The sequence below is a fragment of the Candidatus Dorea massiliensis AP6 genome (assembly GCF_964245105.1).
In the GTDB taxonomy this organism is placed as follows: domain Bacteria; phylum Bacillota; class Clostridia; order Lachnospirales; family Lachnospiraceae; genus Laedolimicola; species Laedolimicola intestinihominis.
Genome location: NZ_CAXTKW010000007.1, coordinates 1 through 113,051, shown reverse-complemented (window position 1 = coordinate 113,051; position 113,051 = coordinate 1). Strand labels below are relative to the sequence as shown.

Genomic DNA, 113,051 nt, shown 5'->3' with positions numbered 1-113,051 from the left:
TGGAAAAATTTTATATATAATTTTCGATTATTCGCATAAACACTATACTTTCAAGCAATTTGAAGTATAGAAAATTATTCAATTTACCACGAATTTACCACGATTGAGTGAGCCTTGATATGACAATAAAATAGCACTAAAAAGACACCCTTAACACCTAAGCGGTGTCTTTTATTAAAAAGCAGTCAATCCTAAGACTAACTGCTTTGTGTGTATGGATATGAAATTGTCAAAATGGGTTTTTTATATTACTTTTAATGCAATTTCTAGTATCAACGAAAAAATACAAATTGATAAAATAATGATAACAATTTCAACATTTCCTAGTGATATAAAACATTGAAAAATCAGCATAATTCCTACTAACAATGTAGCTGTTCCCTCAATTCTTGAATGTAGCTTTATATTTTTTACCCCATTATACCTTTTGATAAGGGGCAATTTACCTTTAATAATACTGAATACACCTAAAACCACCATTATAATACCAAGTATTAGCCCTATCATATTTACCACCTTTTCTAAATCTTTAATTTTCAGTTCTATAAATCGAAATTTTCTTGTTTAAATTTATCTTTGAAAAAGCCAATTAAAATTAAAGCAATACCAAGAATTGCAACTGGTATATAAATAATATTAGGTATATGATAAACAAATCTATCAATTCCAGACATAGCAATATAAATAATTATTCCCACACAACTTAAAATGTTTTTATCTTTCATAGCACTACTCCTTTACACCTTATTATTTGTCCGTTTCTTCATACCATATTATAACAGTTCCATATATCCGCCACAATAAAAATCAGCATACCCTTTGAATATTTTCTGCATTGAACAAACACACTTTTTCTTTCTTCCTCTTGATTACCTACCGCAGAAAAGAAAAAGCCCTGTCAAGAGCCTTGCCACCATTGGTGGTGCTTTGCACTCTTTACTGGGCTTTTTGTTTGCTGTATCTTCCATGCAAGAGGAAATTAAAGACCTCTGTTCCATTTCGCCTTTAGATAATCTTCATAATCTCCCTCGTTAAAGTCTACTTGTGGAGAAGTATTAGGAATATTATTTCTGTTGTCAATATCCGCAAGCTGACGGAATATCCAATCATCATAAGGGTCATGGTATTTATACTCTTTGGGCTGTTCTCTGTATCGGTCTAACCCTCGCATTTCCTTATGCACTTTCATCATGCGTTCTAATTTCTGACGCTGTATCAACTGCTTGATTTCCATAAGTTCTTCCAACTCCGTAACCTCATTGGTAATGTAGTTATGAATATACTGTATGAGTTTATATTCCATGTAAAATCTACATTCTCTTTCGTCATTGAAAAATTCATTTTCAGACAGATAATCTAAGGAAACATTGAAATCCTGTTCACGTTTGATAACGTCCATGATATATGGCTCGGTGTGGTCGATATACTTCCATTCTCCCGACAATAATTCATTCGGCGTTACACCCAGCACGTCCATTATCTTTTCCAGCGTATCAAAGGTAGGATAATTCACGCCACGTTCAATCTTGGAAAGGCTCTGCATATTGATACCGATTTTGTCCGCAAGCTCCTGTTGTTTCATTTTTCTGTGTTTTCTTATGGTTTGTATGTTCTCTCCTAAGAAACTGATTTTCTTTATATAACCCTCCATAACTTAGTATAACCGCTCCTTTCGTTGCTTTTTATGGTATTTATAAGCATATCATACTTAATATATATTAAAAAGTCAACAAAAACTTCTTGACAAGTAATTCTAATGGCGTTATTATCGTATCAGATAAAGTGATTAAGCACGATAGGGTCAATCACACGCTTGAGTAAGCATATAAAAGATATATTTTCACTTTGATAGCATGAATAGGCATGGACTATCAGACTGAAAATCGGGTTTCTGACTGGGGCTGTTCCGTTTAGCCACGAGCCTTACAAGGCTCGTGAGCGTTAAGAACGGATCAGACACAGGAAGAAAGGGAACGCCTTTCGGCGTTCGTAAGGGGCGTATATGTAACACCGCCCTGCGCATACATGTCATAGTACCTAGAAACTGTGATAAATAAAGGATAAAACACAATTTATACCCTGCAAAAAAACGGGAAGTACGAAAGGAGTAATGAAGTATCGCAACACATGAAAATTTATCCGTTAAGATTGATTACATCAGCATTGTATTTGATACTGCAACAGCAGAAGATGTAATCACACACATTTTAGATTTACCGACTAACATTTTCAATGTCTATCCTGCAACCGTTAAATTCAAGACCTATCAAACACGCTGGCAGATTGGAGATATTTATATATCGGGGAACGCAAGAAAGACAGAGGACAATCCACAAGGATTAGGCTGTTATCTTGTCATGACAGGCAGAGGGTGCGATGATATTTTCCGTATCCTCGATAACAGAAATTTAACCTTTGGAGATATGTTCTGGCACTGTGAGAGAAGATACGGACTGGATAATTTCCATTTCACAAGACTTGACGTTGCCATTGATGACAGGAACGAAAAACCATTCTTTACCATAGAACAGATAAAGAAGAAATGCGAAAAAGAGGAGTTTATCTCCAATAGTGAGGGCTACCACTTTGATGAAAGTAAGTTTGATGATTTCGACACCGCAAAGACTGTTTATATCGGTGCTGGAAAGTCGGGATTGTCCTACCGCTTTTATGACAAGGATAAGGAAATCTGTTCAAAATACAATAAGACACTTGATGAAGTCGGCAGTTGGAAACGGACAGAAATGCAACTGCGTGATGATAAGGCGCATGCCTTTGCCATGACATTTAAGGACAGACCATTGGAACTTGGAGAGCTGGCTTTCGGACTGCTGGCAAATAACTTACGCTTTGTCGTGCCAAACAAAAACGAAAGTAATAAGAGCAGATGGAAAACGTGTCAGTTTTGGGAACGCTTTTTAGGGGCTGTGGAAGTCTTGAAACTGAATACACCAAAACCGCATAACTCCCTTGAAGAAACACAGCAATGGCTCACAGAGGGTGGCGTGATTTCCGCTGTCAAAAGTTTTTATTTCTTGGAAGAACATGACGCATTAGGCGGACTTGAAAAAGTGGGAACTATGCTGGATAAGGCAAGATACAGCCCTAGTCTTTCAAGCAAGCTGACTGCTCATTTACAGCGGATAGACCGAACCGACCTTATCCCCTATATCCAGTATGACACGAAACATGGGAAAGGGGGGTGCGTCCTATGAATGATTGTGATGTACCTGTATGGAAGAAATACACCCTTACCATTGAGGAAGCGTCCAGATACTTCCGCATTGGAGAAAACAAGCTGAGAAGATTAGCCGAACAGAACAGACACGCAGAATGGCTCATTATGAATGGCAACCGCATACAGATTAAACGCCGACAGTTTGAACAGGTCATTGATAAATTGGACGCTATCTAGTGCAAATGAGCCTTGTATGTGTTAAGATGAAAACAAGTCATATCAAGGCTCTTTCCAACAAGGAAAGGAGCATGAAACCATGAAAGAAAAAAGACGGGATAGCAAAGGACGTATCCTGCATACCGGAGAGAGCCAACGAACAGACGGAAAATACTTATATAAATATGTGGACGCATTTGGAAACACAAAATATGTATATGCTTGGAGATTGACACCAACGGACGTAACACCAAAGGGCAAGCGTCATGATATATCGTTACGGGAAAAAGAGGAACAGATTAAAAAAGACCTGTTAGACGGTATCGACAGTACAGGCAAGAAAATGACACTCTGCCAACTGTACGCCAAACAGAACGCACAGAGGGCAAACGTGAAGAAAAGCACACAGAAACAGAGAGAACAGCTCATGCGGTTACTGAAAGAGGACAAGCTGGGTGCTAGGAGCATTGATACCATAAAACCCTCTGACGCTAAAGAATGGGCGTTACGCATGAAAGAGAAAGGCTTTTCCTACAACACCGTTAACAACCATAAACGCTCGTTAAAAGCGTCATTCTACATAGCCATACAAGATGATTATGTGAGGAAAAATCCCTTTGATTTCAAGCTGAATGAAGTCATAGAAGATGATACCAAAGGGAAAGTCGCATTGACAGAGAAACAGGAACAAGCCCTACTCTCATTCATCAAGACAGATAACGTGTACCACAAGTATTATGATGATGTGCTGATACTGTTAAAAACAGGGCTTCGTATCTCGGAACTATGCGGATTGACGGTCAAGGACATTGATTTCAAAAATGAGATAGTCCATATCGACCACCAGCTACTAAAGAGCAAGGAACAGGGCTATTATATCGAAACACCTAAGACCAAAAGCGGAATAAGGCAAGTGCCATTGAGCGAAGAAACAATCAAGGCATTTCAACGGGTTATCAAGAGCCGACCAAAGACAAAGCCGATAGAGGTAGACGGACACAGCGATTTTGTATTTGTCAATCACAAAGGCAAGCCGAAAGTAGCGATTGATTACAGCAGTTTATTTGTCCGTATGGTAAAGAAATACAACAAGCACCATAAGGAGAACCCACTGCCACATATCACACCGCATATATTAAGGCATACGTTCTGTACGAAAATGGCACACAGGAACATGAACCCGAAAGATTTACAATATATCATGGGTCATTCCAATATCAGTATCACAATGGATTGGTATGCACATTCCTCTATTGAGAGTGCCAAAACAGAGATAAAGCGTCTGATAGCATAGAAGTATTTACCACGAAATTTACCACGTTTGAGAGGGAAAACATAAGAAGATATACCCCGATATGCGAACGTGAACAGAAAGTAAAAATGCCCGTAGAGCCGATAAAATAAGGCTTTGCGGACATTTGATAAGATATAAAAAGATAAGAAAAAAGTGATATATAATTTCTGGTAAATATAAAGCAAAAGTGGAGAAAAAAGCAGAATAGAGAATCACATGGTGGATAAGTGGTGTCTGGCCGTCAGGTCAGGCACTATTTTTTTCTATCCTTTTATAGATATGCTTGTATATGGAGCTATATTATGATATTGTATAATCAAACGATTAATTAATAAAAAGACCGGAGGAAAAGTGATGAAGAAACGATTTTTGAGCATTCTGCTTACACTGTGCATGGTTTTATCCCTTGTTCCCATGACGGTATTTGCGGAGGCGAACGACGAGGTCAAGATCATTAGCGAGGAAAACAATGGGGACACGCCAGTGTGTATCTGTGAGACAGCCTGCGCAGCAGAGAGCATGAATGCAGACTGTCCGGTCTGCGGCGCGGAGGGTGCCGTGGCAGAGAGCTGCGGGAAATATGGCGTAGAAGAATCGCAGGAAGAGCAGAAGGTGGAGCAAAAAGAGGAACAGAAAGCAGAAAAGCCACAGGAAGAAAAGCCACAGGAAGAAAAAAAGGAAGAGCAAAAAGAAGAAGGCGCTGCCGGGGAGAAGAAATCAGGGAATGCAGTGACTTTGCAGGCAGCGGAGGGCGAGGAGGCGCTCAAGCCGGTGGTAAATGCGGAGCATATGCATTGTATCTGCGGTGGAGATACAGAGGCGGGCGATCACACAAGCCACAGCAATGTAACATTTACTCCTTGGAACGGTACAGATGCTATTACCTATACAAATGGGGAAGCGTATGTATATTTGACGAATGATGTCAAGATCAGTTCTAATCTGGATGTGAAGGACGGGAATACACTGTATCTGTGTCTCAATGGAAAAACGTATGCCAGCAACGGAGAAAAGAAGATTACAGTGAGAAATGGACGTCTCGTGCTTTGCGACTGCGACCCGGACAGCAGTGGAGTGATTCAGGGCGCAAATACAGATGTATGGGGCGGCGGATGTATCTATATTTATAATAGTACACTGGATATTTTTGGTGGAAAGCTCACTGGCGGAAACGTGAACAGAGAGAATGGCGGTGGCGGCGCCATTGCCCTGGATGATTCGGAGTGTGTTTTGAATCTGTATGGCGGTGAAATCTCTGGAAATAATGGATATAAACAGGGCGGAGCAATTCTGCTGAATAATAAGGATGGCAAGAGCGGTAAAGTAAATCTGTATGGCGGTACCATCCGTAATAACAGTGCGGAATCCGGTGGTGCTATCTGTGTAAGAGGTGCCGGTACGGTGAATTTCTGCGGAGGTACTGTCAGCGAAAATACAGCAACAAATTCCGGCGGGGTCCTGTACATGGAGGGCGAAGGTACGGTTACACTTTCTGGTGCCAATATCGAGAAGAACAGTGCTGACAGGGGCGGAGCTATCTATATGAACCAAAGCGGTAAAGTAGAATTGACAGGTGGTACGATAAATGAAAATAAAGCAAACATAGATGGCGGAGCTGTTTACATAAAAGATGGTACGGTTACGCTTTCAGGAGCCACTGTCAGTAAGAATGAAGCCAAGTGGGGCGCGGCTGTTTACGTAAATGATGGAGGCAGTGCTGTATTATCCGGTGGAGCTATCAGCGAGAACACGGCAAGCGAGCAGGGCGGAGCAGCCTTTCTGCGTAACGGCGGCAATATAACCCTGTCCGGAACCGAGGTTACAGGAAATAAAGCCTATAAAGGCGGAGCCATCTATGCAAACCAGGGCGGTATGATAGAGCTGTCCGGCAGTACTGTGAAGGACAATCAGGCAGATTGGGACGGAGGCGGTATCTATCTGACCGAAAACACCACAGTGAATTTCAACAGTGGAACCGTTACTGGAAATCGCGCCAGATGGGGCGGCGGCTTCTACCTGTTTGGTGGCGGAACCCTGAACCTGAGCGGTGGCAACCTTGCCGGAAATATTGCGGAAAATGAAACGGATGATGGAAGGATCAGTGCTGGCGGTGGTGTCTATAGCGACAATGGTAATATTACGCTCTCCGGCACAGCCGTTACCGGAAATAAAGCCGACTGGGGCGGCGGATTCCATATTACATCAGGTACGAAGCTTACGATAGCAGGCGGCAGCATTTCCGTAAACCAGGCCAGTCTGGGCAGCGGAGCATATCTGGATTCAGCCGGAACCATCATAGCAGCCGGAAGTACGGTGGAGGATACCATTTACAATGAAGGAAGGATAGAACCGAAGGCGGAAAGCACAGCCGAGACTGATTTCCGGGGCGAAGTAACAAACAGCGGCACCATTTCCGGCGGGGCTTTCAGCGGTGCGGTAATAAATAGCGGCACCATTTCCGGCGGCACCTTCAGCAATACCGTAACAAATAAAAGCACCATTGAAAATGGTACTTTTAACGGTAAGGTAATCTGCGCGGGAAGCGCCGCAGACGGTAATGCGAGCGGCCCGTTGAGCGGTGGCACGATCAAAGGCGGTACCTATGCGCAGCCCATAGAGATGAAAGCCGGTACCGTTTATACGGACGAGAAGCTGGCAGTAGTGGACGGCTCCCATCTGTTGACCTATATGCTGGATGGCGCAGTCTACCTGCGTCAGGTACTGGATGATACGGTATGGCCGACGCAGAAAACTGCTCCGAAAAAGACAGATGCCTATTTTGAAGGCTGGTATTACGCAGACGGCACACGCCTGGCCTATCGTAATGCTATTTCCGAGGATGGTACTGTAGCGGCGCGGTATAACAGCAGTTATGACGGGACAGAAGAGCATCCTGTCCCAATCAGTTCGGTAGAAGAACTGTATCTGTTTTGGGAAAATGTGAGTCAATATGGAGAAGCTAGTCTCTGCGGGAGGCTGATGAATGATATCGTACTCAATGAGGGAACCTTCGATGCGGACGGTAATTATTCCGATGGGACAGCGGTAGAGTGGACGCCAATCGGAACTTATGAAGCGCCCTACACAGGTACATTTGATGGTGCCGGTCATACAATTCGGGGATTGTATACCAATAGTAGTGATGACTATCAGGGTCTTTTCGCAAAGCTGGAGAATGCCACAGTGAAAGCTCTGACAGTAACAGGATATATAGAAGGGTATGATTATGTCGGCGCCATCGCGGGAGAAGCGATAGGTACCACCAGTATTTCAAGCTGCAGGAGTGAATGCACGATAAAAGGTGATGATAATATTGGCGGTATTGTGGGAGAGAGCTATGATAGCGTTGTCATCCGTGATTGCTATAATGCGGGTGAGATCCGTGGAGACGGAGATATCAGCGGCATCGTAGGAGATGCCAATGACAATACAATTATCGAGAATTGTCACAATACAGGCGCGATTACCAGTGACGACGATGATATCGGTGGTATTGCAGGTGTTATCTATGATAATGTTATCGTCCGAAATTGCAGCAATACCGGTACCGTGAGCGGCGATGACGATATCGGTGGTATCGTAGGAGATATCAATGACAGTGGAGTCGTTGAACGTTGTTATAATACCGGTGAGGTGAGCGGTGATGACGATATCGGTGGTATCGCAGGAGAAACCCCGGAAGCAGGAGGCATACAGGATTGTTATAATCTGGGTAAAGTAATAGGTAACAGTCATACAGGCGGTGTGGCAGGACATCATAGAGGGGAAATGGAATCCTGTTATAATATGGGTACTGTTAGCGCTACAGGCGGTGAAAGCAAATATGGAGCGATTGCGGGTTATGTCTATGGGGATGATTACGATGATGAGCACTATGGCGGCAAAATAAAGAACTGCTATTATCTGAACGGCACAGCAGAAAAGGGCATCGGAGCAAACGACAATACCAGCGAAAGCGAGGTTGTGACACCGACAGCCTATGATGCAGCCGACTTTGCCAAGGGCACCGTGCTGAATCTGCTGATTGCCAACCGCACCGGAGACGAGAACCCCTGGGACACCGAGGGCAGCAAGCCCCTGACCGATGCGGCAGAGGATACGACAGAACTTCCGGTACTGGCATGGCAGAAGCTGGCGGCACGGCATCACGGCGGGGAGGCCACCTGCAAGGACAAGGCGGTCTGCAGCGGCTGCGGAAAGGAATATGGCAGCCTGAATATGCAGAATCATATCCACCTTCAACATGTTCCGGCAAAGGCGGCGACCAAGACCGCCGAGGGCAATATTGAGTACTGGTACTGCGACGGCTGCGGCAAATATTACAGCGACGAGGCTGCCACAAAGGAAATTACAAAGGACGCGACGATCATAGCGAAGCTTACGGAAAAGCCGGCTGACACAAAGCCATCCGGTACTAAAACAAGCCATAGCAAATCATCGGTCTCCAGTCCGAAGACAAAGGGCAAGAGCCCGGAAACCGGCGATACAAACGAGTTGCAGCTCTGGCTTGCGCTTCTGTTCCTGAGCAGCGGTGCGGTATTAGGCGCAGTGATCGGAAGTAGAAAAAAATATAACAAGTAAATAGAACGCAGAACACAGGGAAAATGTGGGAACTACCAGAAGGGACTGCCGCTTCATCATCGATAACAGGTGATGGAGCGGCAGTCCCTTTTATCTGTATGTGTATATGAAATATTTTCAAAAGGATTTGTTCTGTCAAAATAAAATAATTGTAGGATAATATTGTAAATGAATAGACAAAATGCATAAAATTAATATGAATATATTGGCGAAAAACAACATTTACAAACAAATAAATAGACGATATAATAAAAGCACAGTAGAAATTGTCCTACAAACACGGAGAAAAACATTTAAAAGGAGGATAACTATGAAAAAGAAAGTTTTGGCAGCGCTTCTGGCAGCAACGATGGTAGTCGGAATGACCGCATGCGGCGGTTCCAAGGATGCGACCGCAGACGCACCGGCAGCAGACACCACCGAGGACACAGCGGCAGACGCCGCAGATACCGCCTCCACCGGAGACGCGAGCTACGTGATTAAGCTGGGTATGACCCAGGGCGATGTTCCGAGAGAGGAAAGCGCAGAGGTAACCTGGACCGAGCGGTTTAAAGAAGAGGTAGAGAAGAACAGTAACGGACAGGTCAGCGTAGAGATTTATCCCTCCGGACAGCTGGGAAGCGTAGAGGAGAACCTGGCGGGACTTCTGAACGGTTCTCTGGAGATGACGGTAGCAAATGTAAACTCCCTGAACAACATTTATGCTGATACCATGGTCTTAAGCTGCCCGGCTCTGTTCAAGGACGAGGCACAGTGCGACGCGGTTCTGTCTGGCGAGTGGGGACAGGAATTCTTCGGCAAGATCGGCGAGGAATCCGGTATCCATGTACTGGCAGCTTTCTGTAACGGCATGCGCTGTTTCACCACCACAAAGACTCCGCTGACTACCGTAGACAGTGCAAAGGGCATCACCTTCCGTGTAATGCAGAGCGAGGTTTGCGAGAAGATGGTATCCGCAATCGGCGCGAACCCGGTTCCCATGGCAGGCAGCGAGATGTATACAGCGCTTCAGAACGGTACTGTAGATGGACAGGAGAACCCGCCTGTAAATATTCTGAACGACAAGACTTATGAAGTACAGAAATACATGGTTCTGGACAAGCACATCGCTTCCATCGTAACCTTCGCTATCAGCGAGAAGTTCCTGGATTCTCTGCCGGAGGATCTGCAGAAGGTTGTAACCGACGCGGCAGAAACTGTTACTCCGGAGGCTTCAGAAGTTTGCAAAAAGCTGAACGACGAAGGCGTGGCAAAGCTGGAAGAGTACGGCATGGAAGTTTACACACCGACCGAGGCTGAGCTGGAAGACTGGCACTCCGCTATGAGACAGCCCTGTATTGACTACGTAACCGGTCAGGTAGGCGAGGATGTAGTAAACGGACTTTTGACAGCAATTGAGCAGGCAAACTAAAAAGAAATAAATTAGGAAACTGAAAAGCTGCCTGTTTGTATATGTAAAATATTCAGACAGGCAGCTTTATTAAAGAAGAAAGAGAGGTGCAGGAGGAGAATGAAAAAAGCTGTATGTGGAATTTATAACGGCATGAACAAGATATCCGGCGTGATACAGAAAATTCTGGAAGCTGTTGTGATTCTGCTGGTATTGAGCTGTGCCGCGGACCTGCTTTTGCAGGTTACATATCGATTCATTCTGGTCAATTTTGTAAGCTGGTCCTGTTCATGGACCACAGAGTACGCGCAGGACGCCCTGATTTGGATTACTTATCTGATGGTAGGCATCTGTTATAAAGAGGGAAGCATGGCTTCTGTCAATGTAATTTATGACAAACTTGGAAAAAAGGGAAAGGTAGTACTGTACTGTATTACCAGAGTCATTGTATTCATCTTCCTGGTTATGGGACTGAAATATGGTTGGGATGCAATTATTTCCATGCTGACCTGGAGTTCCACCAGTCTGCATCTGCCGGGATATCTCCTTTACAGCGCGCCGTTCCTGGGCTGTATTCTTATGGGATATGAGGCAGTGACTGAGACACTGGGCGTATTATGTGGAGAATTACTTCCTTTTGTGGGCCGTCCGCCGAAGGAAGAGGAGATAGAACTGACCGAACAGGAGAAAGAAGAACTTCGCTCCATCGAGGGTGAATAGAAGGGAGATGAGAAATCATGTTAGCAGCCGTTTTACTGATTATTTTTCTGCTGGTTGTAATTGTAGGCGTTCCGATTAGCTTCGCCATGGGCTTTATGACCATTTCGGCGTTCACCATCGGAAATGGAGCCATGGTTATCATCCCTCAGAAAATGTTTTCAGGTGTATACAATTTCACCTATATGTGTATCCCGCTGTTCATTTTGGCCAGCGAGATCATGAGCCGCTGCGGACTGACCATGAGCATCGTAAAATTCTGCGATACCCTGGTGGGACATATACGGGGCGGTCTGGCACACGTCAATATTCTGGCAAGTATGCTGTTTGCGGGAATCTCCGGATCCGCTACGGCGGATGCTTCGGGATTGGGTCGTATCGAGATGGAAATGATGACCAAAGCTGGATATACCAAGGAGTATTCCGCGGCGGTTACGGCGGCCAGCGCCATCATCGGACCGATTATCCCGCCCAGTAATATTATGATTATTTACGCAGTGTGCGCGTCCAACGTATCTGTATCGGCCATGTTCCTGGGAGGCATTATGCCCGGTATCGTGCTGGGCCTGGCTGAGATGCTGCTCTGCTACTATTTCGCACGGAAATACAATCATCCCTGCAGAGCAAGACGTTCTTCCGCAAGAGAGGTTTTGCATTCCTTCAAGCGTTCTCTTCCGGCCCTTGGCCTGCCGATTATCATTCTGGGCGGTATCGTGAGCGGCGTATTTACCGCCACAGAGTCCAGTGCGGTAGCAGTATTCTATGCGTTAATCGTAGCCATTTGCAAGCGTCAGATTACCTGGAAGAGTCTGGTGGAGTGCTGCAAGAATACGGCGAAAACCACAGCGAACGTTATGCTGATTATCTCCATCGCGTCAGCTATGAGCTACGCTATCACCGTACTGCGTATTCCCCAGGCCATGGTAGAAGTCTGCATGAAGTATGTAAACAGCCCGGCAGTATTCCTGCTTCTGGTGAATCTCATTCTGCTGATTCTGGGCTGCGTGCTGGATCAGAGCCCGGCGCTGCTGATGATGACCCCGATTCTGCTTCCCATCGCTATGAAATACGGCATCGACCCGGTTCACTTTGGCGTACTGTGCTGCTTCAACCTGACCGTAGGCCTGATTTCCCCGCCTATCGGAATGACACTGTTCGTAACGGCAAATGTGGCGAAGGTAAAACTGACCGATTTGTTCAAACAAATCATACCCTTTGTACTGGTTGGCCTGGCAGTACTTTTGCTGATTACCTGGGTACCGGCCCTGACAACCTTTATTCCGAATTTATTTTCATAATATAAAATGACAAAAATCTATTTTTTATAATATGAGGTGACAACTATGAATGATTTAAAAATTACAGGCATTGACGTAACGCTTTGTGAGACAAGAGTAAAAGGAAATTTTGCGGATTCCACCCGAAATGTGGAGACTATCGGCTTTGCAGTGGTAGACGTGAGTACAGACCAGGGTCTGCACGGCATTGGTGTTACCTACCATGAGGTAGGCGGCGAGGCCATCCGTGATTTCATTAAATATGCGATTGAACCCAAGATGATTGGAAGAAGCCCCTTCGAGACGGAAGTGTTGTATGAGGAGAACTTCCACTATATGCGCGGCGTTGGCCGTAAGGGACTGGCCTTCTGTGCCTACAGCGCTGTGGATATCGCGCTTTGGGATCTGAAGGGCAAGGCTCTGGGTATGCCTCTGTTCCGTCTGCTTGGCGGCACCAATCCGGAAGTACCGATTTACGCGTCCGGCGGATGGACCAGCTATTCCACAGAGGAACTGGTAGCGGAAGCGAAAATGATGGTTTCCAAGGGCTACAAGAAGATTAAGCTGAAGGTCGGCGTAGAGGGCGGCAACAACCCGGATGAGGACGTAAGACGTGTGGCTGCAGTCCGCGAGGCTATCGGCCCGGACATTGGCTTTATGCTGGATGCCAACAATGTATGGCGCGCGGCGACTGCCATCCAGTTTGCTAATAAGATTCGCGAGTACAACATTGAGTTCTTCGAGGAGCCGGTATTTGCAGACGATATTCCGGGACTGGCAGAATTTAAGCGTGGCACCGACATTCCGCTGGCTACCGGCGAGCATGAGTATACCCGTTACGGCGTGCGCGACCTGTTTCTGAATCATGCGGTAGATATCCTGCAGTGCGACGCCACCCGTGTGGGCGGCTACACCGAGATGCTCCGTATCATGGCTTTGAGCCAGGCCTTTAATAAGGCATTCGCGCCTCATGGCATGGAGCATATGCATATGCATCTGGTTGCGGCTGCACCCAACGGCGTATATCTGGAGAAGTTGTTTATGTTCGACGAGGTTGTAAAGAGCGTATACCTGAATGCGCCGGAGCCGGTAAACGGTATTATGACTATTCCCGAGAAGCCGGGTCTCGGCCTGGAGTTGAACATGGATTATATCAAGGAGTGTAAGGGGAGATAGAACATGTCGAATAAAATCGAAGGAATCGCGGTTCCGATTCTGACACCGATTAATGAGGTGGAGGAAATCAACCATGAGCAGCTGGCGGCCCTCACCGACTATGTGACGGAGGGCGGCGTAAACGCCATTTTTGTAAATGGAACAACGGGCGAATTTGCCAGATTTTCCCAGAAATCCCGCCAGGAGCTGGTGAGTACCGTGGCCAAAGCCGCAAAGGGCAGAGTGGCGGTTCTGGCCGGCGTCAGCGAGTGCGGTACCCGTCTGGTCATTGAGAATATCAAGCGGGCTGAGGAGGCGGGAGCAGACGCCATTGTGACCACCATGCCTTATTATTTCCCGACCACCAGTATCCGGGAACAGATCGAATTCACCGAGGATGTGACAGCCAGCACGAAGCTTCCGGTGCTTCTGTATAATATTCCGCCGGTGACAGGCTATTCTCTGAACGAGGAACTGTTGGATCACGTCTGCGACATTGATAACCTGTATGGTATCAAGGACAGCAGCGGAAAGGCAGAGAATTTTCTGAAGCTGAAGGAACGCTACGGCGAGAAGCTGAAGATCTTCGTGGGCGCCGAGGAATTGAATTATTTCGGCCTGAAAAATGGCGCAGACGGTCTGGTTCCGTCCCTGGCGAACCCATTTCCGAAGGTGCTGGCGGCGGCCTGGAAGGCGTCCCGGGAGGGCGACTGGGAGGCATGCAAGAAGCACTGTGACCTGGTGGATGAGATGAATAAGCTGAACCGGTTCTCTGACAGCTGGATGAGTCCGAATATCTGGCGGAAAGAGGCGCTGGCCCAGATGGGGATTATGAGCGCCGCGTTTACGAAGCCCTATATTCCGGTTTCAGAGGACGACAAAAAGAAGATTGCAGAATGGATTTCTTATTATAAGACAAATTACGGAGAGTGATAGTGTATGGAAGACAAACTGTTTAGCGTAAGAGATAAAATCTGTGTAATTACCGGTGGTATGGGTCAGCTGGGGGCCCAGTATGTGAAGGCGTTCCTGAGCCGCGGCGCGAAGGTAGCCGTATTTGGCAGACATGTGGGCGAGGACAAAGTACAGAAGGTGTTTGAGAAGGACGAGTATGAGAGCCCGAACCTGAAATTTTTCCAGGTAGACATCACCAGTAAGAGTGATCTGAATAAGGCTCTGGATCAGATGGAAGAAGCTTGGGGAACTCCGGATGTACTGGTAAATAATGCCGGAATTGATACGCAGCCCAGTGCTCCGCCCGAGGTATCCGGACCTTTCGAGAACTTCCCGGAGGAGGTGTTCCGGGAGGTAGTAGATGTGAATCTGGTGGGTACCTTCCTGACCTGTCAGGCCGTAGGTGCGCGCATGGTCAAGGCCGGAAAGCCGGGTTCTATCATCAATGTGGGTTCCATCTACGGCATGGTTTCCCCGGTGCAGGATATCTACGCCTACAAGGAGAAGATGACAGGAATTCCCTTCGTCAAACCGGTGGCGTATTCCGCGGCCAAATCCGGCATCTACAACCTGACCCGTTATCTGGCGACCTACTGGGGAAAGAAAAATATCCGTGTCAATACCTTTACGCCCTCCGGCGTATGGCGTGACACCCAGGACGAGTATTTCCAGGCCAACTACTGCAGTCGGATTCCGATTGGACGGATGGCCAAAGAAGACGAGTATAACGGGGCTATCATTTTTCTAGCCTCCGATGCTTCCCGTTATATGACAGGTTCCAACCTGATTATGGACGGCGGATGGACGGCCTGGTAAAAACTGTAAAATACAAAAAAACCGGAAAGCTTTTAAGCCTTCCGGTTTTTTGTATCGCTTCGTGTCTCGTTACTGGGGAGCTTCCGTCTCTTCCTTTTTTTTCTGCATCCGCTCGTATTCCGCATCGATCATAGCCAGCTGGTAATTCTGCATACCCAGCTTCACATGTTCCCGCATGGCTGTTTCGCCCAGTTCCGGGTCATGCAGGTCAAAGGCCCTGAGAATCTTGAAATGGGGCAGAATCGCTTCCTGGGGGCCGTTGGGCAGACGCAGACTCTGGTAGCGGAAATCCTGGGTCCGGCTTTGGAAAAACCGGAAAATATTGATTAAGAGCTGATTTTGGGACAGCTCGATGATGGAGTCGTGAAAATTACCCTCCTGAAGCAGGATGGATTGCATATCATGTTCCTGGGTGGCTTTCACAAAGGCATTGTGAATGGAATGTAGTCGGGCCAGATCCTTCTGGGAACAGCGCTCGATGGCCAGCTTGGCCGCCAGAGGCTCACAGACGGAACGAATCTCCAGATAGTCCCGGACCTCCACCTGATTTTGGTTGAACCAGAAGATAACGTCCTCCTCGTCCTGAATTTCCCCGGTGCGGCGGACGAAAGCGCCCCGCCCGGGTTCCAGGGTAATGTAGCCGGTGGAAGCGAGAATTCGCAAGGCCTCCCGGAGGCTGTTACGCCCCACGCCCAACTGCTGGCACAGCTCCTTCTCCGTCGGAAGATGCTCGCCCTTTTTTAAGTCTGAGGTGAAGAGAAACTGCTTGATCTGCTCCACTGCTTTCTGCACCACAGAACCATAATTTTCTGATTTCATATGTATCGATCCCCATCGTAAAAAATACCTTTTCTACACAAAAGTGTAACGAAAAAGAGGGAAAATGTCAATATTTTGCAAGGAGTTCTCTACATTACAGTGCGCTGATATAGGCTTCCAGTTCCTTCAGATTCCTGGGGATTTTCCATTCTTTCTTTAAAATTCCTTTTGCGCAGAGACTGTCGAACAGCTCCAGCACGGCAGGCTGGGTGAGGTTGGTCTCCCTGAGGGCAGAGGTGTCGGTAAAGACCTCCTCCGGCGTTCCGGATTTCAGAACCCTTCCATCCTTGAATAAAAAGATTTCATCGGCCCAGGCGAAGGCATAGTTGACGTCGTGGGTTGACATCAGTACGGTGATACCCTGGGCGGTCAGCTCGTCTACAATATGGTTCACCATGGCGGTATGCTTGGGATCCAGGGCCGCTGCAGGCTCGTCCAGAATGATGATATCCGGGTGCATAACCAGGATATCGGCGATGGATACCTGCTTCTTCTGGCCGCCGCTTAAGGCGTGGGTGGGCTTGTGGCGGAAGGGCGTGATTTCCAGGTAATCGATGACACGCTCTACCTCGTCCTTTGCCTGTTCTTCGGAAACGCCCAGGTTCAGAATACCAAAGGAAATTTCCTGATAAACGCTGGCGGAGAAGAGCTGGTTGTCCGGATCCTGGAAGACGATGCCTACCTTCTGGCGGAGCTTTAAAAGCCCCTGCCGGGAATAGTCATAGGGTTCGCCGTTCAGATAAAGCATTCCCTTAGAGGGACGGTGAATGCCGTTGCAGCAGAGAAAAAAGGTGGACTTTCCGGAACCGTTGGCTCCCATAAAGGCAATCTTCTTTCCGCGGCCGATTTCCAGGGAAAGACCGTTCAGGGAATGTGTTTTTTCATCATCATAGGAGAAGTACAGATTCTCCGCTTTTAAAATAATATCGTTCATGGTATCGAAATTCCTTTCCTAATATGGAAGGCTTAGAAGCAGAATTTTTCTGCCAGCAAGAAAGCGTAAAGGGCCAGTTCGAAAAGCACGATAGCTACAATTTCCTTTCCTGCGGGCGGATAGGTCTCATTGAGCACCCGGATAGTGCCGTCGTAGCAACGGGATTCCATGGCGTCGTAGAGAGCGTTGGATTTCTTGATTGCACGGATAAAGAGAGCTGAGGCCAGGGCGCCGAAGGATTTCAGGGAGGTCCGGTAATCCTTATTGCCCAGGCGGGAATTCTGGGCGGTGCGCAGGTTGGACGCAATCTCCAGCAACACAAAGATATAACGGTAAATCAGAAGCATCAGCTCAATGATAATGCGCGGACAGCGCATAACCCGCAGTACATTCAGGATATCCGGCATGGGCGTATTGAAAGAAAGAAAATACAGGCAGGATACGCTGGCCAGGGCGGTCAGGATAAGCTGTATGGCATAGCGAAGGGAAGCCTTGCTTCCGGTCAGCCAGACAGAGCCGATTTTCCAGGCAAAAAGATCAAGGGGCGTCCGGGAAAAATTCAGGACAATGGCCAGAGTGCTGAAAAACAGGAAAACCAACGGTACGGTCATGAAGTGGAGATAACGGGAAAAAGGGATTCCACCCTTTTTTACGGTGAGAATCCCTGTAACAGCCAGCGCAATGCAGGCCACGGCAATGGAGCGGCTGATGACGCACGCCAGAAGCGTGAGCACTGCAAAGATAAATTTTTCTCCGGCATTTACGTAGCGCAGCCGGGAATTATAGCAAAGCTTATCAATGACGATCATTTATTTTCCCATTTCTTACGTTCTACAAAACGGCCCATGCAGAAGGCCAGAATGCCTACGCCGATACCGGTCTGGACACAGAACAGCATGCTTTCTACTTCTCCGGGCAGCTCGCCGCCGATAAGACGCTCCAGAATGGGCTCAGCCCAGGGCTCATAGGAGGAATCCACTTCCTCAACAACCGTGCTTCCGGCGTCGTCGGAGCCGCCGAACTCGGCGTCCTTCAGCGCGAACAGCGGAATAAAGGCAATCAGGATGATTGCAAGGATCAGTGCGATTACGGTACTCTTTTTCATTTACTTGTCCTCCTTTAAAAATCCGATGGCGCGAAGCTCCGGCTTTGCATAGGATTCCAGGGCGGAAATGATGAGAACGGTCAGAATTCCCTCGATGACTGCCAGCGGAATCTGGGTAGGAGCGAAGACCGCAAGGAATTTCAGGCAGGCGGTACCAATGGTAGTATCTGCGTGATGGGCAATTGCCAGCTGGAAAGCGGTTACACAGTAGGTAAACAGGTCGCCTAGGGCTGCAGCCAGGAATACGCTTACATTCTTGTTCAGTTTTGTCTTCTGACAGAGCTTATAGATACCGAAGGACACGAAGGGGCCGGCAACAGCCATGGAAAAGGTGTTGGCGCCCAGAGTGGTCAGTCCGCCGTGAGCCAGCAGAATCGCCTGGAATAACAGTACGATAATGCCTAAGATACTGACAGCAGAGGGTCCGAAGAGCAGAGCGCCCAGACCGGTTCCGGTCATATGGGAGCAGCTTCCGGTTACGGACGGAATCTTCAGGGATGAGATGACAAATACAAAGGCGCCTGCCATGGCAAGCAGCGGAAGAGCCTTCCGGTCAGCCTTTAAGGTCTTCTGGATGGAACGGAAGCCTGCCAGAAGGAACGGCAGACAGACAACACCCCAGGCTACACAGAAGCCTGCGGGAAGGTAGCCCTCCATGATGTGCATGGCATTTGCGCTAGGCGCGATTCCGAAGGCCAGAATGAAGGCTGCGGAAGCGGCAATGTAGCGTTTGGTACTTTTCTTCATAACACAAAGTTCTCCTTTAGAATAAAATAGCGTTTTTGAAACGCTGTTGTTCCAGTATATCTTACTGATAATTTTTGTCAATAAGCCATAGGGGTAGGGGTATAGGGACAGAGGAAGCGCTTGTGTTTTCGCGGGTGTTTCGCTATAATAAATACGAAACGCAGACGGATAAGAAGGAGCATAGGATATGTATTCATTTAAAAGCCGGGTCCGCTACAGCGAGGTGGGCGAGGATAAAAAGCTGTCGCTGAACAGTATCATTAATTATTTCCAGGACTGCAGCACCTTTCAATCGGAGGAACTGAACAATGGAGTGGAGCGCCTGGAGAAGCTGCACCGGGTCTGGGTACTTTCTTCCTGGCAGATCGTCATTGAGCGTTATCCGGATCTCTGCGAGGAGATCGAGACAGGCACCTGGCCCTATCATTTCAAAAATTTCATGGGCTACCGCAATTTTGTCATGCAGGACAAGGAGGGAAAGCGGCTTGCCTACGGAAACAGTCTCTGGAGCTTCCTGGATACCGATACAGGACTGCCGGTCCGGGTGCCGGAGGATATCGAGAAGGCATACGTGCTGGAGGAGAAGCTGGATATGAAGTACGCTTCCCGGAAGGTCCCCATGCCGAAGGAGGGAGAGACCGGAGAGCCGTTTCCCGTGCAGAAGCACCATCTGGACACCAACCATCATGTGAACAACGGTCAGTATATCCAGATGGCCCGGGAATATATTCCCGAGGATTTCCCGATCCATCAGCTGCGGGCGGAATATAAGAAATCAGCGGTGCTGGGAGATATGATTTACCCGGTGACGGCTCTGGAGGACGGCCGCTATACGGTGGGGCTCTGCGACGAACTGGGCCGGCCCTACGCGGTGGTAGAATTATCATAAGTATTATTTAAGTAAACTTCAACAGGAGGACGGAAACACACATGATTGAATTAGGAAAGAAACAGGAATTAACCGTAATAAAAAGAGTAGAGTTTGGCATCTATCTCGGAGAGCAGGAGGGCGCGGAGGAGCGCGTGCTGTTGCCGAAGAAGCAGGTGCCGGAGGGGACGGAGATTGGTTCGAAGCTGACGGTCTTTGTGTACAAGGATTCCAAAGACCGCCTGATTTCCACTACAAATGAACCAAAGCTGGAGTTGGGCGGCCTGGCCGTCCTGAAGGTGGCTCAGGTGGGCAAAATCGGTGCTTTTCTGGACTGGGGGCTGGAGAAGGATCTGCTGCTGCCCTTCCGGGAACAGACCCGCCGGGTGCATGAGGGCCAGGAGGTCCTGGTGGCCCTCTATATTGACAAGAGCAGCCGCCTCTGCGCGACCATGAACGTGTACGAGTATCTGGAGCTTCAGTCTCCTTATAAAAAGGACGACCGCGTCAAAGGAACCGTCTACGAGATAAGCGAGGAGTTCGGCGCGTTTGTGGCTGTTGATAACCGCTACTCCGGACTGGTGCCCCGAAAGGATTTCCATGGCGGAGCGAAAATAGGTGACATTGTGGAGGCCCGGGTTACCGGCGTCCATGAGGACGGCAAGCTGAACTTAAGTCTCCGGGAAAAAGCCTACCTGCAGATGGACTCAGACGCGGAAGCTGTGCTGGCTGTCATCGACGAATTTGACGGCGTTCTGCCCTTTACAGACAAAGCGTCGCCGGAAGTGATTGAGCGGGAGCTGCATTTAAGCAAAAATGCGTTCAAAAGAGCGGTGGGAAGACTCTTAAAAGAGGGCAAAATAGAGATAACCGAGAAGAGTATCCGCCGAAAAGTATAAAAAATGTTAAATTTTATGAAAATTGAAAAATAGTGCTTTCCAAAGCCGGACTTTGCGGTTATAATAGGGAAAGAGAAGAAAGGGGTGAATTAGAATGAAAGTACAGAACATTACCGACATCGATAAATTCTTCAAGGTAGTAGACAGCTGCAAGGGTAAGGTTGAGCTGGTTACAGGTGAGGGCGACAGACTGAACCTGAAGTCAAAGCTTTCCCAGTATGTATCTATGGCGAACATCTTCTCCAACGGAGAGATTCCGGAGCTTGAGATCATCGCGTACGAGAAGGAAGACATCGACAGATTAGTTTCATTTATGATCAATGGTTAATTAAGAACGGGGTACGTGTTCCTGCGGGAACGGATACCTCGTTTTTTCTGCCCAAAAATCAGAAAAAACGAGAAAAAGGAGCGAATGCCAGATAGGTGATTACTCATCTATGCAGCATTCGCTCCTTTTTATCTGATATCTGTAGCAGACTGCTTTGGACAGGCGGGGAAAAGGATGTGCCGATTTCTACGCCGGACAGTTCTTATAATACAGAATCAGCAGCCCCTTCAGAAGCAGATCGTCATCCAGTATAATCTCATGCCTGCACAGCGGTGTAATCACCCCGGCCAGCCCGCCGGTGGCTACTACGGTGCACTCCTCACCTAGCTCCTCGTTGATTCGATCAATCAGCCCGTCCATGGCTCCGGCATTTCCATAGAGGATACCGCTTTTCATGGAATCAACGGTGTTACTTCCGATGAGCCGATTTGGCTTTTCCAGCGAGATATAAGGCAGCTGTGCCGCCTTGCCGGACAGGGCGTTCAGGGAGACAGCCACGCCGGGTAAAATCATTTTCCCGATATAAGCTTTGTCCTTATTGATGACAGAGACCGTGGTGGCAGTTCCCATGTCAATGATGATCTGGGGTACCGGATAGCTGTGTACGCCTGCTACAGCACCCACGATTAGGTCGCTGCCCTGCTGGGCAGGGTCGTCCACCGCCAGCTTAATGCCGGTTTTGATGCCGGGTCCAACCACCAGCATGCGGGCGCCGGTGAATTTCTCGGCCGCTTCCTTCAGCGTATTGGTGACAGAAGGAACGACGGAGGAAATGATGCCGCCTTTGATTTGGAAAGGCTTTATTTCATGCAGATCCAGCATTTCCCGGATAATGGTGGCATATTCCAGGGCCGTGGAATCCTGCTCCGTGGAAAAACGCTCCAGAAAGAGAAGCTGATCCTTAAGAAAACAGCCCATGACAATATTCGTATTTCCAATATCAATGGTCAGAATCATGTTTTCCTCCGTAAATAAATCATTTTCCGAAAATTAGTCGCGGTTAACCAGGCCAGCCTTCAAAAGTGCGAAGCCCACTGCTCCGGTAATAATTGTAGATGAAAGCATCTCGCAGACAGCATTGATGCCTACAAAGCCGCATACGAAAAGAATGATATTCTTGCCGCCGATGAGGCCCTGCATGTATTCGGTATTACCGAAGAGAACCACAAGTGCGGTCATGAAAAACAGCGTATTTAAAAATGCGGAAAAGAAGCCGGTAACGAAGCAGCTAAGACGCGCGTTCGAAGCCTTCTTTACACCGCGGAAGATATATCCCAGCAGCAGACCGTCCAGAAGACGGGGTACAAAGCGCTGGATAAAAGCCAGTACAGGGTTAATTCCGAAAAGGACGACTCCCATGGAGCTCACTCCGCCCACACCGATGCACTGTAAGAAGCTGGTCAGTCCGAATACGGCTCCCGCGGCAGCTCCGCCTGCAGGTCCCAGGGTAATGGCAGCCAGTGCGACAGGGATCACGTTGAACGAGATAGCCAGAGGCCCGATGTTCAGGTATCCCAGAGGCGTATAAGCCATCAGAAGTAAGATGCCGGTCAGCAGTCCGAGAACGGTTAGCTGCCGTGTTTTGGTAGATGTTTTCATATTCAGTTTTCCTCCTTGTTATTATTCCCCAAGCGGGGATACAATACAATTACGGGCTAATGATAGCATAGGAAATGAGCGGATTCAAGCAAATAAAAAGTTCAGGGGCCTTTGTATTGAAAAAAATGCGAAATTCCCCTATAATCAAGGGGAATAAACTGGGAGGAAATACGATGACATTTGATAATAAAACCTTAAAAGGAAAGACCGCGGTGCTGGCCGTGACCGGCAGTATCGCTGCGTATAAAATTGTAAATCTGGCGCGTATGCTGAAAAAACTGGGCGCCAACGTACAGGTTTTGATGACGAAGAACGCCACGGAATTTATCACGCCGCTGACCTTCGAGCAGCTCACCGGCAATAAGTGCCTGATCGACACCTTCGACCGGAATTTCCAGTATAATGTGGAGCATGTTGCGTTGGCTAAGCAGGCGGACGTGGTGCTGGTGGCTCCGGCTTCCGCCAATGTGATCGGCAAAATCGCGAACGGCATTGCCGACGACATGCTGACCACCACAGTCATGGCCTGCCCCTGTAAGAAAATCATTTCTCCGGCCATGAATCACAACATGTACCACAACCCCATCGTCCAGGATAATATCGAAAAGCTGGCCCGCTTCGGCTACGAAATCATCCCGCCGGAGACCGGTATGCTGGCCAACGGCGACAGCGGCGACGGTCGGATGCCCGACGAAAGACTGCTGCTGGAATATATTTTAAAGGAAATCGCCTGTGAGAAGGATCTGGCGGGAAAAAAGGTGCTGGTAACCGCGGGGGCGACCCGGGAAGCCATCGACCCGGTGCGTTTTATCACCAACCATTCCACCGGGAAAATGGGCTTTGCGCTGGCTCATGCGGCCATGCTGCGTGGTGCTGATGTGACCGTCGTAGCCGGACACACCGAGGCAGAAGTCCCCCTTCTGGTGAACGTAGTGCGTGTGACTTCGGCACAGGATATGTTTGAGGCCGTGAAAGAGCGCGCGGAAGAATCCGACGTGATTATCAAGGCCGCTGCCGTGGCGGATTATACGCCGGTGACGACCGCAGACCATAAAATCAAGAAGGCCGAGGGCGGACTTTCCATTGAGCTGACCAGAACCCGGGATATTCTGAAATATCTGGGCGAGCACAAGCGGGAAAGCCAGGTGCTCTGCGGCTTCGCCATGGAGACGGAAGATCTGCTTCAGAACGCGAAGAAGAAGCTGGAGAGTAAGAACTGTGATCTCATCTGCGCCAACAGTCTCAGAAAGGCAGGCGCGGGCTTCGGTGGGGATACGAACTGCGTGACCGTGCTGACGAAGGACGGGGAGCGGGAGCTGCCTCTGCTTTCGAAAGAAGAAACTGCCCATGAGATTTTAAACGAGATCTGTAAAAAACTGGGATAAGGAGACTCCATGTCATTTGTACATTTACACACCCATACAGAATACAGCCTTCTGGACGGCTCCAATAAAATAAAAGAATACGTGGCCCAGGTGAAGAAGCTGGGCATGACTGCCGCAGCTATTACCGACCACGGAGCCATGTTCGGCGTCATCGACTTCTATCGGGCGGCCCGGGCGGAGGGGATCAAGCCCATCCTGGGCTGCGAGGTCTACGTAGCTCCCAACTCCCGGTTCGACAAGGAGACCACCGGCGGCGACGACCGCTATTATCATCTGGTGTTGCTGGCCGAGAACAACCAGGGCTACGCCAACCTGATGAAAATCGTGTCCCGGGGTTACGTGGAAGGCTTCTATTATAAGCCCCGTGTGGACATGGAGGTACTGCAGGAGTTCCACGAGGGAATCATCGCCCTGTCTGCCTGCCTGGCAGGCGAAGTACCCCGGTACATCCAGAAGGGACTCTACGACGAGGCAAAAAAATCCGCATTAAAGTATGAAGCAGTTTTCGGAAAAGGAAATTATTTCCTGGAGTTGCAGGATCACGGCATTCCTGAGCAGAAGACGGTCAATCAGGCGCTGCTTCGCATGAGCCGGGAGCTGGATATTCCGTTGGTAGCCACCAACGACTGTCACTATACCTATGCCCGGGACGTGAAGCCCCACGACATTCTGCTCTGTATCCAGACCGGCAAAAAGCTGGCGGACGAGGATCGTATGCGCTACGAGGGCGGCCAGTATTATGTGAAGTCTCCCGAGGAGATGGAGGCTCTGTTTCCTTATGCGAAGGATGCATTGGAGAATACGGGTAAAATCGCCGAGCGCTGCAATGTGGAAATCGAGTTCGGCGTCACCAAGCTGCCGAAATACGATGTGCCGGAAGGCTACACTTCCTGGGAATACCTGAACAAGCTGTGCTTCGACGGCCTGGCCGAGCGCTATCCGGACGACGACGGCACCATGCGTGACCGTCTGACCTACGAGCTTGGCGTCATTCAGAAAATGGGCTACGTGGATTATTTCCTGATCGTCTGGGACTTCATTCATTATGCCAGAGAGCACGGCATCGCGGTGGGGCCGGGACGAGGATCCGCAGCCGGAAGCATCGTTTCCTATACCATGGGAATCACCAACATCGACCCCATGCGCTACCAGCTGCTGTTCGAGCGTTTTCTGAATCCGGAGCGTGTGTCCATGCCTGATATCGACGTAGATTTCTGCTTCGAGCGCCGGCAGGAGGTCATCGACTATGTGGTCCGCAAATACGGTAAGGACCGGGTGGTACAGATCGTGACCTTTGGTACCATGGCGGCCCGGGGTGTCATCCGGGACGTGGGCCGTGTTATGGATTTGCCGTACAATTTTGTGGATTCCATCGCGAAAATGGTGCCCCAGGAGCTGAATATCACCCTGGAAAAAGCCTTGAAAATGAACCCGGAGCTTCGAAAGAACTACGAAAATGACCCGCAGGTGCAGGAGCTCATCGACATGTCCATGCGCCTGGAGGGACTTCCGAGACACACATCCATGCACGCGGCGGGTGTCGTCATCAGCCAGAAATCCGTGGACGAATATGTACCCCTGTCCCGGGCCTCCGACGGTTCCATCACCACTCAGTTTGTCATGACTACCCTGGAAGAGCTGGGCCTTCTGAAAATGGATTTTCTGGGACTGCGTACCCTGACGGTCATTCAGGACGCGGCCCGTATGGCGTCCGAGCGAACCGGACAGACGATAGACATTGATAAAATAGATTATGACGACCCGGCGGTTTACGCTTCCCTTGGAACCGGTAAGACCGACGGTGTGTTCCAGCTGGAAAGCAGCGGCATGAAGGGATTCATGAAGGAGCTGAAGCCAAAGAGCATGGAGGACGTCATTGCCGGAATTTCCCTGTACCGTCCGGGACCCATGGACTTCATTCCCCAGTACATCAAGGGTAAGGATCACCCGGAGAGCATCACCTACGACTGCCCTCAGTTGGAGGAGATCTTAAAGCCCACGTACGGCTGCATTGTCTACCAAGAGCAGGTTATGCAGATCGTACAGAAGCTGGCAGGTTATACCCTGGGACGAAGCGACCTGGTACGTCGTGCCATGTCCAAGAAAAAGGCTTCCGTCATGGAGAAGGAACGGCAGAATTTCGTCTTCGGAAATCCGGAGGAGGGCGTGCCGGGCTGTATCGCAAACGGCATTCCAGAGCAGACAGCCCAGAAGATTTATGATGAAATGATTGATTTTGCCAAGTATGCCTTCAACAAGTCCCACGCGGCAGCTTATGCGGTGGTGGCCTATCAGACGGCCTGGCTGAAATATTATTATCCGGTGGAATTCATGGCGGCATTGATGACCTCTGTCATTGATAACTCGGGAAAGGTATCCGAATACATCCTGACCTGCCGCCAGATGGGCATTGATATTCTGCCCCCGGATATCAACGAGGGGGAGGCCCGTTTTTCCGTGTCCGACGGCGCGATCCGTTTTGCGCTATGCGCGATCAAGAGCATTGGCCGTCCGGTGGTGGAATCCATCATTGAGGAGCGGAAGCTTGGCGGACGTTTTAAGAGCCTGACAGATTTCATTGAGCGCATGGGCGGCAAGGATGTGAATAAGCGTGTAGTGGAGAACCTGATTAAGGCGGGCGCTTTAGACAGCCTCGGCGGCAACCGGCAGCAGTTTATGATAGCCTACGCAGGGATCATGGATGGCGTGGCCCAGAGCCAGAAGACCATGATGACCGGCCAGCTTTCCCTTTTTGACCTGGTGGGCGAGGAGGAAAAGGAGAGCTTCCAGGCCAAACTGCCCGATGTGGACGAGTACCCCAAGGAGCTCATGCTTTCCTTTGAAAAAGAGGTGCTGGGCGTCTATGTCAGCGGCCATCCGCTGGAGGAATATATGGATCGCTGGAAGAAGAACATTACAGCGGTGACCACGGATTTTGCCCTGGATGAGGAGAGCGGAGCTGCGAAGGTGCATGACGGGGAATCCGTCGTCATCGGCGGCATGATTACCGGCAAAACCATCAAATACACCAAGAACAATAAGGTCATGGCCTTCCTGCAGATCGAGGATCTGCTGGGTACGGTGGAAGTAGTCGTATTTCCGAATGTGTATGAGCGAAGCGGCGAGGTACTGCAGGAGGATGCGAAGATCTTCATCAGCGGCCATGCGGACGTGGGCGACGACCGGGCGGGTAAGCTTATCTGCGACCGGATCATTCCTTTTGACGCAGGCAGAAAAGAGCTGTGGATTCAGTTCCCGAATCAGGCGTCCTGTCTGGAACGGGAGCAGGAGTTGCTGACGATGCTTGCCGACAGCGACGGAAAAGATCCGGTGGTGCTTTACGCGGCGGCAGAGAAGAGCGTGAAGCGTCTTCCTGCAGGACGAAATGTAAACGCAGATCCGGAATTGATTGGAAAATTGGAAAAAAGTTTCGGTAAAGGAAATGTAAAAGTTGTAGAGAAACGTATTGAAAATATAAGGCGGATGAAGTAAAATCACATTCAAGGATGTTATAAAATGATTGGCAGTAACAGTCCAGGAGATGAGAACCCGGACGGACGCGAGGAGGAATCATTATGGCAAAAGAGATTAAAACCATCGGAGTACTGACAAGCGGCGGCGATGCGCCGGGTATGAACGCGGCAGTCCGCGCTGTAGTACGTAAAGCACTGGTAAACGGCAAACAGGTAAAAGGAATTCTCAAAGGCTATACCGGACTTCTGGACGAAGAGATTATAGATATGTCCGCAAATGATGTATCCAACACCATTGAGCGCGGCGGTACAATGCTGTTCACTTCCCGCTGTAAGGAATTCATGACCGAGGAAGGCCAGAAGCGCGGCGCGGAGATCTGCCGGAAGCACGGCATCGACGGCATCGTAGTCATCGGCGGAGACGGTTCCTTCCGTGGAGCCCAGAAGCTGGCGGCCTTAGGCATCAATACCATCGGCGTACCGGGCACCATCGACCTGGATATCTCCTGTACCGAGTACACCATCGGCTTCGATACAGCAGTGAATACAGCCATGGAAGCCATTGATAAGGTACGTGATACCTCTACATCCCATGAGCGCTGCAGCATCATCGAGGTTATGGGACGTAACGCAGGCTATATCGCCCTGTGGTGCGGCATCGCCAACGGCGCTGAGGATATTCTGCTTCCGGAGAATTACGACTACGACGAGCAGAAGATCATCAACAACATTATCGCCAACCGGAAGCGTGGCAAAAAGCATCACATCATTGTAAATGCCGAGGGCGTCGGACATTCCACCAGTATGGCCCGCCGCATTGAAGCGGCCACCGGCATCGAGACCAGAGCCACCATTCTGGGTCACATGCAGCGAGGCGGAAGCCCCACCTGCAAAGATCGTGTTTACGCATCCATGATGGGAGCCATGGCAGCAGACCTGCTCTGCGAGGGCAAGACCAACCGCGTAGTAGGGTACCAGCACGGACGTTTCCAGGATTTCGATATCGACGAGGCGCTTGCCATGGTAAAGGGCATCGATCCGTACCAGTATCAGGTGGCAAAAGACCTGTCCAAGCACTGTTAGGAGATATTAACTATATGATAACAAGTACGGCGAACCAGCAGGTAAAACTGCTGGTTCAGTTGAATAAAAAAAGAAAACTCCGGGACGAGCGGGGTGTATTCCTTGTAGAGGGCCCGAAAATGTTCCGGGAGGCTCCAAGGGAGCGGCTTGAGAAAGTCTATTTTTCAGAAAGCTTCTATGAAAAGCATAGAGAAGCGCTTACCAGACGGATTCAGGCGGAAAAGCTGGATTATGAGATTCTGGACGACCATGTATTCAAGACCGTCAGCGATACCCAGACGCCCCAGGGCGTGCTCTGTATCGTGCGGCAGCAGGAAAGCTCGCTTGATGCATTTTTGAAGGTGGAAAAGCCGTTGTTACTGCTCCTTGAGAACCTGCAGGATCCCGGCAATCTGGGAACAATTCTCAGGACGGCAGAGGGCGCGGGCGTGACCGGCGTGATCTTAAGCAAGGGCTGCGTGGATCTGTATAATCCGAAGACGATCCGGTCTACGATGGGTTCCGTATATCGGGTTCCGACCTTGTATACAGAAGATCTGTGCCAGACAGTGGAAGTATTGAAAAAGCACGGGATCTTCTCCTACGCAGCGCACCTGAAGGGTGCGAACTTCTACGACCAGGAGAACTACCAGAGCGGTACCGCCTTCCTCATCGGAAATGAAGGAAACGGCCTGACGGATGAGTTGACCGAACAGGCAGACGCCCTGATTCGAATCCCCATGGAGGGCCAACTGGAATCCCTGAACGCAGGCGTAGCGTCAGCCATCCTCATGTACGAAGCCTATCGTCAGAGACGATAAATAGAAAACCAGAAGGTTCGGGCAGCCGGGGCGGCAAAAACTTTCCTAAGCGAATCCCTAGTTTGGGATGAGTCTGGAAAATTTTTGCCGCCCCGGCTGCCCGAACCTTCGTCCGTCCTATTTCAAAAGCTTCGCCTTCACCGTCGTATATTCCTATACAAAACAATATAACATATGCTAATTCGGAAAAATGGGTGACACTTGAATGACTGCACGCAATTTCATTCTTTTGGATGAGGGGAATCATAGTCGGTTTTCGGTTAGAATTGGCTAAATTATTGACAAATGCGGTTTGCTCTGCTACAATACCTCTCGTAACAGAAATGTAACATTTGTAATAATAATTGTAATATGTGACATAAAAATGTTAAATATCAACAGCTCGCATCATTGCAATTAAGACTTACAGGAGGTTTTTATGAACGCAATCAGCAAAAAGATACCTCTGTTTTTGGCATTAGTTTTCGTCTGGGTTCTGGGCTGCGGCTTTGATAACCTGGAGGTTGAGACATCAGCAGGTATCGAGTCCGTTATGGCGGATCTGACAAGCGAAGATTTTGAAGCACTGCAGATAGAGGATGAGTGGGGAGAAAAGGTTCTCGCCAATGTAGAGGATTATGTGACGGTCCGTCAGGAGCCAAATGCGGATTCCAAGGCCATTGGCCGGATGTTTAAGGGTGACGGCGGCATGATCATCGAGCAGACAGAGGACGGTTGGACGAAAGTGAAGTCCGGTAACGTGGAAGGCTATGTGAGCAATGAATACCTGCATTTCGGCCAGGATGCCTACGAGGCATCCCAGGAGGCTGCCACACTGACAGCGACTTCCCTGACCGGCGGACTTCGGATTCGTTCCGAGGCAAGCACGGAAGCGAAGATTCTGAAAAACGTGGAAGAGGGCGTGAAGCTTACGGTTATCGAGCAGCAGGACGAATGGGTACAGGTGCAGTACGCGGAGGATAAGACAGGTTTCGTTTCCGCAGAGTTTGTGGATGTGAATTATGAGTTGGGCGAAGCCATGACCATGGAAGAGATCGAGAAGAAAGAGGCTGAGGAGAAGCGGGAGAAGCTGAAGCAGCAGCTCACTGCCATGCAGGTCAATGGCGACGAGGTTACCCTTCTGGCAGCCTTGATTCAGGCGGAGGCCGGCAATCAGCCCTATGAAGGCCAGGTAGCCGTAGGCGCGGTGGTCATGAACCGTGTGCGCAGCGGCCGCTACAGCAGTATTCTGGCAGCTATTTACGCGCCGGGTCAGTTTGGCGTGGTCAGCAACGGAAGCATAGGAAGATACTTAAGCAATCCGAAGGCCAGCTGTCGTCAGGCGGCGCAGGAAGCTATCAACGGTTACACCACGGTGGGAAGCTTTACGCATTTCAAGAACGCGGCTTCTCCGGTCAGCGGCGATCATATTGTGATCGGAAATCACGTATTTTACTAAAGGATAAGAAAAATCAGGCAGGGGCTGCCGCGGGAAACGCGGCGGCCCCTTTCAGAATTCTTAATAATAATTTTTCTTGTGCAAAAGGGGAAACTATAGTATGATAAGCAATAGGTAAACCCCGCAGGAAAGCAGTTTTCGGGGTTACAAATCGCAACAGAAAGGGGAGTGCGAAGCGATGGATGCCATGTATTGGCTGATATTACTGATTGTACTGGTTGTGATTGAGATTATTACGCTGGGCCTGACCACCATCTGGTTTGCCGGAGGGGCGCTGGCAGCGTTTGTTCTCGCAATGCTGGACGTCCCGCCTGTGATCCAGTGGGCAGTGTTCTGCGTGGTGTCTCTGGTGCTGCTGTTCGGAACCAGACCCTGGGCGCTCCGGTTTTTCAACAGCCAGAAACAGGAGAAGACCAATGTGGACAGCCTGATTGGAAAAACCGCCGTGGTAACAGCTGAAATTCACAATCTGGAAGGGCGTGGAGAGGTTCTTGTAAATGGCCTGACCTGGACGGCGCGGGCAGAAAATGATTCCGAAGTCATTTCCGGGGATGTCCCTGTGGAAATCATAGCCGTAGAGGGCGTGAAGCTGATTGTGAGAAAGAAGAAGGAGGGCTGATTATGCCAAATTTTGTAGGAACTATTTTAGTACTGGTACTTGTATTATTTATTCTGATGATTATTGCTTCCTGCATCAAGATTGTTCCCCAGGCGCAGGCGCTGGTTATCGAACGTCTGGGCGCGTACATGGGAACCTGGGGTGTGGGAATTCATTTCAAGGCGCCGTTCATTGACCGTGTGGCGAAGCGCGTGACCTTAAAGGAGCAGGTAGTAGACTTTGCTCCCCAGCCTGTTATCACCAAGGATAACGTAACCATGCGAATCGATACAGTTGTATTTTTCCAGATTACCGATCCGAAGCTGTTCGCCTACGGCGTGGAGAATCCGATTATGGCTATCGAAAATCTGACAGCGACTACCCTTCGTAATATCATCGGAGACCTGGAGCTGGATCAGACTCTGACGTCCCGCGAGGTTATCAATACCAAGATGCGCGCGTCTCTGGACATCGCCACAGACCCCTGGGGCATCAAGGTAAACAGAGTAGAGCTTAAGAACATCATCCCGCCGGCTGCTATCCAGGACGCTATGGAGAAGCAGATGAAGGCAGAGCGAGAGCGCCGTGAGGCAATCCTTCGCGCTGAAGGTGAGAAAAAGTCTACGATTCTGGTAGCGGAAGGACAGAAGGAATCCGCGATTCTGGATGCAGAGGCAGAGAAGCAGGCAGCCATCCTTCGGGCAGAGGCGAAGAAGGAAGCGACCATCCGTGAGGCGGAAGGTCAGGCGCAGGCTATCCTGAAAGTACAGCAGGCGAACGCGGACGGCCTGAAGATGCTCAAAGAGGCATCTGCAGACAGCGCGGTACTGCAGCTGAAGAGCCTGGAGGCATTTGCCAAGGCGGCAGACGGCCAGGCTACCAAGATTATCATCCCGTCCGATATTCAGGGACTGGCCGGTATGGTGAAGGCTGTGGCAGAGGTAGCAAAGGAAAACTGATTTTTACGAAGAATAAAAGGCTGCGGTCCGAATATTTTGGGCCAGCAGCCTGATTGTTACTGTTCACTTTGTTCACAGGAACTTCTCGGAATAGTGAATGTGAACAGTAAAATAAGTATGAATACAGACGTTGGTGGAGGACAAAAGAAATGGATTTAAAAGGACGCGATTTCCTGACATTGAAGGATTTTACTCCGGAGGAGATTGAGTATCTGGTGGATTTGGCGGCCAGCCTGAAGACCCGCAAGAAGGCCGGTATTGTAGAGCGCGATATGCGCGGCAAAAACGTGGCGCTGATTTTCGAGAAGACCAGCACCCGTACCCGCTGTGCCTTTGAAGTGGCGGCTCACGATATGGGCATGGGAACCACCTATCTGGATCCGTCAGGTTCTCAGATTGGCAAGAAAGAAAGTATCGCGGATACCGCGCGGGTCTTAAGCCGCATGTTTGACGGCATCGAGTACCGCGGTTTCGGACAGGAGATCGTAGAGGAGCTGGCGAAATACTCTGACGTACCGGTATGGAACGGCCTGACCAACGAATATCATCCCACACAGATGCTGGCAACCCTGTTGACAGTCAAGGAGCATCTGGGCCATCTGAAGGGCGTAAAGCTGGTATATATGGGAGATGCCCGCTACAATATGGGCAATTCCCTGATGATCGCCTGTGCAAAGATGGGTATGCACTTTACCGCCTGCGCGCCGAAGAATTATTTCCCGAATGCGGAGCTTGTAGCTTACTGTGAAGGCGTGGCAAAAGAGACCGGAGCGACCATTACCCTGACCGAGGACGTTATGAGCGGTACAAAGGGCGCCGACGTCATTTATACCGATGTATGGGTATCCATGGGAGAGCCTGACGAGGTATGGGAGAGCCGCATCCGCGAGCTGATGCCCTATCAGGTCAATAAAAAGGTCATGGACAATGCGGGAGCCCAGGCTATCTTCACTCATTGCCTGCCGGCGTTCCACGATTTGAAGACAAAGATTGGCAAGCAGATTCAGGAGAAATTCGGCATCACCGAGATGGAGTGTACCGACGAGGTATTCGAGTCCGCCCAGTCCGTAGTCTTTGACGAGGCGGAAAACCGTATGCACACCATCAAGGCGGTTATGGCAGCTACACTGGGGGCTTAAGCATGAAAAAAGCAAGCCATGTGAGCAGGGACCCTTATTATTACTGGAAAATGATTTCCATGGTTCTGGCCTGCGCGGTGCTGATTCTGGCTATCCTGATTTTATTTGGCAGTAAGGGGGGAATGCTGATTCCCCTCGCCTTTCTGTTGGGAGCAGTTATGTCGGCGGTGACGGGCATTATGGAACTGGCAAAAAATAAAAAGGTGACCGGCTACATCTGCTCGATTTTCGCGGGGCTGATGGCCGTGGCACTGATATTCAATATCATCTGGATGTGGTTTTTATGATAAAGGACGAGGTTTTGGCTGCACTTCGGGAGAGAGGCGGCTATGTATCCGGGCAGGAGTTGTGCGACCGGTTTTCCGTGTCCCGGACTGCCATCTGGAAGGCAGTCAGCAAATTAAAAGAAGAGGGCTATGAGATTGACAGTGTGCCGAATCGGGGGTACTGTCTTCTGACGTCGCCGGACGCCATGACCGAGGCGGAGATTCGCAGTTATCTCCATACGGAGAAGATGGGGAAGAGCCTGGTTTGCTTCGCAGATACGGATTCCACGAATATTCAGGCGAAGCTGCTGGCAGAGCAGAATGCGCCCGACGGGACATTGGTCTGCTCAGATCAGCAGACGAAGGGTCGGGGGCGCCGGGGACGTGCCTGGGATTCCCCGCCGGGAGAGGCCATCTATATGAGCCTTTTACTGCGACCGGATATCCATCCGGAGCATGCGTCCATGCTGACGCTGGTCATGGGTATGGCGGTGGCAGATGCCATCAATGAGCTGATGGGCGGCGAATCAGCCGGGATTAAATGGCCCAACGATGTGGTGCTGAAAGGCAAAAAGGTCTCCGGAACCCTGACGGAAATGAGTACGGAGATGGACTGCATCCATTATGTAGTCATCGGTACGGGCATCAATGTGAACACCCAGAAATTTCCAAAAGAACTGGATCAGGCGACGTCTCTGAGACTGGCAGCAGGCCATAATTTTCGGCGTGCGGAGCTGATCGCCCTTTGTATGAAATATTTTGAAAAATATTACGCGCTTTTTGAGCGGACGGAGGACCTGAGCCTTCTGATTGACGAATATAACCGGCTGCTGGTCAACCGGAACCGGGAAGTGCGGGTGCTGGAACCGGGCAATGAATATACGGGACTGGCTCTGGGCATAAACAACCAGGGCGAACTTCTGGTGCGCCGGGAGAACGGCCGGGTGGATGAGATTTATGCCGGTGAGGTATCAGTGCGCGGCGTGTATGGGTATGTATAAAATGGGAGAAAATATGGAACAGGAAAATACAGTCCTCTGCGGAGCCAATTCCTACGAGGAAAAATACTTTTTTAACGAGCAGTTTGCGGCGTTGCCTGCGACCATCAAGGACGAGCTGAAAATCATGTGTGTGCTTTTTGTAAACCAGGTGGGCGGCATCCTGCTTCTGGAATTCGCTCCGGACGGCACGCTGGTCTTCCGGGTATCCAGCCATGAGGACGATTTCTTCTTCGATGAGATCGGAAGCAGCCTGCAAATCAAGGAACTGCGGAGAGACAAGGAAGAGCTTCTGGCTTCTCTGGAAATGTTTTACCGCGTATTCTTTTTAAATGAGGAGACAGAACATGCATAACGAACTTTTGAAAATCGGACCGTTTACAGTGTACGGCTACGGCCTGATGATTGCCATTGGTATTTTCTCAGCCTACTGTCTGGCGGAATACCGGGCACGGAAAATAGGCCTTAACGACGAGAGGGTCTTCGGCATGACCATCTGGGCGGTCATCGGCGGAATCCTGGGTGGTAAGATTTTGTATTATATTACGATTTTACCTCAGATTGTCGAGGATCCGAGCCTTTTATATCGGGATTTGCTGGAGGGCTTTGTGATTTACGGCGCGCTCATCGGCGGCTTTATCGGCATCGTGCTTTACTGTCATATCTGGAAAATGAATCTGCTGTCGTATCTGGATCTGGCGCTGCCTTCCGTGGCACTGGCCCAGGGATTTGGCCGCGTCGGCTGCCTGCTGGCAGGCTGCTGCTACGGGCGGGAGACGGACAGCGCGTTCGCGATTACCTTCCACAATTCCGCTTACGCCCCCAACGGTGTGCCGTTGATCCCGACCCAGATTATTTCCAGCGGGCTGGATTTCCTTCATTTTTCCATTTTGCTTTACTTTGTAAAAAAATGGAAGAAACATGACGGACAGGTGACGGGACTCTTCTTTATGCTTTACAGCGCCGGTCGTTTTGTGCTGGAGTATTTCCGGGGCGATCTGGAGAGGGGAAGCGTGGGCGTACTGTCCACGTCCCAGTTTATTGCCATATTTATGTTTGTGTTTGGAGCGGTCTTTTTCTTTGTCTTAAGCAAAAAGAAAGTGGCTGTGCCCGCTGAGGTGAAAAAGCAGGATGAGTAAAAGTGAGAAGCGTGCCCAGACCTTCCTGTATATTGGTGTGCTGCTGGCACTGATTGCGGCGGACTGGCACTGGTATCTGGGTGAATTTGCAAGCGAGAGCTTTGTGACGGGACTGCCGTTTATGAAGGCAGTGTATGTGCTGTGGATAGGCGCTATTATTATCTGTCTGGCGGCCAGCGGCGTATTTTTCTGGAAGCTTCGGAAGCAGGAGGCGGCCTATACCCGCAAAAATAAGCGCGGGCATGAGAAAAAGCGCCGGGCGTAAGACAGAAGCCCGTCGGGCAGGATTTTATTTTATAAAAAGGAAATTTTTTCATGGGAAAGCTAAAGATAGGAAGCGTGGAGCTTCCGAATCCGGTGATACTGGCGCCGATGGCAGGGGTAAGTGACCTGCCTTTTCGTCTGTTATGCCGGGAACAGGGCGCGGGACTGGTGTGCATGGAAATGGTCAGCGCCAAGGCTATCGCCTATCACAATCGCAACACCGAGAGGCTGATGGAAATCAATGACCGGGAGCATCCGGTGTCCTTACAGCTTTTCGGCTCCGAGCCGGACCTGATGGCGGAGATTGCCGCGCAGATTGAGGACAAGCCCTTCGACATTCTGGACATCAATATGGGCTGTCCGGTGCCGAAAATCGTGGGTAACGGAGAGGGATCGGCTCTGATGAAAAACCCGAAGCTTATCGAGGAGATTATCACGAAGGTGTCCCGGGCGATCAAAAAGCCCCTGACCGTGAAATTCCGGAAGGGTTTCGACGACGATCATGTGAATGCGGTGGAGATTGCGAAGATCGCCGAGGCCAGCGGCGCGGCGGCAGTGGCGGTCCATGGCCGCACGCGGGAGCAATTCTACTCGGGAACGGCGGACTGGGAGATTATCCGGCAGGTGAAAGAGGCCGTATCCATTCCCGTTATCGGAAATGGGGATGTGGACAGCCCGGAGAAGGCAAAGGCACTGCTTGATAGCACCGGCTGCGACGGCGTCATGATTGGCCGGGCTGCCAGAGGCAATCCCTGGCTGTTTCATCGGGTGGCAGAGTATCTGGAGACCGGAAAGCTCCTGGACAAACCATCCGGGGAAGAGATCAAAGCCATGATGTTCCGCCACGCGCGGATGCAGGTAGCATGCAAGGGCGATTACACGGGCATCCGGGAGATGCGGAAACACATTTCCTGGTACACTACAGGACTGCCCGGTTCCGCAAAGCTCAGGGGAAAGATTAACAGCGTAGAGAGTCTTCAGGAAATGGAAGAGCTTTTACAGGAAATGTAAGGGAAAAGTTGTAAGGAAAAAGCCATAAGCAGCCACGGAAAGCGATTGACAATCAGCGCCTTTGAGTGTATAATATCGTGGATATTCTGAAGGTGGGTCAGTGCCGTTTGTCCCATTTTCCAGAGCATCGACAGGAATAAATGCGACAGAAAAAGATATAATGGAATAGATAAGAACCAGGAAGGATGTAAAAAATGAGCGAGAAGAAAAATTTACTGACTTATGAGGGACTGAAAAAGCTGGAGGACGAGCTCCAGGATCTGAAGGTAGTGCAGAGAAAAGAGATCGCACAGAAGATCAAAGAGGCAAGAGAGCAGGGCGACCTGTCCGAGAACGCCGAGTACGACGCAGCCAAGGACGAGCAGCGTGACATCGAGGCCAGAATCGAGCAGATCGAGAAGATCCTGAAGAACGCAGAAGTCGTCGTAGAGGACGAGGTGGATCTGGACAAGATCAGCGTAGGCTGCGTAGTGAAGGTTCTGGATGTGGAATACGACGAGGAAGAGGAGTTCAAGCTGGTAGGTTCCTCTGAGGCAAACAGCCTGAACGGTAAGATTTCCAATGAGTCTCCGGTAGGAAAGGCTCTGATTGGCGCGCGCGTAGGCGATACCATCAAGGTCGAGACTCAGGCAGGAGAGATTGAATACAAGGTACTTGAGATCCAGAGATCCAAGTAATCGGCATACGAGAGGAGTATAGGAATGGGAGAACAGAAGAATCAGAATGGACAGGAGCAGGATATCAATCAGCTCTTAAAGGTACGCCGTGAGAAGCTGGCAGATCTGCAGGAGCGCGGAAAGGATCCGTTCCAGATTACAAAATTTGACGTGACACATCACAGCCAGGAGATCAAGGATGACTTTGAAGCTCTGGAGGGCAAGACCGTAACCATCGCCGGACGTATGATGTCCAAGCGTGTCATGGGTAAGGCTTCCTTCTGCAACGTGCAGGATCTGAAGGGCAATATCCAGTGCTACGTGGCCAGAGACAACGTGGGCGAGGAAGAGTATAAGGATTTCAAGAAATATGATATCGGCGATATCATCGGCATCACCGGCGAAGTGTTCCGCACCAAGACCGGCGAGATCTCTATCCATGTGGCCAATGTGACACTGCTCAGCAAGAGCCTTCAGATTCTTCCGGAGAAGTTCCATGGACTGACCAACACCGACGTACGTTATCGTCAGCGTTACACCGACCTGATCATGAATAGCGAAGTGAAGGATACCTTTATCAAACGTTCCAGAATTATCAGCAGCATCCGTCGTTATCTGGACGGACAGGGCTTCATGGAGGTGGAGACTCCGCTTCTGGTGGCCAATGCAGGCGGCGCGGCAGCGCGTCCCTTCATTACACATTCCAATGCGCTGGATGAGGATTTCAAGCTTCGTATTTCTCTGGAGCTGTACCTGAAGCGTCTGATCGTGGGCGGCCTGGAGCGTGTATATGAGATCGGCCGTGTATTCCGTAACGAGGGCTGCGACACCCGTCACAATCCGGAGTTCACTTTGATGGAGCTCTATCAGGCGTACACCGATTACCACGGCATGATGGATCTGACCGAGAACCTGTACCGTACCGTGGCTCAGGACGTGCTGGGAACCACAAAGATTGTATACAATGGCATTGAGATGGATCTGAGTAAGCCCTTTGAACGTATCACCATGGTAGATGCTGTCAAGAAATATTCCGGCGTAGACTGGAACGAGATTCATACCCTGGAGGAGGCCCGCGCCGCAGCGAAGGAGCACAATATAGAGTTCGAGGAGCGCCATAAGAAGGGTGATATCCTGAATCTGTTCTTCGAGGAATTCGTAGAGGAGCATCTGCTTCAGCCGACCTTCGTTATGGATCATCCGATTGAGATCTCTCCGCTGACCAAGAAGAAGCCGGAGAATCCGGAATACGTAGAGCGATTCGAGTTCTTCATGAACGGCTGGGAGATGGCCAACGCTTACTCCGAGCTGAACGACCCGATTGACCAGCGCGAGCGTTTCAAGGCTCAGGAGGAGCTGCTGGCGCAGGGCGACGACGAGGCGAACACCACTGACGAGGACTTCATGAACGCTCTGGAGATCGGTATGCCGCCCACAGGCGGAATCGGCTTCGGAATCGACCGTATGTGCATGCTGCTGACAGACTCCGCAGCTATCCGCGACGTACTGCTGTTCCCGACAATGAAGAGCTTGGATAAATAAACCTAGTGTTTATGCGGGGTTGAGGCATTTGAGTACGTCAAAGGACGCATTAAAAGACGCATTTTGACATAGTCATTTACATCAGTATGAAAGAGTACACAATCTGAAAAGAAAAAGATTCAATCAAATATGAACTACTAAGAGGACATTTTCTAAAGAAATTTAGAAGATGTCCTCTTTTTTGCGTTATGGAGAAAATACGTCATTTGTTATGAAGTCAAAGTGAAAGGAGCACAGCAATGAATGAATCAAAGAAAACAGACAAGCGACAGGGGTATCACATCATTCTTTCCTTCAAAGAGGATGAGGTGGAACCGGACAGGGCTTTTGAGATAACACAGAAGTTTGTAGCAGAATATCTTGGCGATGCCTATGAAGCGGTATTTGTGGTTCATGATAATACAGACCATGTTCATTCACACATTGTATTTAACAGTGTAAGCTTTGTGGATGGGAAAAAGTATCGCTACGAGAAAGGTGACTGGGCAAAGTATATCCAGCCGATTACCAATAAGCTGTGTCAGGAGTATGGTCTTTCCATTATAGATGTGGAGGATGGCAGCAAAGAGAAACAGCACGAGAATTATAAGGATTGGAGCGAATATCGTGAAGGCAGCTTTGTGTGGGCAGATATGATAAAAAGAGATCTTGATGCCTGCATTTTACAGGCAAATGATTTCAGAGGATTTCTGGAACTGCTGTCGGAAAAAGGATATGAGGTCAAGCAGGGAAAGTATCTGGCAGTCAGACCACAGGGGATGACAAGATTCAGAAGATGTAAGACTCTTGGCGAGAATTATTCACAGGAAGCTATTGTGGAGCGTATTGCGAAGGAAGATTTATCTTTTTACCAGTCACAGAATGAGGAAAAGCAGGCAGCGATAGTAAAGTGCTATGTCAAAAGATACCGCAGGGCGAAGATGTCAGGCTTGCAGAAAAGGTATTATGCAAAGCTTTACCGGATTGGAAAGCTGAAAAAGAAGCCATATAGTCAGGTATGGAAGTATAAGGATGATATCCGAAAGATGCATAAGCTGCAGGAGCAGTATCTATTTCTGGTAAGGCATAAGATTGAGAGTGCGGAAGAACTTGTATCGGTACTTGATAATCTGACGGATAAGAAAAAAGAAGCATCAAAGGAAAAGAGTAAGACCTATAAGGCTAAGGAAAGATTCAAAGATATTTTTGACAAGGCTGAACAGATCCGGGGGCTTGATGATGCGGAATCGTGTTATCAGAGTGGGGATACCTTCTTTGAAGATGAGCACAATGCATGGGAAAGGCTTAACACTGAGCTTCTGGCACAGGGATACAGTGTGGAAGAGGCCGAGAGTCTTAGAAAAAAATATGAGAGCAAGTATGCACAGGACTGTAAGGCAGAACGGGCGGTATCAAAGGAACTTAATCTTGGAAGATCAATATGGAAGGAACTTACGGTATCAGCTTCGTCAGAAGAGAAGCAGTATGACAAAGAAACAATAAGAGACAGAAAAGAACAGCCGGTACGTTAGGCTGTTTTTTTAGTGGTTAGGAGGCATATATGGAAGAAAAAAGAGAGCCATTAAGTGAAATGGCGATTGAGAGAAAGATACAGATTCTTCGTAATAAGCATATGGACAGTGAGGTTATTGCTCTTGTCAAAAGCGATTATGAATATGGACTGACTGATGATGAAATCGGTCTGTATCTTAACAAAAGTTATGACATTGAGCAGATGAAGGTGTTATCAAAATGTCTGCATAAGGGTGTATCAGAAGAGTTGTTAACGCTGCTGAAAGATAGCAGGATGGCAGCACCTAAGATGCAGACAGCATTGGATTACTATGAAAAAGGTGTGCCGATTGATGCAATCAGAGAGGTAGTCCAAAAAGATGATACAGCAGTAAACATGCGCAGGATGTTTGATGTGGTATTAGAAAAGCTTAATAAAGCCAAAGAGCAGATGCCACAGGATTTAGAGTATGTGAAAAGTCTTGTAGCTCAGATGGATGAAGTGGTTGCAAAGATCAATCATCAGAATGAAAGGTATGATGCCCTGAATAAGAAGCTTTCTGAAATAGAAACTTCCAAAGATGACGAGGAAGTCAGGGAGCGTCTGGTCAAGGAGAACCAGGATAAGGACGCTCTTATCAACAGTCAGCAGAATGAACTGAATAAGGCAAACCTAATTCTGTTGCCTCCAACATCATATGGTCTGTTAGGATAGCTGCGTCAATGTCTCCGGTTTGCTTTTGGTCAAATGGGCGAACCCATGCTTTGTTATGATCTGCACATACAATAATTGCAAGAGGAGCATTATAAATATTTGCCCCTTTGCTGATTTTTTCCAGTCCCTCTTTGCTTTCTACTGCAATTAAGTGAACCGGCTGTAAATAGTCTATTTGGGGAAGAGTAGACTGCCGTTTGTCGAATTTATATATGTTTTTTTCAAGTAACACAGGAAGCAATACTTGCAGCCTTATTTTATATAAAAAGAAGCGCCGGACAGAGCCAATAAGCCTATGTCCGGCATTTCCTATATCACGGATTCAAATTTATATCCACTGCCCAGTACAGTGCGGATATAGCCACCCTTTGGTGTATCCGGCGTCAACTTGCGCCGGATCTGACTGATGATACTGGCAACGGCAGTGCCGCAGCGTTCACCGTCTCTATCCCATACGGCCTCATAAATCTGGCTGGCTGAGAATACCCAGCCAGGATGACGAGCCAGATATGTAAGGACAGCAAACTCATGGTGAGTCAGAGTAACAAGTTGACCGCTGCAGGACACTGTCTGCTCCTTCAGCCGGATTTCCAGATTTGTAAAAGAAAGAATGTTGCAAGGGAGAGGAGGCGCAATATGGTTAAGCTCCGGCTCGTTTGCGATAGTTTCCATAATTTTATTGAGTATATGTTCTTCGTGGTCAGTGACGGATAATATTAAAATTTTGCCCATATTGTTCGCCTCCTTTGCTTGGGGTAAATGCGGAAAACTGCTGCGCCAGTGGCCGCCAACAGTACCAGAATCAGCATCGCGAACAGGCCGAAGCTCTCATAGTAGAACAGTTCATCCCAAAACAGGAGAATATCACAGAGAGCAGTCAAGGCAACCGTCCAGCGGACATACCGGGCCAGCCATTGCCGGAACACCAGCACAAGGACAACTGGCGGGACGATCAGCAGCGTCAGATTTAAAATCAAGGTCGGGGTCAGTTCCATTGCGTTGCCTCCCCACTTTTGTTGATAAGGTCATTGTAAAACCCAAATGTCCGCGAAATGTTACAGCGGCCAAAAAATTTCATTGAAAATCGGGGTGAAATGTTACAACGCTCGGACATTTCAAAAATTTCCTTGAGGAACGGTAAAAAAGCGGGGTAGCACAGGCCACCCCGCCGATTCCATACAGTTATTATTCCGTTCTCAACCGTTCCACCAAAGTATCTTTTTCAATGGATCGGCTAACTCCATAGCTAATGCAAATCTGCAACCCGACGAGCAAAATGGAGAATAAAAGAACCGGGAATATATTAAACTCAAAAAGGATAAATTTCAGGGCTAATACCTTATTTGCCAAATAACATAGCAAGGCACCTACTGTAACGCCAAAAAAGGTTGCCAATATTGCAGACTTTACACTAATGCTCATGCTCCAGTCCGTCATCCCGATCAAGGGAATAGTAGGCTTTGTGGCGGTATGTACGCAGCCGGTAGGCAGCCTCTTTACGATCAAACTCTTTGAACATTTCTGCAACTTCTTCCGATACTTCCATGAAGCAATCCGATGTATAGAATGGGTAATAGTCCCGCAAATTGATAATAGCCATATTGACCTCCGTTTCGGTTGTTGGTTGACGAGTGACCGAAACGAAGGCGGCGGGGAGCGGCACCGGGGAATGACTTCGGGCCAAGTTGGCCCGAGGCAAAGCAAAAGAAATGCGCCCGCACAGCAAGACACTATGCAGACGCATGAAATTACATTATCATAATTGTACTGATATATTGTACCTTCATAGCCAGACTGTCCCGGAGGGGGAGCTACGCTTTTTTTAGCTGGTGAAGGTCATGGGAATTGTGAGAAAGTAAGATGGACACGGCGACACCCTCCTATGGGCCGCCGTGGGGTTACTGAATATCCAAAGAGAAACGGCGGCTCTGAAAATTGAGCCGCCGTTTCAAATAGACGTATTGATAGGCTGCTGTACGACGGCTTTTTTTCTTTTGCCGTCGTGCGGCAGATAGATGGTTTATTTAGTTATGGCTTGCATTACCTATGGGCTGATTTCCAGACATTCCGGCCTGTGTATGCTCGTCAAATTCCTCTTGACTGTATTTCTCGATGCCAGTTAATGTTCCGTGATGTTCGCTGTTCAAGTGGCCGTAATCACGAACGGTATAAATGTCTATTGTGCCAACACCACTTCCAAGCGTTCTCATTTCGCCTTGGAATTTTCCGCTGGTGAGGCTTTCACCATTAGAAGTGAGAACATCCCGGAAATAGCGGACTTCCTCACCATTGAAATACCACTGATCTTTTTCGGCATCATAGGTTACTCCAAATGCCTCATACTCTGCAACGAGCTTTGCAGTTTCGCTATCTTCAAGCGGCGTTCCTGCCATAGCAACGGATGTGCTGTTTTTCAACGCCTCAATATCCCGTGCGTCAAATTCCTGCTGGGTAAACTCTTTTAAGCCAATCAGTTTACCCGCCGGATCAACGGAGCCGTCAGCCGCTTTTGAAAAGCTCTCTAAATCCCGTACAGCATACACATCTACTGTGCCGTTCTCATTTAGAAAATCAATACCGGCGGTTTCGTTGTTACTGATGGGATAATAGTCCTCAAACCAGCGAACCAAATTCCCGTTATAGGTAAGTTCATCTTTGACCGCGTCATAGGTCATCCCGTATTGTTCATAAGGTGCAAACATTTTTTCTTTGTCTGCGGCGGAGAGTGCCGAGCTGTCCTCGCTGTTTCCCAGCGCCTCAGAACCGCCAAGAGGTTTGGTATTTATCAGATCAAGGATGATTCACTGGGCGAAAATTATGCATTTATGAATATGAGTTTTATTGAAAGTCATGGTATGCAGATAAAAAAAGAAGATTATAAGCTGGTCTATGTTGGAGAATTACTGGGAAATACGTCACTGGATGATATTTTTGAAAGGTTCAACATTGATAGACCGCAAGACTTCCGTGGCCATTCCCTGTCTGTCAGTGATATCGTAGTTCTGAATGATGGGGAAAAAGTAACAGCTCATTTTGTAGACAGTATCAGTTTTGAACAGCTGGATTCTTTCCTGAATCTGGAAGAACAGGTTCTTAGTGAACTGGCATATGAGGTAGGAGAACGTTACTTTGCTATTCAGAGGACAGAAGAAGGATATGATTATTCCTTTTACGATGAAGATTTCCGCCTGATGGATGGTGGCGTCTATGAAAATGATGAAATCTCTATTGAAGAAGCGGCAGAGGAACTTCTGGAAGACGAAGGCTGGACTGGAGAACGCATCCGTGGGGATTATGATCAGTTGATGGAAAAAGTGGAAGAAATGGATGTGGTTGTAATGGCAGAGATTCAGAAAAGCCAGGGCGAATATAAGCCACTGGCAAAAGTAGAGGAACTGGAAGAGGCGAATTATAACATGATTGATAACGTCCTCAACAATATGCCACCGAAGAAAGAACCGTATCTGGAATACTTTGCTGCAGAATGCGATGAGTTCCATGATATGGGAGCTTATGAAAAAAGTACCGATGTTAATCAGATAACGGCAGTCTATGAAAAATATAGGGAGAATCCAGAAACAGCTTATCTCGGATGCTCAATGGGAATTATCTATCGTGATCCGGAAGACAGTTACTATGATGAAGCCGAATTTGCAATCGTAAAAGGAAATACCGTATTTGGGAATCTGATGGATGATGTTCGGTTTTATGGGGAGCTTGCACTGGTACGGGAAGGAATTGAGAAAATTCATGAAGCATTGCCGGATTATAAGTATGTACCGATGCGGGATGTTCGGGAAGCAATGTATCCAGAGAAGATGACCACAGAACAGCTGGCAGAGGCACTGGATGAGATGAGAGAGTAACAAGTACCGAAGCGAATGCAGTGGTAAAGGATGCAGGAAAGACAGATAGAAAACCGGCACAGCAGAAGCAGGAGGTAGTTGGAAAAGATAAGAAATTATCTATTCATGAACGGCTTGAAATTAATAAGAAGATTATTCAAGAAAAGCAGGGAAAAGATAAGCCGGAGAGAGGAGTTGATTTGGGTGTAAGGACAGTGTAGAATAATCAGAACAAGTCGGATATTACGGGTAATAATGTGACTTATGGTTTGTTTGTACAAGCAGTTATTACAACAGAAAAGTGACAAATTTCAATACTGAATATATTGGATACAAATTGACTTTGTTTGCATCTGAGAATATAATTTAACAAAAGAAATATGATTGCTCGTGAACTTGCTATGCTATGGAGATGAAGGTATGGCATATCTTTCTATCGTTCAAACAGCTAAAAATGTGGACTGCAGAAACGATGAGTACAAATACTTTACTCTGAAAATTGAATTCTCGGAGAAATGCGTGTCGGCAATCTGGAAAATGATCTGGATGTCTGGATCATTCAAATAGCATTGGCAGAAAGTGTAGCTGCACGATTGCGGAAACATGGATTTAAATGCAAAACAGTAGAAATTACAGTTCGAGATAATGGATTGTATAGTTTTTCCAGACAGATACATTTACGACAGCCAACGAATATTACAAACGAGATTGTAACTGCAGCATTTCAGCTATTTAAAGATAATTATAAATGGGAACATCCCATTAGAAGCCTGGGAATCCGAGCTGCGGATCTTGTGTTAGATGATATTCCCGTGCAGTTGGATTTATTTGGAAATCAGGAGAAAAAGGAAAAGTTAGAGAAGCTGGATCGTACTGTAGATGAGATCAGACGACGGTTTGGTTATTTCAGTATACAGCGAGCGGCAATGTATCAGGATAAAGTCTTATCCCACTTAGACGCTGGTACGCACACGATCCATCCACACAGTTATTTTCATAGGTAATTGGAGGGATAGATTTGAAAAAAGCATTAACCAGAAAACAGAAAGAAAGTTATCAATGTATTTTGAATTATACGAAGGAGCATGGATACCCGCCGACAGTCCGGGAATTTGGAGAGTTGATCGGGGTGAAATCAACATCATCTGCTTTTTCCAGAATCAAGCAGTTGGAGCAAAATGGATATATCCGCAGAATCCCGGCATCGCCAAGAGCAATCGAGATTTTATAGTGAGGTGTCGGCATGAACAAAGTATATGTAGATGTAGTGGCAGAGTTTCGGAAAGACGGACAGCTGGTTCCCATATTTTTTACATGGGAGGATGGAAGAAAGTATAGCATTGACAGAATTTTGAAAATCGAGCGATGCGCCAGCAGAAAGGCAGGCGGTGTAGGAATGATGTACACCTGTATGATACAGGGGCAGGAAAGCCACCTGTTTTACGAAGTGGATAAATGGTTTATGGAGAGAAAAACAGCATAAGGAGAGATTGGTATAGACGATATTATTTGGATTATTAACCGGCAGGGATAGTCACTTTCCCTTTATATTCCTGTAGGTTTTACATAAGAAGATGGATTCCGGTCAGCAAAGGCAGCTCCCACAATGCCTTTTGGATATCCGCTTCTGCAAGTTGTAGTAAGTAATTGCTTCCCATCAAAATCATGGGGAAAGCGAACTGGTCTGAAAGACCGCCAGTTAGTGTGATGATGATAAGGAGATTTTGAAACTGATGACAGACAGAGATTATGCAATTAAATCAATGAAAGAAATTACCTTCCAGATGGCAAGTCATGCACAGGATTATCTGGAAGTTACAATCGAAAGACATTATACTGATATTAAAGAATTGATGACAAGCTATCAGAAATTGATTTTGGAAAATCAGATTGTGTTAGAAGAACTGGATATGGAATGCCAGGAGAAAATCAATGAAGATATGGCATATGCATTGAGTTATCTGAGCATTTATAACAACCAGCTGAATGTGCCAAAGATGCACCGGGAGATGAATAATCTGATGATTATTTATGGCTTGTCTGATATGATCTATCGGGGAATGACTTTGGTGAAGTTCTATGCACCGAATGGTGTGATGCTCAGTGAAATCCTTCATTCCTGTTTTTGCAGTCATTATAATAAGACAGATGTGGAAGTACAGCAGGAGTTAGGAATAGGCAGGACTTCTTTTTATAAAATGAAGAAGCAGGCACTTGGGTATTTAGGATTTTATTTTTATGAGATCGTGGTACCGCAGGCAAAGGATAAAAGATTTAAACCGTCACTGGGCGTTGAGGAAGAGTAGGTGAATAATATGAGATACGAAGATTCGATGAAAGGTGTAGCTGCTCAGATAATCAAAGAACAGCTGAGAGCCAGTAAAATTAAAAACAATCCAGAAGATTTCCATTGGCATGATGAATATGCAACGTTGAATTTCTTTCGGTTTATCTGCAAAAATATCGGTAACTTGGGAAATGGAGAAATTGAAAAAATGGTCACACGCTTGAAAAGCATAGATCAGAAAGCAGTGGAAAACCATGTGAATGGTGCTGTTTGGGCATTTGATTATGATAAGATGTTCTGTGTATTGATGGAGAATGAAATATGCCGAAAGGTGTGTGAAAAGAATAAATATAATAGTTGGATGAAGCTGATTGGAAATTATTGTTTTCAAGTGGTGTAGGATAAATAGTGGCTTGTGAAAAGCTGATTTTGATGTTAAGATGAAATTGGGATAGGAGACATTTAGGAACCTATCCTGACATAGCAAAGAATGGAGGCGAGAATGGACGTGGTGAAAGAAGAAATCGTGAAAACAGAAGAATTGGAAACACGTTACGAAAGATACAAGGGTATCTTAAAAGACCTTACCATCATGAGCGATGTGTTTATGCGGAATGTATTCAAGAAACGGGAATGTACAGAATATGTTCTGCAGGTAATTATGGATAAAAAGGATCTGAAAGTGATTGATCAGGTTCTTCAAAAGGACTATAAGAATTTACAGGGACGTTCAGCTATTCTGGACTGTGTTGCCAGAGACTCTGAAGGCAAGCAGATGGATGTAGAAATCCAACAGGATAATGAAGGGGCATCTCCAAAACGAGCAAGATATCATAGTGGTTTAATGGATATGAACACATTAAATCCGGGACAGGATTTTGATGACCTTCCGGAAAGCTACGTGATTTTTATTACCAGAGATGATGCACTTGGCTATGGACTTCCGATTTATCATGTAGACAGAAAAATCGAAGAAGTCAGTGAGAATTTTAAAGATGAAGCTCATATTATTTATGTAAATTCTAAGAAACAAGAGGATACAGAATTAGGCAGACTGATGCATGATCTTCACTGTAAGAATGCAGAAGATATGCACAGTAAGATACTTGCTGACAGAGTATACGAATTGAAGGAAACACAGAAAGGGGTGGAATTCATGTGCCGTGAGATGGAACAGATTTATAGTGAAGGTATTGAAAGTGGTGAGCTGAAAAAAGCAAAAGCCTCAGCATTATCCATGGCTGCGGATGGAATGAAAGTTGATAAAATAGCCCACTATCTTAATGTAAGTGCTCAAATGGTACAGAAATGGATTGACGAGAGCATGAGTGTTGCACATTAACAAATGATAAATTTTAATGGAGCTACCAGGGGATACTAATTCTTCTGGTGGCTTTTTTGTGTGTTGCATGTATAAAAAAGTGAAATCTAGTTCTATAGAACTATAACTTGATTTGCGGATTCTGTATCTTTCAATTATCCATCAGTATACTAATTTTAGACCGAATTATCGTTCTGAAGGAGGTGCTATGATGGATTTAAAAGCGGTTGGTCAGCGAATCAAAGCAGCAAGAGAAGCAAAAAATCTTACACAGGAAGAACTGGCGGCGCTGGTAAATTTAAGTACAACACATGTCAGTGTGATAGAAAGAGGACTGAAAGTAACAAAGTTGGATACCTTTGTAGCAATTGCCAATGCACTTGATGTATCGGCTGATGCGCTACTGATAGATGTTGTGACACATTCTGTCACAGGTGTTACTAATGAATTATCTGATATGATAGGGAAATTGCCAAAGGACGAGCAGAAAAGAATTTTAAATGCTGTCAGAGCTTTGGTAGACTAATGAAATAGGCATTGAAATCGAAGGGCATTAAGCTCTTCTTTTTTTTATTCTTTTTTATGGCTTCATTTGTGAAAGTATCTTTTTTCATAGTGAGAATCATGATATAGTAGTTCTAAAGAACTATAAATAATTCTTTGAAACCGGAGGGCGGGTAAATGAGAGAAAAAACTATTTATGAGAAGATTGCAGAAAAGTACAACACAACACCAGAAGAAGTACGCAGAGAAATGCAGATAGCCATAGATGCAGGATTTGATAGTCCTGATCCGGCTGTGCAGGAAGAATGGAAGAAAATGACACTTAAAACAAAGATTTTTAGTTCAGTCCGTAATGCTGCGAAAAAGCACTGACCGAAGCCAGCTGGCAGGCTGGTGATGCGATGATATGTATGAGATGCGATACACTTGCAGATCCTGAGAAGTCTGTAACTGGTAAACCTATGAACTGCTGGAGCCTGGAAACGAGAGTTTCCGGGTTGTGGTCCGGAGTATGCATCCGGGCAGGTTATTATTCCCTTCCTGCATATGCGGGAGTAACGATTCGGGGTATCGAGGATAAATAGAATCGAGCGAGCACTGTTTAATAATCAAATTGGCTATAGAGGTTATACGGCAGAGCTTTCCTTATGGAAAAGAAACTCTGCCGTATTCCTGTGGAGCCAATATAGCGCTATGGATGCTTTACAAATAAAAATAATAGATTGGAGAGAGGACAAATGACAATCCGCAGAGGAGATATTTTATGGGCAGATCTCGGTATGTTTCCTACAACATCTGTTCAGGGTGGAGTAAGACCGGTGATCGTAGTGAGTAATAATAAAGCCAATACATACAGTTCAGTCATAACGGTAGTTCCGCTGACATCAAGGATTTATAAGAAACGGTATTTGCCAACACATGTATTTATCAGCAAATACGATATGACGGGAATCCGAAAAGGAAGCCTGGCACTGGCTGAACAGGTTATGAGCATTTCTACGAAATGTATTATTGAGAAATGCGGAAGAGTGAACAAGTGGAGCCTGGATCGGGTACTGAAAGCAGTACGGATTCAGATGGGAATGGAGGGAGAAGGGCATGACTGCAGAAGAATATAGAAACTATCTGGAAACGGATTTTGATGATGTGGATCTGAAGGAATTGAAGGATATCCGAAAAATAAGGATTGACCGGAATCAGACGAAGGAAAAAAGAATAGCTCAATATCTCAGACAGGTGGGAAATCCCTATCTTGTCTGTATAGGAAATGTAAAAGTGAAAATAAGGTTTGCAAACAATGGAGTATCTTTTGAAGATGCATTTGAGGAACTTTTGCTTTCTGTATAAAAAGTGATGGTAAAATCTGAAGAGTTATGTTAATATGGAGACGAGGAACTCAGGACTCCTCATTCATATCAGGACAAAATCGACTCACCCTCTGGGTTTTACCAATGTTGATGGAATGATTCCTGGGCAGCACAGAGACAGAAAATGAATCAGAAAGAAGAATGGATCATTATCAAAAATACCCATGAGGCACTTGTGAGCAGAAAGGATTTTGATGAGGTACAGGAAAAGATTGGTCATATCGTAAAACGGGTTAATGAAGCTCGTAAATCAAATGGCAATAATGTAAGAGACTTCAACTTTTTCAAGCAGAAAATTGTATGTGCAGACTGTGGAAAAACCATGTATTTATATGGGAAAACAAAAGGCAGTCATCGTAGGTTTTACTGTGGAAATAATAAGCTCCACGGGAAGTGTACGCCACATTCTATCACTGATTTGGAAGTGAATGATTATGTACTGCGTGTGATACGTGCACATATCAATGTATATGTTGAAAATGTAGATTTGATTCGGCGGTTGAATCAAAGACAGGAAAGCATTAAAAAATATGATGTGTTTAACAGGGAAATCAAGAAATGCCGGAAAGAACTGGAAAAAGTGGCAGTACACCGGGAAAGATTGTTTGAGGATTATGTGTGCCGTATTATTGATGCAGAGCAGTATGAAACATTTTCAAAGCAGGATGCGGAAACAGAAAAAGAGATCCAGAATAACATGGAAATTTTATTAAAGCATCAGGTTGGATATGAAAAAAATTTTCACACAGAGGAAGAATGGGAAACATTGATCAATAAATACCGCAATACGAGAACGCTGACAAAGGAAATGGTCAATGCTTTTGTAGAAAAAATCGAAATACATGAAAGCGGTTCTATTACGGTACGTTTGGTGTATGATGATATGTTGGAAGAACTAAGAAAATATGCAAAAGAACGGGAGGCTGAGTTATGCCAGTAACAGAATGTATCGCTGTTTATATCAGACTTTCGTCGGAGGATAATGATGTAGATGGCAGTATAAAAGCTGAAAGTAACAGTGTCAGTGCACAGAGAATGCTGATAAACGAATTTATCAAAAAACAGGACGAATTTACTAACTGTCCAGTAGTTGAATATGTAGACGATGGGTACAGTGGTACAAACTTTAACCGTCCTGGCTTTCAGAGGATGATGGAGGATGCAAAAGCAGGACGTATAAAAAGTATTGTTATAAAGGACTTTTCAAGATTTGGAAGAGATTATCTGGAAGTGGGGAATTATCTGGAAAAAATCCTGCCGGTTCTTGGTATTCGAATTATCTCAATTAACGATGGTTTTGACAGTATCAATTCCTCTGGTTTTACTGGAGGAATGAGTGTAGCGTTAAAAAATATGTTGAACGCAATGTACAGCAGAGATTTGTCCAGAAAAGTTCGTTCTGCTATGAAAACACATGCTAAAAACGGTGAATATATGCCGGCTTTTCCAAAATATGGATATATTAAAGATCCAGAAGATAAGCATCATCTGGTTATAGACCCAGAAGCGGCTGAAACAGTGAAACTGATATTCACAATGGCGGCAGATGGGAAAACTAAAGGACAGATAGCAAAATATCTGAACGAAACCCATGTGCTTACATGCCGGGAGTATATGTGCAGAAAAGGTATAAAAATGCACAGAGAAAACGAAAAAGAAAAGAAACTCTGGTCAGTCACAACAATTTCAGATATGCTCAAAAATGAAGTGTATCTTGGAAAAATTATTTGGAATAAAAAGAGAGTGGCAAGAACAGGAAGCAATAAATTGGTTTCCAATGATAAAGAGGAGTGGATTGTTGTAGAAAATGCACATGAACCAATTATATCCGATGAATTATTCCGGAAAGCAAATGAGAAAGCGTTTACTAACCAGAAAAGAGTTCTTACAAAAAGAGGAGTAGCCTGCCCTATTTTCTTTTGCCCGACCTGCGGAAGAAGACTTGGTTTTACCAGCAGAGAGACTGGGTATCGCTGTATGCAGGCACATATCAGCGGTCTTAGTGGGTGTGCGGAAAGTAAAATGGACAGGAAAGAAGCAGAAGAAACAGTACTGGATGCAGCCAGAAATATGGCACAACTCATTTCGGAAAATCTTGAGAAAAAGAAAAGTGAATGGCATAAAACAATTTTGAAAGAAGAAAATATCGCAACACTGGTAAGTGAAAAAAAGCGACTCTCGTCAAGAAAAATGAAATTGTATTCTGATTATCGTTCGGAAGTGTTGGACAAGGAAGGGTATATGGAAGAACTGGAAAAAACGACTTCCCGTATTTCAGAAATCACTTTGCAGATAGCAGAATTGGAGAATGAGATTGCAGTAGCGAAGAAAAAATGTGATGAAGCAACAGAAAAAGAAATGGAAGTAAATGAGATTGCAGCATTGCAGGATTTTGACAAAATACAGCTGTCGAAGATTATTGAGAAAGTCTTTATTTATGAACCAGGACGTATGGAGATAAACTGGAAGATGGATGACATTTTCTACAAAGAAGAAAAAGCATAAACGGAATAAGATTGTTCGCAGGAGCATCACTGGATGAAAACAGTGGTGCTTTTTGCGAATTAAAAGCAAATTTTTTTAGACTTATATTGACAAAAGCAGAAATGCTGGCCCTGACAAAATCAGATATTGACTTTGCAAGGAATCAAATCAGTATTAGTAAAACCTATTACCGTGCGGAGGGACGGGATATTATTACGACGCCGAAAACGGAGCAGTCGGCAAGAGTCATTGATATTCCACAGTTTTTAACACAGGAGTTGAAAGATTATGTGGATAAACTCTATGGAATATCGGACGACGAGAGGATATTTCCTATCGTGCCGGAGGCGGTGCAGCATAAGCTGAAACGGGAGTGTGAGAAAAGCGGAGTAAAGAAAATCCGCGTACACGATCTCCGTCACAGCCACGTGGCTTATCTGATTCATCAGGGAGTAGAGCCATTGATTATCAAAGAACGCCTGGGCCACAGGGACATCAAAATGACCCTGAACACCTACGGCCACCTGTATCCGAATCAGCAGAGAAAAGTAGCGGATATGTTGAACAACCAAAAAGAAAAGAGCCCCAGCAGCGGCAACGGTAGAGGCACAAGATAACAGGAACACTCTGCTATTTCGATGTAAATACAACATCAGTATAGCAGAGTGTTTTATGTATGATAAATAGAAAATGAGGTTTGTTCACAGGGAAACGAGAGCGTGACACGCTCCCGTAAAGGATAGCCAGAGTGGAAGTCACAGTGCGAGGACGGGAGTTTGAAGCTGCTCCGGGAAAGGATTTAGAAGCCCTCGGCGTTTGAGAGCGAAATACACCCATCGCACAAACTTCGTTTATGCTCTGTGTATTTCGCCCTTGCAGGGGGCTTGGCTGCCGAAAGGCAGAGAGTTCGTAAACAGGCGCCGGAGCGCCTACTCACAAAGAAAGATGGTGTTGCTTATAGCGAGAAATTCATTTATTCAGTTATCGAAGCTGCCAAACGTAAAGGGCAGAATTAACTATATCGCCAGTCCTGTCAGGCAGGAAAATCTCTATGCCGTGTATGAGACTACGGAGCGGAAATTCTGGTCTGAACTGGCAAAATGTAATCAGGAAGAGTTCCGGAAGAGCGGGGCAGAGGGCCAGTGCATTGAGGCCAGGGAGTTGATTATCGCCTTGCCAGAGAGCTTTACGGAGTATTATCCCCGCCGCTATGTATTAGCGTTATTTACAGACCATTTTAAAGAACAGTACGGGGTGGAGTGTATTGCGGCGCTGCACCACAATAAGCGAAAGACCAACTACCACATCCACCTGATTTTCTCGGAGCGGAAGAAGCTGGAGAAGCCTATTATAAAGGTGGCTTCCAGAAACATGTTCTATGATGAACGAGGCGTCCATGTCAGGACGAAGAAAGAGATACTAGACGAGTATGGGGAGATAAAGCCGGGCTGCAGCGTCATAAAGAAGGGAGAGGTTTACGAAAAAAAGTTATTTGAAGCTAAGAACAGCTGGTTTAAAACGGCAGCTTTCCTGGATGAAGTGAAGCATTCTTACACAGAACTGATCAATCAGGAAGTGCCGGACGAGAAGCAGAAGCTGCAGGTATTCGAGCATGGCAGCCTGTATCTGCCTACTAAGAAAATCGGAAAGAACAATCCCAAGGCCGAGGAGATAGCAAAGGACAATGAAATGCGACAGGAGTGGAACGCTACGGTGGACCAGGCGCTGGTCAGCGGAGCGGCAGAGGAGCAGATCCGGGAGATAAAGCGGGTGTGTATTTCGGAAGAGATAAAGGCGAGTATTGATAAGAGAGGAAGAAGGCCAGAACTGTTTTTGCTTTATCTGTTCGAGGCAGTTTCCAAGCTGAAAGAGCTGATTGAGAGGGTAAGGGAAAGAGTAGCGGAGGCGAAAGAAGAAAGACTGGAGTTTCCGGTAAGAAGCCCGCTTGCAGCCAAATACCAACAGCTTGAATCAATCCAAAGAAAGCTGGATGATCAGAACGAAGCCATTTTCAACAGGGAGCTTGAACTGGGGCGGGTAAGGAATGAACTGGCCTGTGCGACAGGGATATTTAAGAGGAAAGAGCGGAAAGGCCTGCAGGAGCAAGTGGATTCATTGGAACATCAGGTAGCAAGCATGAAACGCTGGTTATCCGGCATTGTACGGGAGCATGGATATGAAACAGTCCAGGAGTTTATGCAAGAATATCAGGCGGCCAGAAAAGAGTATAAAGCATATAGGGCTGCGGTAGAGGAATGGAAGAGACGGACAGAAGCGAAAGGGTTTGTGGATATGCAGATCCGGGAAGCAAAGAAGAGAACGGAGGAAAGAGAAGAGTACAGAGGTTATTGTAGTAGTGGAAGAGGAGTTAGATAGAAAAAGATTGACAGAACTGATGTTCTGAGATATAATAAAGAAAAAAGTTAGCAATAGATTCTGGTTCGATTCCAGATATCGCCCAAGTATTAAGAATACTTTTGGAATCTATAGTCTCTGGTGTATTATATGACATTGTAAAGTGGATTGGTACGAAAGGAATTGATGTGATGAAAAAAGCAATCTTATTTATAGGCCTGGGATATCGCGGCGATATGGTGTAATGGTAGCATAGATGATAAGCAGCCCCAGGCCACCAAAAACAAGAGCTCAGTGAGAGCTCTTTTCTTTTTGTAAAATCTCTAATTATCGGTGTCAAATTCAATGGAAGAGGACAAGCTACTATCCCAGATGGATTCTTCAATAGCCTGTATACATTCATCGGTATGCTTAATAATATCCTGTCCCCAGAAATGGAAAACAGTATAACCTAAGAATAAAAGCTTTTTGTCATTTTCGTAATCACGGTGGCGGTTCCGCTCAATTTTCTTAATCCAGAAATCGGGATTCTTGCCTTTCTCGAGACGAAGCTTTAAAATTTCCCAGTCTTTACCATGAAAGAATTCACTGTCACAGAATATGGCGATTTTATATTTAGTAAGGACTATGTCAGGAGAACCGGGGAGAGCTTTGTAATTTTTACGGTAACGATACCCTTTGTGCCATAAAGCCTTACGCAGCTGAACTTCGATAGAAGTGTCATGGCTATGGATTTTACTCATATTTTTTGAAACTGTGGCAGCGTCTCTGGGCATATAAAACACACCTTTACTTTAAATTATTTAATTTATCTTAACAAAAAATATAGAGAGTGGCAATAGTGGATAAGATGTATAAAAGAGAGGATCTAACGATATAGTGAGAAAGTGCTTGTTGCTAATTTATAGATATGGTAGAATATAATCAGTATTATTTCAACTTGGAGGGACAAAAATGTCAATTTGTTATGATAAATTATGGAAATTATTAATTGATAAGAGGATGAACCGTACAGAGCTAAAAGAAGCGTCGGGTATCAGTTTTAATGTATTAGCGAGATTAGGGAAAAATGAACCAGTGTCATTTGAAACAATAGAAAAGATTTGTTTTACTTTGAATTGTAAAATTGAAGATGTAGTGGAAATACAAAATGACGCAAAGGTTGAAGTAAAAAAGAATGACTATACTACCATAGAATTATTTGCAGGAGCAGGTGGTTTGGCATTAGGAATAGAAAAAGCAGGATTTAAAACTTTAGGTTTAATTGAGTTTGATAAAGATGCAGCGGATTCACTAAAGACAAATCGCCCAGAGTGGAATGTGATCAATGATGACATAGCTAATATTTCTGGGTTAGATCTGGAAGAATATTTCGGCATAAAAAAAGGTAAACTGGATTTATTATCCGGTGGCGCACCCTGTCAGGCTTTTTCTTATGCAGGAAAAAGATTGGGGTTAGAGGATGCAAGGGGAACACTTTTTTATCATTATGCGACATTTTTGGAAAAATTGCAGCCAAAAATGTTTTTATTTGAGAATGTTAGAGGATTATTGACGCACGATAAAGGAAGAACATATGCAACTATAAAAAATATTTTTGAAGAAGCTGGTTACACAATTCAGAAAAAGGTAATGAATGCATGGGATTTTGGTGTTCCGCAAAAGAGAGAGAGATTGATTACAATCGGAATACGGAATGATCTTTTGGATAAGATTTCATATTCTTTTCCAAAAGAGCATGAATATAAGCCCGTTTTAAGGGATGTGTTATTGAATTGCCCGGAAGGTCCAGGAATTCCTTATGGGGAGAATAAGAGGAAAATATTCGAGTTAGTGCCAGCAGGAGGGTATTGGAGAGATATTGATCCGGAAATCGCGAAAGCATATATGAAAAGTTGTTGGGATATGGAAGGTGGAAGGACAGGAATACTTCGCAGAATGAGCTTGGATGAACCGTCCTTAACGGTATTGACATCACCGTCTCAAAAACAGACAGAAAGATGTCATCCGTTGGAGGCAAGGCCTTTTACTGTACGTGAGAATGCCAGATGCCAGACATTCCCTGATGATTGGCAATTTTGCGGAAGTGTGCAGTCACAGTATAAGCAGGTTGGAAATGCAGTTCCGGTAAATTTGGCATATGATATTGCAGTGGAAATACGCAAAGCGTTAAAGGGGGTAAAGTAATGGATTGGAATTTAAATTTTATATCTGAAGAAGATTTTAAAAAACATGTACGTGCAACCATTATGAAATATGGAGAGAAGCTGGAATCGTATGATTTGAGGAGGTTTAACAGTAATTTAATCGATCCGATTAAATTGATTTTTGATAAGTCTGTATATCGTACAAGTTGGGAAGAAATTGTAAATAACGAAATTTTCAGACAAAGAGATAAATCGAATAATAATGATATAGGATATTTTCATCAGAATATCTTTTCATATTTTAATGGATGTGAAGTACCGCAGGCCGGATGGGATGTAATATATAAAAATCCGAACGGAATACAAATGCCGGATGGAGATATTGTACATACTTTATATGTAGAGATGAAAAATAAGCATAATACAATGAATTCGGCATCTTCAGCAAAAACATATATAAAAATGCAGGGTCAGATCTTGGAAGATGATGATTGCGCATGCTTGCTTGTTGAGGCCATTGCGAAAAAATCTCAAAATATCAAGTGGACAACAAAGGTTGATGGTAAAAATGTGCAGCATAGATTGATTCGCCGTGTTAGTATGGATCAGTTCTATGCGATTCTTACGGGGGAAGAAAACGCATTTTATAAGATGTGTATGGTGTTGCCGCAGACAATCAAAGAGGTCGTAAATGAAGAGAGTAGTGTGAAGGTGCCTCATGATACCGTTATTGATGATTTAAGGAAGGTTGCGGCATTATATGGAGAAAGAGATGATGAATTGGCAATGGCGATGGCTGTGTACATGTTGGGGTTTAATACATATTTGGGATTTAATGATACGGTACAGCAGGAATTAGGAAGCGATAAAGAGGGAATGCTTAAACGTATTTATGAATACGTGGAAAGATTGCAAGATAAATAATATCATGAACAATTCATGATATAGAGAGGATTTGGTGCATAGATGTCAAAACTTTCAAATTCAAAAATAGAAGAAAGAGCACTTGTTGTTTTGGAGAATATTATCAGTAATCATCAAACGATGCAAGCTCAGTTTAATTCTATGGATAAAGAACCAAGCAGAGATGGATATATATGGATTTATAAAGAATCGGATGGTAATCAAAATAAAAAAAATATAGATGATAAAGTGCCCGTACAAATAAAAGGCCACATAGATGACAATGAAATATATTTGAATAAGAGCTATATAAATTATCCTGTATCAATAGAAGATTTAGAAGTATATGGCAACGATAGAGGGGTAATATATTTCCAAGTGTTTATGTCAGCAGATGGGGCAAGAAGAGAGATATTTTATACATTATTATTTCCGACAAAAGTAAAATATTATTTAGATAAAGCCAAGAAAAAAGGAAACAAGAAAAATATAAATGTTAGTTTTACTAAGCTAGCTCCCAAAGCAGATAAATTGTATGCAGCGGTGAAACAATTTAGTCTTGAAAGTAAAAAACAAGGATTTGGAAATGAACAAATAGTCCAAAGTGCAATTAAACAAGCTGATATAAAGAAAGTTAGAGAAATTACAGCATCTGTAGTGGGAGCTACAAATGAATATGAGGTTATGCAAAGATTAAAAACTGGAGACGTAGGTTTTTATGGGAAATTAGAGGGAAATCCATTTAGTATTCCACTTGAATGGACGGAAGGTACGATATATTTTCTTAAGAAGCAGATGAATGTGGATATATGCGTTGGTGAAAAAAAATTTTACGATTCATACGAAAGTTTATTAACTTCTAATGACGAATTAACAATTTATCCGAGCAAAAATATTCGGATAGAGTTACATAGTGGCAATTTTAATTTTACACCAAGGACGGATATTAAAACACTACGACATGATGCTGAGTTTTTGCTTGCTGGAATGCAAAATACGGAAATTAATATAGGAGGGTATCCCTTTAAATATAGTAAGCCGAAGATTCCAGAAGAATTAAGAATTAATTTGGAATTTTACATTGCATTAGATAAGGTGCTTACAAAAATTGGATTTGAATACTATAAGCCATACAATGAGATAAGTAGTACAACATTAAAAAATTTTGAACAACTTGTTTTACTGAAATCAGGTAAAAAGAATGAATTATTAGTAGAAGAAGCAGAGTCATATAATTTGGTTATTGACGGGAAGTGTATTCCGGTAGTTGTGTTTAAGGAAAAAGTAGCTGGGGAAAATGATATACTGAATGCCATTTATACTGAAGAATATCAGACATACGTAGCTGATGAAAACGGAAATCATTACAAGGTTCCGATGTTTGTGCATCTGAATAAATATATATTACAGAATTTATACAAATATGACGTAGAAACTTTTGAAAAACAGATTTTAAATTCAGAGATTAACGAGGTAACAGCGGAGACAATGAATTTAGCGGGACTAAATATGATTCATGTGTATGATGGAGAACGGAAAAATAATAGTCGATTTTTGAAAGTCGCACAAGAACTTTACCAAACGTTAATTAGTATGTTTGGCAAATCGAATATTTACATGATGAATTTATTGCAGATAAAAATGAGAAGCAATGGATTAGATAAAGAGGATATAAAGACCCTGAGAAATATACAATGTGTTAGTGAACAGGAAAAATATGCAAAATATGTTTTGATGAATCAAAAAGATGAAGCTAAGCAATGTTATAAACAGATGGAAGAAAGTGCAAAGCAGGAGTTAAAAAAATATCCAATATATACATTATATGAAGAAATGTTTAGATAACATCTTGTCTGACTGATGCCTAGACATCATACAAATAGGTGTGTAAAATCAACAAAATTATACAGATTTCAGACATAAGAAGCATGGGAAATATCCACCAAAATGTTGCCTTGATACCGTTAGTGTAGCTGTACAGCAAGAAATAAACGCACTACTCTATCATCAAGTAATCTGCGCGGATGTGATGAGATAAGTGGCATGGTGTATTTATGTTTTATAGAAAGTAAAAATGCGATATAGTAAACGTGTCTATATTGATACGATGGTTTATGATAAAACAATATGAAGAACAATAAAAAAAATGAGATTAAAATGTGTAGCAGAATAAAAGGTGAAGGGAAAGTGAAAGGGCTAGTATACAAATACAGACCATTGTCCCAGAAAACAGGTGAAAAAATATCAGATTTTGATAAGGTAATGGATATTTTAGAAAATAATAGATTGTATTTTCCAAATAGAAGTCAATTAAATGATCCGTTAGAAGGAATTATTCAACCGATATATTATTCAACATTAGGTAGTAGTTACTATATAAGCAATGGAATATTGCAACCAGAATTTAAACATATCTTGGACGAATATAAAATTCTTTCTTTAAGTCGGCATCCAGACAATATGCAAATGTGGGCACATTATGCAAATAATTATTGTGGTGTATGTATAGGATTTGATATGAGTAATGTCGAAGAAAAATTGAGAAAAGTTAAATATACGAAAAAGAAGTTAAAACCTATATTTATAGATAGAGAGGATGATCAGCAAAGCCGAGAAACAGAAATAGTGCATAATAATTTTTTGTATAAAAGTTATTTTTGGAAATATGAGAAAGAAATTAGAATAATTAAAAAGACTCCTAACATGTATTATAATTTACCTCAAAATGCTATTAAATGTATTATTTTTGGAAATGTTTTAGAAATTGATCCGACAGACATAGAAAGAATTGCAGGTGTTTGTGAAGAAAAAAATATAAAAATGTATCATGCGGTTATGGCAGTTAATAGATTTGATATTATTATAGAATCGTTTAATATAGATGATTATAGAAACGGAGAGTATAACCCATACATATCCAAGGACTTATTTATAGTAGACGGGAAGACTTATGTCATTAATTCGTACTATACAGATGATGGTTTGCATGTTTCAGAATTTCCAGAGGACATTTTTGAAAATAATATTTCCGGAGGTGAACATTAAAAGTGGTGGTTCTAATATGGTTCTAAAAATTTCAAAAACCACAGATATTACATGAAAACCTAAATAATACGAACCAATAAAGCAAGCAAAATCAATCTCAAACAAATAAATTTCTTCTCAAAAGCACCGTGAGGGTGGCCGTACAGTAGGATCTGGACGTGTTGCTACAATCGTCGAGTAATCTACGCGAAAGCAATGAGATAAGCGCCGAATAGGCGATGAAAAACAGCCCTTTGTGCTTGCACAAACAGGGCTGTTTTTTATTGAATATGCGGGCATTTAACGAATGCCCGCGACCGAGAAAATGCATGGCATTTTCGAGGTTTGGCGCTTATCTGAATCAAGGCTTCTGGGGATTTCCCCGGAAGCCTTTTTTATGTCCGTATGTGTGAAAATAGACTTATAGGACAAAACGTGTTGATAGAAAGTACTGTGAGCTCTTAAAAATAAAGGGTTTGCAGGCATTTAATCTTCCTTAAAATTAGAACCATGGAGGGAAGGTTAAATGAATCAAGTAAATTGTCCTATTTGTGGTAAAAAATGTGTTAAATCAGGAAAGACAAAAGCCGGTTCGCAACGTTGGTTTTGTAAGAGCTGCAAAACATCGTCGACACATAAAATAAATAATGAATCTAAGGAATTGTAGTTCTTTTTAAATTGGTTGTTTGGAAAAGAATCTCAAGCAATGATGCCTGGAGAAGGAAGAACCTTTCGAAGAAAGACAGTAAGGGTTGTGTTTTTTTATACATCAAAAAGGAATAACGAACAAATGAAAAAGCCACCTACCCCAATTTGATGGTAAATGGCTTAGTGGCTCTAAAATGGCTCTAATTTTTTTTGCTATCGCTCTTTTTTTCTTGAAATTGCTTCTCCAAATACTCGTTTCGCAGCTTCAATCTGGTGACGGTATCCAGCTCCTGATAGGTTTTCCTGGTTACCGGGAATGGAGAGTAGTCGGAGACTTTCTGCTTTTTCCAGATGTCAAACATTTCCTTGGGCGTGAAGTAGGATTCATAACTTTCACGGCTCTCGTTTAAGGAAGCAAGGAATTGGCACATATCAGCATTATATGGGTAGTCTTTCTCATTCCCGTAAAACTTGATACTTGCATACAGTGTAGAACCAGTCTTTTTCGTAACATTTTAGTCAGATATTACTGAATTTAAAATACACAAAATAAAAATAATAACAATTACTGTTATTGACAAAATAGAAAGTATCATGTATAATACAGACATACATAAAAAAGCAACAAAATACTGAAAAATTCAGTAGGAATCTATTAACAAAATGAATCAACATTGAAAAGGAGAAAATAACTATGAAAAAATATGAATGTGAACCATGTGGCTATATTTATGATCCGGCAGTAGGCGATCCAGACGGAGGTATCGCTCCAGGAACTGCATTTGAGGATATTCCAGATGATTGGGTATGCCCGATCTGTGGATTAGGAAAAGATGTTTTTGTTCCTGTAGAAGACTAAGCAGAAAATGCAGGTGTGAAACTGACAGACAAAAAAAATCCCAAGAGAACATATAAAAAGAAATGGAGACCAGATTATGACTTACGATTTAAATATTACCTTTGATGACAATTTAGTAACAGGAAATGAAATAATTGATACCCAGCATAAAGAATTGATCGACCGTATCCAGAACTTTGTAACTGCCTGTCAAAATGGCGACAGCAAAGTAAAAGCAATCAAAATGCTGGATTATCTGGATGAATATACTGACTTTCATTTCAAAGAAGAGGAAAAGCTTCAGGAAAAATCCGGTTATCCAGAGCGTGAAAACCATCATGAAAAACATGAAGAGTTTAAAAAGACAATTCAGGAACTGCATGAATACCTTCAGGATTATGAAGGACCAACTGATCGGTTCAGTGAACTTGTACAGAAGAATGTGATTGACTGGCTGTTTGGACATATTAAAACATATGACCGCTCTGTAGCAGAATTTATCTTTATGAGAGAAAATCCAAAACGATACTAAAATAAAACAGGGAAGGTGTTCCCTCAGAGAATTCAGATAAAAGGGTGAATATTCCTATGATGGATAACCTTAGAGAATACTGTGTCAATACTAAGAAGATTACAAATAAACAAGAACCCTATTTCACAGGCCCACTTGGGAATGATATTTTTCAATGTTCCCCTAGCTGCGAATAAAATATGTACATGTTTCTCATACAAATTCAGCTAAAAAATAATACCACACCTTTATTTGACTGGGGAAAGTATTGGGAAAAAGATGTAAGGATAATGGTGCCTATATCTGTACAGACTCATTACTCATTTATTGATGGAATTCATATTGGTGAGTTTGTAGATTCATTAGAAAAATATTTTGCAAGTTTTTAACAATCAAGTTCCTATTTGGAGAGGTATCAGTTGTTAATTGTATAAATATGGTGCCAGCACCATGTGACAAGAACTAACAAGAAAAATTATCGGCTGTGAGAGTGGCTCTATTTTGGCTCTAAAAATTTCAAAAACGCGTGAAAACAAGGCACCAAAATAAATAATACGAAGAAAAATATATAGAAAAATCAATGAAAAGCACGTTGATTTAAAAATGCAAGACTCGTGAGGGTGGCCGTACAGTAGGATCTGGACGTGTTGCTACAATCGTCGAGTAATCTACGCGAAAGCAATGAGATAAAGCTTACCTGCGATCAATCCAGTGTTTTCAATGGTTTACGGAGAACTTGATAGCAAAATATAACAGTTAAATTTCTTAAAACGGGTGAAATCTCAATCGGAATTTGTGGAACTGGAAACTTGGATTATATGAGGAGAGGTGAATAGAGGATGTTTGATCCGATGAGTATTATAGTTCCAATCGTGTTTATTATTGTGATTGGTATTATTATTTTTTCTTTGGGACAGGGATTTGTTACGTGGAATAAGAATAATCAGTCACCTAAATTAACTGTGTCAGCTATTATTGTTGCGAAGAGAGAAAACATTACACATCATCAATATGCAAATGCAGGTGATGTGAGTGGAGCACATGGATTCTATACTACAACAAATACGATGTATTATGTGACATTTCAGATGGAAAGCGGAGATAGAATGGAGTTTCAGGTGTCTGGAATAGAATATGGAATGCTTGCAGAAGGAGATACAGGAGAATTGACTTTTCAAGGAACGAGATATTTGGCGTTTGAACGGTAACTTCTTGTTTGAAAATTGAGAAAACATAATATTGAACAAAAAAGAAATGCACAGTTCTTAGCTTATCGTGAACTGTGCATTTTTGTAAATAAATACTTTTAATTAGCCGATTACGGCATCCTCTGCTGTAAAATGTTCCAGAGAATTTTCTTTTACCTGAATGCAGATATAAGTAATTCCAGAAATATCGGATGCAAAAAACTGACGCTTTGCAGCAGGTGCGATTTTTAGCCAGTCTCCAGTTGAAAGACTGATTTCTTCTCCATCAATTATGGCTTTGCCGTTACCTGAAAGAATTCCATAGATTTCTTCGTTTTCTTTATGAGAATGAATAAATGGGACATTTGCTCCTGCAGATAGTTCGTTTAAACTGATTTCTGCACCTGTTAAAGACAACTTTTCATGCAACTCAATTCGGTTTTCCTTTCCAATAGTTGTTTTTGTGTAATTTACCATGATAATACCTCCATAGTTAATTTGTAGTTTCCGATTGCTTGGTATTAGTATAGTGTAAGGCACATACAAAAACAAGTACGCACCTTTTTGTAACTGTACACTCAAAAATGAATGTGTTACAATAGACTCGGAGGTGAGAATTATGCGAGCAAAAGAAGAATTACCGGAATGCCCAGTTGCAACAGCAGTATCTCTTATCGGAGGAAAATGGAAACTGCTGATTTTGCGTAACTTGAAAGAGCGCCCATGGAGATTCAATGAGCTACAACGAAGTATAGATGGTATTTCACAAAAGGTTTTGACAGATAGTTTAAGACAAATGATGAGTGATGGGCTGGCATATCGCCACGATTACCATGAGCAGCCACCGAGAGTTGAATACGGCTTAACGGAACTCGGAACAAAAATGCTTCCAATTGTTAATTCACTTGCTGACTTTGGTGACTACTATAAATCAATTATTGAACAGAATTAAGGACGTTAGTATTTGAAAAGTTTGAACAATTCCAGTTTTTGAAACTGAGAAATCGGAATTTGTGGAGGAGAGTAATTTGCTGGTATTAAATAAATTAGAGCGGTTGCTAACGGTATGTAAAGTCAAAAACATTGATGATATAGATTTAAGCAAGGAATTCTACTTCATTGGTAAAACAGATGAAGAAATTTCTTTTGTGTGTGAAACAAATGACGTTCCTGAAAACACAATAGAACGTGAAGATGGGTGGCGTGGTTTCCGTATTCAAGGAATTTTGGATTTTTCACTCATTGGCATTCTTTCAAAGTTGTCTGGAATACTTGCAGATAATAAAATTGGAATTTTTGCGGTATCTACATTCAACACAGATTATATTTTAGTGAAAGATGCGGATTTTGAAAAATCATTAACTGTATTATTAAATGCCGGATATACAGTGATATAGATTTCAGATGATTTAAACCTAAAGAAAATCATACGAGGAGTGAATTATTAGCATGAAAGATATTGATAATATTTGTAAAATCGCATTGGTGCAGGCAGAACCGGTAATATTTGATAAAAGTGCATCGCTGAAAAAGGCACTTCGATATATTAATGAGGCCGCAACTCAAAAGCCGGACTTAATTGTTTTTCCAGAACTTTTTATTCCGGGATATCCTGTTGGAATGAATTTTGGGTTTAGTGTAGGAAAACGAAGTGAGTATGGACGAAAAGATTGGAAACGATATTATGATGCTTCTGTTGTTGCTGGAGAGACGGAATTCCAGCAGCTTGCAGAAGCAGCCAGGGAAACAGGAGCATACATCAGCCTTGGTTTTTCTGAGAGAGATGCCGTTAGTGGAACACTTTATAACAGTAATGTTATTTTTGAACCGGATGGGTCATATAAGGTGCACAGAAAATTGAAGCCGACAGGCTCTGAGCGTGTTGTATGGGGAGATGCGGATAAAGAGTATTTTCCTGTTACTGAAACGCCATGGGGACCGATTGGTAGCATGATCTGTTGGGAAAGCTATATGCCACTTGCCCGAGTGGCACTTTATCAAAAAGGAATCACTATTTATATTTCACCTAATACCAATGATAATCCGGAGTGGCAAGCCACCATTCAGCATATTGCAATCGAAGGATAATGTTTCTTTATCAACGCTGATATGATTATCAGACGCAGTTCATACCCTTCTGATCTGCAGGAGTATAATATCGTATCTGAACTTCCAGGACTTGTGTGCAGAGGAGGAAGCTGCATTATTGATCCATATGGGCATTATTTGACAAAACCTGTCTGGGATAAAGAAACTATCATTTACGCAGAACTTGATATGAATTTGCCTGCCGCCTGCAAAATGGAGCATGATGCAATCGGACATTATGCCCGTCCGGATGTACTTGAATTAAAAGTCAATGAAAAATAACAATAAAAAAACACTAAAGAAATTGGCAATCCTTGTAATAGGTTCTATAATTGCGGCTTATGGAATTACACTTGCACTGTATGCTGGATTTGGCGGAGCTACGCTTGCGGTGCTGTGGCAGGGGATTGCAAGAACATTTCACATAAGCATTGGCACAGCATCTTTTGTTGTAGCATTGGGAATGATTTTGTTTGCGCTCATTTACGATAAAAGTCAGATTCATATAGGAACTGTGTTGTACCAGATTGTATACAGTACCTGTGTAGATTTGTTTGCTAACTGCCATATTTACAGTACCTATAAGTGGATCAATTTTTTAATTATGTTGTTAGGAGTGGTTTTGTTTGCTGTCGGAACAGGACTATATGCGTCGGCATCCCTTGGTAGAGGCTCCTATGAGGCAGTCACTTTTGCTTTAGCAGAAAAAAATCACTGGCAGATTAAATTTGTCCGAATGGCATTGGATATTTTGGTTGTTGTTACAGGTGTTTTGTTTGGCGGAAAGTTTGGTGTATGCACGCTTATTACAGTTATCATTTCAGGCCCAATTATCCAATTTGTTAATGCGAAAGCAAAACAAGTTTTAAAGATATGATAGTAAAGAAACTTACAACTTAGAATTTGACAAAGGAGTGTGATTATATGGGTAAAGCGATTTTGGCAGCAATCGTTACATTGATTGTTGGTTATTTATAGCAATTCAACTTTTTAATGCAACAGCGGTGAATTGCATATCGCAAAGATGTCGTTTGAATGTTACACTAATTTCTTGACTTGCGATAAAATTTGCGATAAACGATTTTTGGAAGGAATATAATCATGTCGAAAGATGAATATTTGATCACAGATCCACCCCTTAAAGCGCTGACTGTTTTTGCGATGCCGATGATCCTTGGCAGTTTTTTTCAACAAGTATACAATATGGCCGATTCCATAATAGTTGGTCAATTTGTTGGCTCCTCGGCACTTGCGGCTGTTGGTGCTTGTGCTGCACTGACCAATGTTTTTATTTGTGTGGCGCTTGGTGCTGGTGTGGGCGCAGGTGTGCTTGTAAGCCGCTATTTTGGTGCAAAAAATTATGGTAAAATGAAAACCATTGTGTCAACGTCCCTGATCAGCTTTTTGATCTTAAGCGTTGTCCTTGGTGTCATTGGCTTTTGCTTTTCCCATTTCATGATGAGCGGATTACAGACCCCTGCCGATATATTGGAAGAAGCAGTATTGTATCTGCGTGTCTACTTTGTGGGTTTCCCGTTTCTATTCATGTACAACATTCTTTCCACCATGTTCACTTCCATCGGTGAATCCAAAATTCCGCTGGGACTGCTGATATTCTCATCTATCCTGAATATTTTTATGGATCTCTGGATGGTGGCTGGTCTTGGTTTGGGGGTGTTTGGTGTAGCCCTTGCGACCTTGATCGCACAAGGAATTTCTGCCGTGTTTTCGTTTTTGATCTTTCTGTCTCGGATGCGGCAATACAAGAGCTCCTTTAGCAGGTTCGACCGGCAGGAGCTGTATTCCATGCTTCGCATTGCGGTACCATCGGTTTTGCAGCAGTCCACAGTGTCTATCGGTATGATGATCGTGCAGGCAGTGGTAAATCCCTTCGGCACACAGGCACTTGCCGGGTATGCGGCAACGATGCGGGTAGAAAATGTTTTTTCGCTGATCTTCGTATCCATCGGCAATGCAGTTTCGCCGTTTGTATCCCAGAATCTTGGCGCAAAGAAAATTGAGCGTATCAAAAAAGGTTACCATGTTGCACTGGTGCTGGATCTGTGCTTTGCGGCCATTGCGTTTGTGACCATTGAAGCGCTGCATACGCAGATCTCCTCACTGTTCTTAGGAAAAGACGGAACGGCGTTTGCCTATCAGGTGTCTGGTGATTATATGAGGTGGATTGGTTACTTTTTCATCTTCATGGGTATCAAGATGGCAACCGATGGAGTTCTTCGCGGTCTCGGAATTATGCGTCCGTTCCTCGTTGCAAATATGGTAAACCTTGCAATCCGCTTGTCTGTTGCTTTGATTTGTGCACCGCGTTTTGGCATTGCTTTTGTTTGGCTTGCAGTCCCGGCAGGTTGGCTTGCAAACTTCCTTATTTCCTATGCTGCGCTCAAAAGAACGTGGCCAGAGGATAAAGCAGCGGTATCTCAATGATTTCATGCAGTGGAGAGGTGCTTTGTTCTGACGGGTTTCACTTACAGAGAATGTGACGCGAAAAAAATTCGCCGGTGTTCCGTGTGATGATAAAAATAGACCCCGGCAAGTGATATGTACCCTCAATACTGGACACTCAGTATTGGGGGGTATTTTTATGAAATACAGTTATGAGTACAAAAAGCAATGCGTGGAATTGTATCGACAAGGGAAATGGCCAGAAACACCAGTGGAAGAAAAGCAGAAAAATTTTCACAAGACGATACGGAAGATATACTCACTGCTTTTATTATCTCTGTTTTGGCGGGTGTAGTTTGCCACTACATTTGCAAATGGTTGGACGGAGATAACGAGTAAAGGCAACCAGCCTAAGGATTAAGCCACCTTGCCCAAACGGAATAAAAATCCCCAGTAGCTGCAACTACTGGGGATTTTGTTGCCCTTACGGACTACTCACTACTTTTTGCCTATGCATATAATAGCATAAGAATACTGATCTGCGGTGGATGTCTGGTGGGTGCGGGAATACTTGTAGCGTTTATAGGGATAAAGATTGCCGGGTTATATAAGAAGTGCTGTTGGGATATGATTACCATATTGGTAACAATTATAAGCATGGAAATAGCAATCTACTTTGGAGATTGGATAAAGACAAGAACACCGATTAATCTGCTATTTCTCTTATTATTCGTGCAACTGGTATATGTTGCAATTAGGTGGTATATGAAAGGCTGGCGGGATACAAGGAGTTATTATTAAAATTGCAAACAGATAGATAAAATATATAAATCTATCCATTTGCATATAGAATACTTTTATCTTTTGAACATTGTAAATATGATGCATAAATAGTATATTGTCAGCATAATTGATACAGATAATAAAACGAAAAACAACATCATCTCCAAATATTGTATGATTATAGAAAGTAGAAATTAAGAAATTTCCTCTGTTTTCTTCTTTCTGTATTCATTTGGACTCATATGATAATATTGTCTAAACTTCCGGCAGAAATAGCCGGAACTTGTAAATCCGGTTTCTTCTGCAATGGAAGAAACCGATTTTTGAGTGATATAAAGTTGTTCAGCAGCCTGTGCTAGTCTGTATTGAATTAGATATGCTACCGGAGAACAGTGGATGCCAGTTTGAAAAATGTGTAAAGCTCCACTTTTGCTGATAGATGCCGATGCCGCAATCGTCTCCAATGTAATCTCTTCCATGTAGTGATCATGAATATACTGCATCATAGCTTGTAATCTTGCTTGTTTGTGATTTAATCGATGAATACTGTTAGAATCAGAAGTCCAGTCCATATTTTTTTGCAATATGTTCCAAAGCTGAAATAAAAGTTGTATAGTACATAATTCATTATCCGGCTTAGTTTCCTGAATAGTACAAATTTGCGACAAAAGTTGTAGCACCTGTTTTCCAAATGTGTTGGATGGACTGAAAACTTGATATGGAACAGACGAGCTTATCACAGGAAGAATATATTTTTCGTAAATGAGGCTGTTTTCGGGTGCTAATAGGGTTGGCGAAAAAACAATATTAGGTGCAAATGTACTGCTTTGTGCTTCAAAACGATGCAGGACACCGCTATTGATAAATATGCCGCAACCTTTATGTAGTTCTATTTTACTTGTACCTATAAGGCAGAGCGCAGTACCTTCAGCAGTATAAAGAAATTCTAATTCATGATGCCAATGCCAGTCAATGCGATGGAAGTCAAATTTCCAAATATTATCAGGATAGTATGCAAATGGATGACGATTGTTGCCATGCTGGATGGTTTCTCGTAGTGTTTCATCTGTAGTTATCTTAAAAGTCTCCATGCTATATTTCCTCATAAATAATAAAATTTGTTATATTGTACCATAAATATATGATTTTATACAATGACTAGATATAAAGTTTACGATATAATCACATTTATTAGAGGAGGACAAAATGAAAAGCCAATATAATAAGACAATTACAGCCTGTTTTGTAGGTTATATTGTACAAGCTATCGTTAATAATTTTACACCACTGCTTTTTTTGTTTTTTCAGAAATGCTATCATATTCCAATTTCCCAAATTACATTGTTAGTGACTTTTAATTTTGGGATACAACTACTGGTTGATTTTCTTTCTGTCAGATTTGTTGATAAAATAGGATATCGGATATCAATGATTACAGCTCATGTTCTAGCAGCGGCAGGATTATTCCTTCTTACAGTTTTACCAGAGATTTTACCAGTTTCCTTTATTGGAATTTTGATTGCTGTAATGATCTATGCGGTAGGTGGTGGTCTTTTGGAAGTCCTAGTCAGTCCAGTTGTTGAGGCTTGCCCATCCGACAATAAGGAAAAAGCAATGAGCCTGTTGCATTCTTTTTATTGCTGGGGACACGCCGGAGTTGTACTCATATCAACCGTGTTCTTTTATGTAGTCGGTATAGATAACTGGAAAATATTAGCCATTATTTGGGCGGTTATTCCAATTGGAAATGCTTTTGTTTTTTCAAAGGTTCCCATTGCACCATTGCTTGAGGATGGAGATACCGGACTTGGATTAAAGGAATTGTTTCGGATGAAAATTTTTTGGATTTTGTTGATTATGATGATATGTGCAGGAGCAAGTGAGCAAGCAATAAGTCAATGGGCCTCTGCTTTTGCAGAAAAAGGTCTTGGAATTTCAAAGGCAGCCGGCGACTTAGCAGGGCCGATGGCATTTGCGGTTCTAATGGGAATATCAAGATTGTTTTATGGTAAGTATGGTGACCGTATCAATTTGGAACACTTTATGATTTATAGTAGTTTTTTATGTATTTTATCCTATTTAGGGATTTCATTATTCTCGATTCCGCTATTAAATCTGATTGCCTGCGCTGTCTGTGGGCTTTCAGTGGGAATCATGTGGCCTGGAACTTTCAGCAAGGCATCAGCAGCTTTGCCCAAAGGGGGAACAGCCATGTTTGCATTGCTGGCATTAGGTGGAGATATAGGTTGTTCAGGAGGTCCTACATTGGTTGGAATGGTATCAGGAGCTTTTGGGGATAACCTAAAGATGGGAATTTTGGCAGGAATTATTTTTCCAGTGTTGCTACTTATAGGAGTCATTCTTTGCAGAAGACAAAAGAAAATTACTAATTATAATACAGTGAAAAGTAGGCACTAAATATAGTTGCTTATTAAAATAAAAAAGAAAGTGAGAAAAAAGATTGAATTTTTGAAAAACAATCCTAAATGGATACGTCAACCAAAGCAGGTACAAATTAGTGAGGATAAAGTTGTAATTCTTACAGAAAGGGGTACCGACTTATGGGCACGTACTTATTATGGTTTTCAAAATGATAATGCTCCAGTATTTCAAGTTGAAACAACGGACAAGTACTTTTCTTTTATTGTTAAAACAGAATTCGAGAGTACCTGTCGTTTTGACCAGTGTGGTGTGGCTATGTATTTAAATAGTGATAATTGGTTTAAGGCATCTATAGAATATGAGAATGAAAAAATACAGCGATTGGGAAGCGTTGTAACCAATCATGGATATTCTGACTGGGCAACAACAGACATATCCTCTGATATTAAAAGTATGTGGTATCGTTTTTCACGAAGGGACAGTGACTACTGTATTGAATGCAGTGAGGATGGCATAAATTTCAGACAAATGCGTATTTTCCATATGTGGGAAGGTGCAGAAAAAATTACTTATGGAATATATGCATGCAGCCCGACAGAAGGCTCATATAAGGCAACATTTTCAAATATGCAGATTACGGAATGTAAATGGGAATCAGATGCAGACTGGCGTGATTGATGATATGATTTCTAAAGATAAATCTCATATGAGAATCATTATCAGTTAAATTGAATAATAAATATAAGCCAAAAATAATCCCCGAAAAATTTTAGAATTTTTGTGGATTATTTAACATTATAAATAAAGAGTGTCATCTGCATCCACCCATATTTGCATCGTTCCATCAAGATATAATTTTGCATATTCAAGTGGTTCATCAATGGCAAGTGCGTTTAATGAACAGACTGATCCGGGTGTGGTTTATAAATCTTTCTCAGCTTCCCAACAGTCAATACGGAGCATACCAGCACTGGTATACACATCAATGCTGTTGCGTTGTGGATTGTATTCTGCAAATATTGTTCTCATCGTATCATATCTCCTTATCGTCCAATCAATCATTCGTTACAAAAATTAGAAGCATTTCAATCAGTTCACCATGTCGTTTTCATTTTATGTTATACTGTTTTAGAGGATTATCTTTCCCTTGTTTTTGTCCTTATCAGAGTTCGTAAATACTCATGGGACAATATAATACAAGGGAAACAATAAGGGAAAACTCACCTGCGATAAACTTAGTGTTTTCAAGGGCTTGAGAGATATTTGATAATAAAATATAACAATTATTAAATCCCTTTGAATATATGAAATCTCAATTCAAGTCTGTAGATGTGATTAGTATGGGCAACTTGTTAATCAGGTAAAATTATGCTAAGCTAAAAATAAATATTGGAACTTATTTTATATAAAGGGGTCAATACTGAATATGAAATATCATTTACCGGATCGAATAGTAAGGGAACTGTGTTCTTTTGCGCAAAAGTATGCTGTTACGAAAATCGTACTGTTTGGCTCCCGCGCACGGGGTACGAACACAGAAAGAAGCGATGTCGATATCGCAGTATACGGTGGAGATTTTGATAGCTTTTATTGGGATGTAAAGGAAAATATATATTCGCTCCTGATGTTTGATGTGGTACAGGCGGATGTATCAATTTCCGATGAATTAAAAAAAGAAATAGAGAAGGATGGCGTAGTGATTTATGAAAAAGCTTGATAACTTCATAAACTGTCTGGCGGTGTTAGCAAATGCTGATTTTAAGTTGGCGGAAACAAATGATATATATCGAACAGGAATTATTGGACAATTTAATCTTACTTTCGAACTTGCATGGAAAGCCTTACAGGAAATTATGAGAATGCATGGCATAGAAGAAACTTCGACCGGATCGCCGCGTGAAATTCTTCAACTTGCTTATAAAATAGGATTTATCAGTGATTCGGAAGTATGGCTGCTTATGCTAAAAAAGAGAAATACTTTTGTCCATATATACAATGAAGATGAAGTGGACGAAATGATTCTGTTGATACGTGATAGTTTTATTCCTGCTTTTACCGCTCTTAAAGATACGTTGGTGAAGAAGCTGGATGAAGCGGAAAGCAGCTGGATGTAAGAGGCTATCACAGGAAAGAAAACTGATGAAGAGTATTGCGTTGGGTAAAGAAATGTTTGGTCTGCCGGAAAAAGCGGAACGTGTAGCTACACATTTCATTCGATAAAAGGAAAGTGATATTGATAAATTCTCAGTAGTGGAGGGTAACAAATGATTCTTTATTTTTCTGCGAAAAATAGCGAAAAAACACCGATTTTAACCACAAAAAGCACGGTGAATACCACAAAAGACACGATTCCGATGCCGTGAGGGTGGCCGTACAGTAGGATCTGGACGTGTTGCTACTATCATCGAGTAATCTCAATTTATGCAGTAAAATCAAGGCTTCTGGGGAATTCCCCGGAAGCCTTTTTTCTGTCTGTAACGTAGTGAGTTATGTAAATGTCAAATCCTGCGCCTACCCTTAAATTTAACGCCGCTTTTATAAGCGGTGTGGTTTCCGGCATTTCTCGGGAAGCTCATCTGCCCAGGGCATCAGCTGGTCCAGTTTTGCCGGTTCTATATTTCCTTTTTCGTCACAATACTTAGGCAGCTCCGTGAGGATATGCCTGAAGTAGTAGTAAGGACACCTGTCTTGAAAAAATGTTGGCAGAATAGTATGCCGCTGTGATATAATAAAGCAAACGATTTTATATGTAAATTTAAAATTTAAACTGAAAGCCATTTAAGTCTTTCTAAGCGAGAGGAAACCGTATGGATAATTTCAAAAAACTCACAGAGCAACTTATGAAAATATATATTAATGCTGAATCAGTAAATGATTTGGGTATAGAAAATTATTTTGATGAAAATGTCAGTCTGATCGGAACTGGGAAACATGAGCTTTTCAGGAATCTGCATGAGTTTTTGGAATCATTTAAATTTGATGTAAAACGAAGAGATAAAATCAGACTTGAAATAGAAAATTTATATCAGGAGGAAGAAAGACTAGATGATGATCATGTTCTTGCACATGGAACAGTAGATTTTACTGGTCTGTTTAAAGATGGTTCAATCTGTTTCAAAATGGAGACAAGATTTACGATTATCTATAGGTGGACGAATGGGAAATGGCTGGTTCAGCATCTGCATCAGTCAACGCCGGATTTGGAGCAGATGGACGGTGAAGAGTTCCCTGTTACCTTGGGAAAGCAGGTCAAAAAAACCCGGCAGGCTTTTCATGCATTAGGAACTGCATATTATTTAATCTTAAGGTTGGATTTAAAAACAAAGCGTGTTGAGCTTGTCAAAAAAAGTCGAAAAATGATTATTGATATGAAAGATTATACCGAATGGAATCCTAAGATCGAGATTATCGAAAGGGTGATGGCAGAACCGTTTGCGCAGAAGTATATGGAATTTCTTGATATACAGACCATGGCGGCACGGCTTCATAATAAAGAATCTATGTCTTCCGAATTCAAACTAAAGGAAGGAGCATGGTTTCTTGCTATGGTCGTTCCTCAGAGTTATGATAAAAATGGAAATGTTACATCCGTGCTGATTGCAAATCGAGATGTGACAGATGAAAAAATGCGGGAATTAAGACAAGAGGAAGAATTACGGGAAGCTAAATTAAAAGCAGAATGTGCAAATAAAGCAAAATCGACATTCCTGTTCAATATGTCCCATGATATCAGGACGCCTATGAATGCGATCATTGGTTATGCAGAACTGGCGACCAGACATTTGCAAGAAACAGAAAAACTTGGCAGATACCTTGAAAAAATTCAAATATGCGGAAAAGAACTGCTGTCGATGCTTGGTAATGTTCTGAATCTTGCAAGGATTGAAAATAATCAGGTCGAAATGGAATACACTGTTTCGAATGTTCATGAGTGCTTTGAAAATTGTATCATTATGTTCCAACAACAGGCAGAAAGAAAAAATCAAACGCTCTCCCTGACAGAACAAATCATGTATCCGTATGTATATATGGATGCACCGCACCTGTCAGAAGTCTGTCTTAATATTATAAGCAATGCAATAAAGTATACACATACAGGAGGTAGGATATCCTGTAATGTTGTACAGAAATCCTGTGAAAAAGAAGACTGGTGCAATCTGATCATTACCATTACCGATAATGGAATTGGTATGTCTGAAGAATTCCAAAAGCGTATTTTTGAAACTTTTGAAAGAGAACGTAACACTACGTTAAGTCATATTGATGGCAGTGGCATCGGAATGGGCATTACAAAAAAGCTTGTAGATCTCATGGATGGCACAATAGAAGTGAAAAGTAAGCAGGGTGAGGGTTCCCAATTTACAGTAACGATTCCTTGCAGGAAAGCGTCAAAAGAAGATTCTCTGGTGAAAAAAAATAGTAATCTGAGTAATAAGAATTGCTTGAACGGTGTTCGAATCTTATTAGTCGAAGATAATGAGATCAACACTGAAATCGCAAAGGAACTATTGACGGAAGAAGGCTGTATTGTTGAGACTGCAAATGATGGTGTTGCATGCATTGATATGATTGAAAAAGCGGATGCTGGTTATTACAAGATGATCCTTATGGATATTCAGATGCCTGTTATGAATGGATATGACGCTGCATTAACTATCCGAAAGATGAAGGATACGAAAAAAGCCAGAATCCCAATTATTGCGATGACTGCCAATGCTTTCGCAGAAGATACACAAAAGGTTCTATCTGTTGGAATGAATGCTCATGTTGCAAAGCCTGTTGATATGAACATTCTTGTGCCAACAATGATGAAATATTTATAAAAGACAGTTTCAAAAAAATGTACAATATAATACCAATAAAGATTCATCGGCAAATCAGTCGAAAGACTGAGACGCAAAGCTATAGGGTCTGTAAAATGACAGCCAGCTGCAACCTTTAAGATGCATTGTCTGGAAAGGCAGTGCATTTTTCCCTTTAGATTTGTGGTGTGTAATAACCTGGTGATTTGGGGAGAAAAGAATAATGGATAAAAGTCGAAAAAAATCAGCCGTACTATTTGCAGGTATATTTGTAGTTTTAGGAATGTGGATGATGTTATCAGTACATTGCCGGGCTGCAGAAAAAAATAATGATGGAAAACAGCCACAGATCATCCGTATCGGATCCTTTGAGGATACCTTTAATTATGTCGATAAAAACGGTGTAAGACGAGGATATGGCTACGAACTCATTCGCAGGAACCGGACTGGGCATGTCAATCGTCAGGAAATATGTTGATCTGCTTGGCGGAACCATAGATGTAGAGAGTGAACCGGGAAAGGGCAGCACCTTTACAGTTATACTTAAACACAGGATAGCGGATGAAAGCTATTATGTAAAAAAACGTGCTGAAAGCTCTGAATCAAGCAGTGAAATCCTTGAAGGCAGGAATATTCTTCTGGCAGAGGATAATGATCTGAATGCAGAGATTGCAGAAGTAATAAGGCAACAAGAAAATTGCTAATTTCATGGTTCAGAAATGCCGTTCTGGCGGGCAGAATGATCCATTGACCACAAAACAGAAGAAAGAAAAAATAAGAGAAATATAAGAAATTCGAAAGAGAATGTACAAGAAGAATGGAAATCCCTTTGTTATACTGAACCTATACAACGAAAGAAGAGGGGACTACCATGACCAGACAGAAGAATAAAGCAGAGTACAGGGATGAGCGCGCAGCAGATCCGGAAGATGAATGGGATGTACGGAGAAGCAGAACGGATGTCCGCCGCCGGAGTGGAAATACAGGAAACCACCGCCGCGGACGCCGCCGGAATCGGCAGAAGGCCCGCATCCGCTTTCTGGCGTCCATGCTCGGGACGCTTCTGGGGGCGATCCTGCTGGTGCTGGTGGCCTATACAGCGTTAAATCTTTTTTGCGGGTTTGGAAAAGTGAATACGCAGAAATTGCGGGAGCAGGGTTACCCGGAAAGCCTGATTGCGCTGGTGGAGCGCAACCCAGAGACGAAGGATTTCGTGCTGGATTATCCGAAATACAAGGGGCTGGAAGAAATTAACATTTCGAAAGACGTGATGAAGGGAGAGATTCCCCATTTTCTGCAGTGGGATGAGCGCTGGGGATACGAAACCTATGGCAGCGATTTTCTGGCAGTGACAGGCTGCGGACCCACCTGTCTGTCTATGGTGACCTGCGGTCTGACTGGCGATACGCAGTGGAATCCATATGAGGTGGCAAAAATGGCCGAGGATAACGGTTATTATGTGGATGGGTCCGGTTCTTCCTGGGATCTGATGAGCAGCGGTGCGGAAAAGCTGGGGCTTACCGTCTCCAGCGTGATTTTTGATGCGGAGCATATCCGTGCCACCTTGGAGGCGGGTCAGCCGATTATCTGCGTGATGGGCCCGGGCGACTTCACGGATGCGGGACATTTTCTGGTGCTGACAGGCGTGGATAAGAACGGCGACATCATTTTGCAGGATCCGAACAGCGTGGAACGGACAAAACAACACTGGGATGTGCAGAAGCTGATGAATCAGATGAAAAATCTGTGGGCTTACAGTTGCTGAAAAATTGTTAAAAAATACAAAAAACGGAAAGAAAAGATAGCCAGAAGATAGGAAATACGTTACAATAAGAAAAATAGGAAAATTTCACAGCAATCCATAATGAAAATGAAGAAAATCTGAAAAGCTCGGGTGCATGGATAAAAGGAGGGGCTGCATGAAAAGAAAAATGAATACTCTGATATGGAGCCTGTGCGCAGTGGTAGCCCTTGGCGGCTGCGCAGTTTCAAAAAAGTCGGATACAGGCAATGCAGACATGGTTATGAAGGACGATGCAGGAGAGACAGTAGATCCGGCGGATACAGCGGAGACATTTTCAGAGGCGGCAGGTTCAACCAACACAGCAGATACCTCAGACGCCCGCGATTTGACCACTGCCGAGCTGCAGAAATTCACCGACTGGATCAACGAGGGCGATAACGGTGGCAACTATGGATTTCTGCTGTCGGATTACGGGGATCCGAAGGACGCAGATCTGGGGGAAATCTTTTATTCGGGCGCGGGCATGGCCACGGAGCCGTTGACAGCCGCGGAGCGGCAGGAATATCTGAAGATATCCGGTCGGGAAGATATAGAGACGGACTGTGTCCGGCTTACGACGGAACAGATTAACCATGTTCTGACCAAAAGGCTTGGCTGTACGTTGGACGAGATGAGCCGGGAGCTGCCGTGGTTTTATCTGGAGAAGGCAAAGGTCTGGGTTACGGAGCATGGAGACACGAATTATGTAAACTTCACCTGCGTCAGCGGACGTGAGCTGTCAGCGGGCGTCTATGAGCTGGACTGCGTACCGGGGGATGAGAATTACCGGCCATATGTGCATTCCTGTCATCTGACCTTACAGGCAGAGGGAGAGGACTACCGGATTCTTTCCAATGTGTTCGACGACAGTCTGACCTATTCCAGATCCATTTACCGGATCGATAACCAGAGCTTTAAGGTAGATTTGGGTGGAAGCTGGGGCGAGGTGATATTTACCTCCTATGCGCCGGGCAAGACCATGTACGGCAATCAGGATGTGAGCTTTTCCCTGGTGCAGGATAATGCGGAAATCTATGATTTTCCGGGAATTACGGAAAATGGCTACCGGGATCCGCTGCTGTTTCAGGAGGTGCTGGCAGTCAGCTTTCAGGATTATGACGGGGACGGGCAGAAGGATGTGATTATCATCTGCAGCTACGATGATTTATACGGTGAACCGGGGAATCGGATCAGCAATGAGGTGCGCCTTTATCAGAATATGGGATCTGAATTCCGACTGGACAGCGAACGGATGGATTGAATGGGTTTCACAATAATATTGATGAAGTGATGGCTCACGTGAAGGATGAGATGAAGTAAAAAATGCTGGAGATTTCGTTTTTATTGGAATCTCCAGCATTTTTAAAGTTTCAGATTTCAGAAAAGCTTACAGTGCTACTGCGTACTCGTAGTCCATCATAAAGTTGGTCACGCCGTCCATAGCCAGCTCTCTCGGGTCAAGCTCCAGCTCGCCATCGCGGACCTTATTGTAGGATACCGGCATGTACTGGTGGAGCATGTTCATCGGAATCTGGTATTTACGCAGGTTCTCGAAAAGCTTATCCATAGCTTCCGTTACCTCCGGCTGGCCGATGTAGTAGCGGGCGCGGTCGGAGAAGCTGTATTTTCTTGCCAGTGCCAGCTGCTTGTCGTCGCCATGGTAGTGCTTCTGCCAGTTGGCCGGGTTTTTCATCATGACTTCGTCCAGAGTCTCGATGAAGTGTGCCTGCTCTGCTTCCGGAACCAGTTCCTTCTCCATGAAGCTTAAAGCGAACAGTGCTTCGCGCAGACCGTAGGTAAGAGCCGGACCTACCTTCAGGATAGCGATGCCGTCCTGGCACATGTTGCGAAGGCTCTGAGGACTCTGGTAGTCTGCGGAATGTCCCTCGAAGCATACTTCCGGATATTCCTTCAATGCTGCACACAGGTCTACAGCTGCATCGTGGTCATACAGGAAGACCTGATCGTCGCCGAATTCTACGCCGGGCTGTACAACGACTGCGATGACGTCGTTCATACCATCCTCGATGCCTTCCTCCTTGAAGACACGGCGGTAAGTAGCTACGGTGTCGCGGAATGCGTCCGGGCTGGTAACTGCCAGAGTATCCTCAGCCTCCTGAGCGCCGCCCGGGATCGGAACTTCGCTTCCGATAACGAAAACGGGGCGCATAGCGTCCGGTTTCTCCGCCTTCAGTTCTTCATAGCCCTTCATAGCGGACTTGTAAAGGATAGCGCCGCGGCGGGCGATGGTTTCGGTGGAAAGAAGTCCTTCCGGATCGTCGGCAACCTTCATGCTGGTGTCCAGATGGATCTTGGTGAAGCCTGCGCGGGCATACTCATATACCAGTTCAATAGACTTGTCCATGGCTTCTTTCTCCGGCAGGTTCTGCCAGGTCAGCGGTCCTAAGTGGTCGCCGGCCAGAATCATCTGGTTTTCCGGTACGCCGATTTTCTCTGCCATCTCAAGAACCATTTTATAGAAATCCTTCGGAACCATTCCGGTATATCCGCCGTACTGATTTACCTGATTGGCAGTTGCCTCGATGAGCACCGGACGGCCAAGCAGCTTTGCGCGGCGCAGTGCTGTCTCAAGAACCAGCGGATTGGCAGTACAGTAGGAAGGAATGCCGGCTTTGATACCGTTTCTGCGGTCTTCCATCATTTTCTGAAGTGGGTGTTTCATGGTGATAATCCTCCTTATATAAACGGTTAATATAAACGGTATAAATGCAGCCCTATTATAATCATAGTGACTGAAAAATGCAATCAAAAAGTTAGCAATTATAAACTGAATTTACAGCTGTGCTTCACCCTTGCAGTATGTCTGTGCCACGGTATAATCCTTTTCCAGAACTACGATGTCCGCGTCATAGCCTACGCCGATAGCTCCCTTATGATCGTCAAGACCCAGGCAGCGCGCCGGGTTGATGGTGCATGCGTTCAGTGCATAATTAAACGGAATCATAGCTTCCTCAACCAGAATTCTGAGTCCCTGATTCAGACGCAGGGTGGAGCCTGCCAGTCCGCCGGTGGAGGTCAGATGGGCGCTTCCGTCCTCGTAAATGATAATCTCATTTCCACCGAAGATGTATTTGCTTCCGGCCGGAGAACCCTTCGCCATCAGAGCATCGGAAACCATGATGCTGTAGTCCGGTCCCTTGGACATGAAGTAGTTATTCAGGGCTGCCGGTGTGGAATGGTTGCCGTCGCAGATAATCTCGCCGTACATGGTACGCAGGCGGTAAGCAGCGCCTACTAGGCCGTTGTCGCGGTGCTTGAACGGAGTCATGCCGTTGTATACATGGGTCATGGAACGGGCGCCGTGTGCGTAAGCCATAACAGCCTGCTCGTAGGTGGCTGCGGAATGTCCGATGCTGACTACCACGCCGTTCTTAGTCAGATAACGGGTCAGGGCGAAATCCTCATCGGTCTCGGTAGCCATGGTGATGTATTTGATATGACCCTTTGCAGCTTCCTGATAATGCTTAAACTGCTCGATGGTCGGTTTTACGATGTATTGCTCCGGCTGAGCTCCCTTGTAAACCATATCCAGGTACGGTCCCTCAAAATGGATGCCGAGAATTTCAGCGCCTTCGTAACCCTCGTCCATGACCTTCGCCACATTGGCTACGGCGTTCGTCAGAACCTCCTCGCTCTGGGTAATGGTAGTTGCCAGAAATGAGGTAACACCTTCGGTTACGATGTTTTTCGTCCAGTTGCGCAGGCCCTCTTCATTGGCGTCGTTGGTGTCAAAGCCGAAAGCACCGTGGCAGTGGATGTCCATGAAGCCGGGGACGATACGGAGATCGCCGTAATCCTTGTCTGCCGGCTTGCTTCCGTAAGGAAGAACTTCTGTAATCTTACCATTCTCGATCTCAAGTTCAGCCGCAATAAACTGATCTGCAATCCAAACCTTTTTACTCTGAATCAACATAATAAAAATTCCCTCCTGTTTTATTTCATAAGTTGCAATCTATCCTTATTATAGCACCCGATTTTAAAATGAATTTGCATTTTTTAAAAGAAAGATTATGAGTTTTAGTAGCTGTATTGTTTTTTGAAATCAGTGTGCTATATAATGGTGTCAGATAAGGGAACCCCACATGAGGTATGCCCGAAACCACAAAAAGCAAAATAAGAATAAGGGAGGAAAATGTGATGACCATTTTCAATGTAACTGATGAAAAAATGAAAGAAACTTCTTCTACATTTACTCTGACTGAGATCCATCAGCAGCCGTCTACCTGGAGAAAGACCTGCGCCCAGATTAAGGCATGCAAAGACGAACTTCAGAAATTCATCGATCAGGTAGTAAAGCAGGAAGATTTTGATATCGTTCTGACAGGAGCAGGCACCAGCGAGTTCGTAGGAAACTCTCTGTATCAGGCGCTGAATCAGAAATATAATTATAAGGTAAAATCCTTCGGAACCACAGATCTTGTTCCGTCACCGGAGTGCTTCCTTTCTGCAACCAAGCCGACTATTCTGGTAAGCTTTGGACGTTCCGGAAATTCACCGGAGTCCTTGGGCGCAGTAGAGAACGCTGAGGCAGTCTGCAAAAACCTGTATCATCTGTTCGTGACCTGCAACCATGAGGGAACTCTTTCCAAGCTGGCAAATGACAGACACAACTGCTTTGCTATCAACCTGACACCGGAGACTCATGACCAGTCCTTCGCTATGACATCCAGCTTCTCCAACATGTACCTGGCTACTTACCTGGCATTCAATCTGGATCGCCTGGACGAGATCTGCGAGGCAGTTGAGAAGATCGCAGCAGCTGGCGAAGTATTCCTGGATAAGAACTGGACTGTTGCACAGACTATCGTAGACGAGTTCGATTTCAACCGTATCGTATATCTGGGAACCGCAAGCCTGAAGGGCGTATCCCAGGAGTCCGCTCTGAAGATGCTTGAGCTGACCGCAGGTAAGGTAGCAACCATGTTCGACACACCGCTTGGCTTCCGTCATGGCCCGAAGTCCATCATTGACGACCGTACACTGACTGTTGTATACTTAAGCGATAATGAGTACCAGAGACAGTACGAAATCGACCTGCTCAAGGAGATGGGACCGCAGAGAAAGAAGAACCGCATCGTGGCAGTTATGAATACTCCTTGCGAAGCTGTCAAAGGTCTTGTAGACTATACCGTAGAGATGAACATCGGTCAGTCTCTTGAGAATGTACTGCTCGGCTTCAACTACATCACCTTCGCTCAGACACTGGCAGTTCTGAAGTCACTGTCTCTGGGCATCACACCGGACAACCCCTGCCCGACAGGTGAGGTAAACCGTGTGGTTAAGGGTGTAACCCTGTATCCGTACACAGTAAAATAATTTCGGAGGACAAAGATTATGGTAGGATTACTGATTACCGGCCACGGCCACTTTGCCACAGGACTGGGTTCCAGCCTGCGTCTGATTACCGGCAATACAGAGAATATCGAGTATGTGGATTTTGAGGCTGATCACTCCACGGAGACTCTGGCGCACAACCTGAATCAGGCTTTCGATAAGCTGAAAGACTGTGACGGCGTACTGGTGCTTTCCGACCTGGCAGGAGGCTCACCCTTCAAGACAGCGGTAGAGTGCAAGTTCGCAAGACCGGAGCAGAAGATTGAGGTTATCGCAGGCTCCAACCTGCCGATGCTGATTGAAGGTTCCATGTCCATGGGTATCTATGACAACCCCCTTGACATGGCAGAGGCTCTGATTCCCACCGGAAAGGATTACATCATCCGGTTTGAACTGGCCGAGCATAACGACGACACAGAAGAGGATGGTATTTAAGTATGAGTATTAACTGGGAAGTAATTGGATGGACCTGCATTACACTGGCATTTATCATGGGCATCATTGCTCTGGTATTGGCTATTATTTCCGCAAGAAATGTAAAAAAGCGCCGTGGCGAGCTTGCAGAGGTGCATACGGAGCTGAAGATTGGAAGCCAGGTGATGTTCGCCGGAGGTATCTATGGTAAGGTTGTAGGAATCGAAGACGAGACAGTCAATGTCGAGGTGGCAAAGGGAACCGTCATTAAGATTTCCCGGTTTGCAATCCAGTCTCTGGAAAACTAAAAAGTATAAAAACAGGAGGCTTTCTTAAAATGAGAAAGCCTCCTGTTTTTTAACAATATTTAATTTGATTTGTAAATGGTTTTGGCATACTCACTGGGGGGCATGTTATACTTTTGAGTAAAGGCCCTGGAAAAATAGTGAATGGAATTGAAGCCCAGCATCAGAGCAATCTCGCTGATGGTATACTTATTCTCGCAGATCATCTGACGGCTCTTCTCCAGCTTCAACTCATTGATATACTTCTTGGGCGGCATGTCCATATTTTCCTTGAACAGAATCTGCAGGGAGGAACGGGACATGGAGAACTTCTGGCAAATCTCTGCAATAGTAGTTGGCTCGTAGATAGTCTCGTCAATGTAAGCCAGCACCTTTTCAAGAAGCTCGTCTTCGTAACGCTGTCGGGCGACGGTCGTTGGCTTATCAGACTTCTGACCGATAAATTCTGACTGAAGCAGACGGATGACAGTCTCCTGCAGCAGGCAGAGCATCAGGCTGTTCATATAGGGAATCTCAGATGTACTCTCAGCTACAAAGGTCTTGATCAGGGTATATATCTTCTTATCATAAGAGAATACCTTATTTAACAGGAGATCGTAATGGGTGCTTTCTACATCATAGACGATGGTTTCCATATCGAAAATAATGGTAACATAGGAGCAGGAATGGCCTTCTGCAATATTCTGGTTATGGAACTGACCTGGTCCGTAGATCATCAGCTCCTTTTCCCGAATCGTATATTCCTTTCCGTCTATCTCTGTCATCAGCTCGCCCCGATCCACGTAGGTCAGCTCAAAATAGCCATGAGTCTCGCCCTTGAAGGTGTAGCCCGAATTCCGGATATTGTAGTAATAGCCGAGAATCTCGCTGATACGCACGCGGGGGAGAATCCGACGGAACATATAGGAAGCGGGAAGTGTCTCCAGAGAGTAGCTATAGTCTGTAGTGGCAATCATTTTGCAGGTAATATTGGAAGTGACGGCGATGAGATTCCAGTACAGTCCGGGTTTCAGCCGTACATTGCGGTGGACGGCAAACTCTTCCAGTTTCGCAGTGTCAAGGGACTCGCCTACCACAAGGGCAGCCATGCCGCTTTGCAGCTCCAGGCAGACCTCACAGTCGAAATGATAGACCTGATTGAGGCTGCGCTTGGCAATCAGATGTAAATCGCGGCTGATCATGCCGGTGTTTCCGGGAGAAACAGGCTTATCATAGACAGAACCATAACGTTCAAATTCCAGGCTGGATGTCTTTAATTGCATAAATTACCTCCGTATATGGAATTCATTATAGCTTTTTTTTGTCAGAATGTCCAGAAAACAACGAAGCAATTCTAAAAAAAGAATAAACTTGATTAACAGAAACTAAAAACAACACGAAGTCAACTAAAAACTACAAATACAAAAAGAATCAAATAAGATATAATAAAGTCACCTTGAAGGGGATTTTCGGGGTACATCATAACAAGGAGGGAATGAAAATGCCCAATATCGTTTTAACACGTATTGACAACCGTCTGGTTCACGGACAGGTTGCAACACAGTGGTGTGGAACCATCGGTGCAAATTTAATCCTGGTAGCCAATGATGAAGTAGCTGGAAACAAGCTTCGTCAGGGACTGATGGATATGGCAGCTCCGGCATATGCTTCCATGCGTTACTGGACCATTGAAAAGACCATCTCTACTATCCACAAGGCGTCCGATAAGCAGCTGATTTTCATTGTATGTGAGAATCCGCAGGATGTTCTGAAGCTGGTAGAGGGTGGCGTGCCGATTAAGAAGGTAAACATCGGCAACATGCATATGGCAGACGGCAAGCGTCAGGTTGCAGGCTCTGTAGCCGTAGACGACGCGGATGTAGCTGCATTTGCAAAGCTTCGTGATCTGGGTGTGGAACTCGAGATTCGTCGTGTTCCGACCGAGGCAGCGGAGAACATTGAGAAGCTGTTCAAATAAGTTGTGAATTCCTATGAGGGGGATTTTAAGCAGCTTTATACTTATTGGAAAGGAGATTGTATAAATCATGAGTTTTAATGCAATTCAGATTTTACTGGTTGCTGTATGGTCCTTCATCGTGGCCATCGACCAGTTCGACTTATTGGAATCTCTGTACCAGCCTATCGTAACAGGAGCAGTCATCGGAGCAATCCTTGGTGACCTGCAGACAGGACTTATCGTAGGTGGTACTTATCAGTTAATGACTATCGGTAACATGCCGGTTGGTGGAGCTCAGCCGCCTAACGCCGTAATCGGTGGAATCATGGCTACTGTATTCGCTATCTCTTCTGGTCTTGACACCAGCGCAGCAGTTGGACTTGCTGTTCCGTTCGCTCTGATCGGTCAGTACATGGTAACTCTGCTGTTCACCGTTATGTCCCCGCTGATGTCTACAGCAGACAAGATGGCTGAGAAGGCAGATGCAAAGGGTATCGTTCGCCTGAACTACCTAGCTATGGGCGCTCTGGGACTTCTGTTCGCAATCGTTTGTGTAGCTGGTCTGCTTGGCGGAAGCGCACTTGGCGAGACTCTGACCGCTATTTCTGAGAAATACGCTTGGATCATGACCGGTCTCAGCACCGCTGGTGGAATGATGCGTTTCGTTGGATTTGCTATTCTGCTTCGTATCATGCTTTCCAACGACCTGTGGGGAATCTATTTCGCAGGTTTCACACTTGCTACTATCATTGGCTACATCCCGGATCTGAGCGGTTCTGCTCTGCTTCTGGTAGCTTTTGTTGGTATCGCAATTGCACTGTACGACTTCCAGACTCGCGTTGCTATTAAGCAGAACGCTGGAAATGGTGGAAACGGAGGTGAAGAGGATGGCATCTAATGCTACAACTTACAAGAATTTAACACCGGCTCAGCCGCTTGACAAAAAGACTCTTAACAAAATGGTATGGCGTTCTCTGAATCTGCAGGGTTCTTTCAACTATGAGAGAATGCAGGCAGCAGGATGGCTTTACTGTATCCTTCCGGGACTGGAGAAAATCCATACCGATAAGGAAGACCTTTCAACTTCTATGCAGCACAACCTGGAGTTCTTCAATACTCATCCGTTCCTGGTAACATTCGTAATGGGTATTGTACTTTCTATGGAGCAGCAGAAGGCAGACATCAACACAATCCGTGCGGTACGTGTTGCAGCTATGGGACCCCTGGGTGGTATCGGTGACGCTCTGTTCTGGTTCACTCTGGTTCCGATTACAGCGGGTATTACAGCGAACATGGCTATCAACGGTTCTATTGCAGGACCTATCCTGTTCCTGTTAATCTTCAACATTGTTCAGATGGCTCTGCGTTTCTTCCTGATGAACTGGTCCTATGAACTTGGTTCTAAGGCTATCGAGATTCTGACAGCAAACGCAAAAGAGTTCACTCGTGCAGCTTCTATGCTGGGTGTATTCGTAGTTGGTGCTCTGACATCTAACTATGGTGGAACAACTGTTGCTCTGACCATCGAGAACGGCGATAGCCCGATCGTTATCCAGAGCATTCTGGATGGCATCCTGCCGAAGCTGATTCCGCTTGGCATTACTCTTGGCCTGTACTTCCTGATTAAGAAGAAAGGCTGGACTCCGGTTGCTTGTATCGGACTTCTGCTGGTAGTAGGTCTGCTGGGAGCACTGGTAGGAATCTTCTAAGGTATTTAAGAATTACATAGTGGCTTATGCTTCTTGAAAGAGAGTGATATAGGCGACGGTTATGATAACCTGAAATCCCAGAGAGGGCGCTGTTTTCCGGCTTAAGGCCGGTGAACAGCGCCCTCTCTTTATAATAAAACGAACGAAAAAGAGGCGAGCTGCGTCGCAGCTCGCCTCTTTTTCTGATATCGACAATTACTCCTCGCCGTCCCAGCAATAGGTACAGAGCTTATTCTTGTCCAGACCGGTGGCTTCGATGAGGTCATCCAGACGATTGAAGCGTAGGGTGGTGAAGTTAAGCTGACGACGGATTTCTTCCTGCATGGATTCGTAGCGGGCCGATTCGGGGTCGGCGTATTCCTTCAGGATCTCGTCGGTAACATGGCCGTTTTCCAGCTTTTCGATGACCCGGCGGGAGATCAGCTCCATTTCCGAGGTGGAGCGGGAGAAGTTCAGGTATTTGCAGCCGTACAGGATAGGCGGACATGCAGGTCGGATATGGACTTCTTTGGCTCCGCTGTGGTACAGGAATTCGGTGGTCTCACCCAGCTGGGTGCCGCGGACAATGGAGTCGTCGATGAGCAGCAGGCTCTTGCCTTCGATCAGGTCGTGGACCGGGATCAGCTTCATTTTCGCTATCAGGTTCCGTTTGCTCTGGATCGTGGGCATGAAGGAGCGGGGCCAGGTGGGTGTGTATTTGATAAAGGGACGGGAAAACGGGATTCCTGAGGCGTTGGAGTATCCGATGGCGGCTGCCAGACCGCTGTCGGGGACGCCTGCGACGGTGTCAGGCTTGACGTTGTCCCGTTTAGCCATCAGTTCACCGCTGCGGTAGCGCATTTTTTCGACGCTCAGGCCTTCGTAGGTGCTGGATGGGTAGCCGTAATAGACCCACAGGAAGGTGCAGATCTTCATGTCCTTTCCGGGGGTAATCAGGGTCTTGTAGCCCTCCGGGGTGATGATATCTACTTCGCCGGATCCCAGGACATGTTCGGTATCGTAGCCCAGATTCAGATAGGCAAAATCTTCGAAGGAGACACAGTAGGCCTCCTCTTTCTTTCCGATGACCAGGGGTGTCCGTCCCAGGCGGTCACGGGCCGCGTAGATGCCCTTCGGGGTCAGAATCAGAAAGCTTAAAGAGCCGTCGATCTGTTCCTGGGCATAGCGGATGCCGTCGATCAGATTCAGCTTCTGGTTGATGAGGGCTGCCACCAGTTCAGTGGGGTTGATGTCGCCGCCGCTCATTTCCAGAAAATGTGCATTTCCACGATCAAAGATCTGTTTGGTCAGCTCTTTTGCGTTATTGATGCGGCCTACGGTGGTGATAGCGAAGGTGCCGTGGTGGGAGCGTACCAGCAGCGGCTGGGGCTCGTAGTCGGAGATGCAGCCTACGCCTAAGTTTCCTTTCATTTCCTGCATGTCCCGATCGAACTTGGTTCGAAACGGAGTGTTTTCGATGTTGTGGATGGCGCGGTCGAAGCCATTTTCACCATAGACGGCCATACCGCCCCGGCGTGTTCCCAGATGGGAATGGTAGTCGGTTCCGAAAAACAGGTCAAACAAACAGTCGCTTTTGGATGCGACGCCAAATAATCCTCCCATAATTTCTCCCTTTTTCTTCTTTGTAATATAGTAAAAAATGATGTGCCAACATGTATAACGGTAGCACAGATTGGCGCATAAGTCCAGAAGTTAGATGAAAAATGGCATATTTATCATTATATGAACGAAAAGCTTGTTTTTACACATTTTTTTCAAATTTTGCATTGATGAAAATACAATTTTGTAGTATACTAAGCACGATCCTAAAAATATCATGTAAAGTGAGGAGATAATCATGGCATTAGTTACAACAACAGAGATGTTTAAGAAAGCCTATGAAGGCGGCTACGCTATCGGTGCTTTCAACGTAAACAACATGGAGATCGTTCAGGCTATCACAGAGGCAGCTGGAGAGCTGAAGTCCCCGGTTATTCTGCAGGTTTCCGCAGGCGCAAGAAAGTATGCAAACGCTACTTATCTGAGAAAGCTTGTTGAGGCAGCAGTTATCGAGAATCCGGATATTCCGATCGCTCTGCATCTGGATCACGGCGCAGATTTCGATATCTGCAAGTCCTGTGTAGACGGTGGATTTACTTCCGTTATGATCGATGCATCCAAGTATCCGTTCCAGGAGAACATCGAGATCACAAAGAAGGTTGTTGAGTATGCACATGCTCACGGCGTAGTAGTAGAGGCAGAGCTTGGTAAGCTTGCCGGTATCGAGGATGATGTAAAGGTTTCTGCTGAGGATTCTTCTTATACACAGCCGGAAGAGGTTGAGGAGTTCGTTGACAAGACTGGTGTTGACTCTCTGGCAATCGCTATCGGTACAAGCCACGGCGCATTCAAGTTCAAGCCGGGCACAAAGCCGCAGCTTCGTTTCGATATCCTGCATGAGATCGAGAAGAAGATCCCGGGATTCCCGATCGTTCTTCACGGCGCTTCCAGCGTACCGCAGGAGTATGTAAAGATCATCAACGAGAACGGCGGAGCTCTGAAGGATGCTATCGGTGTTCCGGAGGATCAGCTGCGTGAGGCTGCCAGATCTGCAGTCTGCAAGATTAACATCGACTCTGACCTTCGTCTGGGCCTGACAGCAGGTATCCGCGAGGTTATGAACGCTCATCCGGATTACTTCGATCCGAGACAGTACCTGACCGTAGCTCGTCAGAACGTAAAGGATGTTGTTGCTCACAAGATTCAGGACGTACTGGGAAGCGCAGGAAAGGCTTAAGTCTTACTGACGAAACCGAATATTTCAGAGGACCGCAGAGAGATCTGCGGTCTTCTTTGTTTATGCGGGCAACGAGTCAAATTCGCGAAACGTATTTTGTCTCATTTAGGAGGAAACATGTATCAGCGTATCAGGAAGGGCTTAAAGCTGATTGGAAAAGATATTCATGCCCTGCTTCCGGCGATTGCGGCACTGGCGGTATATTGGACGGTGACGCATCTTTTGTTTGACCGGTTTTGTCCCATGCAGATTCTGCTTGGGCTGCCGTGCCCGGGCTGCGGGATGACCCGGGCGCTGGGACTGGTTCTGACGGGACATTTGGCTGCGGCGTGGAAAATGCAGCCGCCGGTGTACGGATGGATGGTGGCGGGAGTCGTGTTTGGTGTACAGCGTTACCTGGTGAATCGTGAGGAATTCGAACCGGAGGAGGAAATTCGGGATTGCATAAAAAGTGGAAAATCGAAAGCAGATGTGGAAAATCGAAGAAGTAAACAGGCAAAAATGTGGACATGGGTTCTGATTGTTCTGCTGCTCTGGGAGATTGGTCTGTATCTGTGGCGTATGATATATGGTTTCCCGGTGAGCGTGGAAGATCCGGGGTGGACCCTGTATGAGGTGGTGCATGCCATATTTGCTTAGGAAACAGTTGGAAAAAGGTTAAGGTTTTATGAAATCTGTTGCCGGAACTGCCGGAAAATGATACACTGAGGAAGAAACAGACAGGGCGGCGAGACTCGTTGAAGCCACAGAGAAGAGGGAGATACGTTATGGACGACATGTACAACAACGACACTGTAAATGAGAATGTAAATCAGACAACGGAGAATGCTTACCGGCAGTCCGCTTCAGATCCATATCAGAAATCGGTGCAGGAGCAATTACAGCATCAGTACCGGGAGCCGGAAACCGATCTGGAAGAACCGATCAGCATGGGCGAATGGTTGGTTACGATGCTGTTGATGCTGATTCCCTGTGTGAATATTGTATTAATGTTTGTGTGGGCCTTCAGCAGCAAGGAAAAGAAGAGCAAGTCCAATTATTTTAAGGCGGCTCTGATCTTTGCGGCGATTGTCCTTGTGCTTTATATCATTTTGATTGCTATCTTTGGTGTAGCGATTACATCGATGATCAACTCCAATTATGCTTATTAAAAGGGGGAGGCAGCCAGCGCCCGGAGCGATACTCGTATCCGGAGATAAGGCTGTTTAAGAGCCAGCCCAGGGGAATGGCGTACCAGACAAAGGCAGCGCCGAAGCGTGGGGCAAGGAGAGCAGCGAATAGAACCCGGAAGGTCAGGTTTGCCAGATTTGCCAGTGTAAACATACCCATATCGGCGGCTCCGCGTAAGACTCCGTCGGTACACATTTTCAGACCGATGAGGGCGAAAAAGAAGTTGATGAAATGCAGGTATTGTACGCCGGTTTCCAGAGCAAGATTTGTTCCGCCGGGGCCGAGAAATGAGGCGATCAGCGGACGGGCGGACAACAGAAGAAAGATACAGAGGAGTACGGCAAAGCCACCGGCGAGCGCGAGAGCGGCACGGTAGCCCTGACGTACTCTTTTTATATAGTGGAGAGAAGTCTCAGCGTCTGCCTCAGGGGAACTGAGATTTTTTTGGGCGGTATCATGAGCCTGGGAAAGCGGCTCTGTGCTGACAATAGCTTTTCCGGCGGCTCCCAGGTTCTGGGAAGTATAAGCGGACATGGCCTGCCCCAGAGCCGACATGGGAACGATGCAGAAGCTCTCCAACCGGGAAGCTGCCGCGTAGCCGGCAAGCACCTGGGATCCGAATGGATTGATGACAGCCTGGACCAGCATGGCGCCGATGGAGACAGTAGCCTGCTGGAAGATAGAAGGAAGGGTGATGCGGGTGATGGCGGCGAGTTCGGTAAGGCTGAATAGGGTGGCGTAGAGGGGAACTGTGCCGGGAGCAGTACATTGATTCAGCGTTCGACGAAACAGAAGGAAAGAAAGAACCGCTGATACCGTCTGGGCAGCCAGCGTCGCCCAGGCGGCTCCTTCGATGCCGAGCTTCAGCCCGCAGACCAGACACAGATCCAGCCCAATGTTTAGTGCGGAAGAAAAAATCAACAGATACAGCGGCACCCGGGAGCGTCCCAGGGCGTTGAACATAGCGGAAAGCACATTGTACAGGAAGAGAAAGGGCAAGCCCAGAAAATAGATCATTAGATAAGCAGAAGCCATCGGCAGCACATTTCCCGGCGTATGCAAAGCACGAAGAATGGCACTGCAGAACAAAAGACCGAAAGCGGAAAGCAGCAGGCTTAAGACCAGAAAGGTCATGAGCGCCGTGCGGATGCAGAGTCGAAGCCGCAGGTATTCCCGCGCGCCAAAATATCGCCCGGTTAATACACCTGCACCCACGCCACCCCCGATGGCGATACAGATAAACACATTGGTCAGGGCATAGGACGCGCCGATGGCGGCGAGCGCGTCTTCCCCCACGAAGCGTCCCACGATCATGGAGTCAGCCATGGTATAAAACTGTTGAAACAGATTGCCCACCATCATGGGAAGGGCGAAGAGCCATAGGGCTTTTAAGGGTTTTTCACGCAGCAAGTATTCTTTTTCCATAAACACAGCTCCTTTTTCTGGAATATGATAAAAGAAACCAAGTAAATCTGGTGGAAATATGGTTTCTGTTCTGACACAGATTTTTTTACTGGCGGCGGCCCTGTCAGCCGATATCTTTGCCGTCGGTTTCACATACGGAGCAGGTGGAATTCGGCTGTCTCCTGCAGCGGCGTTCCTGCTGACGGGTATTCCAGCTGTGATTCTGACTCTGTCCATGGGGCTTGGCGGCGCGGCAGGAAGTTATTTTCCGGAGATCGCAGGGCGGATGTTCGGGGCCGTGATACTGGCAGGCCTCGGCGTCTGGAGCCTGCTGGACCGATCAGACCATGAAGAAGTGGCAAAAGCGGATAAAAATCAGGACCGTTTTGTGACCTGTCCGGAGGCTCTGACTTTAAGCGTGGCGCTGTCGCTGGACAGTCTGGCAGGCGGCGTGGGCGCAGGCAGGGAAGAAGTATTCTATCTGGCCGCGGCTTTTCTTTTCGGCATCGTTACGGGTTTGACAGCGTTGCTGCTGGGAGAACATGCCGGGAAATGTGTGAGTGGGCGCTTACCATTTCGTCCAAGCCAGGTGGGGGGAGGGCTGCTGCTGGTGTTGGCGGTATTAAAATTATTGTGTTAAAATCAGCAGCTCATGGGTCAGCAGCGGCGCGGCCGACAGTAAAATTAGCCTTGCCCATTCCCCGGGAGCCAGCCTACAGGTACCGAAGACCGTCACAAAATACGGAAATTCCGTCACAAGAACCTGCAGTCCGATTCCGATAGCGAAAGCGGCCAGCATCAGTTTATTTTCCAGATGATTCATACGGAACAGGCTGGTCTCCACATCCCGCATGCCCACTGCATGGAAGAGCTGTGAGATACCAAGTACTGTAAATGCATAGGTCTGGCAGCGGGCCAAAAGCTGCGGCTCGACCAGAAGCAGACGCAGGTTCGTTAAAGTAAGCGGCAACCCTACGCCACGCAGCAGAGCCACGGGCAGGCAGAGAAAGGCCGCCGTACTGATAAACGCAATCAGAAAACCGTAGAGCAGTGTGCAGGAAAGTCCGCCTGAAGCGAACAGATTCTCATTCTTCGGGCGAGGTGGCTGGCGCATGAAATGCGCCGGATTCTCTGGATCCACACCGAGGGCCAGCGCAGGCAGACTGTCGGTAATCAGGTTAATCCAGAGAATGTGGCTGGGCTTCAGCGGCGAACTGAAATTCATCAGAATCGCCGCCAGCATGGTCATGATTTCCCCGAAATTCGAGGAGAGCAGGAACAGCACGGCCTTTTTAATATTGGCGTAGATGCCGCGACCTTCGGCGATGGCTTTGGCGATGGTAGCGAAATTGTCATCCGTCAGGATAAGATCGGCGGCATTTTTCGCCACATCGGTGCCGGTGATTCCCATGGCCACGCCCACATCAGCGGTCTTCAGGGAGGGCGCGTCATTAACGCCGTCGCCGGTCATGGCCACGATGTGGCCGGAAGATTTCAGCGCTCGGACAATGCGCACCTTATGTTCAGGAGATACCTGGGCAAAGACGGAACAGCGTTCCGCTTCCTGCGCAAAGTCCGGGTCGGACAGTCTGTCGATCTGCGCGCCACTCAGACAGTCTGAGGGCTTCGCCGCAATACCAAGCTCCCGTGCAATCACAAAGGCCGTATCAGGCCGGTCCCCGGTAATCATGACCGTCCGCACGCCTGCTTTCCGAAAATCCCGTACAGCCTGTACAGCTTCCGGGCGGATGGGGTCCATCATTCCGGCGAGACCCAGAAAGGTCAGACTCTTTTCCTGGGGCTGGCGGTCATTGGTTCGCATTGCGATGGCCAGCAGGCGGAGTGCCTGGTTGGAGAGCGTGTGCAGAGCTGTTTCAATGGTGCGGCGCATGGATGGCTCCAGGGGCATGACATGGTCGTCCGACAAAATTGTGTCACACCGCTTCAGAATCTCGTCAGGAGAACCCTTCGTATAGGAAATGGAGCCGTTGCCATGTCGGTGTAGTGTGGTCATCATTTTCCGCTCGGAATCAAAGGCGATTTCCCCGATGCGGGGCTGCTCCCGTTCCAAATCAGGGCGGGACAGATCAAAGCGGGCGGCCAGATCCAGCAGTGCCAGCTCGGTGGGATCGCCCAGACGGGAATCTGATTCCAGGACAGCGTCGTTGCAGAGGGTCAGTCCGGTGAGAAAAAGCTTGTCGTGATCCGGACGTAGTCCGGCGGCTTCTCGGATTTGCCCGTCGGTCCAGCAGGCGGTGACGGTCATGCGATTCTGGGTCAGGGTACCGGTTTTGTCAGAGCAGACCACGCTGACGCAGCCAAGGGTTTCCACACTGGGAAGACGTTTCACGATAGTATTGACTCGAACCATGCGGGAGACGCTTAAGGCCAGCACCAGCGTGACAACGGCGGGCAGTCCTTCGGGAACCGCGGCTACAGCCAGAGAAATGGCCGTAATCAGCATTTCCGGGATATCCCGGCGCTGAAGGACAGCGACGACGAACAGCAGGGCGCAGAGGGTCACAGAGACAATGCTTAAGATCCGTCCCAGATCGGCCAGGCGGTGCTGGAGCGGCGTGGTTTCTGAGTGCTCATTTTCAATAAGGCGGGCGATACGCCCCATCTGTGTATCCATGCCGACGGCCGTGACGACGCCTTCGCCCCGTCCATAGGTGACATTGGTTGACATAAATGCCTGATTGTGCCGTCCCAGATCCTTCTCTACCGGAACAGATTCACCGGTCAGGGCGGACTCCTCGATTTTCAGGCTGGAGACGGAGGTTAGCGTGAGGTCGGCGGGAACCTGCCGTCCGGCGTCCAGGCAGACGATATCACCGGGAATCAGATCACGGGCCGGAATTTCCACGAGCCTGCCATTTTCCCGAATGAGGGCGGTGGGGCTGGTCATCTGCTTCAGGGCGTCCAGAGCCTTCTGGGCTTTGCCCTCCTGCACAACGCCGACAAACGCATTTACCAGAATGACGGTCAGGATAATGGCGGCGTCGCTGGCCTCTCCCAGCAGGATGGAAATGGCCGCGGCTACAAACAGCACAAAAATCAGTGGGTCGTTCAACTGCTCTAAAAAGGTTTCGAGGGACGTTTTGCGATGAACATCCAGTAGAATATTTTGTCCGCGCGCAGGAGCAGCGGGGGTGTCAGCGTATTTCATAGGGCGTGGATCCTTTCCTGTTTGTCTTAGGATATGAAAAAAAGGACAAAGGTATACCAGATTTCGGGCTTGCCAAGGGTGGTGGGATCGCCTATAATGTAAATGAAATAGTTCAGGCATACTGCTGTGCAGCAGCGGAGAGCTCTGCATATGTGCGCGAAATTACACGAAAGCGTGATTTCTGTGCAGCGCGAAGCGTGTTACCGCGAACGAAGTGAGCAGTAACGATTTTGCGAATGACGCGACTGAACGTACGCAATAAGAAAACAGGAGGATATACGGATTGAATAGAGAAATGGTTATAGTTCTCGACTTCGGCGGTCAGTACAATCAGCTGGTGGCACGCCGCGTCAGAGAATGTAATGTATACTGCGAAATCTACTCTTACAAGACCGATATCGAGAAGATCAAAGCCATGAATCCCAAGGGAATTATCCTGACGGGAGGACCGAACAGCTGTTACGAGCCGGATTCACCGACCTACACGGACGAGCTGTTCAAGCTTGGTATTCCGGTGCTGGGTCTGTGCTATGGCGCGCAGCTCATGAGCCATGTGCTCGGGGGCAAGGTGGAGCGCGCGGATGTGAGAGAGTATGGTAAGACTGAAGTGTTCATCGACAAGACTGCGTCCAAGGTGTTTGAGGGCGTAAGTCCGAAGACTATCTGCTGGATGAGCCACTTTGACTATATTTCTAAGGTGGCACCCGGCTTTGAAATCACAGCCCACACTGCAGACTGCCCGGTGGCAGCCGCTGAGAATGAAGCTGAGAAGCTTTATGCTATCCAGTTCCACCCAGAGGTACTGCATACTGCCGAGGGTACGAAGATGATTAATAACTTCGTAAAGAAGGTATGCCAGTGCGCAGGCGACTGGAAGATGGATGCTTTTGTTGAAAACACGATTAAAGATATTCGTGCGAAGGTAGGAGACGGTCGCGTACTGCTGGCTCTGTCCGGCGGCGTGGATTCCTCTGTGGCAGCAGGACTTCTGTCCAGAGCCATCGGTAAGCAGCTGACCTGTGTCTTCGTAGATCACGGCCTTCTTCGTAAGGACGAGGGCGACGAGGTAGAAAATATCTTTGGACCCAACGGTCAGTTTGACCTGAATTTCATCCGTGTGAATGCTCAGCAGCGTTACTATGACAAGCTGGCAGGCGTGACCGAGCCGGAAGCAAAGCGTAAGATTATCGGTGAGGAATTCATCCGTATTTTTGAGGAAGAGGCGAAGAAGATCGGCGCTGTGGATTTCCTGGCCCAGGGAACCATTTACCCGGACGTGGTAGAGAGTGGTCTTGGCGGAGAATCCGCAGTGATTAAGTCTCACCATAACGTAGGCGGTCTTCCGGATTTCGTTGATTTCAAGGAAATCATTGAACCTCTGCGGGACCTGTTTAAGGACGAGGTCCGCAAAGCCGGCCTGGAGCTTGGCCTTCCGGAGAGCCTGGTATTCCGTCAGCCCTTCCCGGGTCCGGGCCTCGGCATCCGTATCATTGGCGAGGTCAACGCCGAGAAGGTACGCATCGTCCAGGACGCTGACTTCATCTACCGGGATGAGGTAGATAAGGCGGCTGCGGCTTACAAGAAGGAACATGGAGAGAACCCGAAGTGGCTGCCGAATCAGTACTTCGCAGCTCTGACCAATATGCGTTCTGTAGGCGTCATGGGTGACGAGAGAACCTATGACTACGCAGTGGCCTTAAGAGCGGTGAACACCATCGACTTTATGACTGCTGAGGCAGCGGAGATTCCGTTTGCAGTGCTGCAGAGCGTTATGAGCAGAATTATCAATGAGGTGCGTGGAGTGAATCGAGTATTTTATGATTTGACTAGTAAGCCGCCTGGAACGATCGAGTTTGAATAAATTGAGATGTCGAAGAAACCCAGTGTTTATGCGGGGTTGCGGCGTTTCAATAGGTCTTTTGATAACAATTTGATAACGGTTGTATAAGAGCCATTATTCTTGTAATCCAGTGGTTTGTGGGTTAGAGAATGATTGATAAGTGGCTCTGAACTAATCCATATTATTTAGAAAGCCCTTAGCTGTGGGTAGTAACTCATAGCTAAGGGCTTTTTTGGCGTTCAAGGATTATTTTTCGTCAGTATCTTCAGCAAATATTTTCTTGAAACTTTGAAGATTATCTCCAAATTTTTGATAAAATTGACGCTTTGATATTGGCTTTTTGGTGGATAGATTTTCGTATAGGGTATATGCAGTGGTTACTAAAGTTAGTGTGTTGAAATCAGCAATTTCACTAATTATTTCTTCGTCATGCCTTGAAATCATTATTATATCCTCCTGTTTATTAGTCAGTGAGTTTGTCTTTGAATGCTTCGACTAATGCGTCACTAAGCTCCTTTGAGGGAACTTTCGCCCAGATTTGTGTGGTATCGAACTTCGGATAGTAATAACGCCAGTTGTCGTATTCTTCCCTGCTGATTTCCTCGGAAGATAGCTTGTCCGCCTGTTCTTTCCAAGCGCAGAGCATTTTTGAAAGCTCGGCAGCGTCCTTACCTTTGTCCTTGTTGACTTTCAGGCAGACTTCTCCGTCTGCTTCGCTGACGGTAAGACCATAAATATCTTCAAGGGTAAATAAGGTGTGCATAAGACCGATGTAGCTGTCAATATCGGGAACATCAAGAGCCTGCGGGGAAACCTCAAGCACCTGCGCCAATGCAGCCGTTAAGTCTGCTTTTGGTTTACGGGAGCCAGTTTCGTACTGTGCCAGACGCACATCTGCGCTCCGTTCAGGAAAGCCGACAGCCGTACCAAGATATTTTTGCGTCATACCACGCAAAAGCCTAAAAAAATGTATTCTTTCGCCAATAGCCATAGTGTCTACACTCCTTGCTTATGTACTGCAATCAGTATAGCAGATATGTTTAGGGATTGTCAAGAGGAAACGAAACAAAAAAGTTTAATATTTTCTCGAAAACCTCTTGACACAAGCATATATGCTTAGTATAATAGAAAATACTAAGCGGATATGCTTAATATAAACCAAATGACCGTCTGAGTAGGATACTCCGCCACGACCTTTTGATTTATTCAAGAGAGAGCGAGATAACGCCGCTGAAATGGGGGCAGGAACGATATTCGGGGAGAACGGCAACTTAAAAATCTTATGAAAGGACTGATGATATGGAAAACAGATTTATCCGTGCCGATGATGTGGCACAGGAACTAAGCGTATCAAAGCCCTATGCCTATAAGCTCATCAGAAAGCTGAACGAGGAACTGAAAGCACAGGGATTTATTACGATTGCAGGGCGTGTAAACCGCCAGTATTTTTATGAAAGGCTCTATGGAGCAGGAAAGGAGAGTAAGTAATGCCAGTATTCAAAAATGATGACAACGGCACTTGGTATGTGATGGCGAGGTATGTGAACTGGAAAGGCGAACGCAAGCAGAAATGTAAGCGGGGTTTCGCCACAAAGAAAGAAGCGCAGGAGTGGGAGCGGATGTTTCAGCTACAAAACTCGTCTGACCTTGATATGAGTTTTGAAGCCTTTACGGAACTGTATATCAATGATGTGAAAAACCGTCTGAAAGAGAACACTTGGCTGACAAAAGAGCATATCATTCGCACGAAGATACTTCCTTATTTCGGCAAGTTGAAAATCAGCGAGATTTCCACAAAGGAGATTATCACTTGGCAGAATGAAATGCTTGCTTATCGTGATGATAAGAAAAAGCCTTACTCACAAACTTACCTTAAAACGCTGCACAATCAGTTGTCGGCTATCTTCAATCACGCTGTACGCTATTATGAATTGCGTTCTAATCCTGCCGCAAAGGTGGGAAATATGGGGAGTGAGGAACACAAGGAAATGCTGTTTTGGACAAAGGAAGAATACAAGAAATTTTCCTATGAAATAATGGACAAACCTGTTTCCTTTTACGCTTTTGAAATGCTCTACTGGTGCGGCATTCGTGAGGGCGAATTATTAGCCTTAACCGCCGCCGATTTCAACTTTGATAAGGAAACAGTAACGATTAACAAATCCTATCAGCGTTTACACGGCGAAGATGTGATTACCACACCGAAAACGAAGAAGAGCAATCGCACGATTAAAATGCCGCATTTTCTCTGTGAAGAAATGCAGGAATATCTCGGTATGCTCTATGGCTTGAAAAAGAAAGACCGTATCTTTACGGTAACAAAAAGCTATCTTCATCACGAGATGGATCGAGGGGCAGAAGCCGCAGGCGTAAAGCGCATACGGATTCACGATTTGCGTCACAGCCATATAAGTTTGCTGATTGATATGGGATTTTCGGCGGTGGCGATTGCTGACCGTGTAGGACACGAAAGCATTGACATCACTTATCAGTACGCACACCTGTTTCCGTCCAAGCAGACGGAAATGGCAAATAAATTGGACGATTTGGGGAAAGGAGATTTTGAAAATGTCGGCTAAGAACAGAGATAACAAAAACCGTTGGAGAAACATCACGGTGGGATTTCGGGTATCGCCCAAAGAAAGCGAGCGCATTAACAAAGCGGTCGCCTTATCGGGATTGCCGAAGCAGGAATACTGCTACCGCCGCTGTCTTAATCAGGATGTGGTGGTGCAGGGCAATCCGAGGGTGTATAAGGCTCTGAAACAAGAGCTTGCCGCTGTCCTTGCGGAACTGCAAAGGATTGAAGCGGGAAACAGCGTGGACGAGGAACTGCTGAATGTCATTGAACTAATCGCCGTTATTCTTGGCGGTCTGAAAGGAGAAGATGGGAATGGAGAATAAAAAAGAAATGACTGCTCCGAATGTATCTGTTGGCGCAGATACGGAACAGCCAATTCAAAAATGTACTGACCATAGTATATCCGACTATAACGAAAATATCAAGAGCTTTGAGGAAATGCAGAGGGAAATGCTGCGGCAGTTATCCCCCTCATATCTCAAGACAGTATCAATGGCAGCTTTGTATGACACCGTATTTGATATACAGACGCCGCTGATTGACGGTCTGCTCCAGAGGGGAACTTACCTTTTTGTAGGTTCCCCAAAGGTGGGTAAAAGTTTTATGATGGCACAGCTCGCTTACCATATCAGCACAGGAACACCGCTGTGGGATTATAAGGTGAGAAAAACAACGGTGCTCTATTTCGCACTTGAAGATGATTACCCTCGCTTGCAGAAACGGTTGTTTCAGATGTTCGGTGCGGAAGAAACAGGCGATTTATATTTTGCAACGGAGAGTAAAACGGTCAATGGCGGTTTGGAAGAACAAATCAGAGGATTTATGCAGGAACACCCCGATACAGGTTTAATAATCATAGACACCTTAAAACGTGTCCGTGAAGCTGGCGGGGCAGATTACAGTTACGCAAGCGACTATGACATTGTGGCGAGGCTCAAAGCGTTGGCGGACAGTTATAAAGTTACAATGCTTATCGTTCATCATACCCGAAAACAGAAAGCGGAAGATATTTTCGATATGATTTCGGGAACGAATGGACTGATGGGTGCGGCGGACGGAGCTTTTGTTCTCAGTAAGGAAAAGAGAACTTCCAATAATGCTACGCTCGATGTGGCGGGCAGGGATCAGCAGGATATGAAAATTCATCTTGTGAGAGATACCGAGCGTTTGGTGTGGAACTTTGAAAAATCAGAAACGGAGTTGTGGAAAGAGCCGTCTGAGCCGTTGCTCGAAAAAATTGCAGTTACTCTTTTTTCGGAAAGTAGTAGATGGGAAGGAACAGCTTCTGAACTTTGTGAAAGGCTTGGTGTGGATATAAAACCGAATGTGCTTTCACTTAGGCTTAGTATTAACGCAAGCAGGCTGTTCCGTGATTATGGTATCCGCTATCAGAACAGCCGCACGCACGATGGCAGAAAGGTTTCGCTTTGGAAAGAAACCGATGGAGCGGCGTGACAAACGGTGTCAAAGGTGACAATGTTTTGGGAGTGGCACTGGTATCTCAAACATTGTCACCATCGTCACACATTGACACCGATTAAAGTTTGGCGGAGAGTGCAGAGAGCGCCTTTTCAAAGGCGGCTCTTTGTCCCTCGGAGAGCGCAAAACCTGCTTGCAGGTTGCATTTTTGTTGGCGGAGCTGACAAAAGTGCCTTTGCGTTACTTTCGCAGAAAGTAACAAAGGCTTGCGCCTGTCGGCGCAGAAAGGAGAGGAAACGATTTATGCAAAGAACGATAAGCGCAATGGTCGGGAAAGGCTCGGTCAATCATAACAGCCGTAAATTCAAAGCAGAAAATGTGAACGCTGACCGTTCCCATCTCAATATAGATTACTGCAACGAGAATATTAAAAAGGTCTATCACGAATTGTTTGATGAAGCACTGGGAAGGTACAACGCCAAGCAGACAAGAGCAGACCGAAAGATAGAAAACTACTATGAAAAAATCCGAAGCTCCAAACAGGAAAAGCCGTTCCACGAACTGATTTTGCAGATAGGCGATAAGGAAAATATGAGTGCTGAAAGTGAGAACGGACAGCTTGCAAGGCAGGTCTTAGATGAGTATTATCGTGGCTTTCAAGAGAGAAATTCACAGCTTAGAGTGTTCTCAGCGCATCTGCATATGGACGAGGCAACGCCGCACCTGCATATTGATTTTGTTCCGTTCACTACTGGCAGCAAGCGGGGATTGGATACGAGAGTATCACTCAAACAAGCGTTAGCGGCGCAGGGATTTAAGGGCGGCTCCCGTGGCGATACGGAATGGTCGCAATGGGTACTTTCCGAAAAAGAACAGCTTGCCTCCGTTATGGAACGATACGGAATTAAGTGGGAACGTAAAGGAACGCACGAAAAACATCTCTCTGTTTTGGATTATAAAAAGCAACAACGGACAGAGGAAATCGAGCGATTGGAAAATAAAATCACAGATAAGCAAACAGAATTTGAAACTCTTTCCAAGCGTATTGAGAACTTTGATAAGGGTACAACTGCACTCTCACAAATGCAGAGCGCACTGGAGAATGCCCCCGAATATCAGTTATCCGAACCACAAGGCTTTATGACTGCAAAAAGTTATAAGAGCAAGGTTGCCGAGCCGTTAATTAAGCGGTTGAAATCCCTCATTAAAACGCTTATGGTGCGGTGCTTTCAAGCGATTGACGATTACCAAAGGCTCAATCAGACAAACGCCAGTCTGTACCGTAGCAATGAACGGCTTAAAAGTCAAAATAGGCAGTTGACTTCCGACAATAACAGATTGAGGGAAGAAATTAAGGACTACAAGCTGCTGAGAAAGGTATTCGGCAGTAGACAGATTGACAGCCTGTTAGAACAGGCAAGACAGTCTAAACAGCGTGGCACACGCTTTAGAAATAATCAATACGAAAGGTAGGAACAGACAATGGCAAAGACAATTTTTGAAGAAATGGGCGGCACTCATGTACGGCAAGGGGATTATTTTATCCCCTGCCTTACTCTACCAGCCGAAAAAGAAAATAAGCCTATCGGCGTATGGGGGCAGAGGCACAAACGCTATCTGCGAGAGCATAAAAGAGCAACCTACACTAATCTGCTCACAAGCGGCAAGCTGAACAGCTATCTTGCTGATATTGACGAGCAGGCAGAGGAAATGTTTTTTCGGTTGGTAGAACAGATGGTGGAGCGTGAGGGCGTGACTGAACAGTTTAAAGCGGCAAATGGCTTAGAGTGGACGAGGCGAATGAATAACATTCGAGCGTGTGCGATGGAGCTTGTCAATAAGGAAATCATCTACAATTAAAGAATTATAACGCATATAACCGTAAAATTGTGGTGGGTAGGGATAAACTCCTTACCCGCTATTTTTTTACTCTCTTATCTGCTTAAACAAGGCGTTTTGACACCGAAAATCGTTATATCTCCACTTGTTTGTCGCAATCTCTTGATTTTTTGAACGGCGTTCAGTATAATATAATTGAACGTCGTTCAATAGGAGGTATAGTGTGGATAATAAAGAAGCAATCATACAGGCAACGATTAAACTCATTGAGGAAAAAGGGGAGCATTTAGAAGAAGTTACAGTCCGTGAGATATGCAAAAGAGCAGGTGTTGGATTAGGACTTGTAAATTATCATTTTGGAAACAAGGATAAACTCATCGAGCAATGTATTGAGCGTATGATAAACGGAACAGTCGAGCATTTTCAGAATATACGAGAGAAAACAGACGGTTTTACTCCTTTTGAGAAGTTGGAGTATCTCGGCAATATGACGCTTGATTTTCTGTTTGAACATTATGCCATTTCCAAAATTTCTGTTCTTACCGATATGCAGTCACCGAAAGAAAATGACAACACTTACAGAACTTATGCGGCATATCTTCCGCTTGTTGCAGCCTGCCGTCCTGACCTTGACGAAGCGGCGATAAGGCGAAAAACGCTGTATTTGATTACCGTTATGCAGCAAATGTTTCTGCGATACGAAATCATATCGCAAACATTGGGGATTGACCTTAGAAAGAGAGAAAACCGCAAGAATTTTCATACACAAGTTTTACATGATATTTTGGAGGTATAAAGAGTGAATATAACAGTGATAAACGGAACAGAAAAACACGGTGTTACCTACCGTTTGAAAGAGATGTTTTTAGCAGAGTTTAAGGATAAAGCGAATATTACAGAATACTATCTTCCGAAGGACTGTCCGAGCTTCTGTACTGGTTGCTTGAGTTGTACATTAAAGGGTGAAAGCACTTGCAAGGACGCAGAATATATTGGGAAAATTGACAAATCACTTTTGGAAGCAGACTTGATTGTAATGACATCCCCTGCCTATGTGTTTCACGCTACGGGAGCAATGAAAGCATTTCTTGACCATTTCGCTTACCGCTGGATACCGCACCGTCCTGCTCCTGAAATGTTTGGAAAGCGTGCGGTAATTATAACGCAATGCTTAGGCAGTGGAACAAAATCTGCGGCGAAAGATATGAAGCATAGTTTATCTTGGTGGGGAATTTCTAAAATCGGGATATTTACTGGTGCTTTGATGAGCGATATTGTTTGGGAAAAGCTTTCCCAAAAGAAACAAGCCGAGCTTACGGGAAAGATTCAAAAGCTATCCCGAAAGTTTGCTCATATAGATTATACAAAGCCCGCACACACAAATTTGATTACGAAATTCAAGTTTCTCGTCTGCCGTATGATGCAGCAATCCATACATCAATCAGACCCTGAATACCTTGACGGAAAGTATTGGGCGGAGCAAGGTTGGCTTGACAGCGGCAGACCGTGGAAATAATGTGGGGCAAAACGAAATCTCGGTTACTGGCAGATGTGAAAATGATAAATCAGTGAGTGATATATCAAATATTTTGCTCAAAATCAGTAAATGCAACGCAAAGTAGCAGGAAAATTCCGAATGTCATCTCTGCTTGCTTGTAATGCAAAGCACGGTTTTCTATACTTGGCGTATCAACATAAGGAGGTCACGAGAATGACATTTGCAGAAAAACTAAAATCTATCCGCAAGAAGGCAGGACTTTCGCAGGAACAGCTTGCGGAGAAGTTAGGCGTGTCAAGACAGGCGGTTACAAAATGGGAAACTGAAACAGGCATTCCCGACATTGAAAATATGATGGCTATCTCTGCCCTGTTTGACATTTCCATTGACGAGCTACTTTCCAATGAAAGAGGAATGAAAAAATCAAACGAGTATCTTTTTGAAAGCGTTACGGAATACGATATTGACGAGCCGAAACGCTATGATATGAAATTCGGTGGAGCAAAGCAATTTGTATTGTCTGGTTATGAGGGAGAGAAAATCCGTGTCCGTCTGGTATCTAATACCCTCTCTACGCTCCAGAACGATTTTAAGGTTAAAATTGACGACATCCGAAAACGGATTGATGTAGATGTAATCCGTAAAAACGGTATATCTGAAGCAACGGCAAAAGAAACTGTCAGTATTTTCGTTCAAATTCCTATACCCTATGTGGGAAAAATTGAGGGTGCTGTCAATGCGGAAACCGTAGAAATCCGCTCTTTAGATTGCGACAGTATTGAGCTTGATGTAAAGACGCCGAATATCATTCTAAACGATGTCGGCGGCACAGTAGAAATTAACTGCAATCTGGATATGAGTGTGGTTTGCAATTCCTTAAAGGGATACCTTGCAATCAATCAGGTGTCGGCAACTTCCAAAATCCATATTCCAGAGGGTGAAGTATTTACTGCTGTTACGAAGGGGATTGGAACGAGCATTTCCTATGAAAAGGACGGCAGACAGACGGAACGCTTTGACACGCCCGATGCGGAAAATGTCATAGAACTGAACGGCATTAAAAGTGAGCTTGTTATTTGCAACGATTAAAGACGAAGGAGTGTAAAAATGAATAATCTTGAAAAAATCCAAAAGACAATGAAGGTCTTTCAAACACTAACGAAGATTGTAATGGGATTCAGTTTTGTGGCGATTGCTTTTACATTAGTGGTTGGCAGCGTAAGTTTGATGGCAGATAAACTTCCATTTGGCGAGCTTCTGCAAAGGTTACTTATAGAAGCTGACAGAACGATTGACAATCGTGAAATAGGAATAGCCCTGCTCTGTGAAAGCGTGGTTTTGGTTTTCGGAGCGATTGAAGCTATTTGTGTTTGTAGATATTTTAAGTTGGAACTGAGCGAGGGAACACCTTTTACCGAAACAGGAGCAAAAAGCATAACGAAGCTCGGAATACTCTTTATTGTTGTAGATATTTTATCAGCAGCATTTTCCTCTGCGATGGAAAAGTTTGCGTTTGTTTCAGAAGGGATTGAACATGGCGGTGGCATTGGTATTGGTATTTGCTTGATTTTACTTGCAATGGTTGTGCGTTATGGTGCGGAACTGGAGCAACGAGGCAGAGCAAAATAACGCAGGAGGATTTTTATGGAAAACAGCAAATGGGTACGCTGCCCTGTCTGCGGAAATAAAACAAGATTACAGATACGGGCGGATACAGAATTAAAGAACTTTCCCCTTTACTGTCCAAAGTGCAAACAGGAAAGTTTGATTGACGCAAAGGATTTACAGGTATCGGTTATTAAAGGATTTGGAGCAAAAATACATAGCTGAATAGCAAAGCGACAAAATCTAATTTGTTGAATTTATGAATATAAGGAATTGATAGAATATGAATTATATAATTCGAGAGATTAAGGAAGAAGAGTATCCAATATTATCAGATTTTCTGTATGAAGCAATTTTTATTCCAGAGAGTATGGAAAAGCCGCCAAAGGCTATCATTGAACAGTCGGAGTTGCAAGTATATATTGCCGATTTTGGAAAAGAAGATGATTGGTGCTTAGTTGCGGAAGTAAAAGGAAAAATTGTAGGTGCGGTGTGGGGGCGTATTATGAATGATTACGGGCATATTGACGATGAAACACCGTCGCTTGCCATATCACTTTATGGCGAATATAGACATTTAGGCATTGGTACAGCACTTATGAAAGCTATATTGCACCTTTTAAAAGAAAAGGGATATAAACAGACATCTTTATCTGTCCAGAAAGAAAACTATGCAGTTAATATGTACCAAAAGATAGGTTTTAAGGTGGTAAGCGAAACGGAAGAAGAATATATAATGGTTTGTGAATTACAGTAAATTGGCGGTTTGAACTATTGATTTTCTAAGCAAAATCGCTTATAATATAACATGAAACATATTGCTATTATCCGCAGTTACAGAGCGAGTGTTATCAACCCCGATAACAAATTGATAACATTAGCCCATATAGGCAGGATAATATGGATATATCAAATAATCAAAAGCGCCACGAATACGACAGAGAATAATCTCTAAACAAAATTGATTAGGATTTGTCGAGTTTGAGTAACAGACAGAACCCTGGAAATGCTGATAGAATGGGCATTTCTGGGGTCTTTTTATGTGGATTGGCTCTAAAATGGCTCTAATTAGGTGATGAATACTGGGGTTATGGCGGGTATCATGATACCTGCAAAGAATGATTGCTATTCCTGAATCTTCATGCTACAATACATCTACAGAAAGTGCCTATGACAGGGTGAGGTAGCCTCCCGAGTTTATGATACCGGGCAACCGGAATACATAGGAAGGGAGGTGGCGCCGATGACAGCTTATGAGATCGTTTCGATTTTCATTGGGATATTAGCATTATTGATGTCCTTTGGAAGCTTGATTGTAGCGTTGCTTGCCTTTCTCGATAAGAGAAACAAGCGAAAATAAAAATGCCTATCCTGTCTGACCCACAGGATAGGCGGTGTCCGTAAGGACATTTCTTTAGCCTAAACTCGGAGCATCCACCATTGGAGTGGGTGCTTTCTGTTTACTTAAATACTAGCATCTTATGTCTGATAATTCAAGGGTTTTCTTTAATTCGGATAAAGTTTTACAGAAATCCCAGTAGTCCCCTTTTTCACTATCATGCTATCATCCAGCAAATGATTTCTGATTTCTTCCATGTTATTTTCAAATTCCTGGCGTTCTTCAATGGAGGGCTTTTCTTCACTATTCTCAAAATCTGCTTGTACCTGTTTAGCACGAAGATATGTACATAATTTCTGGTTAATGGCAGGATGAACAAAAGAAATTTTTAGAGTGGAGGGAATGTAATTTCCATTCCTATCCTTTTCAGCCTCAAAATGCATATCTGTCTGTTCATCCATTTTAAAGAGCAGGGACAGGACATCAGATACGGTTTCAATGTCGAAATCCATGAAAATATTGATACTGATACCCAGCGCATTTGCAATTTTCAGAAGCTGATCTGGTTTGGGGTTGCGTATACCATATTCATATTTCTTGATAGTTGCAGGGTTTATACCAGACAGTTGTCCAAGCATATCCTGTGAGATTCCACGCATGTTCCGAAAATATTTAATCTTTTCTCCAGTAGTCATGGAAATGGCTCCTTTCGGTTTGATATTCCTATTTTATCACAAAAGGACACATTTGTGCACATAAAATTAAAAAATACTTGACAGACACAAATGTGTACTATAAAATACGAATAAAGGAACACAAAAGTGTACCGGAAAATAACAGGAGAAAGGAATGAGGAGAATGGAAAATACGAAGAAAATGTATGTAACTGCAACGGAAGCGGCGGAGCTGCTGGGAGTATCTAATGGATATGCTTATAAAATCATTCGGGGGTTGAATGACGAGCTGAAAGCGAAAGGATACAGGACAATCAGCGGTAAGGTTCCTACGAAGTATTTTGAGGAAAAGTTTTACGGATTGACGGTAGCTGTGTAAGGAGGTGGTTTTATGCCGGCAACAAGAGATGGGAAGATGTGGCGCAGCCAGTTCTATTATAAGGATTGGCAGGGCGTCAGTCATAAGAAGAACAAGAGGGGATTTAAGACAAAGGCAGAAGCGGAACAGTGGGAACGGGATTTTCGACAGCAACAGGAGAAAAATCTGGATATCAATTTTGAGAACTTCGTTCAAATTTATTATGAGGATATGGAACATCGATTGCGTGAGAATACCATGCGGACAAAGAAGTTTATCATTGATTTAAAGATTATTCCGTATTTCAAGAAAAAGAGGGTGTGTGATATTAAGGTTTCGGATGTCCGTGCCTGGCAGAATATGTTGATAAAGAAAGGGTATTCGGAAACATATCTGAAAACAGTCAACAATCAGTTAGCGGCCATTTTCAACTATGCAGTGCGATATTATGATCTGAAAGACAATCCGTGTCGCAAGGCTGGAACCATTGGAAAAAGTCATGCAGGAGAGAGGGAAATTTGGACGAAGCAGGAATTTAAAGAATTTCTTACCACAGTAGAAGATAAGCCAGAAACGAGGATGGCCTTTTTGATTCTGTACTGGACAGGTATGAGAATCGGGGAATTGTTGGCGTTGACTTATAAAGATATTGATTTTGAAAAACGTACGATTTCCGTAAACAAGTCATATCAGCGTCTTGAAGGCAAAGACATTATTACACCGCCCAAAACACCGAAAAGTAAACGGATCATTACGATACCGAACTTTCTGAAAGAAGAATTGGAGGAATATATTTCACATTTGTATGGAGTTATGGAGAATGAAAGAATGTTTCGTTTTACAAAGTCTTATATGGAGCATGAGATGGTTCGAGGGATTAAGGCTTCCGGGGTAAAAAGAATAAGGCTTCATGATATAGTATAACAAAAGCTCTGCTGAAACTCAATGAAATGTTTTAGTGGAGGATGTAAATGGAAGAAAGAAGAGAGAAAGATTATCGTTTAATCAATATGGATGATGTGGAGGCCAGAAAGGTCGATTGGCTCTGGTATCCCTATATTCCCTACGGGAAGGTATCAATCGTACAGGGCGATCCGGGAGAGGGCAAGACTACGTTTATCCTGCGTCTGGCGGCACTGCTCACAAATGGAGAGCCGCTTCCGGGAGAGGAAGGCCAGAATCCTAGGAAACCTATCAATGTAATTTACCAGAACGCAGAGGATGGACTGGAAGACACCATAAAGCCCCGCCTGCTGGCGGCAGGAGCGGACTGCAGCCGGGTGATGGTTATAGACGAGAGCCTTAAGAGTTTGACCATGACGGACGAGAGACTGGTCAGGGCGATTAAAGAAACGGGGGCGAAAATGGTAGTCTTAGATCCGATACAGGCCTATCTGGGGGCTAACGTGGATATGCATCGGGCAAATCAGATCCGGGCAGTCCTGAAACGGCTGGCAAGGATAGCCGAAGAATGTGACTGCGCTATTATCCTTATCGGTCACATGAACAAGGCCAGCGGCAGCAAATCCACCTACCGGGGGCTTGGTTCGATAGATTTTCAGGCAATGGCCCGGAGCGTACTGGTGGTTGGCCGGGTAAAGAACGATCCGACTCTGCGCGTAATCGCCCATGACAAGAGCAGCCTTGCACCGGAGGGCGCTTCGATTGCGTTCCGGCTGGATAAGGAGAATGGCTTTCACTGGGAAGGCCCCTGTGATATCACGGTGGAGGAGCTGCTTTCCGGGACAAGCAAGGGAGAGAAAACAAAGGATGCAAAATCTTTTTTGTTGGAGATTCTGGCGGATGGTCAGAAATCCTGCAATGAAATCATGGACGCAGCAAAGGAGAAAGGTATCAAAAAGAAAACACTCTGGAATGCCAAAAAGGAGTTGAATATTGATAGCGTAAAGGTTGGAAGTCAGTGGTACTGGATGCTGTAGCCGGGGAAGATGGCAAGATTCCCTTTTCTATAGACAGGGGGATCTTGCTATCTTGAACGGCAGAAGCAGAAAGGCGGCGGGTAGCCGCTCCGGCCGTAAGGGCGGAAAAGCCCCCGGCAGGGCGCAACAGCAGCTTTTGATGGACACTTGCAACGGTGTACAAAGGGAACATAATAAAAAACTTAATAATGGACTGCCAATCTTACACAAAGTACCGCCCAAAC

At 45.3% G+C, this 113,051-nt stretch carries 120 protein-coding genes, 8 pseudogenes and 1 riboswitch (1 of these 129 running past the window's edge); of the genes and pseudogenes, 101 read left to right on the top strand and 27 right to left on the bottom strand.

Annotated features, from left to right (window positions below):
• Positions 1–20: the end of a TetR/AcrR family transcriptional regulator gene (locus ACESZP_RS09010; protein WP_499708814.1), read on the top strand. The gene continues 559 nt to the left of window position 1, outside the view; the window shows 20 of its 579 coding nt (coding positions 560–579); its start codon lies off the left edge, out of view; it ends in the stop codon at positions 18–20.
• A 522-nt stretch (positions 21–542) separates the two neighbouring features.
• Here ACESZP_RS09010 and ACESZP_RS09005 read toward each other — a convergent pair.
• Positions 543–725: a hypothetical protein gene (locus ACESZP_RS09005; protein WP_118660662.1), complete on the bottom strand. Its 183-nt coding sequence runs from the start codon at positions 723–725 to the stop codon at positions 543–545.
• 254 nt (positions 726–979) lie between these two features.
• The gene (locus ACESZP_RS09000; protein WP_456298627.1) at positions 980–1,582 is read right to left on the bottom strand and encodes a helix-turn-helix domain-containing protein; all 603 of its coding nucleotides are present in this window, start codon (positions 1,580–1,582) and stop codon (positions 980–982) included.
• A 565-nt stretch (positions 1,583–2,147) separates the two neighbouring features.
• Between ACESZP_RS09000 and ACESZP_RS08995 the strand changes: the two genes are divergently transcribed.
• From ACESZP_RS08995 to ACESZP_RS08950, 10 genes are all read left to right on the top strand, one after another.
• Positions 2,148–3,215, top strand: coding sequence for a replication initiation factor domain-containing protein (locus ACESZP_RS08995; protein WP_499708845.1), 1,068 nt, complete (start codon positions 2,148–2,150; stop codon positions 3,213–3,215).
• Positions 3,212–3,415 (top strand): excisionase, encoded by a 204-nt coding sequence (locus ACESZP_RS08990; RefSeq protein ID WP_499708813.1) that lies wholly within the window; start codon positions 3,212–3,214, stop codon positions 3,413–3,415. The genes ACESZP_RS08995 and ACESZP_RS08990 overlap by 4 nt, the downstream gene beginning before the upstream one ends.
• Before the next feature lie 79 nt (positions 3,416–3,494).
• A complete protein-coding gene (locus ACESZP_RS08985) occupies positions 3,495–4,688 on the top strand; it encodes a site-specific integrase (protein ID WP_499708812.1) in 1,194 nt (397 codons plus the stop codon).
• A gap of 354 nt (positions 4,689–5,042) precedes the next feature.
• Positions 5,043–9,269 (top strand): autotransporter outer membrane beta-barrel domain-containing protein, encoded by a 4,227-nt coding sequence (locus ACESZP_RS08980; RefSeq protein ID WP_499708811.1) that lies wholly within the window; start codon positions 5,043–5,045, stop codon positions 9,267–9,269.
• A gap of 310 nt (positions 9,270–9,579) precedes the next feature.
• The gene (locus tag ACESZP_RS08975; RefSeq protein ID WP_499708810.1) at positions 9,580–10,680 is read left to right on the top strand and encodes a TRAP transporter substrate-binding protein; all 1,101 of its coding nucleotides are present in this window, start codon (positions 9,580–9,582) and stop codon (positions 10,678–10,680) included.
• Positions 10,681–10,779: 99 nt separating this feature from the next.
• Positions 10,780–11,379, top strand: coding sequence for a TRAP transporter small permease (locus ACESZP_RS08970; protein ID WP_499708809.1), 600 nt, complete (start codon positions 10,780–10,782; stop codon positions 11,377–11,379).
• Between the two features lie 17 nt (positions 11,380–11,396).
• Positions 11,397–12,674, top strand: coding sequence for a TRAP transporter large permease (locus tag ACESZP_RS08965; RefSeq protein WP_499708808.1), 1,278 nt, complete (start codon positions 11,397–11,399; stop codon positions 12,672–12,674).
• A gap of 45 nt (positions 12,675–12,719) precedes the next feature.
• Positions 12,720–13,829, top strand: coding sequence for an enolase C-terminal domain-like protein (locus ACESZP_RS08960; protein WP_178039982.1), 1,110 nt, complete (start codon positions 12,720–12,722; stop codon positions 13,827–13,829).
• A 3-nt stretch (positions 13,830–13,832) separates the two neighbouring features.
• Positions 13,833–14,741 carry a dihydrodipicolinate synthase family protein gene (locus tag ACESZP_RS08955; RefSeq protein ID WP_499708807.1) on the top strand — a complete coding sequence of 303 codons (909 nt, stop codon included), beginning with the start codon at positions 13,833–13,835 and terminating at the stop codon, positions 14,739–14,741.
• 6 nt (positions 14,742–14,747) lie between these two features.
• Positions 14,748–15,578: an SDR family oxidoreductase gene (locus ACESZP_RS08950; protein WP_178039980.1), complete on the top strand. Its 831-nt coding sequence runs from the start codon at positions 14,748–14,750 to the stop codon at positions 15,576–15,578.
• Between the two features lie 69 nt (positions 15,579–15,647).
• Here the strand turns inward: ACESZP_RS08950 and ACESZP_RS08945 are convergent, their stop codons facing one another.
• The 5 genes from ACESZP_RS08945 to ACESZP_RS08925 form a co-directional block, all read right to left on the bottom strand.
• Entirely contained in the window at positions 15,648–16,397 is a 750-nt protein-coding gene (locus tag ACESZP_RS08945) for a FadR/GntR family transcriptional regulator (protein ID WP_349164366.1), read from the bottom strand.
• Positions 16,398–16,491: 94 nt separating this feature from the next.
• Complete coding sequence (locus tag ACESZP_RS08940) at positions 16,492–17,331, bottom strand: energy-coupling factor ABC transporter ATP-binding protein (protein ID WP_499708806.1); 840 nt, start codon at positions 17,329–17,331, stop codon at positions 16,492–16,494.
• A gap of 32 nt (positions 17,332–17,363) precedes the next feature.
• On the bottom strand, positions 17,364–18,140 hold the full coding sequence (cbiQ, locus tag ACESZP_RS08935) for a cobalt ECF transporter T component CbiQ (protein ID WP_499708805.1): 777 nt from the start codon (positions 18,138–18,140) through the stop codon (positions 17,364–17,366).
• Positions 18,137–18,436 carry an energy-coupling factor ABC transporter substrate-binding protein gene (locus ACESZP_RS08930; RefSeq protein WP_499708804.1) on the bottom strand — a complete coding sequence of 100 codons (300 nt, stop codon included), beginning with the start codon at positions 18,434–18,436 and terminating at the stop codon, positions 18,137–18,139. Before ACESZP_RS08930 ends, cbiQ begins: the two co-directional genes overlap by 4 nt.
• A complete protein-coding gene (locus tag ACESZP_RS08925) occupies positions 18,437–19,183 on the bottom strand; it encodes an energy-coupling factor ABC transporter permease (protein ID WP_499708803.1) in 747 nt (248 codons plus the stop codon).
• A 187-nt stretch (positions 19,184–19,370) separates the two neighbouring features.
• Here ACESZP_RS08925 and ACESZP_RS08920 point away from each other — a divergent pair, with 187 nt between their 5' ends.
• From ACESZP_RS08920 to ACESZP_RS08910, 3 genes are all read left to right on the top strand, one after another.
• Positions 19,371–20,072, top strand: a complete 702-nt coding sequence (locus ACESZP_RS08920) for an acyl-[acyl-carrier-protein] thioesterase (protein ID WP_178039974.1) — start codon at positions 19,371–19,373, stop codon at positions 20,070–20,072.
• Between the two features lie 41 nt (positions 20,073–20,113).
• Positions 20,114–20,950, top strand: a complete 837-nt coding sequence (locus ACESZP_RS08915) for a S1-like domain-containing RNA-binding protein (RefSeq protein WP_178039973.1) — start codon at positions 20,114–20,116, stop codon at positions 20,948–20,950.
• Between the two features lie 94 nt (positions 20,951–21,044).
• Positions 21,045–21,278: a polya polymerase gene (locus tag ACESZP_RS08910; RefSeq protein WP_178039972.1), complete on the top strand. Its 234-nt coding sequence runs from the start codon at positions 21,045–21,047 to the stop codon at positions 21,276–21,278.
• Between the two features lie 186 nt (positions 21,279–21,464).
• Here ACESZP_RS08910 and ACESZP_RS08905 read toward each other — a convergent pair whose 3' ends face one another.
• Entirely contained in the window at positions 21,465–22,235 is a 771-nt protein-coding gene (locus ACESZP_RS08905) for a type III pantothenate kinase (RefSeq protein WP_499708802.1), read from the bottom strand.
• 33 nt (positions 22,236–22,268) lie between these two features.
• Positions 22,269–22,877 carry an ECF transporter S component gene (locus ACESZP_RS08900; RefSeq protein ID WP_178039970.1) on the bottom strand — a complete coding sequence of 203 codons (609 nt, stop codon included), beginning with the start codon at positions 22,875–22,877 and terminating at the stop codon, positions 22,269–22,271.
• A gap of 173 nt (positions 22,878–23,050) precedes the next feature.
• Here ACESZP_RS08900 and coaBC point away from each other — a divergent pair, with 173 nt between their 5' ends.
• From coaBC to ACESZP_RS08810, 18 genes and pseudogenes are all read left to right on the top strand, one after another.
• Positions 23,051–24,262: a bifunctional phosphopantothenoylcysteine decarboxylase/phosphopantothenate--cysteine ligase CoaBC gene (coaBC, locus tag ACESZP_RS08895; RefSeq protein ID WP_499708801.1), complete on the top strand. Its 1,212-nt coding sequence runs from the start codon at positions 23,051–23,053 to the stop codon at positions 24,260–24,262.
• Between the two features lie 9 nt (positions 24,263–24,271).
• Positions 24,272–27,754 carry a DNA polymerase III subunit alpha gene (locus ACESZP_RS08890; protein ID WP_499708800.1) on the top strand — a complete coding sequence of 1,161 codons (3,483 nt, stop codon included), beginning with the start codon at positions 24,272–24,274 and terminating at the stop codon, positions 27,752–27,754.
• Positions 27,755–27,837: 83 nt separating this feature from the next.
• A complete protein-coding gene (gene pfkA, locus ACESZP_RS08885) occupies positions 27,838–28,818 on the top strand; it encodes a 6-phosphofructokinase (protein ID WP_178037974.1) in 981 nt (326 codons plus the stop codon).
• Positions 28,819–28,832: 14 nt separating this feature from the next.
• Complete coding sequence (locus ACESZP_RS08880; protein WP_499708799.1) at positions 28,833–29,618, top strand: TrmH family RNA methyltransferase; 786 nt, start codon at positions 28,833–28,835, stop codon at positions 29,616–29,618.
• 418 nt (positions 29,619–30,036) lie between these two features.
• Positions 30,037–31,056, top strand: coding sequence for an SH3 domain-containing protein (locus ACESZP_RS08875; RefSeq protein WP_499708798.1), 1,020 nt, complete (start codon positions 30,037–30,039; stop codon positions 31,054–31,056).
• Between the two features lie 178 nt (positions 31,057–31,234).
• The gene (locus ACESZP_RS08870) at positions 31,235–31,675 is read left to right on the top strand and encodes an NfeD family protein (RefSeq protein ID WP_499708797.1); all 441 of its coding nucleotides are present in this window, start codon (positions 31,235–31,237) and stop codon (positions 31,673–31,675) included.
• 56 nt (positions 31,676–31,731) lie between these two features.
• A complete protein-coding gene (locus tag ACESZP_RS08865) occupies positions 31,732–32,613 on the top strand; it encodes an SPFH domain-containing protein (RefSeq protein WP_435391121.1) in 882 nt (293 codons plus the stop codon).
• Positions 32,614–32,762: 149 nt separating this feature from the next.
• Positions 32,763–33,752: an ornithine carbamoyltransferase gene (gene argF / locus ACESZP_RS08860; protein WP_178037979.1), complete on the top strand. Its 990-nt coding sequence runs from the start codon at positions 32,763–32,765 to the stop codon at positions 33,750–33,752.
• 2 nt (positions 33,753–33,754) lie between these two features.
• Positions 33,755–34,039, top strand: coding sequence for a DUF6637 family protein (locus tag ACESZP_RS08855; protein WP_178037980.1), 285 nt, complete (start codon positions 33,755–33,757; stop codon positions 34,037–34,039).
• A complete protein-coding gene (locus ACESZP_RS08850; RefSeq protein ID WP_178037986.1) occupies positions 34,039–35,019 on the top strand; it encodes a biotin--[acetyl-CoA-carboxylase] ligase in 981 nt (326 codons plus the stop codon). The genes ACESZP_RS08855 and ACESZP_RS08850 overlap by 1 nt, the downstream gene beginning before the upstream one ends.
• A gap of 13 nt (positions 35,020–35,032) precedes the next feature.
• Positions 35,033–35,371 carry a DUF6145 family protein gene (locus ACESZP_RS08845; protein ID WP_349164377.1) on the top strand — a complete coding sequence of 113 codons (339 nt, stop codon included), beginning with the start codon at positions 35,033–35,035 and terminating at the stop codon, positions 35,369–35,371.
• Positions 35,364–36,155: a prolipoprotein diacylglyceryl transferase gene (locus ACESZP_RS08840; protein ID WP_499708796.1), complete on the top strand. Its 792-nt coding sequence runs from the start codon at positions 35,364–35,366 to the stop codon at positions 36,153–36,155. The genes ACESZP_RS08845 and ACESZP_RS08840 overlap by 8 nt, the downstream gene beginning before the upstream one ends.
• A complete protein-coding gene (locus ACESZP_RS08835) occupies positions 36,148–36,420 on the top strand; it encodes a hypothetical protein (protein ID WP_499708795.1) in 273 nt (90 codons plus the stop codon). Before ACESZP_RS08840 ends, ACESZP_RS08835 begins: the two co-directional genes overlap by 8 nt.
• Positions 36,421–36,470: 50 nt before the next feature.
• Positions 36,471–37,430, top strand: coding sequence for a tRNA dihydrouridine synthase DusB (gene dusB, locus ACESZP_RS08830; protein WP_440320777.1), 960 nt, complete (start codon positions 36,471–36,473; stop codon positions 37,428–37,430).
• A gap of 194 nt (positions 37,431–37,624) precedes the next feature.
• On the top strand, positions 37,625–38,107 hold the full coding sequence (gene greA, locus ACESZP_RS08825) for a transcription elongation factor GreA (RefSeq protein ID WP_158362491.1): 483 nt from the start codon (positions 37,625–37,627) through the stop codon (positions 38,105–38,107).
• A gap of 24 nt (positions 38,108–38,131) precedes the next feature.
• Positions 38,132–39,616: pseudogene (lysS, locus tag ACESZP_RS08820) on the top strand (lysine--tRNA ligase); the annotation flags it as partial.
• Positions 39,617–39,867: 251 nt separating this feature from the next.
• Positions 39,868–41,139, top strand: coding sequence for a relaxase/mobilization nuclease domain-containing protein (locus ACESZP_RS08815; RefSeq protein ID WP_499708794.1), 1,272 nt, complete (start codon positions 39,868–39,870; stop codon positions 41,137–41,139).
• A 29-nt stretch (positions 41,140–41,168) separates the two neighbouring features.
• The gene (locus ACESZP_RS08810; protein WP_499708793.1) at positions 41,169–41,834 is read left to right on the top strand and encodes a hypothetical protein; all 666 of its coding nucleotides are present in this window, start codon (positions 41,169–41,171) and stop codon (positions 41,832–41,834) included.
• Here the strand turns inward: ACESZP_RS08810 and ACESZP_RS08805 are convergent.
• From ACESZP_RS08805 to ACESZP_RS08785, 5 genes and pseudogenes are all read right to left on the bottom strand, one after another.
• A pseudogene (locus tag ACESZP_RS08805) lies at positions 41,788–42,066 on the bottom strand (nitroreductase family protein); the annotation flags it as partial. The gene ACESZP_RS08810 and the pseudogene ACESZP_RS08805 overlap by 47 nt on opposite strands.
• Positions 42,067–42,143: 77 nt before the next feature.
• Positions 42,144–42,566 (bottom strand): winged helix-turn-helix domain-containing protein, encoded by a 423-nt coding sequence (locus ACESZP_RS08800; RefSeq protein WP_118501999.1) that lies wholly within the window; start codon positions 42,564–42,566, stop codon positions 42,144–42,146.
• Entirely contained in the window at positions 42,551–42,829 is a 279-nt protein-coding gene (locus ACESZP_RS08795; protein ID WP_118555923.1) for a hypothetical protein, read from the bottom strand. Before ACESZP_RS08795 ends, ACESZP_RS08800 begins: the two co-directional genes overlap by 16 nt.
• A 422-nt stretch (positions 42,830–43,251) precedes the next feature.
• Positions 43,252–43,578, bottom strand: a pseudogene (locus ACESZP_RS08790) (hypothetical protein); the annotation flags it as partial.
• 280 nt (positions 43,579–43,858) lie between these two features.
• Entirely contained in the window at positions 43,859–44,536 is a 678-nt protein-coding gene (locus tag ACESZP_RS08785) for a hypothetical protein (RefSeq protein WP_499708792.1), read from the bottom strand.
• Positions 44,537–44,665: 129 nt separating this feature from the next.
• On the opposite strand from ACESZP_RS08785, the gene ACESZP_RS08780 reads away from it, so the two are divergent.
• From ACESZP_RS08780 to ACESZP_RS08705, 16 genes are all read left to right on the top strand, one after another.
• The gene (locus ACESZP_RS08780; protein ID WP_499708791.1) at positions 44,666–45,700 is read left to right on the top strand and encodes a YodL domain-containing protein; all 1,035 of its coding nucleotides are present in this window, start codon (positions 44,666–44,668) and stop codon (positions 45,698–45,700) included.
• Between the two features lie 20 nt (positions 45,701–45,720).
• The gene (locus ACESZP_RS08775; RefSeq protein WP_178816364.1) at positions 45,721–45,900 is read left to right on the top strand and encodes a hypothetical protein; all 180 of its coding nucleotides are present in this window, start codon (positions 45,721–45,723) and stop codon (positions 45,898–45,900) included.
• Between the two features lie 294 nt (positions 45,901–46,194).
• Positions 46,195–46,683, top strand: a complete 489-nt coding sequence (locus ACESZP_RS08770) for a DinB/UmuC family translesion DNA polymerase (RefSeq protein ID WP_499708790.1) — start codon at positions 46,195–46,197, stop codon at positions 46,681–46,683.
• A gap of 14 nt (positions 46,684–46,697) precedes the next feature.
• Positions 46,698–46,910: a LexA family protein gene (locus ACESZP_RS08765; protein ID WP_147599756.1), complete on the top strand. Its 213-nt coding sequence runs from the start codon at positions 46,698–46,700 to the stop codon at positions 46,908–46,910.
• A gap of 12 nt (positions 46,911–46,922) precedes the next feature.
• The gene (locus ACESZP_RS08760) at positions 46,923–47,162 is read left to right on the top strand and encodes a hypothetical protein (protein WP_005344271.1); all 240 of its coding nucleotides are present in this window, start codon (positions 46,923–46,925) and stop codon (positions 47,160–47,162) included.
• 250 nt (positions 47,163–47,412) lie between these two features.
• Positions 47,413–47,985, top strand: a complete 573-nt coding sequence (locus ACESZP_RS08755; RefSeq protein WP_008688147.1) for an ArpU family phage packaging/lysis transcriptional regulator — start codon at positions 47,413–47,415, stop codon at positions 47,983–47,985.
• A 9-nt stretch (positions 47,986–47,994) separates the two neighbouring features.
• Positions 47,995–48,366, top strand: coding sequence for a hypothetical protein (locus ACESZP_RS08750; RefSeq protein ID WP_147599755.1), 372 nt, complete (start codon positions 47,995–47,997; stop codon positions 48,364–48,366).
• Between the two features lie 102 nt (positions 48,367–48,468).
• Positions 48,469–49,308, top strand: coding sequence for a PD-(D/E)XK nuclease family transposase (locus ACESZP_RS08745; protein WP_147599754.1), 840 nt, complete (start codon positions 48,469–48,471; stop codon positions 49,306–49,308).
• A gap of 187 nt (positions 49,309–49,495) precedes the next feature.
• Positions 49,496–49,813: a helix-turn-helix domain-containing protein gene (locus ACESZP_RS08740; protein ID WP_226862455.1), complete on the top strand. Its 318-nt coding sequence runs from the start codon at positions 49,496–49,498 to the stop codon at positions 49,811–49,813.
• A 155-nt stretch (positions 49,814–49,968) separates the two neighbouring features.
• Positions 49,969–50,163: a sporulation initiation factor Spo0A gene (locus tag ACESZP_RS08735; RefSeq protein ID WP_499708789.1), complete on the top strand. Its 195-nt coding sequence runs from the start codon at positions 49,969–49,971 to the stop codon at positions 50,161–50,163.
• Positions 50,164–50,528: 365 nt separating this feature from the next.
• Positions 50,529–50,909: a type II toxin-antitoxin system PemK/MazF family toxin gene (locus ACESZP_RS08730; protein WP_005330455.1), complete on the top strand. Its 381-nt coding sequence runs from the start codon at positions 50,529–50,531 to the stop codon at positions 50,907–50,909.
• A complete protein-coding gene (locus tag ACESZP_RS08725; RefSeq protein ID WP_005344286.1) occupies positions 50,890–51,138 on the top strand; it encodes a DUF6870 family protein in 249 nt (82 codons plus the stop codon). The genes ACESZP_RS08730 and ACESZP_RS08725 overlap by 20 nt, the downstream gene beginning before the upstream one ends.
• A 144-nt stretch (positions 51,139–51,282) precedes the next feature.
• Complete coding sequence (locus ACESZP_RS08720; RefSeq protein WP_499708788.1) at positions 51,283–52,098, top strand: recombinase zinc beta ribbon domain-containing protein; 816 nt, start codon at positions 51,283–51,285, stop codon at positions 52,096–52,098.
• Positions 52,089–53,663, top strand: a complete 1,575-nt coding sequence (locus ACESZP_RS08715; RefSeq protein ID WP_147599751.1) for a recombinase family protein — start codon at positions 52,089–52,091, stop codon at positions 53,661–53,663. The genes ACESZP_RS08720 and ACESZP_RS08715 overlap by 10 nt, the downstream gene beginning before the upstream one ends.
• 101 nt (positions 53,664–53,764) lie before the next feature.
• Complete coding sequence (locus ACESZP_RS08710) at positions 53,765–54,259, top strand: site-specific integrase (RefSeq protein ID WP_499708787.1); 495 nt, start codon at positions 53,765–53,767, stop codon at positions 54,257–54,259.
• A gap of 328 nt (positions 54,260–54,587) precedes the next feature.
• A complete protein-coding gene (locus tag ACESZP_RS08705) occupies positions 54,588–56,018 on the top strand; it encodes a MobA/MobL family protein (protein ID WP_499708786.1) in 1,431 nt (476 codons plus the stop codon).
• 302 nt (positions 56,019–56,320) lie between these two features.
• Here the strand turns inward: ACESZP_RS08705 and ACESZP_RS08700 are convergent, their stop codons facing one another.
• A complete protein-coding gene (locus tag ACESZP_RS08700; RefSeq protein WP_499708785.1) occupies positions 56,321–56,773 on the bottom strand; it encodes a very short patch repair endonuclease in 453 nt (150 codons plus the stop codon).
• Positions 56,774–56,951: 178 nt separating this feature from the next.
• On the opposite strand from ACESZP_RS08700, the gene ACESZP_RS08695 reads away from it, so the two are divergent.
• The 9 genes and pseudogenes from ACESZP_RS08695 to ACESZP_RS08655 all read left to right on the top strand — a co-directional run bounded on the left by ACESZP_RS08695 (position 56,952) and on the right by ACESZP_RS08655 (position 65,276).
• The gene (locus tag ACESZP_RS08695; protein WP_499708784.1) at positions 56,952–58,184 is read left to right on the top strand and encodes a DNA cytosine methyltransferase; all 1,233 of its coding nucleotides are present in this window, start codon (positions 56,952–56,954) and stop codon (positions 58,182–58,184) included.
• Complete coding sequence (locus ACESZP_RS08690) at positions 58,184–59,068, top strand: Eco47II family restriction endonuclease (RefSeq protein ID WP_499708783.1); 885 nt, start codon at positions 58,184–58,186, stop codon at positions 59,066–59,068. The genes ACESZP_RS08695 and ACESZP_RS08690 overlap by 1 nt, the downstream gene beginning before the upstream one ends.
• A gap of 42 nt (positions 59,069–59,110) precedes the next feature.
• Positions 59,111–60,892 carry a hypothetical protein gene (locus ACESZP_RS08685; protein ID WP_499708782.1) on the top strand — a complete coding sequence of 594 codons (1,782 nt, stop codon included), beginning with the start codon at positions 59,111–59,113 and terminating at the stop codon, positions 60,890–60,892.
• 282 nt (positions 60,893–61,174) lie between these two features.
• Entirely contained in the window at positions 61,175–62,092 is a 918-nt protein-coding gene (locus ACESZP_RS08680; protein WP_499708781.1) for a DUF2971 domain-containing protein, read from the top strand.
• 505 nt (positions 62,093–62,597) lie between these two features.
• Positions 62,598–62,822, top strand: a pseudogene (locus ACESZP_RS08675) (transposase-like zinc-binding domain-containing protein); the annotation flags it as partial.
• A gap of 591 nt (positions 62,823–63,413) precedes the next feature.
• Positions 63,414–63,578 carry a rubredoxin gene (gene rd, locus ACESZP_RS08670; RefSeq protein WP_005608410.1) on the top strand — a complete coding sequence of 55 codons (165 nt, stop codon included), beginning with the start codon at positions 63,414–63,416 and terminating at the stop codon, positions 63,576–63,578.
• A 76-nt stretch (positions 63,579–63,654) separates the two neighbouring features.
• Positions 63,655–64,089 (top strand): bacteriohemerythrin, encoded by a 435-nt coding sequence (locus ACESZP_RS08665; RefSeq protein ID WP_499708780.1) that lies wholly within the window; start codon positions 63,655–63,657, stop codon positions 64,087–64,089.
• 179 nt (positions 64,090–64,268) lie between these two features.
• Positions 64,269–64,457, top strand: a complete 189-nt coding sequence (locus tag ACESZP_RS08660; RefSeq protein ID WP_499708779.1) for a CatA-like O-acetyltransferase — start codon at positions 64,269–64,271, stop codon at positions 64,455–64,457.
• Positions 64,458–64,907: 450 nt separating this feature from the next.
• The gene (locus tag ACESZP_RS08655; RefSeq protein ID WP_158365200.1) at positions 64,908–65,276 is read left to right on the top strand and encodes a DUF2500 domain-containing protein; all 369 of its coding nucleotides are present in this window, start codon (positions 64,908–64,910) and stop codon (positions 65,274–65,276) included.
• A gap of 102 nt (positions 65,277–65,378) precedes the next feature.
• On the opposite strand, the gene ACESZP_RS08650 is transcribed toward ACESZP_RS08655, so the two are convergent.
• Positions 65,379–65,732, bottom strand: coding sequence for a cupin domain-containing protein (locus ACESZP_RS08650; RefSeq protein WP_499708778.1), 354 nt, complete (start codon positions 65,730–65,732; stop codon positions 65,379–65,381).
• 142 nt (positions 65,733–65,874) lie between these two features.
• Here ACESZP_RS08650 and ACESZP_RS08645 point away from each other — a divergent pair, with 142 nt between their 5' ends.
• From ACESZP_RS08645 to ACESZP_RS08615, 7 genes and pseudogenes are all read left to right on the top strand, one after another.
• Complete coding sequence (locus ACESZP_RS08645; RefSeq protein WP_499708777.1) at positions 65,875–66,207, top strand: winged helix-turn-helix transcriptional regulator; 333 nt, start codon at positions 65,875–65,877, stop codon at positions 66,205–66,207.
• Between the two features lie 79 nt (positions 66,208–66,286).
• Positions 66,287–66,652 carry an ACT domain-containing protein gene (locus ACESZP_RS08640; RefSeq protein ID WP_499708844.1) on the top strand — a complete coding sequence of 122 codons (366 nt, stop codon included), beginning with the start codon at positions 66,287–66,289 and terminating at the stop codon, positions 66,650–66,652.
• 52 nt (positions 66,653–66,704) lie between these two features.
• Positions 66,705–67,625: pseudogene (locus ACESZP_RS08635) on the top strand (carbon-nitrogen hydrolase family protein).
• The gene (locus ACESZP_RS08630) at positions 67,615–68,220 is read left to right on the top strand and encodes a YczE/YyaS/YitT family protein (RefSeq protein WP_021885137.1); all 606 of its coding nucleotides are present in this window, start codon (positions 67,615–67,617) and stop codon (positions 68,218–68,220) included. Before ACESZP_RS08635 ends, ACESZP_RS08630 begins: the two are co-directional and overlap by 11 nt.
• Positions 68,221–68,444: 224 nt before the next feature.
• Positions 68,445–69,788, top strand: a complete 1,344-nt coding sequence (locus tag ACESZP_RS08625) for an MATE family efflux transporter (RefSeq protein WP_499708776.1) — start codon at positions 68,445–68,447, stop codon at positions 69,786–69,788.
• Positions 69,789–70,001: 213 nt separating this feature from the next.
• Entirely contained in the window at positions 70,002–70,145 is a 144-nt protein-coding gene (locus ACESZP_RS08620; protein WP_499708775.1) for a hypothetical protein, read from the top strand.
• A 117-nt stretch (positions 70,146–70,262) separates the two neighbouring features.
• A pseudogene (locus ACESZP_RS08615) lies at positions 70,263–70,547 on the top strand (DUF6040 family protein); the annotation flags it as partial.
• 176 nt (positions 70,548–70,723) lie between these two features.
• On the opposite strand, the gene ACESZP_RS08610 reads toward ACESZP_RS08615, so the two are convergent.
• Entirely contained in the window at positions 70,724–71,620 is an 897-nt protein-coding gene (locus tag ACESZP_RS08610; protein WP_499708774.1) for a cupin domain-containing protein, read from the bottom strand.
• Positions 71,621–71,735: 115 nt separating this feature from the next.
• Between ACESZP_RS08610 and ACESZP_RS08605 the strand changes: the two genes are divergently transcribed.
• Entirely contained in the window at positions 71,736–72,947 is a 1,212-nt protein-coding gene (locus ACESZP_RS08605) for an MFS transporter (RefSeq protein WP_499708773.1), read from the top strand.
• Between the two features lie 30 nt (positions 72,948–72,977).
• On the top strand, positions 72,978–73,589 hold the full coding sequence (locus ACESZP_RS08600; protein ID WP_499708772.1) for a DUF1349 domain-containing protein: 612 nt from the start codon (positions 72,978–72,980) through the stop codon (positions 73,587–73,589).
• A 117-nt stretch (positions 73,590–73,706) separates the two neighbouring features.
• On the opposite strand, the pseudogene ACESZP_RS08595 reads toward ACESZP_RS08600, so the two are convergent.
• Positions 73,707–73,940: pseudogene (locus tag ACESZP_RS08595) on the bottom strand (DUF6061 family protein).
• Positions 73,941–74,337: 397 nt separating this feature from the next.
• On the opposite strand from ACESZP_RS08595, the gene ACESZP_RS08590 reads away from it, so the two are divergent.
• From ACESZP_RS08590 to ACESZP_RS08555, 8 genes and pseudogenes are all read left to right on the top strand, one after another.
• Positions 74,338–74,628, top strand: coding sequence for a nucleotidyltransferase family protein (locus tag ACESZP_RS08590; RefSeq protein WP_499708771.1), 291 nt, complete (start codon positions 74,338–74,340; stop codon positions 74,626–74,628).
• Positions 74,615–75,025: an HI0074 family nucleotidyltransferase substrate-binding subunit gene (locus ACESZP_RS08585; RefSeq protein WP_499708770.1), complete on the top strand. Its 411-nt coding sequence runs from the start codon at positions 74,615–74,617 to the stop codon at positions 75,023–75,025. Before ACESZP_RS08590 ends, ACESZP_RS08585 begins: the two co-directional genes overlap by 14 nt.
• Before the next feature lie 22 nt (positions 75,026–75,047).
• Positions 75,048–75,131: pseudogene (locus tag ACESZP_RS08580) on the top strand (flavodoxin family protein); the annotation flags it as partial.
• Positions 75,132–75,718: 587 nt separating this feature from the next.
• Entirely contained in the window at positions 75,719–77,734 is a 2,016-nt protein-coding gene (locus tag ACESZP_RS08575; protein ID WP_499708769.1) for an ATP-binding protein, read from the top strand.
• 38 nt (positions 77,735–77,772) lie between these two features.
• A riboswitch (cyclic di-GMP riboswitch) is annotated at positions 77,773–77,848 on the top strand.
• 88 nt (positions 77,849–77,936) lie between these two features.
• A complete protein-coding gene (locus ACESZP_RS08570; RefSeq protein ID WP_499708768.1) occupies positions 77,937–78,191 on the top strand; it encodes a hypothetical protein in 255 nt (84 codons plus the stop codon).
• The gene (locus ACESZP_RS08565; RefSeq protein WP_499708767.1) at positions 78,166–78,417 is read left to right on the top strand and encodes an ATP-binding protein; all 252 of its coding nucleotides are present in this window, start codon (positions 78,166–78,168) and stop codon (positions 78,415–78,417) included. The genes ACESZP_RS08570 and ACESZP_RS08565 overlap by 26 nt, the downstream gene beginning before the upstream one ends.
• 167 nt (positions 78,418–78,584) lie before the next feature.
• Positions 78,585–79,478, top strand: a complete 894-nt coding sequence (locus ACESZP_RS08560) for a C39 family peptidase (RefSeq protein ID WP_499708766.1) — start codon at positions 78,585–78,587, stop codon at positions 79,476–79,478.
• Between the two features lie 154 nt (positions 79,479–79,632).
• Positions 79,633–80,757, top strand: coding sequence for a hypothetical protein (locus tag ACESZP_RS08555; RefSeq protein WP_499708765.1), 1,125 nt, complete (start codon positions 79,633–79,635; stop codon positions 80,755–80,757).
• Positions 80,758–80,883: 126 nt separating this feature from the next.
• On the opposite strand, the gene ACESZP_RS08550 is transcribed toward ACESZP_RS08555, so the two are convergent.
• Both ACESZP_RS08550 and nagA read right to left on the bottom strand, forming a co-directional pair.
• The gene (locus ACESZP_RS08550) at positions 80,884–82,179 is read right to left on the bottom strand and encodes a class II D-tagatose-bisphosphate aldolase, non-catalytic subunit (protein WP_349164866.1); all 1,296 of its coding nucleotides are present in this window, start codon (positions 82,177–82,179) and stop codon (positions 80,884–80,886) included.
• A gap of 111 nt (positions 82,180–82,290) precedes the next feature.
• Positions 82,291–83,430, bottom strand: coding sequence for an N-acetylglucosamine-6-phosphate deacetylase (gene nagA / locus ACESZP_RS08545; RefSeq protein WP_499708764.1), 1,140 nt, complete (start codon positions 83,428–83,430; stop codon positions 82,291–82,293).
• 224 nt (positions 83,431–83,654) lie between these two features.
• Between nagA and ACESZP_RS08540 the strand changes: the two genes are divergently transcribed.
• Genes ACESZP_RS08540 through yajC form a run of 3 tightly spaced genes read left to right on the top strand, consistent with a single transcriptional unit; the run spans position 83,655 to position 85,573 of the window.
• The gene (locus ACESZP_RS08540) at positions 83,655–84,833 is read left to right on the top strand and encodes an SIS domain-containing protein (protein ID WP_499708763.1); all 1,179 of its coding nucleotides are present in this window, start codon (positions 83,655–83,657) and stop codon (positions 84,831–84,833) included.
• 18 nt (positions 84,834–84,851) lie between these two features.
• Positions 84,852–85,286, top strand: a complete 435-nt coding sequence (locus ACESZP_RS08535; protein WP_349164869.1) for a PTS sugar transporter subunit IIA domain-containing protein — start codon at positions 84,852–84,854, stop codon at positions 85,284–85,286.
• 2 nt (positions 85,287–85,288) lie between these two features.
• Complete coding sequence (yajC, locus tag ACESZP_RS08530; RefSeq protein ID WP_349164870.1) at positions 85,289–85,573, top strand: preprotein translocase subunit YajC; 285 nt, start codon at positions 85,289–85,291, stop codon at positions 85,571–85,573.
• Between the two features lie 59 nt (positions 85,574–85,632).
• Here yajC and ACESZP_RS08525 read toward each other — a convergent pair whose 3' ends face one another.
• Entirely contained in the window at positions 85,633–86,832 is a 1,200-nt protein-coding gene (locus ACESZP_RS08525) for an AraC family transcriptional regulator (RefSeq protein ID WP_499708762.1), read from the bottom strand.
• A 218-nt stretch (positions 86,833–87,050) separates the two neighbouring features.
• On the opposite strand from ACESZP_RS08525, the gene agaV reads away from it, so the two are divergent.
• The 3 genes from agaV to ACESZP_RS08510 all read left to right on the top strand — a co-directional run bounded on the left by agaV (position 87,051) and on the right by ACESZP_RS08510 (position 89,215).
• Positions 87,051–87,527: a PTS N-acetylgalactosamine transporter subunit IIB gene (gene agaV / locus ACESZP_RS08520; RefSeq protein ID WP_158365052.1), complete on the top strand. Its 477-nt coding sequence runs from the start codon at positions 87,051–87,053 to the stop codon at positions 87,525–87,527.
• Between the two features lie 67 nt (positions 87,528–87,594).
• Positions 87,595–88,404 carry a PTS mannose/fructose/sorbose/N-acetylgalactosamine transporter subunit IIC gene (locus ACESZP_RS08515; protein WP_158365051.1) on the top strand — a complete coding sequence of 270 codons (810 nt, stop codon included), beginning with the start codon at positions 87,595–87,597 and terminating at the stop codon, positions 88,402–88,404.
• Positions 88,394–89,215 carry a PTS system mannose/fructose/sorbose family transporter subunit IID gene (locus ACESZP_RS08510; protein ID WP_499708761.1) on the top strand — a complete coding sequence of 274 codons (822 nt, stop codon included), beginning with the start codon at positions 88,394–88,396 and terminating at the stop codon, positions 89,213–89,215. Before ACESZP_RS08515 ends, ACESZP_RS08510 begins: the two co-directional genes overlap by 11 nt.
• A gap of 195 nt (positions 89,216–89,410) precedes the next feature.
• Here ACESZP_RS08510 and ACESZP_RS08505 read toward each other — a convergent pair whose 3' ends face one another.
• Positions 89,411–90,817, bottom strand: coding sequence for an amidophosphoribosyltransferase (locus ACESZP_RS08505; RefSeq protein WP_499708760.1), 1,407 nt, complete (start codon positions 90,815–90,817; stop codon positions 89,411–89,413).
• A gap of 235 nt (positions 90,818–91,052) precedes the next feature.
• Between ACESZP_RS08505 and fba the strand changes: the two genes are divergently transcribed.
• From fba to ACESZP_RS08490, 3 genes are all read left to right on the top strand, one after another.
• On the top strand, positions 91,053–91,991 hold the full coding sequence (gene fba, locus ACESZP_RS08500; RefSeq protein WP_178039199.1) for a class II fructose-1,6-bisphosphate aldolase: 939 nt from the start codon (positions 91,053–91,055) through the stop codon (positions 91,989–91,991).
• Between the two features lie 117 nt (positions 91,992–92,108).
• On the top strand, positions 92,109–92,630 hold the full coding sequence (locus ACESZP_RS08495; RefSeq protein ID WP_499708759.1) for a DUF2752 domain-containing protein: 522 nt from the start codon (positions 92,109–92,111) through the stop codon (positions 92,628–92,630).
• 128 nt (positions 92,631–92,758) lie between these two features.
• Entirely contained in the window at positions 92,759–93,142 is a 384-nt protein-coding gene (locus ACESZP_RS08490) for a hypothetical protein (protein WP_499708758.1), read from the top strand.
• Here ACESZP_RS08490 and ACESZP_RS08485 read toward each other — a convergent pair.
• A complete protein-coding gene (locus tag ACESZP_RS08485; RefSeq protein ID WP_499708757.1) occupies positions 93,120–94,586 on the bottom strand; it encodes an MATE family efflux transporter in 1,467 nt (488 codons plus the stop codon). The two genes, ACESZP_RS08490 and ACESZP_RS08485, sit on opposite strands and share 23 nt — an antisense overlap.
• A gap of 58 nt (positions 94,587–94,644) precedes the next feature.
• Between ACESZP_RS08485 and ACESZP_RS08480 the strand changes: the two genes are divergently transcribed.
• Positions 94,645–95,205 carry a manganese efflux pump MntP gene (locus ACESZP_RS08480; RefSeq protein WP_440322901.1) on the top strand — a complete coding sequence of 187 codons (561 nt, stop codon included), beginning with the start codon at positions 94,645–94,647 and terminating at the stop codon, positions 95,203–95,205.
• On the opposite strand, the gene ACESZP_RS08475 is transcribed toward ACESZP_RS08480, so the two are convergent.
• Complete coding sequence (locus ACESZP_RS08475) at positions 95,194–97,734, bottom strand: cation-translocating P-type ATPase (protein WP_499708756.1); 2,541 nt, start codon at positions 97,732–97,734, stop codon at positions 95,194–95,196. The genes ACESZP_RS08480 and ACESZP_RS08475 overlap by 12 nt on opposite strands.
• Before the next feature lie 283 nt (positions 97,735–98,017).
• On the opposite strand from ACESZP_RS08475, the gene guaA reads away from it, so the two are divergent.
• Positions 98,018–99,595, top strand: a complete 1,578-nt coding sequence (gene guaA / locus ACESZP_RS08470) for a glutamine-hydrolyzing GMP synthase (RefSeq protein WP_499708755.1) — start codon at positions 98,018–98,020, stop codon at positions 99,593–99,595.
• A gap of 225 nt (positions 99,596–99,820) precedes the next feature.
• On the opposite strand, the gene ACESZP_RS08465 is transcribed toward guaA, so the two are convergent.
• Together ACESZP_RS08465 and ACESZP_RS08460 are read right to left on the bottom strand one after the other, a co-directional pair.
• Positions 99,821–100,018 (bottom strand): hypothetical protein, encoded by a 198-nt coding sequence (locus ACESZP_RS08465; RefSeq protein ID WP_087243507.1) that lies wholly within the window; start codon positions 100,016–100,018, stop codon positions 99,821–99,823.
• Between the two features lie 19 nt (positions 100,019–100,037).
• Entirely contained in the window at positions 100,038–100,565 is a 528-nt protein-coding gene (locus tag ACESZP_RS08460) for a helix-turn-helix domain-containing protein (RefSeq protein WP_117755041.1), read from the bottom strand.
• A 308-nt stretch (positions 100,566–100,873) separates the two neighbouring features.
• On the opposite strand from ACESZP_RS08460, the gene ACESZP_RS08455 reads away from it, so the two are divergent.
• The 13 genes from ACESZP_RS08455 to ACESZP_RS08395 all read left to right on the top strand — a co-directional run bounded on the left by ACESZP_RS08455 (position 100,874) and on the right by ACESZP_RS08395 (position 109,876).
• Positions 100,874–101,062, top strand: a complete 189-nt coding sequence (locus ACESZP_RS08455; protein WP_117530907.1) for a LysR family transcriptional regulator — start codon at positions 100,874–100,876, stop codon at positions 101,060–101,062.
• Positions 101,062–102,153 (top strand): site-specific integrase, encoded by a 1,092-nt coding sequence (locus ACESZP_RS08450; protein WP_117755040.1) that lies wholly within the window; start codon positions 101,062–101,064, stop codon positions 102,151–102,153. The genes ACESZP_RS08455 and ACESZP_RS08450 overlap by 1 nt, the downstream gene beginning before the upstream one ends.
• A complete protein-coding gene (locus tag ACESZP_RS08445; protein WP_117755039.1) occupies positions 102,143–102,478 on the top strand; it encodes a plasmid mobilization protein in 336 nt (111 codons plus the stop codon). Before ACESZP_RS08450 ends, ACESZP_RS08445 begins: the two co-directional genes overlap by 11 nt.
• Positions 102,468–103,610: an AAA family ATPase gene (locus ACESZP_RS08440; RefSeq protein ID WP_499708754.1), complete on the top strand. Its 1,143-nt coding sequence runs from the start codon at positions 102,468–102,470 to the stop codon at positions 103,608–103,610. The genes ACESZP_RS08445 and ACESZP_RS08440 overlap by 11 nt, the downstream gene beginning before the upstream one ends.
• Before the next feature lie 267 nt (positions 103,611–103,877).
• Positions 103,878–105,047: a plasmid recombination protein gene (locus ACESZP_RS08435; protein ID WP_499708753.1), complete on the top strand. Its 1,170-nt coding sequence runs from the start codon at positions 103,878–103,880 to the stop codon at positions 105,045–105,047.
• 9 nt (positions 105,048–105,056) lie between these two features.
• Entirely contained in the window at positions 105,057–105,434 is a 378-nt protein-coding gene (locus tag ACESZP_RS08430; RefSeq protein ID WP_499708752.1) for a TnpV protein, read from the top strand.
• Between the two features lie 202 nt (positions 105,435–105,636).
• Positions 105,637–106,209, top strand: coding sequence for a TetR/AcrR family transcriptional regulator (locus ACESZP_RS08425; RefSeq protein WP_055237701.1), 573 nt, complete (start codon positions 105,637–105,639; stop codon positions 106,207–106,209).
• A gap of 3 nt (positions 106,210–106,212) precedes the next feature.
• Complete coding sequence (locus ACESZP_RS08420) at positions 106,213–106,929, top strand: flavodoxin family protein (protein WP_055237700.1); 717 nt, start codon at positions 106,213–106,215, stop codon at positions 106,927–106,929.
• Between the two features lie 195 nt (positions 106,930–107,124).
• Positions 107,125–108,000 (top strand): helix-turn-helix transcriptional regulator, encoded by an 876-nt coding sequence (locus tag ACESZP_RS08415; protein WP_055237698.1) that lies wholly within the window; start codon positions 107,125–107,127, stop codon positions 107,998–108,000.
• 18 nt (positions 108,001–108,018) lie between these two features.
• Entirely contained in the window at positions 108,019–108,540 is a 522-nt protein-coding gene (locus ACESZP_RS08410; RefSeq protein ID WP_117755037.1) for a hypothetical protein, read from the top strand.
• 15 nt (positions 108,541–108,555) lie between these two features.
• Positions 108,556–108,741, top strand: a complete 186-nt coding sequence (locus tag ACESZP_RS08405; RefSeq protein WP_117755036.1) for a cysteine-rich KTR domain-containing protein — start codon at positions 108,556–108,558, stop codon at positions 108,739–108,741.
• Between the two features lie 58 nt (positions 108,742–108,799).
• The gene (locus ACESZP_RS08400; RefSeq protein WP_055237693.1) at positions 108,800–109,273 is read left to right on the top strand and encodes a GNAT family N-acetyltransferase; all 474 of its coding nucleotides are present in this window, start codon (positions 108,800–108,802) and stop codon (positions 109,271–109,273) included.
• Positions 109,274–109,759: 486 nt separating this feature from the next.
• Complete coding sequence (locus ACESZP_RS08395) at positions 109,760–109,876, top strand: putative holin-like toxin (RefSeq protein ID WP_416862063.1); 117 nt, start codon at positions 109,760–109,762, stop codon at positions 109,874–109,876.
• Between the two features lie 146 nt (positions 109,877–110,022).
• On the opposite strand, the gene ACESZP_RS08390 is transcribed toward ACESZP_RS08395, so the two are convergent.
• Positions 110,023–110,550 (bottom strand): helix-turn-helix domain-containing protein, encoded by a 528-nt coding sequence (locus ACESZP_RS08390; protein ID WP_158365043.1) that lies wholly within the window; start codon positions 110,548–110,550, stop codon positions 110,023–110,025.
• 154 nt (positions 110,551–110,704) lie between these two features.
• Between ACESZP_RS08390 and ACESZP_RS08385 the strand changes: the two genes are divergently transcribed.
• The 3 genes from ACESZP_RS08385 to ACESZP_RS08375 are packed head-to-tail and all read left to right on the top strand — an operon-like array spanning position 110,705 to position 112,827.
• The gene (locus ACESZP_RS08385) at positions 110,705–110,908 is read left to right on the top strand and encodes an ICEBs1 excisionase (protein WP_440322897.1); all 204 of its coding nucleotides are present in this window, start codon (positions 110,705–110,707) and stop codon (positions 110,906–110,908) included.
• 12 nt (positions 110,909–110,920) lie between these two features.
• Positions 110,921–111,811, top strand: coding sequence for a site-specific integrase (locus ACESZP_RS08380; protein ID WP_499708751.1), 891 nt, complete (start codon positions 110,921–110,923; stop codon positions 111,809–111,811).
• 47 nt (positions 111,812–111,858) lie between these two features.
• The gene (locus ACESZP_RS08375; RefSeq protein WP_499708750.1) at positions 111,859–112,827 is read left to right on the top strand and encodes an AAA family ATPase; all 969 of its coding nucleotides are present in this window, start codon (positions 111,859–111,861) and stop codon (positions 112,825–112,827) included.
• The last annotated feature ends 224 nt before the right edge of the window (positions 112,828–113,051 follow it).

Coding starts and splice junctions, on each gene's coding strand:
- ACESZP_RS08810 (WP_499708793.1), top strand. CDS start 41,169: ATGGAAGAAAAAAGAGAGCCATTAAGTGAAATGGCGATTGAGAGAAAG.
- ACESZP_RS08400 (WP_055237693.1), top strand. CDS start 108,800: ATGAATTATATAATTCGAGAGATTAAGGAAGAAGAGTATCCAATATTA.
- ACESZP_RS08630 (WP_021885137.1), top strand. CDS start 67,615: ATGAAAAATAACAATAAAAAAACACTAAAGAAATTGGCAATCCTTGTA.
- ACESZP_RS08605 (WP_499708773.1), top strand. CDS start 71,736: ATGAAAAGCCAATATAATAAGACAATTACAGCCTGTTTTGTAGGTTAT.
- ACESZP_RS08785 (WP_499708792.1), bottom strand. CDS start 44,536: ATGTTTGCACCTTATGAACAATACGGGATGACCTATGACGCGGTCAAA.
- ACESZP_RS08395 (WP_416862063.1), top strand. CDS start 109,760: ATGACAGCTTATGAGATCGTTTCGATTTTCATTGGGATATTAGCATTA.
- ACESZP_RS08815 (WP_499708794.1), top strand. CDS start 39,868: ATGAATGAATCAAAGAAAACAGACAAGCGACAGGGGTATCACATCATT.
- ACESZP_RS08970 (WP_499708809.1), top strand. CDS start 10,780: ATGAAAAAAGCTGTATGTGGAATTTATAACGGCATGAACAAGATATCC.
- ACESZP_RS08795 (WP_118555923.1), bottom strand. CDS start 42,829: ATGGAACTGACCCCGACCTTGATTTTAAATCTGACGCTGCTGATCGTC.
- ACESZP_RS08440 (WP_499708754.1), top strand. CDS start 102,468: ATGGAGAATAAAAAAGAAATGACTGCTCCGAATGTATCTGTTGGCGCA.
- rd (WP_005608410.1), top strand. CDS start 63,414: ATGAAAAAATATGAATGTGAACCATGTGGCTATATTTATGATCCGGCA.
- ACESZP_RS08390 (WP_158365043.1), bottom strand. CDS start 110,550: ATGACTACTGGAGAAAAGATTAAATATTTTCGGAACATGCGTGGAATC.
- fba (WP_178039199.1), top strand. CDS start 91,053: ATGGCATTAGTTACAACAACAGAGATGTTTAAGAAAGCCTATGAAGGC.
- ACESZP_RS08910 (WP_178039972.1), top strand. CDS start 21,045: ATGAAAGTACAGAACATTACCGACATCGATAAATTCTTCAAGGTAGTA.
- ACESZP_RS08855 (WP_178037980.1), top strand. CDS start 33,755: ATGAAAAAAGCAAGCCATGTGAGCAGGGACCCTTATTATTACTGGAAA.
- ACESZP_RS08410 (WP_117755037.1), top strand. CDS start 108,019: ATGAATAATCTTGAAAAAATCCAAAAGACAATGAAGGTCTTTCAAACA.
- ACESZP_RS08380 (WP_499708751.1), top strand. CDS start 110,921: ATGCCGGCAACAAGAGATGGGAAGATGTGGCGCAGCCAGTTCTATTAT.
- ACESZP_RS08735 (WP_499708789.1), top strand. CDS start 49,969: ATGAGAGAAAAAACTATTTATGAGAAGATTGCAGAAAAGTACAACACA.
- ACESZP_RS08555 (WP_499708765.1), top strand. CDS start 79,633: ATGAAAAGAAAAATGAATACTCTGATATGGAGCCTGTGCGCAGTGGTA.
- ACESZP_RS08975 (WP_499708810.1), top strand. CDS start 9,580: ATGAAAAAGAAAGTTTTGGCAGCGCTTCTGGCAGCAACGATGGTAGTC.
- ACESZP_RS08460 (WP_117755041.1), bottom strand. CDS start 100,565: ATGGCTATTGGCGAAAGAATACATTTTTTTAGGCTTTTGCGTGGTATG.
- pfkA (WP_178037974.1), top strand. CDS start 27,838: ATGGCAAAAGAGATTAAAACCATCGGAGTACTGACAAGCGGCGGCGAT.
- ACESZP_RS08450 (WP_117755040.1), top strand. CDS start 101,062: ATGCCAGTATTCAAAAATGATGACAACGGCACTTGGTATGTGATGGCG.
- ACESZP_RS08415 (WP_055237698.1), top strand. CDS start 107,125: ATGACATTTGCAGAAAAACTAAAATCTATCCGCAAGAAGGCAGGACTT.
- ACESZP_RS08590 (WP_499708771.1), top strand. CDS start 74,338: ATGAAATATCATTTACCGGATCGAATAGTAAGGGAACTGTGTTCTTTT.
- ACESZP_RS09000 (WP_456298627.1), bottom strand. CDS start 1,582: ATGAAACAACAGGAGCTTGCGGACAAAATCGGTATCAATATGCAGAGC.
- cbiQ (WP_499708805.1), bottom strand. CDS start 18,140: ATGATCGTCATTGATAAGCTTTGCTATAATTCCCGGCTGCGCTACGTA.
- dusB (WP_440320777.1), top strand. CDS start 36,471: ATGGGAAAGCTAAAGATAGGAAGCGTGGAGCTTCCGAATCCGGTGATA.
- ACESZP_RS08700 (WP_499708785.1), bottom strand. CDS start 56,773: ATGCCCAGAGACGCTGCCACAGTTTCAAAAAATATGAGTAAAATCCAT.
- ACESZP_RS08570 (WP_499708768.1), top strand. CDS start 77,937: ATGGATAAAAGTCGAAAAAAATCAGCCGTACTATTTGCAGGTATATTT.
- ACESZP_RS08535 (WP_349164869.1), top strand. CDS start 84,852: ATGGTAGGATTACTGATTACCGGCCACGGCCACTTTGCCACAGGACTG.
- ACESZP_RS08770 (WP_499708790.1), top strand. CDS start 46,195: ATGCGTGTCGGCAATCTGGAAAATGATCTGGATGTCTGGATCATTCAA.
- ACESZP_RS08905 (WP_499708802.1), bottom strand. CDS start 22,235: ATGATTCTGACCATTGATATTGGAAATACGAATATTGTCATGGGCTGT.
- ACESZP_RS08375 (WP_499708750.1), top strand. CDS start 111,859: ATGGAAGAAAGAAGAGAGAAAGATTATCGTTTAATCAATATGGATGAT.
- ACESZP_RS08920 (WP_178039974.1), top strand. CDS start 19,371: ATGTATTCATTTAAAAGCCGGGTCCGCTACAGCGAGGTGGGCGAGGAT.
- ACESZP_RS08725 (WP_005344286.1), top strand. CDS start 50,890: ATGACTGCAGAAGAATATAGAAACTATCTGGAAACGGATTTTGATGAT.
- argF (WP_178037979.1), top strand. CDS start 32,763: ATGGATTTAAAAGGACGCGATTTCCTGACATTGAAGGATTTTACTCCG.
- ACESZP_RS08730 (WP_005330455.1), top strand. CDS start 50,529: ATGACAATCCGCAGAGGAGATATTTTATGGGCAGATCTCGGTATGTTT.
- ACESZP_RS08620 (WP_499708775.1), top strand. CDS start 70,002: ATGGCCAGAAACACCAGTGGAAGAAAAGCAGAAAAATTTTCACAAGAC.
- ACESZP_RS08925 (WP_499708803.1), bottom strand. CDS start 19,183: ATGAAGAAAAGTACCAAACGCTACATTGCCGCTTCCGCAGCCTTCATT.
- ACESZP_RS08865 (WP_435391121.1), top strand. CDS start 31,732: ATGATTATTGCTTCCTGCATCAAGATTGTTCCCCAGGCGCAGGCGCTG.
- ACESZP_RS08720 (WP_499708788.1), top strand. CDS start 51,283: ATGAATCAGAAAGAAGAATGGATCATTATCAAAAATACCCATGAGGCA.
- ACESZP_RS08690 (WP_499708783.1), top strand. CDS start 58,184: ATGGATTGGAATTTAAATTTTATATCTGAAGAAGATTTTAAAAAACAT.
- ACESZP_RS08625 (WP_499708776.1), top strand. CDS start 68,445: ATGTCGAAAGATGAATATTTGATCACAGATCCACCCCTTAAAGCGCTG.
- ACESZP_RS08445 (WP_117755039.1), top strand. CDS start 102,143: ATGTCGGCTAAGAACAGAGATAACAAAAACCGTTGGAGAAACATCACG.
- ACESZP_RS08685 (WP_499708782.1), top strand. CDS start 59,111: ATGTCAAAACTTTCAAATTCAAAAATAGAAGAAAGAGCACTTGTTGTT.
- ACESZP_RS08940 (WP_499708806.1), bottom strand. CDS start 17,331: ATGAACGATATTATTTTAAAAGCGGAGAATCTGTACTTCTCCTATGAT.
- ACESZP_RS08985 (WP_499708812.1), top strand. CDS start 3,495: ATGAAAGAAAAAAGACGGGATAGCAAAGGACGTATCCTGCATACCGGA.
- ACESZP_RS08455 (WP_117530907.1), top strand. CDS start 100,874: ATGGAAAACAGATTTATCCGTGCCGATGATGTGGCACAGGAACTAAGC.
- ACESZP_RS08950 (WP_178039980.1), top strand. CDS start 14,748: ATGGAAGACAAACTGTTTAGCGTAAGAGATAAAATCTGTGTAATTACC.
- ACESZP_RS08610 (WP_499708774.1), bottom strand. CDS start 71,620: ATGGAGACTTTTAAGATAACTACAGATGAAACACTACGAGAAACCATC.
- ACESZP_RS08650 (WP_499708778.1), bottom strand. CDS start 65,732: ATGGTAAATTACACAAAAACAACTATTGGAAAGGAAAACCGAATTGAG.
- ACESZP_RS08665 (WP_499708780.1), top strand. CDS start 63,655: ATGACTTACGATTTAAATATTACCTTTGATGACAATTTAGTAACAGGA.
- coaBC (WP_499708801.1), top strand. CDS start 23,051: ATGACATTTGATAATAAAACCTTAAAAGGAAAGACCGCGGTGCTGGCC.
- ACESZP_RS08515 (WP_158365051.1), top strand. CDS start 87,595: ATGAGTTTTAATGCAATTCAGATTTTACTGGTTGCTGTATGGTCCTTC.
- ACESZP_RS08575 (WP_499708769.1), top strand. CDS start 75,719: ATGGATAATTTCAAAAAACTCACAGAGCAACTTATGAAAATATATATT.
- nagA (WP_499708764.1), bottom strand. CDS start 83,430: ATGTTGATTCAGAGTAAAAAGGTTTGGATTGCAGATCAGTTTATTGCG.
- ACESZP_RS08525 (WP_499708762.1), bottom strand. CDS start 86,832: ATGCAATTAAAGACATCCAGCCTGGAATTTGAACGTTATGGTTCTGTC.
- ACESZP_RS08505 (WP_499708760.1), bottom strand. CDS start 90,817: ATGGGAGGATTATTTGGCGTCGCATCCAAAAGCGACTGTTTGTTTGAC.
- ACESZP_RS08870 (WP_499708797.1), top strand. CDS start 31,235: ATGGATGCCATGTATTGGCTGATATTACTGATTGTACTGGTTGTGATT.
- ACESZP_RS08560 (WP_499708766.1), top strand. CDS start 78,585: ATGACCAGACAGAAGAATAAAGCAGAGTACAGGGATGAGCGCGCAGCA.
- greA (WP_158362491.1), top strand. CDS start 37,625: ATGAGCGAGAAGAAAAATTTACTGACTTATGAGGGACTGAAAAAGCTG.
- ACESZP_RS08695 (WP_499708784.1), top strand. CDS start 56,952: ATGTCAATTTGTTATGATAAATTATGGAAATTATTAATTGATAAGAGG.
- ACESZP_RS08890 (WP_499708800.1), top strand. CDS start 24,272: ATGTCATTTGTACATTTACACACCCATACAGAATACAGCCTTCTGGAC.
- ACESZP_RS09005 (WP_118660662.1), bottom strand. CDS start 725: ATGAAAGATAAAAACATTTTAAGTTGTGTGGGAATAATTATTTATATT.
- ACESZP_RS08495 (WP_499708759.1), top strand. CDS start 92,109: ATGTATCAGCGTATCAGGAAGGGCTTAAAGCTGATTGGAAAAGATATT.
- ACESZP_RS08965 (WP_499708808.1), top strand. CDS start 11,397: ATGTTAGCAGCCGTTTTACTGATTATTTTTCTGCTGGTTGTAATTGTA.
- ACESZP_RS08490 (WP_499708758.1), top strand. CDS start 92,759: ATGGACGACATGTACAACAACGACACTGTAAATGAGAATGTAAATCAG.
- ACESZP_RS08875 (WP_499708798.1), top strand. CDS start 30,037: ATGAACGCAATCAGCAAAAAGATACCTCTGTTTTTGGCATTAGTTTTC.
- ACESZP_RS08430 (WP_499708752.1), top strand. CDS start 105,057: ATGGCAAAGACAATTTTTGAAGAAATGGGCGGCACTCATGTACGGCAA.
- ACESZP_RS08755 (WP_008688147.1), top strand. CDS start 47,413: ATGACAGACAGAGATTATGCAATTAAATCAATGAAAGAAATTACCTTC.
- ACESZP_RS08945 (WP_349164366.1), bottom strand. CDS start 16,397: ATGAAATCAGAAAATTATGGTTCTGTGGTGCAGAAAGCAGTGGAGCAG.
- ACESZP_RS08955 (WP_499708807.1), top strand. CDS start 13,833: ATGTCGAATAAAATCGAAGGAATCGCGGTTCCGATTCTGACACCGATT.
- ACESZP_RS08750 (WP_147599755.1), top strand. CDS start 47,995: ATGAGATACGAAGATTCGATGAAAGGTGTAGCTGCTCAGATAATCAAA.
- ACESZP_RS08705 (WP_499708786.1), top strand. CDS start 54,588: ATGGTGTTGCTTATAGCGAGAAATTCATTTATTCAGTTATCGAAGCTG.
- ACESZP_RS08510 (WP_499708761.1), top strand. CDS start 88,394: ATGGCATCTAATGCTACAACTTACAAGAATTTAACACCGGCTCAGCCG.
- ACESZP_RS08660 (WP_499708779.1), top strand. CDS start 64,269: ATGTACATGTTTCTCATACAAATTCAGCTAAAAAATAATACCACACCT.
- ACESZP_RS08930 (WP_499708804.1), bottom strand. CDS start 18,436: ATGAAAAAGAGTACCGTAATCGCACTGATCCTTGCAATCATCCTGATT.
- ACESZP_RS08980 (WP_499708811.1), top strand. CDS start 5,043: ATGAAGAAACGATTTTTGAGCATTCTGCTTACACTGTGCATGGTTTTA.
- ACESZP_RS08680 (WP_499708781.1), top strand. CDS start 61,175: ATGAAGAACAATAAAAAAAATGAGATTAAAATGTGTAGCAGAATAAAA.
- ACESZP_RS08540 (WP_499708763.1), top strand. CDS start 83,655: ATGACCATTTTCAATGTAACTGATGAAAAAATGAAAGAAACTTCTTCT.
- ACESZP_RS08960 (WP_178039982.1), top strand. CDS start 12,720: ATGAATGATTTAAAAATTACAGGCATTGACGTAACGCTTTGTGAGACA.
- ACESZP_RS08465 (WP_087243507.1), bottom strand. CDS start 100,018: ATGATTTCAAGGCATGACGAAGAAATAATTAGTGAAATTGCTGATTTC.
- ACESZP_RS08645 (WP_499708777.1), top strand. CDS start 65,875: ATGCGAGCAAAAGAAGAATTACCGGAATGCCCAGTTGCAACAGCAGTA.
- ACESZP_RS08585 (WP_499708770.1), top strand. CDS start 74,615: ATGAAAAAGCTTGATAACTTCATAAACTGTCTGGCGGTGTTAGCAAAT.
- ACESZP_RS08385 (WP_440322897.1), top strand. CDS start 110,705: ATGAGGAGAATGGAAAATACGAAGAAAATGTATGTAACTGCAACGGAA.
- ACESZP_RS08655 (WP_158365200.1), top strand. CDS start 64,908: ATGTTTGATCCGATGAGTATTATAGTTCCAATCGTGTTTATTATTGTG.
- ACESZP_RS08990 (WP_499708813.1), top strand. CDS start 3,212: ATGAATGATTGTGATGTACCTGTATGGAAGAAATACACCCTTACCATT.
- ACESZP_RS08900 (WP_178039970.1), bottom strand. CDS start 22,877: ATGAAAACATCTACCAAAACACGGCAGCTAACCGTTCTCGGACTGCTG.
- ACESZP_RS08915 (WP_178039973.1), top strand. CDS start 20,114: ATGATTGAATTAGGAAAGAAACAGGAATTAACCGTAATAAAAAGAGTA.
- ACESZP_RS08845 (WP_349164377.1), top strand. CDS start 35,033: ATGGAACAGGAAAATACAGTCCTCTGCGGAGCCAATTCCTACGAGGAA.
- ACESZP_RS08800 (WP_118501999.1), bottom strand. CDS start 42,566: ATGGGCAAAATTTTAATATTATCCGTCACTGACCACGAAGAACATATA.
- ACESZP_RS08780 (WP_499708791.1), top strand. CDS start 44,666: ATGAGTTTTATTGAAAGTCATGGTATGCAGATAAAAAAAGAAGATTAT.
- ACESZP_RS08715 (WP_147599751.1), top strand. CDS start 52,089: ATGCCAGTAACAGAATGTATCGCTGTTTATATCAGACTTTCGTCGGAG.
- yajC (WP_349164870.1), top strand. CDS start 85,289: ATGAGTATTAACTGGGAAGTAATTGGATGGACCTGCATTACACTGGCA.
- ACESZP_RS08565 (WP_499708767.1), top strand. CDS start 78,166: ATGTCAATCGTCAGGAAATATGTTGATCTGCTTGGCGGAACCATAGAT.
- ACESZP_RS08740 (WP_226862455.1), top strand. CDS start 49,496: ATGATGGATTTAAAAGCGGTTGGTCAGCGAATCAAAGCAGCAAGAGAA.
- ACESZP_RS08745 (WP_147599754.1), top strand. CDS start 48,469: ATGGACGTGGTGAAAGAAGAAATCGTGAAAACAGAAGAATTGGAAACA.
- ACESZP_RS08710 (WP_499708787.1), top strand. CDS start 53,765: ATGCTGGCCCTGACAAAATCAGATATTGACTTTGCAAGGAATCAAATC.
- ACESZP_RS08760 (WP_005344271.1), top strand. CDS start 46,923: ATGAACAAAGTATATGTAGATGTAGTGGCAGAGTTTCGGAAAGACGGA.
- ACESZP_RS08405 (WP_117755036.1), top strand. CDS start 108,556: ATGGAAAACAGCAAATGGGTACGCTGCCCTGTCTGCGGAAATAAAACA.
- agaV (WP_158365052.1), top strand. CDS start 87,051: ATGCCCAATATCGTTTTAACACGTATTGACAACCGTCTGGTTCACGGA.
- ACESZP_RS08840 (WP_499708796.1), top strand. CDS start 35,364: ATGCATAACGAACTTTTGAAAATCGGACCGTTTACAGTGTACGGCTAC.
- ACESZP_RS08880 (WP_499708799.1), top strand. CDS start 28,833: ATGATAACAAGTACGGCGAACCAGCAGGTAAAACTGCTGGTTCAGTTG.
- ACESZP_RS08835 (WP_499708795.1), top strand. CDS start 36,148: ATGAGTAAAAGTGAGAAGCGTGCCCAGACCTTCCTGTATATTGGTGTG.
- ACESZP_RS08485 (WP_499708757.1), bottom strand. CDS start 94,586: ATGGAAAAAGAATACTTGCTGCGTGAAAAACCCTTAAAAGCCCTATGG.
- ACESZP_RS08480 (WP_440322901.1), top strand. CDS start 94,645: ATGGTTTCTGTTCTGACACAGATTTTTTTACTGGCGGCGGCCCTGTCA.
- ACESZP_RS08550 (WP_349164866.1), bottom strand. CDS start 82,179: ATGAAACACCCACTTCAGAAAATGATGGAAGACCGCAGAAACGGTATC.
- ACESZP_RS08475 (WP_499708756.1), bottom strand. CDS start 97,734: ATGAAATACGCTGACACCCCCGCTGCTCCTGCGCGCGGACAAAATATT.
- ACESZP_RS08435 (WP_499708753.1), top strand. CDS start 103,878: ATGCAAAGAACGATAAGCGCAATGGTCGGGAAAGGCTCGGTCAATCAT.